We start from the raw sequence: 115,343 nt of genomic DNA, 5'->3' as shown, positions 1-115,343 counted from the left end.
CTTTGTCAAAATCAAATTCAACAAATAATCCTTCATCACATCCATTGATAGTATCCATTGCAAACACGTCCATTATATCCCACGTGATCTTTCCAGCTTCTTTTTGTGCTTTGATTTCTGATAAACCACCTGAATAATCAACCCAAGCAATATTAATGCCTAGTTTTTTAGCAGTAGGATCACCATAACCTAACTTTTGAGACTCAGTATAAGCCCCACCCCAAGACACTGCAGTTACTGTTGTTGCAAATGCTGAAGTAGTTAGTGAAAGTACAAAAGAAATAGCTAGTAATATTTTACTTAGTTTTTTCATTTTTCCTCCGTTTAAACGTTTAAAAAACTAATTAAAACAACTTCAGAGAAGAGAGTCAACAGCCCTTTTTGTGTGATTATACAATAATTGTGGATTGTTTATTTTGGGTCAAGTGCCCGAGCGTCATCACTGTTCCATCCGATATTAATCTCGTTGCCAAGTTTGATATCTAGGTTGGATGAACTATTTGGAACTTTTAAAATAAACTCTGGGTTGCCTAAAAGATTTATTCTTACCCTAGTATGGTCCCCATGATAAATTACTTCCTCTATTTTTCCTTTATGAAGATTATCCATTTTTGTACTTGGATTAATCAAAGCTCGTTCTGGTCTTAAAGAAACAGTAGTCCGCTCTCCTTTACCTTTGACTGAGATCGGATTGGCTAGTATTTCTGCGTTTGCTAATTTTACTTTGCACTTTCCTCCAGAAATATCTGAAACTTCACCGCCAAAAGTATTATTCTCTCCAATAAACTCAGCGACAAATGAATTTACAGGTTTTTCGTATAATTCATCTGGACTTGAAAGTTGTTGAACTTTACCATCATTAAACACTGCAATACGATTGGACATCGTTAAAGCTTCACTTTGATCATGTGTAACATAAACAACTGTCACACCAATACTTTCATGAATATGTTTAATCTCATATTGCATACTTTCTCTTAAATTTTTATCTAAAGCACCTAAAGGTTCATCCATTAAAACTAATTGTGGATCAAACACTAATGATCTTGCAACCGCTACTCTTTGTTGTTGTCCACCAGACAATTGACCCGGCATCCTTGCAGCAAAACCTTGAAGGGATACCATTGATAATGCCTTATCAATTTTTTTATCAGCTTCGTCCTTTGGAATTTTTCTTACTCTTAATGGAAAAGCTAAATTTTCATAAACAGTCATATGTGGGAACAAAGCATAATTTTGAAAAACCATTCCGATTCCTCTTTTGTGTGGAGGTATACTGGATATAGCTTTACCATCTAAATAAATTTCACCGTTAGTTGGTGTTTCAAAACCTGCTAACATCATCAAGCAAGTTGTTTTACCAGAACCAGAGGGCCCTAACATTGTAATAAACTCTCCCTCAGCTATGTCTAACTGAAGGTCTTTGACGACTAAAACTTTACCGTCATAGCTTTTATCGACTTTATCAAATTTAACGAAATCTTTTTTTGAAGCCATAATTTAAGCAACTTTAAAACATTTGTAGGAATAAATATCAACCTTTAATAATTAGCTTTTAACGTGAAGTTCTCTTGAGAAATTACAAAATAATTCTGATCCTTTATCAGTTACTCTAATAGCTTCTGACGCTTCAACTCCCCAATTTCCAAATTGCATTACTGCAATCATATGAAAAGTAACATTGGGTTGTAACAATGTCATATCACCTTTTGAGATATTTAAAGTATGTTCGCCCCAATCAGGTGGATAACCTATCCCAATTGAATAACCAGTCCTTGAGGTTTTTTCTATTTTGTATTTATCTAATATTTTCCAAAATGCTTGTGCAACATCATCAGCAGTATTTCCTGCTTTAACTTGATCAATACCAGCTTGAAGTGCCTCGTTAGTTTTTTTCATTGTATCAATCTTTTTTTGATCAGGATCTCCAAGTAAAACTGTTCTGGCCATTGGACAATGATACTTTTTATTAACACCAGATAATTCTATAATAGTTGCTTCACCTTCAACAAATTTATCTTCAGTCCAAGTTAAATGGGATGCAGAAGTTCCTTTTCCAGTCGGTAGCATTGGCACTATTGAGGCATAATCCCCGCCGAATTCTGAGGTACCTTTTACAAGTGACGACCATATTTCTGAAACAGCATCACATTGCCTTACACCTGGATTTATTACTTCAAAAGCTTTTTTCATACCTAATTGGGTAATTTTTGCTGCTGCTTTCATATATTCTATTTCAGCATCTGACTTAACAAGCCTAACCCAATTCACTAATCGTTCACTGTCTAACAATTTTGCATTGGGTAACCCTTTTTTTATTTTTTCATAACAATAAGCAGTAAAATAATGGCTATCCATTTCAACGCCTATGGATAATTTATCCCATTTTTTTTCCTTAAATAAATCAACTAAGGCATCGTAAGGATGTAGCGGCCAGGTATGAATATATTTCTCATGGTACTTAATTATACTTTCATCTTTCAAATAAGTTTTAATATAAGCACCACCAGCATCTTGATCTCTTACAAAGCAAATTGGTTCTTCAGCATTTGCATGAACAATCACGCATTGAGCATAATAGAAAGACCACGCATCATAACCTGTAAGATAATTCATATTTGATGGATCTTGTGAAATCAAAATCTCAATTCCTTTGTCTTGCATTGAACTTTGAACTTTTTTTAATCTAGATTTATATTCTTCAATTGAAAAATTCATAAACTAACTGTTAAATAATATCCCATAACCATCAACCTTATTTTGATTGTTCACTTGTTTAAGTGTATCCCAAATTAAAGTTTGATTACTTGATAAAATTACCTTGCCTAATTTTTTTTCTATTTCATCGATAATCGATAATACAGGGAGTGCAGTGCAAGACACAAACAACGCATCGCTATTTGACAAATCTTGTTTAATTAAAACATCAAATAAATGTTGTGGATCAACTTTTCCTATATCCAAATCAGAAGCAATATCAAAATATGATAGTTCAGAAATTTCTATTTTTTCATTATTGAAATAATTAATAACTGATTGATTAATCTCATCAGTATATGGAGTAAATATTGAAACCTTATTTATCTTAAGTGATTTAAGAGCGTTAATTGCAGAAGTAATAGGTGTTGTTACTTTTGTATTGGGTTTTGCTAAATTTACTTTTTCATAGATTGATTGATAGCCTGCAGCAATAGTTCCTGATGTACATCCATAAGCAACACAATCTAATTTTTGATCTGGCAAAATATTTTTGGTCACTTCTGGAATGTCATCTGCCATCTTTTTCAAAGTTTCGTTAGTCAGAGGATTGTAACAATTTATTCTATTCGAATATAAATCTATGTTTTTTCCATAAATTACATCATTAAAATCTTTTTCAATTCTAAAATCGCTAGCTAAAGTTATTAAACCTATTCTTGGATTATTTTTATTTATAAATTTTGGCTCTATCTTATTCAGTTTCATTTGGAAAAAGAATGTTTAGCTTTAGGAAATTGTTTTTTTAATACTTCAGATTTAAATTTTTTCACACCAGTTTCAATCAGCTTTGTTATATCAACAAATCTTTTAACAAATTTTAATTTACTTTGACTTAATCCTATTAAATCATCAATCACTAAAACTTGACCATCACAATTAACTGAAGAACCAATACCTATTGTTGGAATTTTTATATGATTGGATATTTTCTTAGACAATTTTGTTTCTACACATTCTAATACAATCGAAAAAACTCCAGCATTTTCTAAAAGTTTAGTATCTTTTAGCAATCTCTCACTTTCCTTTAATTTTTTCCCTTTAAAAGTAAATTTTTTATCTGTCTGAGGTAATATTCCGACATGGCCCATGACTGGTATTTTATTTTTAATCAATCTTTTAACTATAGGAATTATCTTTTTTCCTCCTTCTAACTTAACTGCATCACATTTGGTTTCTTTCATAACCAGTTTTGAATTCTTCAAAGCCTCACTTGGATTTCGATATGTATTATAGGGCATATCAACAACCATTAGTGATTTCTTAATACCAAGCCTGACACTTTTAGAGTGGTTAATCATGGTCTGCAAAGTCACTTGCCTAGTGGACTTGAAGTTATACAAAACTGATCCGAGAGAGTCCCCAACCAGTACTAAATCACAATGTTTATCAAGAATTGAGGCAACATTTTTTGAATATGCTGTAAGACAAATAATTTTAGATTTATTCTTTTTATTAAGAATTTTTTTTATCTTTTTGTTCATTTACTCTAATTCGATTGTGCTCGGCGGTTTCGAAGTTATATCGTAAACTACTCTATTAATCCCTCTAATACTATTCACTATTTTATTTGAAATTTCCTGTATAAATGATTTTTTAAATTCGTAAAAATCTGCAGTCATACCATCTTCAGAGGTGATCGCTCTAAGTAAACATAAATATTCGTAAGTTCTGTTATCGCCCATTACTCCTACTGTTTTAACTGGAAGTAATGCAGCATAAGCTTGCCAAATTTTATGGTATAAATTGTGATCTCTTAAAGCTTGAATAAAATAATGATCAGCTTCTTTCAAAATATTAATTTTTTCTTTTGTTATTATTCCAGGCATTCTTATTGCTAGACCTGGTCCTGGGAAAGGATGACGAGAAATAATTTCTTTACTAAGATTAAGCTCTAATCCCAGTTTTCTAACCTCGTCCTTGAATAAAAATTTTAATGGTTCGACTAGTTTTAGTTTCATTTTTTTGGGTAGGCCTCCAACATTATGGTGAGATTTTATTTTAGAAGTTTGACTGCCAGTAACTGATCTACTTTCTATTAAGTCAGGATAAAGTGTTCCTTGAGCTAAAAATTTTACATTTTTAATTTTTTTGGCATACCGTTCGAATATCTTAATAAATAAATTTCCTATTATCTTTCTTTTCTTTTCAGGATCGGAGATGTTTGTTAATTTTCTTATAAACTCCCTTTCAGCATTCACGTAAGTAAGATTAATCTTTAATCTTTTTTTAAATGTTGCAACAACTTGTTTTTCTTCATTTTTTCTTAAGAGACCCGTATTAACAAAAATACAATGTAAATTTTTACCAATTGCTTTATTTAATAATTGTGCAACTACACTGCTATCTACTCCACCTGATAAAGCGCAAATGACTTTATTATCTCCTACCATTTTTCTTACATCTTTTATCAATTTTATTTTTTGATCTTTAGAAGACCAATTTTTTCTCATTTTGCATATCAAAAATATAAAATTACTTATTAGTTTTTTTCCATTTTCTGTATGCGTTACCTCTGGATGAAATTGAACTCCATAATAATTCTTTAATCTATTTTCAACTACTGCAAATTTAGAATTTTGACTAGAAGCAATAATCTTAAAATTTTTTGGCAATTTGGAAACTTGATCTGCATGACTCATCCAAACTTTTATTGATTTTTTTTTATTAAATAAATTTTTGATTAAGAGACTATTATTTTTTTTTGAGATATTAGCTAAACCAAACTCTCTATGTTTTGACTGTTTTACTTTCCCACCATTCAATTTAGATATTATTTGATGCCCAAAACAAATACCTAAAACTGGAACTCCCTTTTGAATTATTTTTTTATCAAATGAATATTTGTTGATTTGATAAACATTAAGTGGACCACCAGATAAAATAATACCTTTGACTGTATAATTGATATCTTTGTTCTTAATTTTTTTATGACTTATAATCTCAGAAAATATTCCTAATTCTCTAATCCTTCTAGCTATTAATTGTGTAAATTGTGAACCAAAATCAACAATTAAAATTTTATTTAGATTTTGATCAAGACTCATTTTTTGGTTCTAAGTTTGCTAAAGACTCTAAAATACTTTTATTTTCATTACACAAATTTTTGCAAACTTTAACAAAGTCTTCTGATAAGTTCTTTACTCTAGAATAATTTGATTTTTCTAATGCTATTTTCATTAACATTAATATTGCCTCCTCATTATCTGGTTCGATTAATAGAGTTGCCTCTAAATTTTTTTCTTCTTTTTTTTGATTTTTTTCCTGATTATAAATTTTAGCTAAATATAAATACGAATTAGAATGTTTTGGGTTAAATACAATGCTTCTCTCAAACATAAATCGAGCATCTTCAAACTTTTCTTTTTTGTAAAGTTCTAGACCTTTATTAAAAAAATTTTCATTACTTGAGGAAACATTTAAAATATTGATTAAAAGATAAAAAAGAACTGTTATTTTTAGGATTTTTTTCATTAATATTTATTGTCGCTTTTAACTATATCAACATTATGAACCATACTCTCATAAAAACCTGCTTTTGTTATTTTAACAAATTGTGGTTTGTCTCTTAAATATTTAATTTGTTTTGATCCTAAGTATCCCATTGATGATCTTAATCCACCAATTAACTTAAATATAATACTATCAACTTTACCTTTATATTTGGCAAATCCTTCTACTCCCTCAGGTACATATTTAGATGTATCTTTTTGTTTTGATTGAAAGTATCGATCAGCAGATCCTTTATTCATAGCACCAACTGAACCCATGCCTCTAAAATTTTTAAATAATTTACCATTTCTCCTAATTAATTTTCCTGGTGCTTCATCTGTCCCTGCAAATAAAGAACCGATCATAACTGCATCTGCTCCAGCAGCGAATGCTTTTGCTAAATCGCCTGAATATTTTATCCCACCATCAGAAATGATTTTCACATTCTTATTTTTTATTCCATTTCTAACTTCTAGTATTGCACTAAGTTGTGGGACACCAATACCTGCAACTAATCTTGTAGTACATATTGATCCGGGTCCTATTCCAACTTTAATGACATCAACACCAAGCTTTAACAAAAATTTTGCTGCAGCTGGTGTAGCAATATTTCCAGCACAAAGAGCAGTTTTTTTATCTTTTGTTTTTTTGATAAACTTTATTATTTCAGAGACCTTTTTCGTATGTCCATGAGCAGTATCAACCACAATCATATTAATTTTTTCTTTAAGTATTGCCTCTGCTCTTTTAAACTCACTAGGTCCTGCTCCAACAGCAGCACCTACTAAAAGTTTTTGTTTTTTTACTTTTCTAATTTCAAGAATTTGTTTTTTTACATCTAAATTTCTATGAATAATTCCGATTCCTCCAGCTTTTGCAATCGCGATTGCCATTTTGCTTTCGGTAACAGTATCCATAGCTGAGGATAATAAAGGAATATTCAGTTTTAGATAATTTGTAAGTTTTATGCTGGTATCAACTTCTGAAGGTAAAATCTCAGAGTACTTAGGAACTAGTGTTACATCATCAAAGGTAAGTGCTTCTTTTATAGGAACCATGATCATTTATATACGATTCCCCTAAAATTTAAAGAAACTATCTAAGATTTTTACAAATTATAAAACTTTCTTTAGAATCTTTTCTACTTGATTTGGGTTTAAAAACCTTCACTTCTTTAAAAATTTTTTTTCCTAGTGCGACAATTTCATTGAAGGTACTTCCCATAAATATTTTTGATATAAAAAAACCCTTTTCTGAAATCACATCTTTTGAAAAAACCATAGCCTCTTTGCACAATTCACCAGTCTGAATTGAATCGATATTTTTTATCCCAGTTGTGTTTACGGCCATATCAGACATGACTACATCAGGTTTTTTTTTAAGATAATCTTTTATCTGGTTTTGAGTATCGATTGAAGTAAAGTCACCCTTAATTTGAAGTGTATTTTCAATATTTTCCATTTCTTTTAAATCAACAGAGATTATCTTTCCACTCTTAACTACTTTTGCAACATATTGTGACCAACTCCCAGGAGCAGCTCCAATATCTACAACCGACATTCCACCTTTAAATATTCTAAATTTTTCATCTATCTCTTTTAGTTTATATGCAGACCTAGCTCGATAACCGTCAACTTTTGATTGACGTACATAAGTATCGCGTCTTTGTTTATTTACCCAATTTTTTGAAATCTTATTTTTTTTCAATTAAGTATTATATCTTAAACTTTTAAGTATTTTATTTTTATCTAAAGTTTCTAATTCAATTTTAATACTTTTATCTATTCGCATATCTTTACCATCTTTCCAAATACCAGCCGCAAGATGCATTATGCCAATTTTATAATTTGGCAAGTAAGGCTCAACAAATGTATTTTGTTTCTGATCATATTTTGGAAGTAAATTACTTGTGATCCAATTACAATTTAAAGGAAGAAACTCTGTTTCTAAGTCATCAATATAAACAGACATATTAATTGCTAAACCTTCAGATCCAAAAATATTACCTGCTTTTAGAGTTTTCTCTAAATTATTTTGCCAAGTGCTCCATCCCTTAGAGTCTTTTTCTAAGGAAAAAACTCCAATATTAATATGTGGAGCAAAAGCTAATTTCCTAGCATCTGCATAACTAATTTTTGATTTTACAGCGTGTTTAAAATTTTGAGATTTGATTATCGCTAGTTTTCCAAAAAGCCAGTTTACTTTTGATGTAATCTTATATCCTGGGCCAATTGTTTGAGTAATTCCAAGCTTTCCATCATCACAAGCCTTAAAATATAGATCTATACAATTCCAATCATTTACCCATGCATCACAATCAATCCACAGATATTTTTCGTAGTTAGGAAAATATTTAGGTAAAAAAGCTCTTGAGACCTGACTTTTTAACCACTCTTTACCTTTAACTTTATAACCAGGTACTTCAATATCCCATTCAGCGTTTTTAATTTCATCGACTTTTTTTGATAAACTGTCTCTCTGATCTTGTTTTAATCCAGCATCCAAAATACAGATGGCAACATCTTCGCTCTGTTTAAATCTTTTAATTGAATCTACTAATTCATCTAGTAAAGGAAAATAATTAGCATCAGCTAAAGAAACGATTACATTTTTTTTCATTAAAGTACGTCTTCAAGGTCATCATCGTCTTGAATTTTGTCATTTTCATGTTGTTTCTTAATTTTTTGAAAATGGAAGAAGCTTATAGGTAATAAAAGCACATAAATTGCTGCACTAATTGCAATTACATTAAAAGTATAAATTAATAACAGGCCAAAAAATAAAACTATTCCAAATAAAAGGAATATTGTTGTCTTTCTAGGTATCACTATCTTTTTAAATGAATAACTTGGGAATTTGCTAATTAGTAAAAAAGAAGTTGTGATAAAAAAGGCAGGTACCATTAAATCATAGTTTAATTGAACAAAATTAAAACCGCTTAAACTAATTATCAAAGGCGTTAAAACTAAAATTCCTCCAGCTGGTGATGGGACACCCTCAAAAAAATTATCTCTCCATGAGGGTTCTTGATTTGAGTTAATGTTAAAACGTGCTAAACGTAATGCAACACAAATTACATACACCAAACAAAGCAACCAACCAAATCTTCCTAGAGTATTAAGTTTCCAGAAATACATTATAAATGCTGGCGCTACTCCAAAACTTATCATATCTGTGAGTGAATCTAATTCTTTTCCAACTTTAGAAGTACCTCTGATTAATCTAGCTATTCTTCCATCAAGCCCATCGATTAAAGCAGCAAATAGAATTGCTATAATTGCAAGTTCAAACCTACCATCTAGAGCAAATCGTATTGATGTTAAACCAATGCAAACCCCAATAAGTGTAAGCATATTTGGTAAGATCATTCTTGCTCTTTTTTTATCTGCTACAATCTTTAAATTATTTTTAGGTTGTTCCATTTTATTTTTTAGCTAACAGTGTTTCCCCTGAAATAGCTTTTTGACCTACTTTTACTAATGGTTGGTAGTTTTCGTAATATACATCAGCTCTACTTCCAAATCTTATCATTCCAATTCTCTCACCTTGTTTTAACTCTTGATCTTTATTAGATTCACAAACTATTCTTCTCGCTACCAAACCTGCTATTTGAACCACTATAATGTCATTATTATATGTGTCCTTTATTTTAAAATAATTTCTCTCATTATCTTCACTTGCTTTATCAAGAGAAGCATTCACAAATGTGCCGGGTTTATATAAAATTTCCTCAATTTTACCAGCACATGGAGTTCTATTAACGTGACAATCAAATACGTTCATAAAAACACTAATTTTATTAAATTTTTTATTTTCTAAGCCCAACTCTTTTGGACCATCGGTTTCCTCAACTTTTATGATTTCACCATCAGCAGGACTAACCAGATAATTATCATCTTCAATAATTACTCTGTCAGGATCTCTAAAAAAATAATAAACCCAGATTGTTAAAACTAAACCAATTAAACCTAAAAAATTACTAAAACTATAAAATACGATTGTAATAATTCCTGAGATAACTAGGAACTTGTATCCCTCAGCGTGAATTTTTGGAAATATCTTACTAAACATGTTCTTCTATTTGATAATTTTTCATTAATATGTATATAAAATTACGAAATTCAATTATTAAGATATAAATAAAGTGAGCAAAATTACTGTAAAAAACCCTATTGTAGAGTTAGATGGTGATGAAATGACCAGAATAATCTGGGAATTTATTAAAAAAAAATTAATCCTTCCTTATCTTGATATCGGTATTGAGTACTACGATTTGGGTATGAAGAGTAGAGATGATACTGATGACCAGATTACAGTAGACTCTGCTAATGCAATTAAGAAAATTGGTGTAGGTATAAAGTGTGCAACCATCACCCCTGATGAAGCACGAGTTGAAGAATTTGATTTAAAAAAAATGTGGAGATCACCAAATGGAACAATAAGAAATATCATTGGTGGAACTGTTTTTAGAGAGCCCATAATTTGTTCTAACATTCCAAAATTAGTACCTTCATGGTCAGATCCAGTTGTAATTGGTAGACATGCTTTTGGTGATCAGTACAGAGCAACTGATTTTAAAGTCCCAGGTAAAGGAAAGATGGAAGTTAAGTGGACATCTGAGGATGGTAAAGATGAAATAAAATATGAAGTATTTAATTTTACTGGACCAGGAGTAGCCCTTTCTATGTATAATCTAGATAAATCTATTGAGGATTTTGCAAGATCTTGTTTTAGCTACGGTCTTATAAAAAAGTGGCCCGTCTATCTTTCAACAAAAAACACGATCCTAAAAAAGTACGATGGACGTTTTAAAGATATATTTGAGGAAGTATTTAATAAAGAATTTAAAGAAAAATTTGATAAGGAAAAAATTACTTATGAACATAGATTAATTGACGACATGGTGGCTTGTGCAATGAAATGGAGTGGAAAATATATTTGGGCTTGTAAAAATTACGATGGTGATGTTCAGTCTGATACGATGGCTCAAGGTTATGGTTCTCTTGGTTTAATGACAAGTACATTATTAACTCCTGATGGAAAAATTATGGAAGCCGAAGCAGCACATGGAACTGTCACAAGACACTATAGAATGCATCAACAAGGAAAAGAAACATCAACCAATCCTATTGCCTCAATTTTTGCCTGGACAAGAGGTTTAGCTCACCGAGGTAAATTAGATGGAAATGATGATCTTATAAAGTTTGCTAATACAATTGAGCAAGTTTGTATTGGTTGTGTTGAAAGTGGTTCTATGACCAAAGACCTAGCGATATTAGTTGGGCCATCAAGTAAGTATTTAACCACTAATCAATTTCTAGATGAAATTGATAATAATTTAAAAAAGAAATTAAATTAAAGACTTAATTTTTTCAAAAGCTTCATCAATTTTGCTCTTATCTTGACCCCCTGCTTGAGCAAAATCTTTTCTACCACCACCACCTTTTCCACCAATTGTCTCTGATCCTAATTTTGCAAATTTTACTGCATCATATTTATCAACTAATTTATCAGTAATACCAACTGCCAAGCCAACCTTATCCTCACTGCTTGCAAAAACAATTATAATACCATCGCCTAATTCTTTTTTTCCACTATCAACTAATTTTCTTAAATCTTTTGGAGGTAAATCTTGTACTTTTTGAAATCTAACATTTATATTATTTATCTTATCATCTTTAATAATATTTTTTGTTTTATCTTGAAGAACTGAGCTAACATTTAGTTGTTCGAGTTGCCTTGAAAGATTTTTTATGATTTCTTTTAAATCTTTATTATCAACATTTGGTTTGCCTCCAAGTTTAATAATTTGCGATGACAAATCTTTGATCGTTTCTTCATCTTTTTGAGTAGATAAAGTTGATAATTTTTCTTTATTCTTAATAAAATCCTCAAGTTGTTTATCTCTAAGAGCCTCAACTCTTCTGACCCCTGCGGCAATAGACGATTGGCTTATAATTTTAAATTTTCCAATATCCCCAGTATTTTTAACATGCGTTCCTCCACATAACTCTGTTGAAAAATATGCTTCTTTTTCCTTACCCATAGATACTACACGGACTTCTTCTCCGTATTTTTCTCCAAAGAAAGCTAGCGCTCCCTTTTCGATAGCAGCTTTTGGTGTCATAATTCTTGTTGTTACTTCAGAACTATTTGAAACATATTCGTTTACTAACTTATCAATAATTACTAGCTCTTCATCAGTAATTGGTTTCATATGACTAAAATCAAATCTTAATCTGTCTGGAGCAACTAATGATCCTTTTTGCATGACATGTTTACCCAAAGTTCTTCTTAATGACTCATGGAGTAAGTGGGTTGCAGAGTGATAAGCTTTTAGATTATCTCTTCTCTCTACATCTATTTTCATTTCCACTACATCATTGATTTTTATTTCTCCAGTTTTTAAAGATCCGTAATGAACAAACAAGTCTCCAAGTTTCTTTTGCGTATCTTCTACTTCAAAAACAGAATTACCAGAAACAATTGTACCTTTATCACCAAGTTGTCCTCCTGACTCTCCATAAAACGGGGTTTGATTAGTAATGATCACTCCTTCTTCCCCAGAGGATAAAGATTTGATCTCTTTGTTATCTTTAATTAAATTTAACACAACACCCTCAGACTGATTAGACTCGTAGCCTAAAAATTCTGTTGAACCAATTTTATCTTTAATTGAAAACCAAATTGCTTCCTCAGAACTATCACCAGAACCTTTCCAATTCTTTTTGGCAAGTTCTTTGCTTTTTTTCATCAATTCATCAAATTTCTTATGATCAACTTTCAAAGATTTATTCTTTAAAATGTCTTCAGTAAGATCTAATGGAAAACCATAGGTGTCATATAATTTGAAAGCGACATCCCCAGGTAAAACTTTGTCTATTTTTGCAATTTCATCATTCAAAATTTTGATACCTCTATCTAGTAAAACTAAAAATTTTTCTTCCTCCATTCTTAAAGTTTCTTTGATTAAAGATTGAGACCTTTCAAGTTCTGGATAATTTACTGACATCTCGTTTTTTAAAGAGTCAAAAATTTTATAAAAAATTGGTTCTTTAGATCCTAACAAATGAGAATGTCTCATTCCTCTTCTCATAATTCTTCTTAGAACATATCCACGACCTTCATTTGAGGGTAAAACTCCCTCAGCCAAAAGAAATGAGCTTGCTCTTAAGTGATCAGCAATTACTCTAAAACTTGATATATTTTTATCTTCTTGTTTAACTTTTGTTGCTTCAGATATTGAACTTATTAATTTCTTAAAGTGATCAGTTTGATAATTATCATGTGTGCCTTGTAAAAGAGCTGCAATTCTCTCTAATCCCATTCCTGTATCGACAGATGGTTTTGGTAAATCTATTCTTTTATCTTTTGAAACTTGTTCATACTGCATAAAAACTAAATTCCAAATTTCAATAAAACGATCTCCATCTTGATCTTTAGTTCCTGGCAATCCACCTTTTAAATGATCTCCATGATCATAAAATATTTCTGAGCAAGGACCACAAGGACCAGTTTCACCCATTGACCAGAAATTGTCTGATGTTGCAATTCTAATTATTCTATCATCACTAAAACCTGCTATTTTTTTCCAAAAATTAAAAGCCTCATCATCTTCATGAAAAACAGTTACATAAATTCTATTTTTATCTAAACCAAAATCTTTAGTGATTAAATTCCATGCAAGTTCAATTCCTCTTTCTTTAAAATAATCTCCAAAAGAAAAATTTCCCAACATTTCAAAGAAAGTATGATGTCTTGGTGTATAACCAACATTTTCTAAATCATTATGTTTACCACCTGCTCTTACGCACTTTTGTGAAGTAGTAGCTCTTTGGTAATCTCTTTTTTCTAAACCAGTAAACACATTTTTAAATTGAACCATTCCTGAATTGGCAAACATCAAAGTTGGGTCGTTATTAGGAACTAAATTGCTAGACTCAACAATTTTATGATCGTTTTTTTCGAAGTATTTAAGAAACGTGCTTCTTATCTCATTTAATGATTTGTCCGCCATATTTTTAAAATACAGCTTTTTTATTCTATGTCTAGATAACGATAAGGGGGAAAGGCGCTTATAATAAGCGCCTTTACAATTTAAAGATGACCTTTAATTCTAGTTCTTTTTAGTAGGAGTAGTCTCTTTTGCAGCGTCTTCTTTTTCAGCTACTTTCTTCTCCTTTTCAATTTTCTCAGGACTTAATGGATTTCCTTCAATTTTCTTTGAAATCACACCAGCTTTTTCTCTAATTGCCATTTCTATTTCTGCAGCAACTTTAGGGTTTTGTGCAAGATAAGTTTTTGCATTTTCTCGACCTTGTCCAATTTTCTCACCTTTATAAGCATACCAAGCACCTGATTTTTCAATGATGTCAGCTTTAGCACCTAGATCGACTAACTCACCCATTTTGCTAATACCTCTTCCATACATCAAATCAAACTCGACTACTTTAAATGGTGGTGCAACTTTATTTTTAACTACTTTAACTCTTGTAGTATTTCCAATAATTTCATCTTTGTCTTTGATGGCACCAATTCTTCTAATGTCCATTCTAACAGATGAGTAAAACTTAAGTGCGTTACCACCTGATGTTGTTTCTGGACTTCCAAACATAACTCCAATTTTCATTCTGATTTGGTTAATAAAAATCATCATGGTGTTTGTATTTGAAATTGAACCAGTTAATTTTCTCAAAGCCTGACTCATTAATCTTGACTGAAGACCAACATGATGATCTCCCATTTCACCTTCAATTTCAGCTTTTGGTGTTAAAGCTGCAACTGAGTCAATTACGATAACTGAAATAGAGCCTGATTTTACTAGCGTATCTGCTATTTCTAAAGCTTGTTCACCAGCATCTGGTTGTGAAATTAAAAGCTCCTCAGTATTTACACCTAATTTTTTTGCATAAACTGGATCTAAAGCATGCTCTGCATCAACGAATGCACAAATTCCACCAGCTTTTTGAGCTTCAGCAACAACTTGTAATGCTAATGTTGTTTTTCCAGAAGACTCTGGTCCATAAACTTCAATAATTCTTCCTTTAGGTAAACCACCTATTCCCAAAGCCAAATCTAAACTTAAAGAACCTGTTGATATCGACTCGATATCCATTGCTCTTTTTTCACCAAGCTTCATTACAGAACCTTTTCCAAAATTATCGGTGATTTGGCTGATTGCTGCGTCTAAAGCTTTATTTTTCTCTTTATTATCCAATTCTTGATCTTTAGTAGATTTAACTACTTTTAAGTTGTTTTTAGTCATTTTTTGCCTCTTTTTTTAATTTTTTTGTCACTCGAATCATGCTTATAAATGTACACATTTTGTTCTCATTAGCAAGATTTATTTATTTAGGCTTAAAAAAGCTAATTATTATCTTAATTTGAGATATTCGCTATTAAGCAATCCGATAGATTTTAAAAGATTAAACTGCGAGAGAATATAGTTTCTCTCAGAGTCTGCTAATGAAATCTGAGCATTTAATAATAAAGAATTAGACTGAATAACCTCTAAAGTAGTTCTATCTGAACCACTGTTATATTCAGCTACAATTCCCTCATTTGCAATTTCTGCAGCGTTCACCTGAGCTCTTACTGAATTAAGAAGACTTTTGTTTGATTGATAATTTGACCAGGCACTTGCAACATCTGTCTGATTTTTTTTAATCATATTATTTAAAAGAAGATTTTTTTGTGTCTCCAAACTTTTGTTTTTATTCAAATTTGCATAATTCTTTCCACCTGAAAAAAATGGCCATGTCACTGTTGCTTTTAAGGTATCTTGTTCTTTTTCGTCATAGGTAGAACTTAGATCGTCTGTTTTTGATCTTTCAAAAGATAAAGTTGCTGTTGGAGCTAAATCAGATCTTGCACTAGTTGTATCTTTTTTTGATTGTTCATATTCAAGTTGAGCTATAATTAAATCTGGATTTCCTTTTTTTGATATCTCTATTGCAGAATTTAATTCATTGGGTAAATTAATTATTAAGATAGATGATTTATCTAATGACTCGGCATCATTAATTATACCAATTACATTTTCATAATTTAGCTTACTGGTTAAAAAATCGTTTTCAGCTTGGATTAATTTTGCTTGTGCCCCAGCTAAAGAAGATTCTGATTGGGCAACATCTGATAGAGATATATTTCCTCGTTCAAGTCTAATTCTATCTGTTTCGACCTGTCGATCTAACAAATTAACATTGGATCTATTAATCTTAAGTTTTTCGTTAGCTGAAATTAATCCCGTATAAGCTTCAATTGATTTATATAGAATTTCTTGTTCTTTTTTTAAAAGCTTTGCTTTAGCTAATTCAATACCAATTTTACTTTTACTTAATTCAGCACCTCTTCCAAAATCTATTAATGTTTGTTTAATTGTTAATGATTGTACAGTTGGATCTACATCTGAAATTGTTGCATCTGTTCCGTTCTGATTGGTTAATTTATTGGTATCCTCTGAGCTTTTACTTCCGCTCAAGGTTATGGAAGGTAAATACGAACTTATTGAAATTTTCAGTTCTTGCTCAGAGATATTTAAACTTTCCCTTTCAGCATTTAACTCATTATTGTCATTATAAGCCTTTTTTAATGCTGCAGAAAAAGTTTCAGCACTAGCACTATTAAGCAAAAATATAAAACTTGTTATTATAAATAAAATTCTAATCATTTCTTTTTATATACAGCAGATTTAATTTGATGGTTACTATTTAAATTGAATATAACAGATGCATATTTCGGCATATTTCTAAACATATTTTGGGTAATTCTTTGATAAGTTTGCATAAAGTTTAGCACATCTTCTCTGCTCATTATTTTTGATTTCACTTTACTTTTAATCCAAAGTTTTCTTTCTTGTTTCAATCTCCATTTTTGCAATAAGCTAAAATTTTTTGCTTTTAGATAAACTAAACAATTTAATTGTGAATATAAGTTTTTATATTTTGATTTTAATTGTTGGTTAACATATTTTCTCCAAATCTGTTTTTGATCTTTTGCTTTTTCCATCAAATTAATTGTTTTCTTTAAAGTAGTATTTTTTTCTGATTTTGCACCAACACACCATCCTTCAAAAATAATAACATCTGGTCTCTTCTTTAAATCGTACCATTTTTTTTTGTTATACCTGTCATCGATAGCTTTATTAAATATCGGTAATTTTAATCTTTTAAATTTCTTAATTTTTGACTTTCTAAAAAAATTCAGCATCATGTTAATGTCATGTGTTCCAGGCACACCTCTAGTTAAAAGCATGGGATGAATTCTTTTTGATAAATTTATTCGCTCTTTTCTTGTTTTATAAAAGTCATCTATTGAAATCCTAAAAACATTCAATTTGAAATATTTAATCAAAATAATTCTAATTAAAGAGCTGATTGTAGTTTTGCCTGTTCCCTGGCCTCCTGCTAAACCTACAAAATATGGCCTTTTCTTTTCAGCTTTTTTACTAATCCAGAAACATAAAGGAATTAAGAAAGATTTAATCATTCTTTCTTTATTCTTAAATTTATCAGCTTTTGTTTCTTGTGATTTAATAAATTTTAAACAATCTTTTTTAACTTTATTAAAACACTCAACAGTTAGTTTCATTGAAATCTATTTTTTTTGATCCATTGGATGATTTTTACCATTAAAAAAAGCTATATCTTTTAAATCTTCTACATTGACTTCATCAACACAGCCTAAATTAAATCCTGTCATCGCAGGTGCGCTCCTTGGATTATGATGTGTATAAATTCCACATTCAGTACAAAAATAATGGTTAGCAACTTTTGTATGATATTGATAAAGTTTTAATTTATTTTCTCCCTTAATAATTTTAAAATCCTCATTTTTGACCATACCCATTGTTGCATTTTTTCTCTTACAAATAGAACAATTACATCTTACTATTTTTGCTAATTCATTAATTGAAGCTTTTATTTCGGCCTCAACAGCTCCACAATGGCAATTTAATTTCATTTTTTTTTCCTTTCATTTAATTCTTAACTACTCCCTTTTTTTATAAGTCTACTCTGTACATTACTTCATTTCTTTTTAACATTGGCAAAGTAAATGGTGAATTATACGAGGCTCTAATCGGAGGGCTTAAAATTGTTATATTGTCTTGTTTAAGTTCTTTATCTAGGATCTCTTTATTCTTTAAAAAATTTTGATCTGAAGATCTGCCTGAATATTTAATCACAGCATAATATCCACCTTCTATGGTTAAAATTTGTATTTCTGAATTAGAAGGTTTTGGTGCGTTATCTTTACTAAATTTTGATGGCAGATAAAATTGCATTGTCATATTTCCATTTTTAATTTCCTGAGTTACTGGAACTGTCATTTTTATTTCTTCCTTTTCCTCATTGTTTCCTGAAATATAGTTAAATAATTTCCTGAAACCATTGCCTTGTATAGAATTCGTTTCTATAACTAATCGATCAGAATATTTTCTAATTTCATAATTTTTATTTTCTTTTACTACCTCATAATTTGCTTCTTCGTATGCCATAGCTTGAGAACTAAAAGTTAATATTGAAATCAAAATTACTAAAATTCTTTTCATTTGATATTTAATTAAACTATCTCTGGTTGAAGTTATCCACAAGCATACAAAATGTGGTTTTGATGTTCACGTTTTGATTCACTTTTGATTCAATTACGGACTCAAAATACAACCTCTTGCGTGTATTGTATAAATACGCTATAAATTAGAACAAAACAAGAACATGAAACTAACTATTCCCTATTATCTACATAAAGCTGGTGCTGGTTTTCCCTCACCTGCCACTGATTATATCGAAGAAGATATCGATCTGAACATGCATTTAATCAAAAATGTTCCAGCAACTTTCATCATCAGAGTTCAGGGTAAATCCATGGTCGATGTTGGGATTAATGACGGGGACTTATTAGTTGTCGATAAAAGTTTAAAACCAAAAAACTTTTCAACGGTTATTGCAAATGTTCATGATGAGCTTGTGGTTAAAACTTTAGTTCAAGAAAGAGATAAAAAATTTCTATCCTCTGGCTCTAAAGATTTTTCTAATAGAATTCTAATTAATGAAGAAGAAGATGTTTTTATTTGGGGGGTCGTGACTTATGTCATCCATTCTACGTACTAAAAAAATAGGTTTGGTTGATTGTAATTCTTTCTACGTTTCTTGTGAAAGATTATTTAATCCGAAAATAAGAAAAAAACCTGTTGTAGTTTTATCTAATAATGATGGTTGTATCATCTCTAGATCTAATGAAGCTAAAGCTTTAGGAATTAAAATGGGAGAGCCCTATTTTAAGGCAAAAGATATTATTGTAAAAAATAAAGTTGAAGTTTTTTCATCAAATTATTCTTTGTATGGGGATTTATCTAGAAGAGTAATGAGAACTCTGAAAAGGTTTAATACTGAAATAGAAGTGTATTCAATTGATGAGGCATTTATAGATTTGTCTAATTTTCCAGACTCAGAGGTCGAAAAAGTTGGAAAAGAAATTAGAGAAACAGTTTTACAATGGACTGGTATTCCAACTAGTATTGGTATCGCTAAAACTAAAACTTTAAGTAAAGTTGCAAATCATATTGCAAAAAAAAAACAATCAGGAGTAACAAGTTTAATTGGAATAGAAAATTTGGATCCTATTTTAGAAAAAGTTGAAATTAATGATGTATGGGGGGTTGGTAGACAGCTTACAAAGTTTTATCAAAAGAATGGAATTTATAATGCAAAGCAACTGAAGAATAAATCTAATACGTGGATCAAAAAATGTTCTAATGTTTTAAGTTCGAGGACTGCAATGGAGCTTAGAGGGGTACCATGTATTGGTTTAGAGACAACACAGACAAAAAGAAAAAGTTGTGTGGTTTCAAGATCTTTTGGAAAAAGAATTGAAAAGTTTCAAGAATTAAAAGAAGCAGTTGCAAACTATTGTTTGAATGCATCTGAAAAAATTAGATCAGAGTCTTTACTTGCAAAAGCAATTACAGTTTTTGTCAGAACTAGTCCCTTTCAAAGAGATTATGGCTATTATTCAAATGCAAAGACAGTTGATTTTCCAATTGCAACAAACAATAGTATTGAAACAGTTAAAACTGCAGTTTCAATTCTAGAAAGTATCTTTAAAAATGGTTATCGATATCAAAAAGCAGGTGTCATGCTTACAGGACTACGCAATGATGATGGAAGAAAAAATTTATTTTCATCTGAAAAAGATGAAAAAATAAAAAGTTTAATGCGATCAATAGATAATACTAATTATAGATACGGAAGATCCACATTAAGTCTTGCAAGTGCAGGGGTTCATAAAAAATGGAATATGCGAAGACAATATTCATCTAAAATAGATACAGCTGATTTTTATTGTCTACCAACTATTAGAACTTAATTTATTGACCAATAGCTAACATGCTAGAGTAATGAACATAACATCCATCTTTATTTTTATTAGTACACTCTTTCATGGCTTTTTTGATTAAACTTTCTTTATCAAAACCTCTTAATTTGATTAAAATATTTTTATCAATTTTATTTTTTACAATTACAATATATTCCTGATCAGAAACTCTATCCACATAGTAGGGCTTAGTGCTATCATCAGATTGACTTTCCAAGTTCTCACAAGAATAGCCCAAACGATCTAGTTGTAGATCTTGACACTTCTTTTTAGCCCATATTTCATCATAAAACATGATAGTTGGTGTATCTTTCATTTCCTTCAATGATGGTGTTTTTCCTTTGAAAGTTTTTGCTTCTTTGCTTTGATAAATACCCAGCTGCATTACTGTTAATCCAATATCCCACATAGATTGGCCTTCATAATGTAATTTTTTTTTGCCATTAATGAACACTTCAATCATACCTTTATTTTTTTCATGATCTGAGGCACGTTTATCCCAAATCGCATGAATTACTAAATCAGTCCATTTACCTAAACTACCCTCTAATTCATCAGGACTCATAACTAAATATTCAAGTTTGGCTTTCTCACAATAATTTATTTTTTGTTTAACGCTTCCCCCACAAGCATTTTCTTTATCTGCATAAACTCCTTCAGATGTACTAATTGAAGCTATCAATCCTTCTTTAGGAAAAATTTCTAAATGAAATGGAGGATGATAAGGTCCTTCACTTGAATGAAACTGAAATACTGATTGTTTTCGATAAAATTTATGTTCTTTTGGAAAGTAAAAGGAAGCGGTATACCAATAATCCTGTTTGTGTTTAAATCCTAAACTAATATCTTTATTATGACCTTGCCCTACTTCAACTCGATGATGGGGTGTTGATCTAATGCAATCTCTCTCCTTGCCATTTTTATACAAAAAACCACAATCATCATAACGAAGTTCAAATCTTATTGCTGTGTCACCATATCTAATAGGCATTCCTTCAGATGAATTCACAATTTTAATTCCGTATTTTGTCCAACCATAATTTTTTTTAACAGAATGTTTAAAAGCATCAGTTCTTGTAATTGGTTTAAGTTTTATTCCTTGAATAGTGGTATCTTTCTTGTTTAATCCAAGATTATAACTTTCACTTTTAAATACCATTTTTTTAATCTCTTCTTGGTCAGCAAATACATTGTTCGTAAAAAGAATAAAAATTAAAATTAGAATTTTTTTCATTTTATTTTGTAAAGTGACAGTTAGCTTCAACCACTGTCCAGGAAGCTGAACCAAAAGGTCTATTGCCAATATTCAAATAGTGATGAACTATATCCCACTGATAACTATTAAGATCACTTTTATTTTGAGACCAATTTTTTAATCTTTGCACATTTTCATGATCAGGAAATCTTGAAGCATAAGCGTACAACCATCCCCAGTTGCTGCTCGACCTACCATCAAGATCTTGTCTTTTATAATTTTTAGCAGGTCCTGGGTGCTTCATGCTTTTTGCATACTTGAAAACGACTTCATTATTTTCAGTAAAATCTAAAAAAAATTTAACAATGTTATGATAATTTTTACCTTTATGTTCATAATTCCAAACATTGTAACCTTGATTTTCAGCAATTATAGCAATGACAGCTAAAGCATTCATGGCCCTTGCTTGATAAAACATTGCCCTTCCACCTCTTCTTGTTTCAATAGGCATGCTTCCATCTTTTCTTTGATATCTTATAGCTGCTTCAAAATTTTTAAATGCCGTTCTAAAAAACTTACTGTCGTTAAGCAAAATTCCTAATTGCATATGACTCATTGCAGATGATAGAGCATGATTATGGGCTCTTTTAGGGGTACCGTTTGCACCTGATCCGGTTTTATAATTAGAGTATTCGTACATTAAATGTTTATTTTTTCTGACAATCCTTTTAAACCAATCTTTGATTATTTTATCCTCAGTCTTTGGAATATCAATTACTTGTTTAGCAAATGAATATGCTGCCATCATTGGTGAAGCTATATAAAGATTCACAGTTAAAGTATCGTTCCAGTGTCTGCCTTCCCCATCAGAGGGTCCTGTTCTTTGAGCAGCATTAGCTTTTGCCCATTCTAAAATTACTCTTTTTACATTTTGACATGCTTCTACATTTCCACTGCCACAGGGAAAACTAAAATCTTCAAATTTGCTCTTTGCATGATCGAATCTATTATCAAGTCCGTATCCTGAAGGTGCCTCAACTTTCAATACTGGTAAAACATAGTTTTTATCTGGACTTACATATAAATCTTTTATGCATCCTTTTTTATCCTTTTGTATTGGAAAAATAATTTCTGGCTTAGTGATTGTTGCTTTTTTTTTTATTTCTTTAAAATCACTTTTTGATGTGTTTGTAACAATCAAAAATAAAAAAATCAAAAAAGTAATCTTTTTAAATATCATCCAGTATTTTTCATGGCTGCAGAAATACCCGCAATAGAAGTCAGCAAAGCGTCCTCTAAATATTTTCTATTTTTTTTATCTTTATTCTTTTTCAATTTATAAATAACTATTGGCTGAATGATATTTAAAACTTCAGAATAAATATTTCGTATCAATACTGAAGATCTAAATTCTTTTCTAATCTTAAGAATTTCTTTAGGTGTAATTTTTTTATTTAATGCTTTTATAGTATCAAATTGAAATCTTAATTTTTTTCCAACTCTTTTAAGTTTTTGATCAGCAAGAAACTCCTCGTAAATTTTTGAAATTTCAGGGTCAGCTTTTGAAATAACCATATCCAGCATATCAAGCATTGAATTAAAAAAAGGCCAATTTTTTTCCATATCATATAAAGTCTTTCTAAATTGTTTGATATAAGAGTATCTTAATGCTTCAGCACTTCCTAGCCAAGCTGGAAGCATTAATCTAATCTGTGTCCACGCAAACACCCAGGGAATAGCTCTTAAACTTTTTATATTATCAACATTTTTTCTTTTTGAAGGTCTTGAACCAATAGATAATTTACCAAGGGCTTTATGAGGAGTAACGGTTCTAAAATACTGAATAAAATCAGAGCTTTGATTTATATTTTTTCTATATGAGTTTTTTGAAATTTCCGACATTTTTTCAATTAGATCTCTCCAATTTTTTTTAGGAACCGGTGGTGGGTTTAATGTAGCCTCTGTAACAGCGCCAATGTAACTACATAAATTATAATTAGCCAAAGGCTCATAACCATACTTTTGTTGAATTACTTCGCCTTGATCAGTAATTCTGATATTTCCATTAACTGAATAGGGAGGTTGTGATCTCAAAGTAGCCTGTATTGGACCTCCTCCTCTACCTGCTGATCCGCCTCTGCCGTGAAAAAAAGTTATTTTAATCTTAAATTTTTTTGCCAATTTTATTATTTCTTCTTGAGCTTTATATTGATGCCAACTAGCACATATTTTTCCAGCATCCTTACTTGAATCTGAATATCCAATCATAACCTCTTGATCATGATTGATTAGTTTTCTGTACCATTTTTGAGAGAACAAAGTTTCCATGATAGATTTCGCATTAACAAGATCATCTAAAGTTTCAAATAAAGGAACTACTCTTAATTTATTTTTTATATTTGCCTCTTTTTGTAAGAAAGATACTGATAAAATATCTGAAGCAGATGTAGTCATTGATATTACATATGCACCTAAACACTCTGGTGGCTCTTTTGATAAAGTATTAAAAGTGGCCCAAACTTCCTTATTTTCTTTATTCTTAAATTGAAAATTTCCAATTTTATTAGATTTAGAAGTTATAAATTTCTTTAAAAAATTTAATTTTTCTTTCTCAGCAAAATTTGAATAATCTTTTTTAAGCTTCGTCTTTACAAACTCAGATATCAATTGTTTATGTCTTGAAGATTCTTGTCTAATATCTAGTCTTGCTAAATTAATCCCAAAACATTTTGCTCGTCTCATTAAATCTAACAAATCACCACTAGCAATATTCTCATTTTGATTTTGCTCTAAAGACTCTCTTACAACTCTTAAAGGTTTGAGAATTTCCTCACGAGAACTTAATAATTTTTTTTGATCTAATGGCTTATTATGCACCAGATGTTGCTCAATAGATCTATGTGTAATTCTCATTTTGTCTCTCAAAGGTCTTAAAAAGACTCTATAAGGCTCGAATGATTGACCAACTCTACTTAAGATTTTTTTTGAAGCCTTTTCCATAGAATAAGATCTTATTATTTTAGTGAGAGCTTTTTCATATAATTTAGCTGCTTCCCATCTAGAAAGAAGAATTACTTTTCTTGTGACTTCTGAAGTAACATTAGGATTACCATCTCGATCACCACCCATCCATGAACCAAATACAATAGGATTAAAATTTTTTGGTAAATTTTTACCCATATTTTTTACAAATATAGAGTTTAATTTTCTATAAACTTTTGGAACAGTATCCCATAGACTATCTTCAATAATAGCCAATCCCCATCTAGCCTCATCAAATGGTGATGGTTTAAATCTTTTAAGATCATCCGTATTCCAAATAATCGTCAACTCATCGTAAAGATTTTTATCAAGGATTTTTAATTTTGAGGGAAAATTTTTAAACAATTCTCGCTCCTCAAGTATCTCTATGATTTTGTGATATTTTTGAATTAAAGTTCTTCTTTTTACTTCTGTCGGATGAGCTGTTAAAACAATACCTATATTAAGATTTTTTGCTAAATCATAAATTTTATTATCTGAAATATTTTTTTTTCTGAACAGATCTTCAAATATTTCCTCTATAAATAAATTTTTTTTACCTAATTTTTTTTTATTATTTTCATTTTCATTTATACTTCTAGAGGCATCAACTAACTCAGCTAAATTCATAAAATTCATAAAATGTGAAAATGCTCGAGTTAATTTAAAAGTATTTTTGGGATCAAGCTTTTTTATAGCATTAATTACATTGGTATTTGATTTTTTAGAATTTGGATTTGCTTTATTTGCTTTTGATAATTTTCTGACTTTTTCAACTAAATCAAAAAACTTTTTTCCTTCTTGTGTTCTTATAACTTGCCCTAATATATTTCCTAAATATTTGACATCTTCTCTTAAAAGTTTTGTAGGGATTCTCTCATAATAAAGATCTTTTTTTTTCATTTAATATTCTCAATATCATTTATTTGGCTAAGACAATTTTTAAATTCTTCCATGTTTTCTCTTAATGCTAGATTTGAGATTGAATAAACGGCTATTAATAAAAAAATTAGGGGTATTGCAGTAATTATTGATGCATTACTTTTTATCATTAAGATATAGATAATTATAAATAAAGCAGATCGAATTAAAAAAGTTTTTCTAAACACGCTAATAATTGAGAGTGAATGTTTGATTAAATTAATAAAACTCATTTTTGATGGTCCAAAATATCTGTTGCCCCTAATAGATGGAATAGATATTAGATTATTTTCAATTTTTTTTAATGAGCCTGAAAAACTATTCCAAGTAGCTTTTTCATTAATCATTTTCTCAACAATTGATCTTGGTAAACAAGTATAATTTCCAAACTTAATTGACTTACTTGTAAATACTAAGGTAAGAAATTTATGAAATTGATAACAAGTCTTAAATATCATTTTTTCCGATCTTTTAACTCTTTCTCCTACAATAGGTTTATCTTGTGATTTTTTGATTTGTTCTAAAAAAAATTCAATCTCCTCAGGTCTATCTTCACCATCGCCATCCATCGGGATTACATAATCGAAATTATCTTTTTCAAAGATGTATCTTAAACCAGTTGCTATGCATCTTGCATGCCCTTGGTTTTTTTTCATATTAAAAATTTTTATAGAAGTTATGTTTTCTAGATTTTTTTCAAAGTCTGGACGATCATGATTTGAATAATCATTAAATATGTAAACTGAAATTTCAAATTCTTGGTTTAACGATAAATTATTTATTTCATCGATAAGTTTGTATACTGATTGCCAGTCATTAAATACTGGGGTTAAAATTATTATTTTCATAATATAATTTTATTTTAGTATCTTCCCAAACAAACATCTTCAATACAAATGAATTTTGAGGCATTTTTCAAAATTTCATCATTTGTAGATCCCTCCCAAACAGGTCGTGATTTTAAATGATACGATAAGTTTCCAGCTTTCCATTCATCTCCGATTACGAATTGAATATCTTCATTAAAATCCTTATTCCAAATTAATTGAGCTTTAAATGCAATCTCTTTTCCAGGATAGTCAGTTCTTTTATCTGTTTGAGAAATTGATACATAAGAATAAATAATAGGTGATAAAAAAAATAGAAACAAAAAACCCGATAAAAAAGAATTCGTTCTTTTTATATTTATTTGAGATTTCAAAACATAAATAAATAAAACTCCGAAATATAAATAAAAAGGGGTCATCCACATTGTTCTAATTTTAGAGCCCATTATTGCTGATGTAAGTAAAATTAAGAAAATTGGCACTAAGTTTATGACTAAAAGGAAAAGTAATTTTTTATCATTTATATTAAGCTTAAATTTAATTTTTTTGACTAACAACCAAATTAAAAAGAAAAACGGGAGAAGTATTCCTAATTGCTTAAGTAAAAATAATATTGGTTGTTCAAAATGATTTATTAAGCTTGGTTCTAAGCCAGTTCTTTTTAAGCCATAAAAAATTGTAATAAAATCATTCCCATATAGCCATACAAGATGAGGAACTAATAAAACTACAAACACCTCTAAAGTAATAAAATATTTGAAATCAAATTTTCTATCATTTTTAATAAATATTAAATATGCAAAAAGTAAAAAAATTGATGCTAATAGATAAACAAATAAGTACTTTGATAAAAACCCTATTGCTCCAAACAAACCAATACAAAAGCAATCGGATAACTTTATTTCTTTAGAGGAATAAATTTTCCATGAAAAATAAACCACTAAAGACCAAAATGGAAGCTGGCATACATTTACGTTAAACTCAGGTGTTGTAAAATTATAGAAATATATAGCTTCTAAAATTAAAACAGAAAAAAGACTCAATAATTTGTTTTGTAAAATTTCGTTTGCAAATTTAAAAACAACATAGAAAGAAATCACCACAAATAATGAGCTTAAAAAATAGTATGCCCAATCTTGAGCACCAAAAATCTGAAAAAAAACTTCTGGAAAGAATGCACTCCCAGGCGGATGTTTATTAAAACCCCAGTCTAGATTACTGCCCCATGCTAATGCTTCGATTACATCTAGGGGTAAATTTTTATTGGTTATTGTTGGAACAACTGTCCAAATTAATAAATGTGATAGAGCAAAAATAAAAAATATATTATTTATATTTCTATTTGAACTGATCATAACTTAATAATTACAATAATTAACGTTGCTTGACACGCATATTTTGCTGAATATACTCCCTCGAATTCAATTTGAAAATATGGCTAAAACCAGCAAAGTAAAAAAAAAAGTTGTAAAAGCAAAGAATAAAACTGTCAGTAAATCAAAAGTTAAGTTAGCAGTTAAATCAAAAGTAGCTAAAACTAAAGATACGATTAAAGGTCCAATTAAAATTTCTAAAACTTATATTCCAAAAGATACTGAAAAATATATGTGTGAAAAACACAAAGTATTTTTTAGAATGAAGCTTCAAGAATGGAGAAAGGATTTAGTAAGAGCAAACAATGAAGCTCTTTATAACGGTAGTATGGACGATAATAGCATTTCGGCAGATATTGTAGATCAGGCAAGTTCATACACTGATAAAAATGTTGAGATGAAAGCTATTAATAGGCAAATTAAACTAATTTCAGAAATAGATAAAGCGCTAGCAAGAATTAGGGAAGATACTTATGGATACTGTTTAGATACAGCAGAACCAATTGGGTTAAAAAGGCTTATGGCAAGACCGGTCGCGAAGTATACAATTGCTGCTCAAGAGAAACATGAGAAAGATGAAAAAGTACACGCAGATGACTAAAAGAAAGAAAAAAACTAAAAAAGTTCATAATCCAGTAACTTATTATTTTACTAAAAAGTACATATATTATTATTATGGTTTGTTTTGGATAATTTTATTAGTTATTGTATTTAGTTAATGGATACAAAAATAATTTTAATAATTATCATTGTTCTCGCCATAGAGATATCAGGTCATGGTATTTTTGCCTCTTTATTTAGATTGCTTAGCTCAATGAACTAATATGGTTTGGGTGGAACCTCATTTTCATCCATAAACGCAAATCCCTTTTTCACACCTTCTCTATCTGAAATTTCCTCGTACCATCTAGTAAGATTTTTATAATTTTTAAGACCAATATCATGCCATTCATGTCTTGCTATCCAGGGAAATGTACCAATATCTGCAATTGTATAGTTTTTACCTGATAAGTATTTTGATTTAGATAATCTCTCGTCTAACTCTTTGTATATTCGTTTAGAAATTTTAAAATATCTGTCTTCTCCGAATTTGCTTTTTCCTGGATTATAATGATGGAATTGATGGTGTTGTCCCAACATTGGACCAACATAACCCATTTGAGCCATAAGCCACTGATTAATTTCCAATCTTTCTTCAGAATTATAAAATTTCCCGCTCAATTCAGCTAAATAAATTAAGATTGCCCCAGATTCAAAAATTGTTTTTTTATTTTCTTGGTCAATAATTACTGGAATTTTACTTAAAGGACTTATTTTTTTGAACTCATCTTTAAATTGTTCACCGTTATTAATATCAACTTTGATTACTTTGTAGTCAAATCCAATTTCCTCAAGCATAATACTAATTTTTTTACCATTAGGAGTATTAGCTGAGTAAAGATCTATCACTCTTTTTTTCCAAGTCTTTTCAATAAGTTTGTTGAGGTTGTTGTGAATTCAAATCTATATTTTTCATCAGGTCTTGCTAATTTGAAACATGCTCTTGCTGCTAAGGCTCCTTCATGGAAACCTGACAGGATTAGTTTTAATTTACCAGGATAATTACAGATATCACCTACAGCATAAATGCCTTTTTGATTAGTTTCAAATTTTTCAGTATCTACCTCTATAGTTTTTTTATTCAGATTAAGGCCCCAATTAGCAATTGGTCCTAGTTGCATAATAAGACCAAAAAAACCTAAAACATATTCAGTCTTCAAGTTTTTTATTTCATCATTATCATGTTTTATATCAATGCTTTCTAGTGTTTGTTCTCCATGGACGTTGGCCATTTGATATTTAGTAAAAAGATTAATTTTACCATCTTTTACTAATGCGTGCATTTTATCAACAGTAGCTTGTGCACCTCTAAATTCATCTCGTCTGTGTATCAAGTTAACATTAGACTCTTTTGATAATTCTATAGCCCAATCTAATGCGCTATCTCCACCTCCAAAAATTGAAACTGTTTTTCCTTTGAAAATGTTTTTATCTTTTACCGAATAAAACAATGATTTATTTTCAAATTTTTCACAATCTTTTGGTGAAAATTTTCGAGGTTCAAATGAACCAACACCACCTGCAATAATTACATTTGGTGTCAAAAAAGAATTACCTCCACTAGTTTTTACTAACCAGTTATTTTCCTCTTTTTTTACTTCTTCAACTCTTTCACTTAAATGAAATTTGATATCAAAAGGTTTTAACTGATTTAATAAATTATTAGTAAGTTCTTCTCCTGTACATTCGGGTACAGCGGGTATATCATAAATTGGCTTATCAGGATAAAGTTCGATGCATTGACCTCCAATTTTATCTAAATTATCAACTATCTCACAATCTAATCCGATTAATTTTAATTGATGAGCAGTAAAAAGTCCTGTTGGACCTGCTCCAATAATTAATGCATCAGTTGTTTTCATTCAAGCTTGTTTGGATGGTATGTTTACTTCAAGTCCATCTAGTTCATCTGAAACAATTATTTGGCAACTAAGTCTACTATTAGTTTTTGGTTCAAATGCCATATCTAACATATCATCTTCTCCATCTTCTTTTTTTGGAATTTTATTAAACCAATCTTCTTTGACATAAACATGGCAGGTTGCACACGCCATTCCACCACCACAATCCGCATCAATGCCCGGTATATCATTTTGAACTGCCCCCTCCATCACAGTCAAGCCGTTTTGGACCTCAACTGTATGAGTTTGATTATCAGAAGTTATGTATGTTATTTTTGCCATTCAATTGAATATAGGGATCAAAAAAAATAGGGCAAGTATGTAAAAACATACCCGCCCTAAAATTATTTTAATTACTTAGTAATTATCTACTTCTTGCGCCAGCTCCAGAACTCATTGCAGCAGCCCAGATTACTAGACCGAATGCAATTTTGTTAATGAAGTCAGCTAAGTTGTAAACAACGTTTAGTGAGTTAGCATCTACACCACCTGTTAGGTAACCAAATACATAACCTAATGGATAAATAGCCCAACCTACAGTTACAATCATTCTCATTGCACCGAACGCAGTTACAAGAGCTTTGTTACCGCTTTTAGCAGCAGCTCTTCCAGCTTCACCAGAGAATATTTCATATAGAATGTAAATCCATCCAGCCATACCGATTACAAAACCAAGTGTAGCATTGATGTATCCAGCTTCTCCTAAGTATCCTCCGATTAACATTACTAATGAACCGATTAACAATCTCCAGAACATTCCAGAATTTGCTTTTCTTACTGCTACTAGAATTAAGTAGAATTCTACCATCTGTAATGGCACAGTAATTAACCAGTCAATATATCTGTATACTGTTGGTGAGTCACCTGTAGCAACCCATACTTCTCTCATGTACATATAGTGAATGAAAGCAATACCAGTTACAAGACCTGCAACAGTTACTGATGTTTTCCACGCAGGGTTAACAGTACCTCTCTCCATGAAGAAGAAAGCTGTAGCCGCTAACATACCCATTGAAATTATCCAAAAAGATATTCCAACAAAGTCATCCTGAGCTAACATCGTTGCGTCTGCTGCATTAGCAACACCTGCATAACCCACTAGGGCTAACGCTGCTAGAGCAAACAGTTTAAGTTTTTTCATAAAAAACTCCCTCTTTAGTTAGTTTTTACTTTAGTTTATATAAACTAAGCTTGAGCTTCCCCAAGCAAAAGTTGTGGTTAAATACCAAATAAAAACACTTAATAGAAGACATAATTGTCATTAATTTACATTGATTTTACTCGTTTTTTAAAATTAAATACAATTTGTGATTTAAAAACCACAATAAATTAACTAACGAATCAACTTTAATTATGTCAGATAAATTCAAGGAAATTTATAGAAAATCAATTGAAGATCCAGAAAATTTCTGGAGAAAAGCAGCTGACGATGTCTTTTGGTTTAAAAAACCATCAAAAATTTTAAACAAATCAAACCCCCCTTTTTACAAATGGTTTGAAGATGGAGTTACAAATACTTGCTACAATGCATTAGATATTCATATTGATAACGGCCAAGGTCAAAAAACTGCTCTAATCTATGATAGTCCCATCACGGGTAATAAAAGTAAGCTTACATATGAGCAATTAAGATCAAAAGTTTCTAAATTTGCGGGAGCATTAACAAATCAAGGTGTCAAAAAGGGTGACAGAGTAATAATTTATATGCCAATGATCCCTGAAGCAGTCATTGCAATGCTTGCTTGTGGAAGAATTGGAGCAATTCACTCTGTTGTTTTTGGTGGATTTGCATCAAATGAACTTGCAAGCAGAATAGATGACAGCAAAGCTAAAATTCTTGTAACAGCCTCGTGTGGTTTTGAGCCAGGTAGAACGGTTGAATACAAGCCATTGGTAGATGAAGCTATAAAACTGGCAAATCATAAAATAAGTAAGATGATTTTATTTCAAAGAAAAGGTCATGAGGCTAAGTTAAATTCACCAAATGAAATCAGTTGGGATGAAGCATTAGCCGATGCAAAAGATACGGATTGTGTTGAAATGAATTCTAATGAGTTTGCTTATATACTTTACACCTCAGGTACAACAGGAACTCCTAAGGGTATTGTAAGAGACATTGGGGGTCATATAGTGGCTCTGAAATGGACAATGAAAAATATCTACAACATTGATGAGGAGGATATTTGGTGGTCAGCAAGTGATATAGGTTGGATTGTAGGTCACTCATACATAGTCTATGCCCCATTATTTAAAGGGTGCACAACAGTTTTGTTTGAAGGAAAACCTGTAGGTACACCTGATGCAGGAGCTTTCTGGAAAATCATATCTGATTACAAAGTAAAATCTTTATTTACAGCTCCAACTGCATTTAGAGCGATTAAAAAAGAAGATCCTGAGGGAAAGTTCTTCTCTAAGTATGATTTGAGTAGTTTTGAAAGTTTATTTCTTGCTGGTGAAAGAGCAGATCCGGATACAATCAAATGGGCAGAAAATTTACTAAAAGTTCCAGTGATAGACCATTGGTGGCAAACTGAAACAAGTTGGGCAATAAGTTCAAATTGTACAGGAATTGAAATGATGAAAACCAAATATGGTTCAGCTTGTAAAGCAGTTCCAGGTTATGATGTAAAAATTATTAAATCAGATCAAACTTTAGCTAAACCAAATGAAATGGGAGACATCGTTGTAAAATTACCTTTGCCCCCTGGTACGTTTCCCACTCTATGGAACGCAGATCAAAGATACAAAGAAAATTATATGTCAAACTACGATGGTTACTATCAAACTTATGATGCAGGTCATATTGATGAAGATGGCTATATCTGGATCATGTCTAGGACTGACGACATCATAAACGTTGCTGGCCATAGATTATCAACTGGGGCAATTGAAGAAGTTTTGTCTGAGCATCAGTCAGTAGCTGAATGCGCAGTCCTTGGAATTGCTGATAAATTAAAAGGGCAATTACCAATTGGATTAATAGTTTTAAAAGCTGGAGTTGATAAAGATAACGAAACTATTTCAAAGGAATGTATTAAAATGGTCAGAGATAAAATTGGTCCTGTAGCTGCATTTAAAGTTGCGATAGTTATTAAAAGACTTCCTAAAACAAGATCTGGAAAAATCTTGAGAGGAACAATTAGAAAAATTGCTGATAATGTTGAGTATAAAATGCCTCCAACAATTGATGATCCTGCAATTCTTGATGAGATTAAACAAGACTTAATTGATAACAAAATACTAAATAATGGTTAAAACATATTCTTTTCTACTTATTGCTATATTTTGTGAGGTAGCAGGTACAATGTTATTGCCAGTTTCACAAAATTTTACCAAAATTATTCCAACAATTTGCTTAACAATATTTTATCTAGTGTCATTCTATTTGATGACATTTGTTATGGATAAACTCCCAATAGCAATTGTTTATGCTACTTGGAGCGGGCTAGGTGTATTTACAATAGCATTACTTGGATATTTCTTTTTTAAACAAACTTTAGCTTGGCAAGCTATTGCGGGTCTGTTTCTTATTGTTGTTGGTGTGATATTGGTTAATAGTTTTACTGTAAAAATTAATTAAATTTTAAAGGTGTGCCCTCAGGGTCACCTAAAATCTTTCCATCCTTCATCTTTATCTTACCAGAGATTATTGTCGCTACAGGTGTTCCTTTAAATTCAACATCATTAAAAGGTGACCATCCACACTTACTTTCTATGTTCTCATTTTTAATAGTTATTTTCTTTTTCATATCTACGATAGTAAAATCAGCATCATATCCCTCTTTAATATATCCTTTGTTCTGTATCCCAAATATTTTAATTGGATTTTCGCATACCAAATTTATTAGTTGAGTAAGTGATAATTTTCCATGATTAACGTGATCTAACATTACTGGCATAAGTGTTTGGACACCTGGCATGCCTGATGGAGAATTAGGATACTCTTTATCTTTATTTACTTTTAGATGAGGTGCATGATCTGAGCCAATTGTATCATTTAAATTATTTCTTACTGCATACCACAATCGATCATAGTGAGACTTGTCTCTTATTGGTGGATTCATCTGTGCGTAGGTTCCAAGTTTATCATAACAATCAGGTGCATAAATTGTTAAATGTTGTGGCGTAATTTCAAAAGTAATATTACCTTTGTGTTGAGATAAAAAATCTACCTCTTGTTTAGTGGTAATATGTAGTACATGCGCTTTCTTATTATATTTTTTTGCAAGTCTAACTATTCTTCTAGTCGAAGAAATTGCACACTCCTCACTTCTCCAAATAGGATGAGAATGCACATCACCATTTTTAATCAATTTTTTATTTTTGTTTAAGATTTCTTCATCTTCTGAGTGAACCGCTACTACCTTAGAACTATTTTGAAAAACTTTATCAATATCTTCCTCGAGTGCTACTAAAAGATTACCTGTTGAGGAACCTACAAACAATTTGATACCACAACAGCCCTCTAAATTTTTTAACTCAGCGAGTTGACTAACGTTACCTGCTGTAGCACCGAAATAGAAAGCATAATTGCAGTACATTCTGTTTTTTGCAAGATCCAATTTTCTTTGAAATTCTTTTAAGTTTGAGGTTGGAGGGTTGGTGTTCGGCATTTCAAATACTGCTGTAATTCCTCCAGCTACTGCTGCTCTACTTCCAGAGTGAAGGTCTTCTGTATCTGTTGAACCTGGTTCTCTAAAATGCGTCTGAGTATCTATACAGCCAGGTAAGGTAATTTTATTTTTAGCATCATAGACTTCTTTTGCCTCTTCTGATATTTGACCAATTTTTAATATTTTACCATCTTTAACGGCAATATCATTATCCTCTAGTTTTCCATTGATATAACATTGCCCATTTTTGATTATTAGATCTAACATTTATGAAAAAAGTTATTATATTAAATTTTACGAGCAATCAAATATGAATAATAGCGTTTATATATTAAAAGATAGAGCCATACTTTATGTAAATGGCCAGGATGCTAGAGACTTCTTGCAAAATTTAATTAGCAATGACATTAATAAAGTTACAGATAGTTCAAGTTGTTTTGCTTCATTATTAACCCCTCAAGGCAAGTTTCTTTATGAATTTATTGTTGTAAAGCATAAGTCAGGTTTTTTTATAGATTGTGAAAAGTCTCAATCTGAGGAAATATTGAATCAGTTAAATTTATATAAAATAAGATCAAAAGTAGAAATCCTTAATCTTAGCAATGAATTTGTTGTTGCAAGTTTTGGTTATGAAAAATATTTATCAATAGATGACTCAAAAGATATTCTTGGTTTTACTATGAGATATAGAGAAGATCCAATAGTTCTAGATCCAAGAAATAAAAATTTGGGTGCTAGATTAATTATTAATTTAGAAAAACTTTATTTGTCTCTAAAAAAACTTGAATTAAAAGACGATAAAATTGAGAACTATTATCATCAAAGTCATAAACTTGGGATTGTTCCAAAGAATTTAAATAAACTAAAAAATAAATTATTCGGTATTGAATGTAATTTTGAAGAACTAAATGGTATTGATTTTAAAAAAGGGTGTTACGTAGGACAAGAAAATACTGCTAGAATTAAACTTAAAAATAAACTTTCTAAGAGGTTATTGCCGGTTGAGATAATTGATGGAAAGCTTGATGAAGATGAAACGGTATATTGTAATGAGATTGAAATTGGAAAAATTTTGATAAATGAGGAGTATCCATTTGCTTTGATAAAATTTTCAAATGAAAACTTTAATAAAGATCTTACTTTAAAAAGTAAAAATGGATCATTTAAAATATTTATACCTGAATGGCTAAAGATTTAATTTTTGGTGCGGCCAGAGAGACTCGAACTCTCATGGACCAGGTCCACACGGCCCTCAACCGTGCCTGTCTACCAATTTCAGCATGGCCGCAAATATGACCCACATTAAATCAATGACAAGTAGGTTTCAAATTGATAAATTTTATTTATGGAATTTAATCAAGAAGTAAAATTGGCAACTGATCCAATTTATAAGAAGATTTCAAAGGTTATGCCTGAGATTGAGTGGGCAGTTCATGCCCCTTATATTCATAAAATTAATAAATTAAAAAAAGAGAAGAATGCAGTAATACTTGCCCATAACTATCAAACTCCAGAAATTTATCACGGTATTGCGGATTTTTCTGCAGACTCTTTAGCTCTTGCCGTTGAAGCATCAAAAACCTCGGCAGATATAATTGTTATGGCTGGAGTTCACTTCATGGCTGAAACTGCAAAATTAATGAGTCCAAATAAAAAAGTTTTATTACCAGACATGAAAGCGGGTTGTTCATTATCCTCTTCAATTACGGGTAAAGACGTAAGGTTGTTAAAAGAAAAGTATCCAGGAGTTCCTGTTGTCTCATACGTAAATACATCTGCTGATGTAAAAGCAGAAACAGATGTGTGTTGTACATCAGCTAATGCAGTTAAAATTGTAAAATCCTTAGGTGTGAAAAAAGTTATTTTTTTACCTGACGACTATTTAGCTAAATACGTTGCTTCACAAACCGACGTTGAAATTATCTCATGGAAAGGAATTTGTATTGTTCATGATCAATTCAATGAAAACGAGATTAAAAATATAAGGAAAAATAATCCTGGGATTAAAATAATTGCACACCCAGAATGTCCTCCAGAAGTGATTAGAGCAAGTGATTTTGCAGGATCAACATCAGGAATGATTAATTATGTTAAAGATAATCAGCCAAAAAAAGTAATGATGGTAACTGAATGTTCTATGAGTGATAACATTCAAGTGGAAAATCCGAACGTAGAATTTATAAGGCCATGTAATATGTGTCCGCATATGAAGAAAATTACTTTGCCTAAAATTTTAGACTGTTTAGAAAATGAAACAGGTGAAATTATCATGGACCAAGAGACGATTGAGAAAGCTAGATTGTCAGTAGAAAAAATGGTTGCTATCGGTAGATAACACTTCGTGTCGAAAATTAAATTAAGTGAAACTTTTATTAAAGATAGAGTAAAACTTGCTCTTACCGAAGATTTATATCCTTATGGAGACATAACATCTAACCTTATAAATAATAATAAAATTATTGAGGCGAAAATAATTTCTAATCAAAAAGCAGTGGTTGCAGGTTTGTTATTTGTAAAACAATCCTTTAAGCAAGTTGACAAAAAAATTAAGTTTATATTAAAAAAAAAAGATGGGTCCACAGTCAAAAAAAATTCTGTAATAGCAGTAATAAAAGGTAAAGCTAATTCTATAATGATTGCAGAAAGGGTTGCATTAAATTTTTTATCCCATATTTCAGGAATAGCTACAAAAACAAATCAATTTGTTAAACTAGCTGGAAAAAAGTGTAAAATTTGCTGCACCAGAAAGACTTTACCGAATTATAGAGTTATTCAAAAATACGCAGTTAAATTAGGAGGTGGTACAAATCATAGATTTAATTTAAGTGATGAATTTTTGATAAAAGATAATCATATCGCTAGTTCTGATTTAAAAGAATTAGTTTCATTAGCAATAAAAAACAAAAAAGGAAAAAAAATTACAGTTGAAGTGGATAATTTAAAGCAACTGAAGAAGATTATTGGTCTTAAATTTAATACTATTTTGTTTGATAATATGAGTATTAAAAATCTTAGAGCAGGTGTAAAACTAGTTAAAAAATATTATGAAACAGAAGCTTCAGGGAATATAAATCTTCAAACTGTAAAATCTGTTGCAATGACCGGGGTAGATAGAATTTCAATTGGGAGCATTACTCATAGTGCCCCAGCAATAGATTTCAAACTAGAAATCTAGATTATTTGATTTTTTTAATTTTTATTTTTGGTAAGCTCAGCCTGCGCCGCTGCTAATCTAGCTATAGGAACTCTGTAAGGTGAGCAGGAAACATAATTAAGCCCAGCTTTTGAACAAAATTTAATACTCTTTGGATCACCACCATGTTCACCACATATACCTAATTTAATCTTTTTATTTTGTTTTTTTCCTTTAGAAACCGCTATTTCGACTAAATCTTTCACTCCGTCATCAATGGATACAAACGGATCAATAGTAAAAATCTTATTATCTATATAATCATTTAAAAATTTACCACTATCATCTCTACTTATTCCAAAAGTTGTTTGTGTTAAATCATTAGTGCCAAAACTAAAGAATTCAGCATGTTTCGCAATATCATCAGCCTTAATTGCTGCTCTAGGTAACTCAATCATTGTGCCCACAAGAAATTCAATTTTTGTTTTATTTTCTTTTTGAACTTTTCTTGCAGTATTGATTACTAAATCTTTCATTATTTTAATCTCGGCTTCAGTTGAAACTAAAGGAATCATTATCTCGGGAAAAGCAAATTTTTGTTTGTTTTTTTTTAAGTCTGCAAGAGCCTCGAATATCGCTCTACATTGCATCTCATAAATTTCAGGAAATGAAATGCCAAGTCTACAACCTCTATGTCCTAACATTGGATTTTGTTCATGAAGTTCTTCTATCCTGCTTTCAATATCTTTTTTGTCTGATCCAACAACATTAGCTACTTCAGAAATTTCTTTATCAGATTTCGGTAAAAATTCATGTAATGGTGGATCTAATAATCTTACAGTAACTGGAAGACCATGCATAATCTTAAATATCTCCATAAAATCTTTTTTTTGATGCGGTAGAATCTTTTTTAAAGCATTAGATCTATCATCTAACGTTTTTGATAAAATCATTTCTCGCACTGATAAAATTCTTTCCTCATCAAAAAACATATGTTCGGTCCTACAAAGTCCAATTCCCTCCGCACCAAAATCTCTGGCTGTTTGAGTGTCTAGAGGAGTCTCAGAGTTAGTTCGTACTTTAAGTTTTCTAATTTTATCAGCCCAGCTCATTAATTTTGAAAAATCTCCTGATATCTCAGGTTTTATAGTTGGAACTGTACCTAAAATTATTCTTCCCGTAGAGCCGTCAATAGTAATTGTTTCACCCTCTTTGATCTCAGTCGAAGATGTTTTAAAGACTTTTTTATCGTAATTAATTTCAATTTCACTTGAACCAGAAACACAAGGTCTTCCCATTCCCCTAGCTACAACTGCAGCATGACTAGTCATACCTCCTCTTGAAGTTAAAATTCCCTTCGCAGCATGCATTCCTTGAATATCTTCTGGAGAAGTTTCAACTCTAACTAAAATTGTATCTTGCATCATTTCATTTAATCTTTCAGCCTCCTCAGAGCTGAAAACTACTTTTCCACTTACTGCACCAGGAGACGCTGGAAGACCGTTTGCTATAACTTTGATTGAACTTCTCTCATCTAAAGTAGGATGCAAAAGCGTATCTAAAGAGTTGGGATCAACTCTTAAAACAGCATCATTTTTATTGATTAACTTTTCTCTAACCATATCAACTGCAATTTTTACTGCAGATTTTGATGTTCTTTTTCCAGATCGAGTTTGTAATATCCAAAGTTTATTACTTTCAACAGTAAACTCCACATCTTGCATATCCTTATAATGTTTCTCTAGTTTTTTTAAAATTTTATATAATTTGTGATATACTTCTGGCATCGACTCTTCCATAGATGCATCAACAACTTTTGCCTCTTTTCTTGCCTTCTTTGTGATGTACTGTGGAGTTCTTGTTCCAGCTACAACATCTTCTCCCTGAGCATTAATCAAATATTCTCCATAAATATCATTTGACCCATCTGAAGGGTTTCTAGTGAAGACAACTCCTGTTGCACAATCATTACCCATATTTCCAAAAACCATAGATTGAACATTAACAGCTGTTCCCCACTCAGAAGGAATTTGATTCAACTTTCTGTAAACTTTCGCTCTTTTGCTTTCCCAAGATAAAAATACAGCACTTATTGCTCCGAATAATTGATGATAAACATCTTGAGGAAAATCTTTACTAGTCTTTTCTTTAACTACATTCTTAAAATCATTTATTAAACCATCCCAATCCTCTTCATCAAGATCCGTATCAAGCAATACACCTTTTGTTAACTTATAATTTTCTATCAATTCCTCAAAATTGTAACTTTCAACACCCATGACTACATTTCCGTACATCTGGATGAATCTTCTATAGCTATCTTTCGCAAATCTTCCGTTAGAAGTTTTATTAGCTAAAGCAACCACTGTTTTGTCATTAAGCCCTAAATTCAAGATTGTGTCCATCATACCTGGCATTGAAACTCTTGCTCCAGATCGAACTGATAAAAGAAGAGGATTTTTTAAATCTCCAAATTTTTTTGATACATCTTTTTCTATTTTTTTAATTTCTTTTTTTATTTGGTTGGTTAATTTGGAATTTAATTTTTTTTTGTCCTTGTAAAAAATTTCACAAACTTTCGTTGAAATAGTAAAACCAGGAGGTACGGGCAAGCCCATTCTCCCCATTTCAGACAAATTTGCTCCTTTACCACCTAATAAGTTTTTTGGATTTTTTATTTTTTTTGAGTCTTTAGACTTAAAATTAAAAATCAGGTTATTCATTATTAGCTTTTAAAAATTGAAAATTTATATAATTTTGAAACGTTTTACATAACATATTAATAAGTTCCAAACGGTTTTTTCTTAAAGTTTCGTTATCTTCATTAACTTTTACGTTATCAAAAAATTCAAAAACTTCTTTTTTACTTTCAGCTAAAATTGATAGAGATTTTTCACAGTTTTCATCATTATTTAAGGTAGAATAATATTTTTTGATATCATTTATCTTTTTATATAAGTTTTTTTCAAATTCACTTTTAAAAATACCAGGATCAGTTGTGTCATTTATTTCAATTTCATTATTTTTCATCTCATGTTCTAAAATATTAGAAGCTCTTTTATAACTTGAATTTATGTCCATACCAATTTGACTCCTAATTACCTTGTTGAGACATTTTGCTTTTTCAAAAGACGAAAATAAATTATTTAACGAAAATGATGATAAAGTGGCTTCGATTATATCATAACGTATTTCTTTTTCTTTAAGATAGTATCTAAATCTATCTTTTAAGAAATTATATAATTCTTTTTGTAAATCTTTATTATCAAGATTGTATCCTTGGTCATCGTAAAGGCGTGAAGAGTAATTCATAAGATCATTTATTTTTAAATTCTTTTTATTTTCTATAGTGGTTCTTATTATACCTAGAGCAATTCTTCTTAATGCTAATGGATCTTTTGAACTTGTAGGTTTCTCGTTTATACCAAAAAAGCCCACTAAGGTATCAATCTTGTCTGTAATCGATAATGCAACACTAAATGGTTTTTTTGGGACCATTGAATTGAGACCGATTGGTAAATATTGTTCTGAAATAGCTAGAGAAATATCTTTATCAAATCCTTGATGTTCAGAAAAATATCCTCCCATAAGTCCTTGAAGTTCAGGAAATTCACCAACAAGATCAGAGGTAAGATCGGTCTTACAGATTGATGCAGACAATTCTACTTTTTCTTTACTAATTAATAACTCATCTGAAATCATTCCACCAATTTTTCTCATTCGCTGAACTTTGTCAAAATAAGATCCAAGACCCTTAAAAAAATTCATTGATTTTAATTCTGATACCTTTTTAACTAAATTTTGAGTTTTATCTTTATTCCAAAAAAATTCTGCATCACTTAATCTTGCATCAACTACTCTTTCATTACCTATTTTAATGAGACCTTTTTTATCTTTTTTATTTGTTACAATTAAAAATTCATTTGTAATTTCATTTTTGTCATTAAATGTTGGAAAATATTTCTGGTGAGACTCCATTGTTAGGGTCAAAATCTCTTTTGGAACCGATAAAAATTTTTTATCAAATTTGCACAATAAAACATTTGGGCTATCTACTAAATTTACAACCTCATCTATCAACTTGGGATTTTCATTAATTTTTAACCCTTTTTTCCCTAATATCTTTAAAAAAGATTTATTGATTATTTTTAATCTTTTATTTTGATTAATGATCACTCCATTATCTTCAAAAAATTTTTCATATTTCTTAAAATTTTCAAAAGATCTTTTTTTTTCTTCAAAATCTTTATCTAAAAAAGTCAAATTAGAGGAAGTTAAATGATGAAATTTAAAGCTTACAATTTTTTTATCAAATATTGATAAAATTGATTTTAATGGTCTTCCCCAATTTAAATCAAATTCACCCCATTTCATTGATTTTTTCCATTGATAGTTACTCAAAATTTTTGGAATGAATTCAGTGAGTAAATCATATGTCTTTAATGAGGTTGCTACAGTTTTGTAAAAATAAAATTCATCCTTTTCGGTTTTTTTTTTAAATAAATCCTTTTTGTTAATTTTGTTTGATCTCAAAAAACCCTCCAACGCTTGTTCAGGAGCGCTAGTTTTAGGGCCTTTAATCTCTTTAGATTTAATCTTAATTTGTTTATCTAGGCCTTCAAAAACTAAAACTAATCTATTTGGAGTTGAAAAAGAAAAATTTTTTTTTGATCTAATTGATTTTTCCTCGAATAAATTTTTAAAATCTTCAAAAATTTTTTCTCTTAAATTTTTTTGAAGCCCAGCAGGAATTTCTTCACTAAATAGCTCTAAAAAAAATTCTGACATTCTATGTTTGCGACTGTACCCAAATTGTAGCAGCTTGTTTTGTAATTTCTCTTATTCGACCAATATATTCTGCTCTTTGCGCAACACTAATTGCTCCGCGAGCATCTAATACGTTAAATATATGACTTGCTTTCAAACATTGATCGTATGCAGGTAAAGATATATTTTTTTCAACTAATGATTTTGCTTCACTCTCATGCATATCAAATATTTTAAATAAGTTTTCTGTATTAGCATGCTCAAAGTTATAAGCTGAAAATTCTTTTTCTGATTGATGAAAAACTTCCCTGTAATCAATACCTTCATCATTCCAAACTAAATCATAAACGTTTTTTTTCTGCTGGGTAAACATACAAATTCTTTCAAGGCCGTAGGTTATCTCCACTGACACTGGTTTACATTGAAAACCTGCCATTTGTTGAAAATATGTAAATTGAGATATTTCCATGCCATCACACCAAACTTCCCACCCAAGACCTGCAGCACCTAGAGTTGGGCTTTCCCAATCATCTTCAACAAATCTAATATCGTGCTCTTTATGATTAATTCCTATTACCGACAAACTATTTAAATAAAGTTTTTTAATATTAATTGGAGAGGGTTTTATTATAACTTGAAATTGATAATAATGCTGAAGTCTATTTGGATTATCTCCATATCTTCCATCTGTAGGTCTTCGTGAAGGTTGAACATACGCTGCTTTCCATGGCTTAGGTCCAAGAGATCTTAGAGTGGTAGCTGGATGAAATGTTCCAGCTCCAACTTCCATATCATAAGGTTGTAAAATTACACATCCATTTTTACTCCAAAATTTTTGAAGATTTATAATTGTATCTTGGAAAGTTTGAAATTTTGGTTTTTTTTTAATTTTTTTAGAGGCCATATTTTTGCCAAACTGATTTTTCCTCTAATATGTTTGCTAATTGATCGACATGATCATTTGAAGACGACAATTTTTTACTAAGCCAGCTTTTTGATTTTTCAAATTTTTTAATAACAACATCTTCTCCAAATTTTTCTCTTAATATCTGATTTGCATTTCCTATATCATCTATCAAACCAAGATCTTTGGCTTTTCTACCTGACCAAAATTCACCTGAAAATAATTCTACTTCAGATTTTTTAAGTTTTGATGACCTGCTTTTTTCGACCACCTCTATGAAATCTTTATGTAGATCTAATTGTATTTTTTTTAATCTTTCGATGTCTTCCTTTTTTTCATCTTGAAATGGGTCTAATGTACTTTTATTTTTCCCAGCAGTATGCACTCTTCTCTCAACACCTATCTTTTTTATCAATTCTGTAAAACCAAAAGAAGAGTAGATTACTCCTATTGAGCCTATTATTGAACTTGAGTTCGCATAAATTTCATCTCCAGCACAAGCTATTAGATATCCGCCTGAAGCTGCTACATCTTCGGCAAAAACAATTACTTTTTTTTTATTTTTTTTTGCCTGTTGTCTAATTAAGCTGTAAATTAAATGTGATTGAACAGGAGAACCTCCAGGAGAGTTTATTGTTATAGCAACACATGGTGCTTTTTTTAGAGAAAATGCTTTTGTAATAATGTCTTCTTGGCCAGAAAAATCTATACCTTGTTTAAATTTCCCCACATTCCCAATAACTCCACTTAGCTTAATATGTGGAATAATTTTTTTCTTTTTAAAAAAAGAGAGCATTATTAATATTTATAGAATTTTTTTATGAATATAAAGACACCTTATAATTGAAGATTCAGGTGCGTCAATTGATAAGTATAAAAAGCAACCTATTATACTAATTTGCTCAATTAATGGGAAGTGTCATACAATTAAAAAACAAAATTAATAATTCATATTTTCAACTAAAAAATTCAGTTGAAGATAGATTGATGTTAGTTGAAGAAAAAATAAAGTCTAAATTAGAGAGCAAAGTAGACTTAGTTCATAAAATGACAAACTATCACCTCGATACAGGCGGAAAGAGATTAAGAGCCTTACTAACTTTAGGTTCTGCAAAATTATGTGGATATGCAAAAGGAACTAGAGATATTAATTTGGCTGCTTGTGTTGAACTTATTCACTCAGCAACTTTAATGCATGATGATGTAATAGATAATGGATCTATTAGAAGGGGGAGAAAAACTTTAAACAAAGTTTGGGATAACCATTCTTCTGTTTTGGTTGGAGATTATTTGCTTAGTAGATGTTTCGAAATGATGGTAGATGATGGAAATATTGAAGTCTTAAAATTATTATCTTCAACTTCATCTAAGATTGCTCAAGGTGAGGTTCTTCAGTTACAACATAGAGGTGAGGTGGATATGTTGGAGGAAACTTATTTAAGAATAATTTCTGCAAAAACTGCTGAATTATTTGCAGCAGCTACTAAAGTTGGTGCAATTTTGTCAGATGTGACATCAAAAGAAAAAGAGGCTTTAGAATTTTATGGAAGGAATTTGGGTTTAACTTTTCAAATAGCTGATGATACTTTAGATTATAACTCTGAATTAAAATTATTCGGAAAAAAAATTGGAAAAGATTTTTATGAAGGGAAAATTACTCTTCCAATAATCTTGTTATTTCAAAAAGCGAATTTGAAAGAAAAAGAAACTCTTAAAGATATTTTTTTAAAAGACAATAGAAATGAAAGTGATTTTAATTATACATTATCTTTAATAAAACAATATGAAGTTATTAAAGAATGTTATAAAAAAGCAAACCATTACATAAATTTAGCTTCAAACTCATTATCGATATTTAAAGATTGTAATGAAAAAAATATGCTTGAAAATTTAACTTCATTTAGTTTGTCTAGAGATTTTTAAGGACTTAAAAGGCTTTTTGTCCAACTACCATTTTTATCTAAAGAATACTTTAATCTTTCATGTATTCTGTTATCTCCATCTAACCAAAATTCAATTGTGGAAGGTGTTAAATTCCAGCCAGACCAATGGCTTGGTCTAGGTACATTATCTTTGTCATTATATTTTTTTTTATAATTCTCTAAAGCATCTAAAAGTTCATCTCTAGAATGGAGAATACTACTTTGTTTTGAGGCCCAAGCACCTATTCTGCTATCATATGCTCTTGAGTTATAGTACTCATCAGCAGTTTGATCATCTACTTGTTTCAATGTTCCAACTATCCTTATTTGTCTTAGTAAACTTTTCCAATGAAAGCACATTGTGGCATTCGGGTTTTCTTTAATTTCATTACCTTTCTGACTGTTTAAATTTGTATAAAAAACAAATCCTTTTTCACTATGACCTTTGAGCAGAACCATTCTTACTGAGGGAATACCCTCTTTATTTGCTGTACCAAGTGCTAAAGCATTAGGATCATTAACTTCTTTTTTTTTAGCCTCCTCAAACCATCTTTGAAATAGTTGAAATGGATTATCAAGATCTAAGAAGCATTTATTAAGCCCAAGTGAGTTTTTTTGATTCATAATTTTAACAAAATAATCTATACAATATAAATAATGTCATTTAATACTTTTGGAAAGTCTTTTCGTTTTACAACTTGGGGAGAATCCCATGGTCCAGCTATAGGGTGTATTATAGATGGGTGTCCACCATTAATACCATTAAAAGAAGCCGATATTCAAAAAGAATTAAACAAACGGAAACCTGGGCAATCAAAGTTTACTACTCAAAGAAAGGAGAGTGACAAGGTTCAAATTCTTTCAGGAGTTTTTGAAGGAAAAACGACTGGGACACCAATATCATTGATAATTTACAATGAAGATATGCGTTCAAAGGATTATAATGATATTAAAGATAAATTTAGACCAGGACATGCTGATTTCACATATTTTAAAAAGTATGGAATAAGAGACTACAGAGGTGGTGGTAGATCATCTGCAAGAGAAACAGCTGCAAGAGTTGCAGCAGGTGCTGTGGCAAAAAAAGTTTTAGAAAATAAATTAGGAAAAAAATTTAAAATCACTGGAGCTGTTACCCAGCTGGGAATATTAGGATGTGATACCAATAAATGGGATAATAAGATAATTTCTAAAAATCCATTTTTTTGCCCAGATAAATCAATGTTAAAAATTTGGGAAAAATACTTGTTAAGTATCAGAAAAGCTGGATCGTCATGTGGAGCAATAATCGAAGTAAGAGCTAACGGTATTCCTGCTGGATTAGGCGCACCTATATACTCAAAATTAGATTCCGACATAGCATCAGCAATGATGAGTATAAATGCTGTAAAAGGAGTTAATATTGGCTCAGGTATGAACTCAGCGCAATTATCGGGTGAGGAGAATTCAGATGAAATTTCTCAAAATAGGAAAAAAACAAAATTTAAATCTAATAACGCTGGAGGTATTCTAGGAGGTATTTCTTCAGGTCAAGAAATAATTGTTTCTTTTGCTGTAAAACCAACGTCATCAATTTTAAAAAGTAGAAAAACAATTAATAAGTTTGGAAAGAATACTAGTATTTCAGTAAAAGGTAGACATGATCCATGTGTGGGTATTAGAGCTGTGCCAGTTGGTGAAGCAATGTTATCTTGCGTTTTATTAGATCATTACCTTCTACACAAAGCTCAGTGTAGTTAATTTTGTTTTTTCAAAACTATATTGGAATTTAGTAAATCTAAAACTTTTTCCTCAATTGAAACTGAATCAAGATTTGCCACTTTATACATTTTGTCTGGAGTATCTTGATCAATAAAAATATCTGGTAATGTTAATGATCTAAATTTTAAATTAGAGTCCATTAAACCTTTTTTTGTCAAAAAATTCACCACATGAGATCCGAAACCACCAATTGAACCCTCTTCAATTGTCATAATTGCTTCATGAGTTGTAGCTAATTGCCAAATGAGATTTTCATCTAGAGGTTTTGCAAATCTAGCATCAACAACTGTTATTGGCACACCTTTTTTTAATAAATTTTCTGCAGCCTTCAAAGTCTCGCTCAATCTTGCTCCAAAATTTAAGATCGCTAATTTTTTTCCCTCTTTGATAATTTTTGATTTCCCTATCTCAATTTTTTCATTTATTGATGGAAGAGTTGAACCAAATCCTGTTCCTCTTGGGTACCTGAATGCACAAGGTCTATCATTAATTTCGGTTGAAGTATTTATCATTCTTACTAGCTCAGCTTCATCACTTGCTGCCATGACAATAAAATTTGGTAAAGTGGTTAAATATGTTGTGTCAAAACTACCAGCATGTGTTGGTCCATCAGCTCCAACAAGTCCTGCTCTATCTATTGCAAATCTAACAGGTAAACTTTGAATTGCTACATCGTGAACTACTTGATCATAAGCTCTTTGAAGAAAAGTGGAATAAATAGCTGCGTAGGGTTTAAAGTTTTCAGTAGCTAAACCTGCAGCAAATGTAACTGCGTGTTGCTCTGCAATCCCAACATCAAAAGTCCTATCTGGAAATTCTTTGCGAAAAATATCTAGACCAGTGCCATCAGGCATAGCAGCAGTAATAGCTACGATTTTACTGTCCTTTTTGGCATGTTGAATTAAGGTGTTTGCAAAAACCTTTGTATATGATGGTAATTTACTTGTACTCTTTAGTTGCTCACCAGTTTTGACATTAAACTTTGATACTCCATGATAATTATCCTTTGCCTCCTCAGCAAAAGTATAACCTTTTCCTTTTTTCGATTTAATGTGAATTAAAATTGGTCCTTCATGCTTAGAATCTCTCGCATTTTTTAAAATTGGAATTAATGAATTTAAATCATGGCCATCTATTGGACCAATGTAATAAAATCCAAGTGAACTGAACAAAGTTCCACCTGTAAAAGCAGATCTAAGTAAATCTTCTGCTTTACCAGCCTTTGCACTAAACCTTTTTGAAAAGGCTGACATTATTAATTTGATAGTCTCTCTTAAACTAAAATAAATTTTCCCCGAAAAAATTTTTGCTAAATAAGTACTCATTGCTCCTACTGGTCGAGCAATCGACATATCATTATCATTTAGAATTACGATCATCTTAGTTTTTGAGGCACCAGCATTATTCATAGCTTCATAAGCCATTCCTGCGCTGATTGCGCCGTCACCAATTACTGCAATTACATTGTCTGATTTATTGGACAGTTTATTTGCTTCTGCTATACCTAGTGCTGATGAAATTGATGTTGAACTGTGCGCAGCACCGAATGGATCGTATTCACTTTCAGATCTTTTTGTAAAACCAGAAAGACCATTTCCTTGTCTTAAAGTTCTAATTCTATCTTTTCTGCCAGTTAAAATTTTATGTGGATAACACTGATGACCCACATCCCAGATTAACTTATCATTTGGTGTATTAAAGACATAATGTAAAGCAACAGTTAATTCTACCACTCCGAGACTTGCCCCAAGATGTCCACCAGTTACTGACACAGCATCAATCATTTCATCTCTTAATTCATCAGCAACTTTTTGTAATTTTGACTCAGGTATTTTTTTTAAATCCGACGGAAAATTAATCTCATCTAACAGTTCATATTTTTTTTTCATTTGTTTCTATTCAAAATATAATTTAATGTTTCAGATAAATTTCTTGATTTAGATCCATATCTTTTTAATTTACGATTAATTTTTAAAATCAAATTATCAGCATATTTAATAGTATTTTTGTATCCTAGTAAACTAATTAGAGTTGCTTTTCCTTTTTTTTTATCCTTACCAGTTTTTTTTCCTGCAACAAGCAAACTTCCTTTATAATCAATCAAATCATCAGCAACTTGAAACAACAAACCTATGTCAGCACCAATATTTTCAAATTTCTTAATATCATTTTTGCTTTTTTTCTTAATTATCAAGGGTGCTGCACAACAAAAACTAAAAAGTTTTCCAGTTTTTTTTATTTCCATTTCTTCAATCTTATTTTGAGAAATTTTCTTACGTTCATAATTCAAATCTAAATATTGTCCTCCTGCTATTCCAAGATGACCCGAGCTTTCAGAAATTTTATTAATTAAATCAATCTTAATTTTTTCACTAATTTTTAAGTCTTTATGGCTTAAGATTTCAAAAGCCATTGTTAAAAGTGAATTTCCAGCTAAAACTGCTGTAGCCTCTCCAAATTTAATATGCGCTGATGGTTTACCTCTTCTTATAGAGTCATCATCCATACATGGTAAATCGTCATGTATTAATGAATACGCATGAATACATTCAACCGCAGCACCAATAACGATCAGAGTTTTATAATCTAACTTAAATAGAAACCCAACATCAATTAAAATTTTTGATCTTATTTTTTTTCCTCCAGAAAAAAGACCATATTTCATTGCAACTATTAAATTTGTTTTTTTTTGTTTGGCAATAAATCTTCTTAAAAACAAATTTGTATCTTTTGCAATTTTATTTAATTTTCTTTGCATTATTTTTTTGATTAATCTTGGATATCTTTTCTTTTGTTTTCTCATTTATTTCTTTGATATTCTTTTGAAATTTTTTCTCAATTATATTATTGAGTTTAATTAAATCTTGATACTTGTCTAAAGAGTTTCCTAAATCCTTTTGATTTTCCAATTCTTCAATCATCTTATTTGCCTCAGTGGTTAATTCTTCAAGAGATAATGAATTATAATCATTTGGTAAATTTTTATCTTTCATATAATACTCTCAAATAATACATGAAAATTAATCTTGCAAATATTAAAAAAGCGAGGAATCTCTTAAATAAAAGAGAGTGTGTTGCTATACCAACCGAAACTGTTTATGGAATAGCTGGGAATGCATATTCTGATACAGCGTGTAAAAAAATATTTAGATTAAAAAAAAGACCAATGAATAACCCTTTGATTATTCATTATTATGATTTAAAAAAATTAAAAGATGATTGCGATCTAAATGTTGATTTTTTAAAATTATATAAAAGATTTTGTCCTGGGCCAATAACATTCATCTTAAATCAAAAAAAAAAATCAAAAATTTCGAAAATTGCAACTAATAAAAAGAATACTCTTGCTGTGAGATTTCCAAAACATCCAGTAGCAAGAATTCTGTTAAAACATTTGAAATTTCCTATCGCAGCACCTAGTGCTAATATTTCTTCAAGAGTTAGTGCGGTAACTTCTTCAGATGTAAAGGACGATTTTGGAAAAAAAATTAAGTATATACTTGAAGGTGGAAGATCTTCGGTTGGGGTTGAGTCTACAATTATTGATCTAAGGAAAAAACCAAAAATTTTAAGATTAGGTGGTTTAGAAGTTGAAACTCTCCAAAAAATATTAAAGAAAAAAATTTTAATAAATATAAATCCTTCCAAGATTTCAGCTCCTGGACAATTAAGAATTCATTATTCACCTGGGATCCCAATCAGACTTAATGTTAAAAAAATAAAAAAAGATGAGGCTTTTTTACTAATTAAGAAAAATAGGATTAACAAAACAAACTATTATTTTTTATCAAAAAAGGGCGATTTAAAAGAAGCTGCAAAAAACCTCTACACTATTTTAAGAAAGATAAAAAAAGATAATTACAAATCTATAGCTGTAGACAAAATCCCAAATATAGGAATCGGCAAAACTATTAACGATAGATTATTAAGGGCTTCAAAATTTTAATGACCATTCCTCTTAAAATAATTGATTTATCAAAAACTTATGACTCAAAAGAAGCTGTTCGAAATATTTCTTTTAATTTAAATGAAAATGAAATCATTGGAATTCTTGGACCTAACGGATGTGGTAAAACTACAACAATAGGTATGATTCTTGGTTTACTAAAGCCTACAAAAGGGAAAGTTCTTATAAATGGTATTGAAATTGAAAAACAAAGAGTTGAATTATTAAACGAATTAAATTTTATTTCACCATATATTGAGTTACCAAAAAAATTAACTGTAAAGCAAAATCTTGAAGTTTATGGAAGACTTTATGATGTAAAAAAACTTGGAATTAAAATTGATTATCTCTGTGAAAAATTAAGACTTAATGAATTTATTAATAAAATAACAGGAGAACTTTCCTCTGGCCAAAAAAATAGAGTCAGTCTAGCTAAATCTATAATTAATGATCCATCAGTTCTTCTTCTTGATGAACCAACTGCATCTCTAGATCCTGAAACAGGAGATTTTGTTAGAAGTTTTTTAGAGGAATACCAAAAAGAAAAAAAAACTTCTATCCTGCTTGCTTCGCATAACATGACAGAAGTTGAGAGATTATGCTCTTCAGTTCTAATGATGAATAAAGGATCTATTATTGATCAAGGAACTCCTGGCGAATTAATTAAAAAACATGGAAGGAGAAACATGGAGGAAGTTTTTTTAAAACTTACAAGAGATTTAATATGAATCTAAATAAAATGTATGGACTTTTTTTGAGACATTTTTATCTCATCAAAAGTTCTTTACCAAGAGTTTTGGATTTAATTTATTGGCCAACAATACAAATTATTCTTTGGGGATTTATTTCTAAATTTTTTTCAATTTATAGTGATTATTACAATAATACACTTGGAATAATTCTTACATGTGCAATTCTTTACGACATTCTTTTTAGATCTAGCATAAGTTTTAATATGCTTTTTTTAGAGGAAATCTGGAGTAGAAATTTTACGAATTTATTTATTGCTCCATTGAAGCTAAAAGAAATAATTATATCTTTAATATTTACTGCTTTGATAAGGACATTAATCGGTCTAGTACCCGCAATTATTTTAACTTCTCCATTGTTTGGGGTTTCAATTTTAAAATTAGGTTTTCCACTCTTTATATTATTTTTAAGTTTATACATATTTGGGATTACACTAGGTTTATTTGTGAGCTCAGGTTTAATGAGATACGGACCATCCTTTGAAAATATAGCTTGGTCATCATTATTTTTACTTGCTCCATTAGGCTGTATCTACTATCCAATAGAAATCCTTCCTGAATTTTTCCAAGTAATTGCAAAGGGACTGCCACTAGTTTACATTTTTGATGAAACTAGAAATATTTTAATAAATGGTCTTGTAGATTACGAAAATATAAAGCAAGCTTATTTATTAAATTTGGTTTATTTAATTTTTGGAATAGGACTGTTTTATCTATCTTTTTTAAGGGCAAGAATAAAAGGAACTTTAATAAATATGGGTGAATAATTGGTGCGCCTGCTAGGAGTCGAACCCAGAACCTCCTGATCCGAAGTCAGGCGCTCTATCCAGTTGAGCTACAAGCGCATATCATATTAATATATCATTTTATGGAAAAAAAAATAAATTTGATAGTTGATAAGACCGAAAATGAACTCCGTGTTGATATTTTCATTAAAAAGAGAGAGAATATTATTAGTCGAACAAGAATAAAAAATCTTATTCTAGATAATAAGTTAAGAATAAATAACAAGGTAATAACTGATCCATCGAAAAAAATTTTTTTTAATGATGAAATAAAATTAGTCATACCTGAACCAAAAAAAGCTTCCTTAAAACCTTACAAGTTTAATTTAGATATAGTATTTGAGGATAAAGATTTAATTGTTTTAAACAAACCCTCTGGAATAGTAATGCATCCTGGTGCAGGTAATTTTGATAATACAATCGTAAATGCACTTATGAATTATAGTAAAAATTCTTTCTCTAATATTGGGGGTGAACTAAGGCCTGGAATAGTACATAGAATTGATAAAAATACATCTGGATTGATTGTAATTGCAAAAAATAATCAGACTCATGAACACCTCTCTAATCAATTTAATAAACACACAATCCAAAGAGTTTACCAATTACTTATCTGGGGCAAGATAAGACCATCTAAAGGTAAAATAGAAACTTTTATTGCAAGAAGCTCAAAAAATAGACAAATGATGGAGGTTAGTAACAGCAAAGGAAAAAAAGCAATTACAAATTACAAAACTTTAGAAATTTTTGAAAATAAAAATATACCAACTTTTAGTTTGTTAGAGTGTAAATTAGAAACAGGTCGAACTCACCAAATAAGAGTTCATATGAATTATTTGGGAAACAGTATAGTTGGTGATGATAAATATAAGAAAAGATTTAAAAAGTTTAAAGATATAGAGCCATCATTAGAAAAAATTCTAATTAAATTAAATAGGCAATTTTTACATGCCAAAACCTTGGGCTTTATTCATCCAAAAAAAAATAAACAAATGATTTTTAACTCTATTTTACCAAATGAACTTGAAATAATACTAAAAACACTCAGAAATATGGGTAAATAAAACATTGAAAAATTTTTATTATTAATTAGATAAACTGTTTATGAGCACAACTATGAATAGCAATTTACCTATCTTGAGTAATGAAGGTGGTCTGTCTGCATATCTCGAGCAAATAAAAAAATTTCCAATGCTTGATGCAGAAGAGGAGTACATGCTCGCTAAAAATTGGAAAACAACAGGAAATATTAAGTCAGCAGAAAAACTTGTAACAAGTCATTTGAGATTGGTTGCAAAAATTGCGATGGGTTATAAAGGTTATGGACTACCAATTAATGAAATCATCTCTGAAGGTAATATTGGACTTATGCAGGCTGTCAAAAAATTTGAGCCAGAAAAAGGTTTTAGATTAGCAACTTATGCGATGTGGTGGATAAAAGCTTCTATTCAAGAATATATCCTAAAATCTTGGAGCTTAGTAAAAATTGGTACAACAACTGCACAAAAAAAATTATTTTTTAATCTTAAAAAATTGAAAAATCAAATTGCACCACAAGCTGAGGGTGATTTAAGAAATGAACATGTAAACGAAATTGCTGAAAAATTAGATGTGAGTAAAGAAGAGGTTGTCTCAATGAATCGTAGACTCTCTGGAAAAGAATTTTCTCTTAATGCTCAGGTTGGTGAGGATGGTGACGAATGGCAAGACTGGTTAGTAGATAAAGAATTAGACCATGATCTTAAATTTGCTCATCAAGAAGAAATGAAACAAAGAAAAGATTTATTAAAAGACTCAATTAAAGTTTTGAATGATAGAGAAAGGGAAATTCTATATTCAAGAAGATTAAACGACGATCCAACAACTTTAGAAGATTTAAGTAAAAAATATAAGATTAGCCGTGAAAGAGTAAGGCAAATTGAGAACAAAGCATTTGAAAAATTACAAAAGCACATGCTTTTGCTAGCCAAATCAAAAAATCTTTTGCCTGTTAATTAAATCTCAAAAGGATTTTCAACTAAAATTGTATCATCCCTCTCAGGACTAGTCGATATACTTGATATTTTCGCTCCAATGAAGTCCTCGATTGCAAATACATATTTTTTAGCATTGTCAGGGAGGTCATCTATATTTTTGATACCATTAGTTGGGGTTTTCCATCCGTCAAATGTTTTGTAAATAGGTTTGATTTTAAGTTGATCTTCAACTGCTGCAGGAAGATAGTTTATTTTTTTTCCATTTAAATCATATTCCACACACATTTTTATTTCATCTAGTTCATCTAAAACATCAAGTTTTGTTAAAGCAATACCATCAATTCCAGAAACTTTTATTGTTTGCCTCACCAAAACACCATCAAACCATCCACATCTTCTTTTTCGGCTTGTAACAGTTCCAAATTCTTTGCCTCTTGTTCCTAATAACTCACCTATACCATCAACTAATTCTGTGGGAAAAGGTCCCTCGCCCACTCTAGTTGTGTAAGCTTTGGTTATCCCTAATACATAATTAATTGAATTTGGTCCACATCCAGTTCCCGTTGCAGCACTTGAAGCCACAGTATTCGACGAAGTGACAAAAGGATATGTTCCGTGATCAACGTCTAACAGAATTCCTTGAGCACCCTCAAATAATATCTTTTTCTTTTGTTTTTTAAACTGATCAATCTTAAGCCATACCGGTGCTGAAAATTTTAAAATATCAGGTGCAATTTTTAAAAGATCTTCTTTAAGTTGATTTTTCTCATATATTTTTTTTCCTAAACCTTTTCTGATCGCGTTATGATGTAATAAAACTGTTTCTAATCGTTGATTTAAATTTTTTTCAGATCTAAGATCCATTACTCTTATTGAACGTCTTCCGACTTTATCCTCATAAGCAGGTCCAATACCTCTCCTAGTAGTTCCTATTTTGCTTTTACCAGCTGCATCCTCTCTTATTTCATCCATTTCTCGGTGAAATGGTAAAATTAGGTTTGCAGCCTCAGAAATCATAAAATTTTCTGAATTTACATCGACACCTTTTTCTCCAATTTCTTTAATCTCATCTAATAATGCCCAAGGGTCTACAACGACACCATTTCCAATAATTGAAATTTTATTTTTTCTAACTATTCCAGAGGGAAGTAATCGAAGTTTGTAAGTTACTCCATCTATAACTAAGGTATGTCCAGCATTATGACCGCCTTGAAATCTAATTACAACATCAGCTTGCTCTGATAGCCAATCTACGATCTTCCCTTTTCCCTCATCTCCCCACTGCGAACCAACTACTGCAACATTTTTCATTATTTATAAATTTTTTTTAACTCAATAGAATTTAAATGATTTATTGGACCATGTCCTATACCAATTTTAGGGTTTGTTAATATTGCAGAATTTACATACTTAACTCCCAACTCACAAGATTTCTTTAGAGTTTTTCCACATGAAAAAAAAGAAGTTATTGCAGTTGATAGTGTACAGCCTGTGCCATGAGTATTTTTAGTATTAAATCTTCTATTTGAAAATACTTTAATCTCTTTTTTGTTAACAAATATATCATGTACTTTTTTTGATTTTAAATGGCCTCCTTTTATTAATACATTTGGTACACCCAGTTTAATAAATTCATTTGCAGCAAGAATCATATCATTTTGGTTTTTTATTTTGATACCAGTCAAAATTTCAGCTTCAGGAATATTAGGTGTAATCAAAGAAACTTTATTTAATAATTTTTTTTTCATCAATTTTACAGCTGAGTTTGTAATAAGCTTAGAGCCACCTTTGGCAATCATCACTGGGTCTAGGATAATCTTTTTAACTTTCATTTTATTCAATGATCTTGATACATTGTCTATTACCCTTGTGGAATGAAGCATTCCAATTTTTATAGCATTGGGCTTTATATCTTTAATTGTATGAATTATTTGATTATAAATTTCATTTGGTGGGACAGGTATTACTGATTTCACACCTTTTGTATTTTGGACTGTGACTGCAGTTACTGCTGTCATAGAATACACACCTAGACTAGTAGCAGTTTTAATGTCTGCTTGAATACCTGCACCACCAGATGAGTCAGATCCCGCTATTATTAAAATTTTTGATTTTATTTTCAAATTATCTAATTTTTTTCAAAATTATATTAACACATTTTTCAAGAAGTCTTTTATTTTCACTTTCTCCCATAATTCTTATTTTTGATTCTGTTCCCGATTTTCTTACAAGAATTCTGCCACTACCTTTTATTAATTTTGAAGCTAGCCTAATAGATTTTTTAATTTCAGGTTTGTTGATTATATTTTTATTTTTTACTTCAATATTTTTAAGTAATTGTGGAGTTTTTTTAAATTTTTCAAAAAATTCACTGGCTCTTTTTCCCTTTCTAAGAGCAAATAAAGACTCCAAAGCAACAAGTAAGCCATCTCCTGTAGTTGCAAATTTACCTAGAATAATATGTCCTGATTGCTCTCCACCTAAATTAAACTTATTTTTTTGCATTACCTCTTTTACATATCTGTCACCAACATTAGCACGTATAAATCTAATACCTTTTTTTTTGAAATATTTTTCAAGGCCATAATTGGACATTAATGTTCCAACAACCCCACCTTTTAACATTTTTTTATTTTGCCATCTTGTTGCTAGTGCAGCAATAATTTGGTCACCATCTATGATATTACTTTTTTCGTCACACATAATTATCCTATCTGCATCACCATCTAGTGAAATACCTATATGGGCCTTATACTTTTTAACTGCAGATTTTATTTTTTCAGGAAATGTAGAACCACAGTTTTTGTTAATATTTAATCCATTAGGATTAACTCCTATTGCAATCACTTTAGCTCCCAAAGATTTTAATAATTCTGGTCCAGCTTTGTACCCTGCTCCATTTGCACAATCAATTACAATTCTAAGACCTCTTAAATTGAATTCTTTGGTGAAATTTTTTTTTAATATTTTGATGTAATCATTTGTACCTGTCTCTAATCTTTTTACTCTACCTAATTTTTCTGGCTTAGAGAGATTTTTGATGATTTTTTTATCAATTAAACTTTCAATTTTTTTTTCTATTTTGTCTGATAATTTCATGCCATCAGGTCCAAATAGTTTTAATCCATTATCATTGTGAGGATTATGAGAAGCTGTAATCATAATTCCCATATTTGCCTTCATAGCCTTTGTGAGCATCGCTAAACCATTAGTGGGTAAAGGTCCTAAGGTATATACATGCATACCTGCTGATGCCAATCCTGATACGAGTGCTGGTTCTAAAGTGTATCCAGATAATCTAGTATCTTTTGCAATTATTGCCGTTTGTTTTCTTTTTTTTTGAGATTTAAAATATGTTCCACTAGCTAAGCCAAATTTAAAAAACATATCCCCATTAATATTTTCACTATTAATAGCTCCCCTAATACCATCAGTGCCAAAATATTTTTTTGTCATTAACTATTTATTATATTCTTAAAGATCTTAATGCCTTGTATTGTTTCATTAACATCATGAATTCTTAAAATTTGAACACCTTGCATCATAAGATATATTGATGATGCTATCGTTCCACCATTTCTAAATTTGCTGTCATTTTTTCCAGATAACTCCTTAATAAATCTTTTTCTTGAATTGCCTACAAGTATCGGAAAACCAAGAGAATGGAAAATGGAAATATTGCGAATCAAACTCATATTATGTTTCAAATTTTTTCCAAAACCTATACCGGGGTCTAGAATAATTTTATCATGTTTAATACCTTTCGATCTTAATAGTTTTATTTTTTTTTCAAAAAAATCGTATATATCCAATAATTCATTTTTATATTTAGGATTTTTTTGCATATTTTCTGGAACTCCTTGTGAGTGCTGAATTACAAATGGAATTTTGTATTTTTTTAGTACATTCAAAGTTTCAGAGTCAAAATCTAATCCTGAGACATCATTAATTAATTTTACCCCTAAATTTATTCCTTTACTCATAATTTTTGACTTTCTAGTATCTAAAGATATTGGTATTTTTTTCTTAAGTAATAATTTCAAAATTTTATTAATTCTTTGCCACTCTAAATTTTCTCTAATCATTTTTGATCCTGGACGAGTCGACTCACCGCCAACATCAATTAAATTTGCACCACTGTTTATTAAATGTACGGCGTGATTAATTCCTTTTTTTTTTGAATTAAATTTTCCACCATCTGAAAAACTGTCAGGTGTTAAGTTTAATACTCCTAAAATATTTGGTATTTTTTTGAAATCTAAATTTGAGAAATTTTTTTTTTTCGATTTAATTTTTTTTAAATCATAATTAATTTTTTTTCTTATTAATTTAGGAAGATATTTTATCTGATTAATAAAAATTTTTTTTTTTGAATTTCTTGTTATTATTTCTATTTGATCAAATGAGATTTCCTTAATCCCATTAAGTGGTATTGATTTCTTTTGGTTAACTAGTTTTTTTGAATGATTACCATAATAGAAATTACACACTCTTGTGTAATATCTAAGCATTAAAATTAATGAACAATCTTAGGTTTGAGTCCCATAGCACCTAAAGCAGAACTCTTGTCATCATCAACTTTTAAGTCTTGTTTATCAGCAGGATATATGTTTTTAGTAATAATATTTTCTATTTCTTCGCCTGTTAAAGTCTCATAAGTCATAAGAGCTTTTGCAATTTTATGTAAATCATCAATTTTTTCAGTTAGGATTTCTTTAGCTTTATTATACCCTTCATCAACTAATTTTCTGATTTCTTTATCTATTTTTTGAGCAACTTCTTCAGATACTGATTGTGTTTGAGTTACAGATCTTCCTAAAAAAACTTCCTCTTGATTTTCGCCATACTCAACTGGGCCCATCTCTTCGCTCATTCCATATTTTGTTACCATAGCTCTTGCAAGTTGAGTTGCTTGATTTATATCTGAGCCACTTCCCCCACCTGCTCCTGTTGAAATATTATCTTTTCCAAAAATTACTTCCTCTGCAACTCTGCCGCCAAAACAAACTGCTAATCTTGCTTTTAAATATTTAATTGAATGACCATGTTTGTCTCTTTCAGGTAAATTCATAACCATACCTAAAGCCCTACCTCTTGGTATAATTGTTGCTTTATGAATTGGATCGTAACTAGGCATATTAAAAGAGACTAATGCATGTCCACCTTCATGGTACGCCGTTAATTTCTTTTCATCTTCAGTCATAACCATTGACCGTCTCTCAGCTCCCATCATCACTTTATCCTTCGCTTCTTCAAATTCATTTAAAGTAACAATTCTTTTATTTTTCCTAGCAGCTAATAATGCAGACTCATTTACTAAATTAGCTAAATCAGCGCCTGAGAATCCTGGAGTTCCTCTTGCTATAGTTCTCAAATTTACATCAGGTGCCATTTTAATTTTTTTAACGTGAACTTTTAAAATTTTTTCTCTTCCAATTATATCCGGATTAGAAACTACAACTTGTCTATCAAATCTACCTGGTCTTAATAATGCGGGGTCAAGAACATCAGGTCTGTTTGTTGCTGCGATTATGATAACCCCTTCGTTTGTATCAAAACCGTCCATCTCAACAAGAAGCTGATTAAGAGTTTGTTCCCTTTCGTCATTTCCACCTCCTAAACCTGCGCCTCGACTTCTTCCTACAGCATCAATTTCATCAATAAATATTATACAAGGCGAATTTTTTTTTCCCTGCTCAAACATGTCTCTCACTCTTGATGCTCCCACACCAACAAACATCTCTACAAAATCTGATCCAGAGATAGTGAAGAAAGGAACACCTGCTTCACCAGCAATTGCCCTAGCTAATAAAGTTTTTCCTGTTCCTGGAGGACCTACAAGAAGTGCACCTCTAGGTATTTTTCCACCTAGCCTACTAAATTTTTTTGGATCTTTTAAGAACTCAACAATCTCTTCGACTTCCTCTTTAGCTTCTTCTACACCTGCAACATCGTTAAAGGTTACTTTACCCTTCATTTCATTCATCATTTTTGCTTTAGATCTTCCAAAGCCCATTGCTCCACCTTTTCCACCTTGCATTTGTCTCATAAAGAAAATCCAAACTGCTATTAATAACAACATCGGGAACCATGAAAGTAGAACTCCAAACAAAGAAGGCATCTTTTCTTCTATAGGTGCTGCAGAAATACTTACACCCTTTTCTGAAAGTTTTTCTATTAAATTAGGATCATTTGGTGAATATGTTTTAAAACTTTTTCCGTTTGCATATACACCATTTATATTATTTCCTTGAATTTCGACTTTTAATACCTCACCTTGTTCCACAGACTCCAAAAATTCTGAAAAAATTACTTCGTTAGAACTTCTGATGTTTGATTGAGGATTCTTGAACATATTATATAGACCAATCGTTAAAAAAACGATTATTGCCCACATCGCTAAGTTTTTGAAATTCATGTTTATAAGATAAGAATTATTATTAATTAAACAAGTCTATTTTTACTGTTCTTTTGTTAAAATCACAGTGTGATTTACCATCTTAATGACGCATCCACCCAATGTTTCTTTTCTAAGTTTCCTTTCTTTAATTTTATTCAAAATATTCTCAATTTTCTTACCCCTCACAAAATTTGCCTTTTTTCCCACCAAATGAATTAGATCTGATAAAGACCTAAAAATGACCTCATGTGAATTATCAAAAAAATTTTCTTTTAAAATTAGTTCAACTTTTCTATAGTTAAATGTTGAATTCTCCCTCTTATTCTTTTCAACATAAAATTTTATTGATTGATCCGACCCTTTTAAATTTTCTATAGTTAATTGAAATTTTTTCTTATCAAGTCCAAAATCATTAAATCCCTTAATTAAATTTCTTATTTTAATTCTATTGAATTTAACATCATGATTAGAGGGATCATCTACATGAAAATTGAATATAAATTTAGATATAAATAGTAAATCTTTTTTTTCAAATTTTATCAAAGGTCTAATTAAATTTATACCTTTAATTTGAGTGTTCATACCAAGCGATACAAGTCCTTTTAGGCCACTCCCCCTAGCCATTCTAAGAAAAAAGTTTTCAATTAAATCATCCATATGATGACCTAAAACTAAGTTGCTGATTTTAAGTTTTTTGCATTTAGAAAATAAAAACTCATATCTTTTATTTCTTGCTAAAGATTGAATATTATTAACAGGTTTTTTACCCTTCCAAGTGAGAACATGTGCGTTAATTTTAAAAGATTTAAGAACTCTTTTTACTTTATCAGCCTCATTAGTAGATTCTTTTCTAAGCTTATGATCTACAATAAAATACCTTGGATTTAAGTTTTTTTTTAAAGCATATACTTTTGTTAAAAAAGCTAAAGCCAAACTATCTGATCCTCCTGATACTCCAACAATGAAATTAGAATTTATTTTGAATGACTTTTCAAATTTTTTAAAAATTTTATTTACTCTTTGATTTAAAAGTCTTGATTTATAAATGTTAGGAATTTTGTTTCTTACACTCAAATTTTTGAGACTCATACTTTGCTTTTTGAATAACAGACTGTTTTGCGTTTGGATATTGTTGTGCAACACCACTTATCATTTTACAGCCTTGATCTTTTTCTCCAATCTGTATCATTGATACACCTAGCTTTAATAAATTAATAGGTGCTTTTTCTCCTTTTGGATATTTTTGATAACCCTCTAGATAAGCTGAAGCAGCATCAGTGTATAATTGTCTTATTCTAAAAGTTTCAGCATACCAATATTGTGCGTTACCAGCCAATTTATGATCAGGGTTTGAAATTACAAATTCTCTAAATGCTCTTTCAGCAGTAGAGTAATCTCCAACTTTTAAAAAACTCGTTGCAAACTCATATTGCTCAGAAGCTGAAACATCTGGTAAAATTTTTTCTTCTGCTTGAAATGTCTCGGTAACAATTGTTGCAGTTGTTTCGACTGATTGTATTTTTTGAGTTGTATCGCTTGTAGAATTATCTTTATAAGATATTGACCCTAAATCTTGTGGTTGAGATGAACCTGGTAAAATTTCTGTATCAGATTCTGAAGTTTTTTTTGAAGTCAAATTTATACTTTCACCATTTGATAAAGCAGTCTCTAAATCTTGAAATCTTAATTGATTATCTGATTGAACTTTTGAAAGTCTATTTGATAACTTATCTAGTTTAAAATTTATTTCTTCAAATTTATTAGTAAGTTCCTGAAATTGATTTTCAATTTCAGATAACTTCAATAAGTGTCTTGTAAGAACATCCTCAGAGTTGCTATCAAAGTTTGATGATGCTGAATTTGTATTATTGAATTCACTTGAATTTGAGTAAACAGCTTTTTCTAAAGTTTTTAAATCCTTTTTGATCAACTCCAGTGTATCGGAAATATTATGATTATCAGCGAGAGAGGAAAAACAAACTAAAAAATTAAAAAACAAAAAAATTTTATATTTAAATAATACTTTAAAGTATTTCATCTAATTAGGTTATGTCTAAAATAATGGCAAAAAAAAGACCTCTTAAATCATTATAATTTAAGAGGTCTTAAATATTAATTTAGTATTTTAATTTGCTTTAACTGTTACAGATCTTCTATTTTTTGACCAAGCTAATGGGTTTGACCCAGAGTCAACAGGTCTTTCTTTACCATAACTTAAAACTGAAATTCTGTCTGAAGATATTCCGTAAGTCATTAAATAATCTTTAGCTGCATTAGCTCTTCTCTCACCTAATGCTAAGTTATATTCTCTTGTTCCTCTTTCATCAGCATGTCCTTCTAAAACAATTGTAATTTTAGAATTTTTTCTTAACCATGCAGCTTGTTTTCTAAGAGTTTCTCTAGAAGCTGTAGTTAACACTGACTCGTTAGTTGCAAAAAATACTCTATCAGGAACACCTGAAGCTAAATATTCAACTGTATCTGTTCCTGTATAAACATCACCTTGCATCTGCCCAGTAGACTTTTTCGATGTAGCACATGCAGAAAGTGCTAAACACGCAACTACTATTAAAAATCCATTTTTTAGAATTTTGTTTAATTTCATTATTACTCCTTGATCAATATTTCTTTAGTCTTAGTTTTTCACAACTAATTAGATCTTTCAAGGCTAAAAATCAAGCTAATTAATTATTAATTACTTAATAAAGATGACCATGATGGGTCTGATCCGTCAGTTGGAGTAGGAACCTGTCTCTCATTATAGCCTGTTAAATCTATAGACCATAATTTTGCAGAAAAACCCTTTCCTTTAGAGTCCGTTTTAGTCTCCCTATAAAAAATCAATACTCTACCATTAGGAGACCACGATGGAGCCTCTTGATAAAAATTTTCAGTTAATAATCTTTCGCCACTTCCGTCAGTTCTCATTACACCAATATAAAATTTTCCTTTATGTAATTTTGTAAATGCTATTAGATCTCCTCTAGGAGACCAAACTGGAGTGCCGTAAATTCCTTTGCCAAAAGATATTCTTTTAACATTACTCCCATCACTCTTCATCACATATATTTGTTGATAACCACTTCTGTCAGAATTAAAAGAAATAAATTTTCCATCTGGGGAATAAGAAGGAGATGTATCTATAGATGGATGATTTGTAATTTTTTCCACTATTCTATTCTCTAGGTCCATTGTGTAAATTTCAGAATTACCATCCTTAGCAAAACTCATAATTATTTTTTTTCCATCTGGAGAAAATCTTGGTGCGAAAGTCATGCCAGGAAAATCTCCCACAACTTCTTGAGTGCCTGTTTCAATATCTAACAAATAAACTCTCGGCAAATTTCTAAAATATGAGAGATAAGTTACCATTTGACTTGTTGGATTAAATCTTGGAGTTAAAACAAGTTCGTTTCCTAATGTCAGAAATTTATTGTTAGCACCATCTTGATCCATTATAGCTAATTTTTTTACTCTTTGAGTTTTAGGTCCCTCCTCTGCAACATAAATTATTCTAGTATCAAAATAACCTTTTTCACCAGTCAATCTTTCATAGACTTTATCTGTAATGATATGGCCAACGCGTCTCCAGTTATTTGGAACAGTTGTAAAAGCAAGTGCCATCATTTCTTTTCCTGCAAGCACATCCCACAATCTAAACTCTACTCTTAGTTTTTCTTCTACACTACTAACTTTTCCAGTAATTAAAGCCTGGGCTTTAATTAAGTTCCAATCTTCAAATCTAGGCTTTAAGTTTGCAATGTCTGGTTCTTGCAAAAACGCATCTTTATTTAATGGATTAAATAAACCTGAAACTTTTAAATTATTTTCTACAATTGAAGATATTTCTGAACCGATATTTTTCTTTTTTAGAATTTTCTCAAAATTTTTTCTTGATTCTTCATCAATAGATAATGGAGAGACTGCAACAGGTAATGGGTTTAAATTACCCCTAGTTATATCTACCTCTATTAAACCAAACGATTTAACTGGTATTAAGATTATTATTAAAGTTATTATAAAATTTTTCATTTTTTTTATAAGTAATATTAACCTTCTAACATTTCTCTTGCATCAAAATTTAACTGTAATTCCTTCCATCTTTCATAACCAGTACTAGGAACTCTTAAAGGCTGACACAATTTAATAGCTCTTAAAGCACTTTCTGCCAATACTTTGTAAAAGCCTTGTCCTGGTTTATTCATTCTTGCATGATCTAAAATTTCTGACTTAATTACTGATCCATCAGGTTCCAATTCGAGTTTTATTCTAACAAGTAAATTTTCATTATATGGTAATCCAAGTGGTATACTCCAACAACCAAAAATTTGTGCTTTAAGTGCATCTTCCTCACTTAAGGATAACCCTGTATTCTCAAAATTTTTATTTTGATCTTGACTTAAATCTGGATTTTTCTTTAAGGTTTCTGCTTTACTCTCTTTAGATTTATCAATTAAGGCTGCAATATTATTTGGATCAAATAATTCCTCTTTTTCAAATTCAGATACTTGTTTTACCTCATTGTCAATTTTTTCAGGGTTTTGTTTATCCTCTTTTATTTTTTCAACTTTCTTTACTTTATCCTCTGGCATCGGAACAGCATCAGGCTTAATTTTCTTAACTTTTTTAGGTGGAGCTTGCTCTGATACTAGTTTTTTTTCTTTTTCTTTAACTTTTTCAATTATTTTTTTTGCCTTAGGTGCAAATGGGATATTTGTTTTTTCAGTTATTTGAATTAATTCCACCGAAACAATCGGCGGAAGATCAATTGGTTTTTTTGCTAAAAAAGGAAGGCTCATTGCTGTTAAAAGAATAACAAATAGGTGTAAAACAGAGGAAATTGCAATACTCCTATTCACAAAAAATTACCTCTCTTTGTACGGTTCTGAAATTAAAGCTACTTTCGTAAATCCTGAACCTGAAAGTAAACCCATAATTTCAAGAACTCTACCATAATTAATAGTTTTATCCCCTCTCACGTATATTCTTGTATCAGTCCGATTTTTTGAGACTGCTAAAACTTTTGCAATAATTTTTTCATACTCAACTTTTGACTCTTGTATAAAAATTTCACCTTTTGAATTTATAGTTAATGTTAAAGGTTCTTGCTCCTCTGGAAGGGAGTCAGCTGAACTTTCCGGTAAGTCTACTTGAACTCCTACAGTTAACAAAGGTGCTGTCACCATAAAGATAATTAATAAGACTAACATCACATCTACAAATGGTGTCACATTTATTTCACTCATTGGTTCCTTAGATGAACGATTAAACTTAAATGCCATTCTAAATAATTGTTAAGAATCTTTTAGAAAAGTTTTCCAACTTTTGTGAATATTTTAAAGAGTCATTGTTAAATTTGTTGTAAGCAATTACTGCAGGAATAGCTGCCAACAAACCTAATGCTGTAGCGAAAAGAGCTTCTGCAATTCCAGGGGCTACAATCGCTAAACTAGTATTTCTTGAAATTGCAATAGATTGAAAAGAATTCATTATACCCCAAACAGTTCCAAATAGTCCTATAAAAGGTGCCGTTGATCCAACAGTTGCTAAAAAAGTAAATCCTTTTGTAATTTTAGACATTTGTTTCTCTATCCCGGTCTCTAACATTGAAGTCATTCTAGCATTCAAATCTGTCTTAGATCTTCTTTTAAGAAGATTTTGCATAGCATCTTTAAAAATAAGGGCCATTGGATCATTAATATTTCCTGGAAGATTATTATAAAAAGACTCCGCAGATTTCGAGTTCCAAAACTTTGTTTCAAATTCTTCTGAACTTTGATTTATTTTTTTAAATAATTTAAATTTTTCAATGATTACCGCCCATGAATAAACTGAACATGCAATAAGAATAATAATGACTGATTTAACAATTATATCAGCTCTTATAAATAAGTTCAAAAGTGAAAAGTCAGCACTTGATGCAAGTCCGACTGCTTGTGATGAAATATCAGCTTCCATAAGGTCTTCTCACACTTAAATGTGTCATGAATTTGACTTTAAAAATCTAGGATTAATCATCTTTTTGGTGAGTTTCATAGTAAAAACTCGCAATTAAAATAGCATCAGCTTTGTTAGAGTCTTTTTTCTTTGAAAGTTGTGTTGAAAAATAAGGAAATATTTCGATTGCTCTTGTTCTACTAGCATCTTTTTGAGAATTAATTAAATTAAAATATTTTTTCCATTTAGCTGGTCTGACAAAAAACATTGGTAATTGCATTGCGGAACATATTCCTTTTAAAATCCCAAAAGATTGACCAAAATTAAACATACTTGTTACACCTTGCCCTGGCATAGCAGAAACTTGTTCTATCACCACTCTCACTTCATCATCTTGTTTTTTATTAATTTTTTTTGAAAATTCGTTATAAATTTGAGCGCCATTAACTTGTTTTTTATTTTTTTTACCATCAATCATGACTGGCATTTCAATTACTTCAAGAATTTTCCCATCTTCAAAAAAACAAATCGAGCCTGAAATACCTGGATCTATACCAATTATAAGCATATTTTATATCTAGTTTGAAAATTTAACATTTGAATAAATATTTTGCACATCATCATCCTCTTCTAATGTCTCAAAAAAATTAATCAATTCATCTTTTCTCTCGTTTGGAATTTCAACAGCATTTAAAGGCACCCACTCCATTCCCGTTGAAATAAAATTACTTATTTTCTTCTCTAACTCTTTTTTAACATTATAGATATCATTTATTGAGCATTGAATTTCATGAAATTCTTTATCTGATTTACACTCATTTGCACCTGCATCAATAGCGAGTTCTAATATGTCTTCATCTGAAATTTCATTTTTATCGATTTTAATTACACCTAATTGACTGAAATTGTGTGATGCTGAGCCTTGAGTTCCGAGGCTTCCCCCTGATTTTTGAAAAATTGTTCTTATATTGGAAGCGGTTCTGTTTTTGTTATCAGTCAAAGTTTCAATTATGACAGCAACTTTTTCAGGTCCAAAGCCTTCATATCTCAAATTTTCAAAATTTGACTGATTACTCATTGAGGACTTATCGATAGCTCTAGTTATGTTATCTTTTGGCATGTTTGCTGACCTTGCAGCTTGAATAGCTGAACGTAATCTTGGGTTCATAGCTGGATCTTTATCTCCTAACTTAGCCGCAACTGTAATCTCTTTAGATAGTTTGGAAAAAATTTTTGATCTTTCTTTATCAGCTTTACCTTTTTTATGTTTTATACCTGCCCAATGAGAATGTCCTGCCATAAAAAAATTAAGTATTTTTTAAAAGACCTCCAAATATGTAACTTTCTACACTATTTGCTAAGCCTGTTTCTAAATTACAATTTACTATAACTCCACTTAAAGAGGCTTCTCCAAGGGCTGGAAAATGTTTAATAGAATCTTTTTTCATAAATCTATTAAGAGAATTATCTTTATTCATTCCTATAACTGAATCGTAATCTCCGCACATACCTGCATCTGTCTGATAAGCAGTGCCATTTTTTAAAACTCTTGCATCATTAGTGGGTATGTGAGTGTGGGTTCCAATTACGAGTGTTGCTTTTCCATCAAAATAATGACCAATTGCATTTTTTTCGCTTGTTATTTCTCCATGGAAATCAACAATTAGAAAGTCATAATCTTTTTTCAGATCATATTTTTCTAAAAATTCTTTTGATATTTTAAAAACATCATCGCACTTTTTCATAAAAACATTTCCCATCAAATTTAAAACTCCTATCTTGTAATTTTTTTTTGTTTTATAAATCTCAAATCCTTTACCAGGAGCAGGTTCAAATAAATTTTTTGGTCTTAACAGTCTGTTTTCATTATCAATAAAATTCATTATGTCTTTTTGATCCCAAACATGGTTTCCAGTTGTAATAACATCAACTCCATTTTCAAAGAAATCTTTACAAATTTCTTTGGTCAAACCAACACCAGTATCATCAGCGTTCTCACCATTAATAATTACAAAATCGATATTATTTTTTTTAATCTGACTTGATAAATCATTAGTTATCTTTCTACATCCAGATGATCCAACAACATCGCCTAAAAATAAAATTTTCATAAAACTATTTATTTGTTATAATAAAATCTAACTTAATATCATAATTATTAGTTGGTATTTTTTTTACTTTTTGAAAAGAGTAAGCAAATCCAATTGTTAAAACCTTTTTTTGTTTTCTAATTTTCTTAATATAACGATCGTAGAACCCTCCACCGTAACCAATCCTATTGAAATTTTTGTCAAAAGCTAAAAGGGGTACTAATAAAATATCTGGGTATTTTGCTACTTTAGAAATTGGTTCTGGTATTCCAAATCTATTAATTGATAAAGGATCGTTTTTTGACCATTGAAAGAAATCCATTTGTGAGTTTTTCTTTATTTTTGGCAATGTTATAATGAATTTTTTTTGCTCAAACTTTTCTAAGATTTGTAAAATATTTATTTCATAGTTATATGGGTAATAGCCACCAAGTATTCTACCTGAGACTTTCTTTTTTTTTAAAATACCTAAAATTAAGTCAAAATTAAAAATAAATTTTTTAATGTTTTTTTGTTTTCTTAACTTTAGTATTTTTTTTCTAATTTGAGATTTGTTCACAAAATTTTATTAAGATATTTTATCTATATTTGCTTTTTCAACAAAATTTGAAATCTCGTCAGCAGCAGCATCAATTAACTTTTCATAATGTTTTTGATTTAGTTCAATTTCATCTTTTAATTCTATGTGATTTTTATTTAAATTTTTAATTTCTTCCTCTTTTATGTCTTTGTATTCATAAACTAGTGATTTTAACTCTCTAAATTTGTTTGAAAGTTCTTTTAATTCAATCTTTTTCTGTTCAACTTTTTTTTTGGTTTCGTAGTATTCATCCATTACTTTTACTGCAGTAATCAATAAAAGTTTATTTTCACCAATATTTCCTAAATCATTTTTTAAGTTATTAAATTTTTGATTGATTTGAATTAATAACTCCTCAAGATGTTCTTCTTGACCATCATCACATGATAACAAAAACTCTTTGCCATTGAATTTTATAGTTACGTTTGCCATTTATCGATTTCGTCCATTAAAGTATTAGTTTCTTGATTTAATTCATCTATTTTTTCAGAAAATTCTATTCTTTTTTTTTCCTCAATTTTTTCTTTGTTTTCCAACTCCTCCAATTTTCTTGTTAAATTATCATGTTCATCCACCAAAGTTTTATATTTTTTCTCTATTTCAGATTTTTCAATTTCTAATTGATTTTTTTGTTCACCAAGAATTTCAATATTTTTTTTTATATCTGGATTTTCTAAATTTAAACTTTTTAGTTTAGTCAAAGCTAAATTTAGCTTTTTTTCTTTTTCAAGAATAGAATTCATATATATATATTTATATTATTAAATAGAATCTTCTAAGTCTATACAGGATAATTTTGAAAAAACTTTATAAAGAATTAGCTAATTGTATAAGATTTCTCTCAATTGATGCTGTCCAAAAAGCAAACTCAGGGCACCCTGGAATGCCAATGGGAATGGCTGATGTTGCTACGGTGCTTTTTAAAGATTTTTTAAAATTTAATCCAAAAAATCCTAGCTGGATAAACAGAGATAGATTTGTTCTCTCTGCTGGCCATGGATCAATGTTGCTTTACTCACTTCTATATCTAACTGGTTACAAAAGTGTCTCTTTAAATGATATTAAAAATTTTAGACAATTAGAGTCTATTTGTGCTGGACATCCTGAATATCATCCTAATACTGGTATTGAAACTACTACAGGTCCATTAGGGCAAGGAATTTCAAATGCAGTTGGCTTTGCAATATCAGAAGAAATTTTAAAAAAACAATTAGGAAAAAAAAAAATTGACCATAAAACTTATGTGCTTGCTGGCGATGGATGCTTAATGGAAGGTATTAGTCACGAGGCATTAAGTTTAGCTGGACATTTGAAACTAAAAAATCTTATTTTATTATTTGACAATAATTCTGTCTCAATTGATGGTCCTACTAACTTAGCTGTTTCAGATAATCACGAAAAAAGATTTAAAAGCTACGGATGGAACTACTTAAAAATTAATGGACATGATTTCAAAGAAATATCTAAAGCTTTAAAAAAAGCACAAAATTCAAAAAAACCTATAGCAATTTCATGTAAAACAACAATCGGTTATGGATCTCCTAACAAGGGGGGTAAGGCCTCATCACATGGAAGTCCACTAGGTGATGAGGAAATAAAACTTGTAAGAAAAAAACTTAAATGGGAATATGAACCCTTCAAGATTCCAGCTGAATTATTAAGTGAATGGAGAAAAATTGGGGAAAGGACCTCACAAAAAGCTCAGAAAAATAAAACAATTTTTTCAAATTCTAAAAATTTGAAATCATTAAAAAAATTAATTGAAAAAGCAAAAGTTGAATATTTTGGAAATATGAAACCAATCGCTACAAGGAAATCATCCGAAATATTTTTAAACATCATAGCGAAATTTCCTAACTTAATTGGTGGCTCAGCTGATTTAGCTGGATCAAACAATACTAAAACAAAAGATCATAAAATAATCAAACCAGGTGATTTTTCAGGAAATTATATTCATTATGGAGTTAGAGAGCACGCGATGTGTGGAATAATGAATGGTATAGCCTTACACAGTGGCTTAATTCCTTATGGTGGAACGTTTTTAATATTTAGTGACTATTGTAAACCATCTATCAGACTAGCAGCAATGATGAAACAACAAGTTATATATGTTTTTACTCATGACTCTATTGGCTTGGGTGAGGATGGCCCAACTCATCAGCCAATTGAACAATTAACAAGTTTAAGATCTATTCCGAATTTAAACGTTTTTAGACCTTCAGATACTATTGAAACTTTTGAGTGTTGGGAATTAGCTCTTGAAAGTAAAAACACTCCCAGTGTAATTTCGCTAACCAGACAAGGTGTCAATCCTATTAGACTTGAAAATTCTCTCAAAAATAAATCGTCCTTGGGTGCTTATGAAGTTTTGAGAACTGGGGATAATATAAGTGTAACAATTTTAGCAACTGGGTCTGAAACAAGTTTAGCTAATGATGTGGGTCATAAATTAGCCACAGATGGTATTTATTCCAAAATCATATCAATGCCTTGTCAAAAAATATTTGATCATCAAAATGAAGAATATAAAAAAAAAATATTAGGTGAAACTAAACTAGTAGTATCTATAGAAGCATCAGAAACCAATTATTGGAAAAAATATACTGGTATAAATGGATTAAACTTTGGAATTAACGACTTTGGAAAAAGCGCACCTTATAAAAAAATTTATGACCATTTTAAGTTAAATTCTGAAAGTATTGTAAAAAAAATTAAAGAAAAATTATGAAAGTAAAAATTGGTATTAATGGAATGGGGAGAATAGGGAGAATGATTCTTCGCTCTATTTATGAGGGAAATAAAAAAATAGAAATTGTTCATATTAACAATAGAACAAATTCTGAGACTTGTTCGACTCTTTTAAAATATGACTCAATCCATGGAAAATTCAAAGCTGATGTAAGCTACGATAAAAATAATCTTATTGTAAATAGAGACAAAATTCCATTTGTTCAAGAAACAGATTTAAATCAAATTAATTGGGAAAAATATGGTGTTGACTACGTATTTGAGTGTACTGGAAAATTTAATTCGAAAGATAAATTGCAACCACATCTTAACAACGGAGCAAAAAAAGTTATTGTCTCAGCTCCATGTAAAAATGCAGATAAAACTATTGTCTTTGGTGTAAATGAATCTGAATTAAAAAAAGAAGATAAAATTATTTCTGCTGCATCCTGCACAACAAATTGCCTAGCGCCAGTTGCCTATATTTTAAATGATAATTTTGGAATAGAAAAAGGTTTTATGACGACCATACATGCATTTACCAGCGATCAAAGAATTTTAGATAATTCACACAAAGACCCTAGAAGAGCTAGATCTGCTAGTCAATCAATTATACCAACTTCTACTGGTGCATCAAAAGCTATTGGTGAAATAATTCCTTCACTTAAAGGAAAGTTAGAGGGTGTAGCAATGAGAGTGCCAACCCCAAATGTTTCATTAATTGAACTTGTCTTTTGCACTAAAAAGGATTTGAGTATTGAAAAAATAAATTCAGTATTTGAAGATTTTAGTAAAAAAAATAAAGTTATTGAAGTCACAAAAGAAAAACTTGTTTCAATTGATTTTAATCATAATCCTGCCTCATCAATTATTGATGCAAGTTTAACAAATGTGGTTAGCAAAAATATGGGAAAAATCTCAGCGTGGTATGATAATGAATGGGGTTTTTCAAATAGGATGTGTGATATAGCTGAATACCTTCATAAGATTTCTTAATGAATAGTATAAAAGTCCTAAAAAATCTTAATAAGAAAATGGTTTTGTTAAGATTGGATTTGAATGTCCCGCTCAAAAATGGGTCAATTACTGACGAAACAAGAATAAATAAGGTTATTCCAATCATAAATTTTTTAATTAAAGAACAATCAAAAATTATAATAATTTCTCATGTAGGACGACCAAAGGGAAGAATAATTACAGATCTCTCACTTAAACCAATTTGTGAAAATATTGAAAAAAAAATGAATAGAAAAATAAGATTAATAAAAGAAGATATTTTTAAATTAGAAAAAGAGGATTTGTTTGAAGACCCTAACGACCAAATAGTTTTTTTAGAGAATATTAGATTTTATGAAGAGGAAGAAAAAAATGACACAAATTTCGCAAAACATTTAGCTAAACTTGCTGATTTGTATGTAAACGATGCTTTTTCTTGCTCTCATAGAGCTCACGCCTCTGTCAGCAAAATTACTGAATTTCTTCCATCTTTTGCAGGCTTACAGTTAGAAACTGAAATTAGAGCTTTAAAAAAAGTTACGTCAGAAATCAAAAAACCGATCACTTGTATTATTGGGGGTTCAAAAATTTCAACAAAAATTGGAATAATCAAAAATTTAATATCTAAATTTGATAATCTTATCATTGTTGGTGGAATGGCTAATAACATTATTAAATACAAAGGAAACCAAATAGGTAAGTCAATTAGAGAGGAAAATTGTGATCTAATGATCAAAGAAATTTTTGAAACTTTAAAAAATTATTCTTGTAAAATTATTTTCCCAGATGATGTGTTAATTGGAAAAAATTTAGATGATGAACCTCAAGTTAAAGAACTTAATAATATTCAAGATAATGATATCATTTTGGATATTGGTCCTAAGACCTTAGACAAGATAAAAAGTATTATTGAAAATAGTAAAACTGTTCTTTGGAACGGACCAGCAGGTTATTTTGAAAATCCAAATTTTGCTAATGGCAGTTACGAAATTGCAAAGGCTATTACAAAAAAAAATAAAAATAACTCACTTTACTCAGTTGTAGGAGGCGGAGATACAATAGCTCTTATCAATAAAATTAAATTAATAGATAGTTTTAATTTTGTTTCAACTGCTGGTGGAGCGTTTTTAGAATATCTTGAAGGAAAAGAGTTACCTGGTATAAAAGCTTTAAGTTAATATGTCAGAATTAAATAACATTGCTTTAAAAATACTTAACAATGGAAAAGGTATACTTGCAGCTGATGAGAGTACTACTACCATGACTAAAAGATTGGAATCAGTTAAAGTTCAATCAACAGCTAAAAACCGTTTATTATTCAGAGAAACATTGTTTAGTGCTTCTGGTATGACTGAGTATATAGGAGGTGTAATTTTATACGATGAAACAATAAAACAAATTACCTCAAAAAAAAATAAAATCCCAGAATTAATTTCTGCAATGGGCAGTACCCCGGGTATTAAAGTTGATACAGGAGCAAAAGTTTTAGCTGGTTCAACGAATGAAAAAATTACTGAGGGTTTGGATGGATTAAGAGAGAGATTAAAAGAATATTATAAATTAGGAGCCAAGTTTACAAAATGGAGAGGTGTTTATAACATATCAAAAGAACATCCAAGTAAACTTTCAATTCAATCTAATGCACATGCATTAGCTAGATACTCTGCATTAGTTCAAGAATGTAATATGGTTCCAATTGTTGAGCCTGAAGTCTTGATGGATGGAGATCATTCAGCAAAAGAATGTTATGAAAAGACTTCCGAAGTAATAAAAAAATGTTTTGAAGAATTAATCTTACATAAAGTTGATTTGAAAGGAATTATATTAAAGCCAAATATGATTTTAGATGGTAATAAATGTAAAAACAAGATATCGAATGAAGAAGTGGCAAAGTTAACTCTTAAATGTTTAAAAGCCTCTGTTCCATCAGAGGTACCAGGAATAGCATTTTTATCTGGTGGGCAATCAGAAATTGAGGCAACAGAAAATTTAAATCTAATTAATAAATACAATGATACCAACTTTATAATGAGCTATTCTTATGGACGAGCTCTTCAGCAAAGCGCGTTAAAATTATGGTCCCAAGACACAAAAAATGTTGAAGGAACTCAAAAAATTTTTAACCAAAGAGCAAAAATGAATTCTTTAGCTGCTCAGGGCAAATGGTCTAAAGAACTTGAGAATTAATAGAAAAAAATTTATTTATCTCATTTCACCAATCAAAATTTATAAGTCATTCTATCAAGATTTAATTATGGTCCTTCAACAAAAAAAAGTTAGTTTTTTCCAGTTGCGACTTAAAAAAGGATCTCGTAAAAAAAAATTAATCGTCGGAAGAAAAATTATGAAAATTTGTAAAAGATTTAATGTCAAATTCCTGATTAATGATGATGTTTTTATCGCTAAGAAATTAAATGCTGATGGTTGTCACTTAGGTCAAAAAGATATGAACATTATTAAAGCAAGAAAATTAATTGGCAATAAGATAATAGGTGTTACCTGTCATAACTCTATAAAATTATCAAAAATTGCTGTTAGAAATAAAGCTGACTATATAGCCTTAGGGGCTTTTAATAATTCAAAAACCAAAAAAATAAAATACAGAGCCTCAATTAATTTGCTCAGAAAAGTCAAAAAAATCACAAAAACTCCTGTGGTTGCTATTGGTGGAATTAATTCTAGTAATTATAAAAATCTTTTATTGAATAAAGCAAACTTTTTAGCTATTTCAGGCTACATTTGGAATAACGATAGATTAAAACCAATAGAAGCAATTAAGATTTTAAAATGAAAATAAATGCTGGAGAAATTAGAGTGGGTATGCTTCTAGAGCATAAAAATGACTTGTGGCAAGTACTAAAAACCCAACATGTAAAGCCCGGAAAAGGAGGAGCATTTGCACAGGTTGAGATGAAAAGTTTAAATAAAAATACAAAATTAAATGAAAGATTTAGATCAAGTGAAACTGTTGAAAAAGCATCATTAGATGAAGTCAACTATAACTATTTATATGAAGATGAAAATAACTATTTTTTTATGGAACCAAAATCATTCGAGCAAATTGAAATTAAAAAAAGTTTAATTGGTGAGAAGGGAAAATTGTTAACTGAAAATCTAGAAGTTTCTGTCAGCTTTTATAACGAGCTACCTATTTCAGTAGATTTGCCAAAGCAAGTAATATGTAAAATAGAAACAACTGACGCAGCTTTAAAGGGACAAACTGTTTCATCATCTTATAAACCAGCAATCCTAAATAATGGTTTGAATGTTCAGGTACCTCCTTTTATTGAAGTTGGTGATGAAGTGATTATAGATACAAGAAACCTTGAATATATTAAGAAAAATTAATTATGAATTCAATTTCTGCTAACCTAAACATTATGATCAAGGCTTCTGAAAAAGCATCAAAGATATTAATCAGAGATTTTGGTGAAATTGAAAAACTTCAAGTAAAAAAAAAGGGACCCTCAGATTTTGTAACTAATGCAGATTTGAAAGCTGAAAAAATAATTATAGACGAGCTGAAAAAGGGGAAACCAAATTTTTCAATTTTAAGTGAAGAAATCGGTTTTGAAAAAAATAAAGACATTAAAAATACTTGGATTATCGATCCTATAGATGGAACTATTAATTTCTTACATGGTATACCTCATTTTGCTATTTCGATTGGTTTAATGTCAAATAATGAAATTAAATCTGGTTTGATTTTTGATCCTATTAAAAATGAAATGTTTTATGCAGAAAAAAATAACGGTGCTTTTTTTAACAATGAACGAATTAGAGTTTCCAAAAAAAATGAGTTGTCAGATTGTTTATTTGCAACAGGTGGAAAAAAATATAATTCCATAAATGAAATTTCTACAAGAAAATCTGGTTGTGCAGCTTTAGATCTAGCTTATGTTGCTTCGGGAAGATATGATGGATATTGCCAGAATAATCTTAATCTTTGGGATATAGCTGCTGGATTAATTATCCTTCAGGAGGCTGGTGGCGTAATAAATGATATTGACCTCAATAGTCATAAAAATTTAAATGTGATAGCATCAAGTCCTAATATTAATGATAAATTCATCAAAAAAATAAGCAACTTTTAATTGTTTTAAAAAAAACTTTTGCTATAAGTCTCCAAATGAAAAAAAAAATTCATCCAAATTATCACTCAATTAAAGTCGAGATGACTGACGGTACTCAATTTGAAACTAAGTCAACTTGGGGAAAAGAAGGTGATTTGCTAAAATTGGAGATTGATCCAAAGTCTCATTCTGCATGGACTGGGGGGAAACAAAAATTGATGGATAAAGGAAGAATAAGTAAATTTAACAAAAAATTCCAAAACTTTAAAAGTGAAAAGTAATTAATGTCTAACGCACCATTAATGCCGATGGCAACAGCTGTTTGGCTTGTAGAAAATACTACTCTAACATTTAAACAAATTGCTGAATTTTGTAAACTGCATGTTGTTGAAGTTCAAGGAATTGCTGATGGAGAAGTAGCTAAAGGCATTAAAGGATATAATCCTATAATTGCTGGTCAGCTCACTAGAGATGAAATAAATTTATCTGCAAATGATGAGGACAGACCCTTGCAAATTCAAAATACTGATGTTGAAATATCATATTCTGAAAAAAAAAACAAAAAATACATTCCGTTATCTAAAAGACAAGACAAACCAGATTCTGCTTTATGGTTAATTAAAAATTATTCTCAATTAAAAGATTCCCAAATTGCAAAATTAATTGGTATGACTAAAAATTCTGTCACATCTATAAGAAACAAAAGTTATTGGAATTTTAATAATCTAAATTCAAAAGATCCAGTAGCCCTAGGTCTTTTTTCACAAAAAGATTTAATTGAAGCAGATGAAAAAGCTCAAAGAAGAATAAAGAGAGAGAAAAAAGAGAAAGAAAAAGCCTTAAAGAACCAATGAGCCTATCAGATAAAACTTATGGACATAAAATTTTAAAAATGCTAACTAACCATTTTTTTGGAGGTAGTTATTAAAATAGAAGTAAAAGATAACAATGTGGAACAAGCTCTTAGAGTTTTAAAAAGAAAACTCCAAAGAGACGGTTTTTTTAAAATAATAAAACTTAAAAACACTTACGAGAAACCCTCGGAAAAAAAGAAGAGAATTTTGCAAGAAAACATTAAAAGAGTAAAAAAACTCAACAAGCTAAGAAATAGAATTTAAATATATCGCGGGGTGGAGCAGTCTGGTAGCTCGTCAGGCTCATAACCTGAAGGTCGGCGGTTCAAATCCGTCCCCCGCAACCAATTAATATAAAATTAACTTTTTTTAAAATATCTTTTAATATACATCGTGGACAATTTATCTTTAATAATACCTCTTTATAACGAAGCAAATAGGTTAAATGATAGCCTAAAAATTATTAAAAAGTTCTTATCTAAAAAAAAAAATTCTGAAGTAATCTTTGTTAATGATGGAAGTAATGATCAATCTGACAAAATAATCAAAAATTTTATCTCAAAATTTAAAAAAAAAAAATTAATAAAATATGTTTATTATAGAAAAAATATTGGTAAGGGTTTTGCAATCAAAAAAGGTGTATCGAAATCAAAAAAAAAATGGATTTTAATTTGTGACTTAGATATGTCCGTCAAACCTGATCAAGTTGATATTTGGGAGAAAAAAAAATTCATAATAAAAAATAAAGTTGCTTATTTTGCATCTCGAAAACATTTTTCGTCAAAAATAAAAACATCTAATGTAAGAAGATTTCTGGGGTTTTTTTTTAATATAGTTATTTATTTATTATTTGATATTAAGATAAAAGATACTCAGTGTGGTTTCAAATTATTTAATAAAAACTACGCTAAATCAGTTTTTAAAAAAATAAACTCATATAGATTTTCTTTTGATGTAGAGTTAATTTTATTGTTGAATGAAAAAAAAATTGAAATTAAAGAGTTGCCCACAACTTGGGTTCATAAAAATGGAAGTAAACTAAATATATTCTATGACATGCCATTGATGTTTTTTGATATTTTAAAAATAAAACTAAAAAGAGATAATTAATGAAAAATTTTATATTAAAATTTAAATTTTTTTACAGATTATATCAAAAAATAATAAGAAAAAATCAGGATGATTATAAATTCATCAAATATATTTTCAATCAAAATGAAAAAGTAAATATTCTAGATTTATGTTGTGGTGATAGCTTTGTTTTAGATTATATAAATGATGATGTTTTAAATTATACTGGAATTGATAATAACGAAAATTATCTAAAAGACTCTAGATTAAAATATCCTAAATTTAACTTTATTAACTCTGATTTAGAAAACATTGATAAAATTCCAGATTTAGAAAAAAACAGTGTAGATTTTATTTTTCTTAATGGGGCTATTCATCATTTAGATGACAATCTTGTTATAAAGTTATTTAACTACCTGGAGCAAAAATACCCAAACGCAAAATATCTAACAATAGATCCAATTAAAGATAATAATAAGTTTCTAAACAAAATCATGATTAATTTTGATAGAGGAAAATTCATCCGAGATAATGTTGGTTATAAAAATATAATGAAAAAATTCAATTTTTTAATTACTGATGATTTTTTTAGAATGAGTTTTAAATTGATTTTCCACTATAAGAATTTTGACTTAAAGGGAACATACAAGAGCTGGAAAAAATAAAATCTATTCAAAAATTACTTTTTCTACCAGTATTCCTAAAAGTCTTCCATCAATACTCTCTAACCTAGATTTTGGTGTTAATGGATTAAGAATATTAAAAGTAATTATGTTTGATCCTTTAACAATATATTCTTTTAAATTATCAATATTTATTTCTTTATTATTTGAGTTCAGGTATATATCTCTATATTTCAAACCATTAATAAATATTCTTATTTTTAAGTTGTCCTTTTTTTTATTAGTCAGTACTTTTCTTAAAATAACTTTCATAGAATCTAATTCATAATCTGCTGACTCAAAAATAAGACTTGAATAATAACCCTCTGACCATACTCCAGTATTACCTATAGATCTTCCATAACTGGGATGGGACCATCCAAATCCAAGGATTCCATTTTCATCATTCTGAGATAATCTTATATTTTTTTCTCTTAATGAGTATAATTTAATTAAATTTAGTTGGCTTATATCTTTTTTTAACATCATCTTTTTTTGGTTGGGTAATAATATCCATAATCCATCTCTGAAAAAAATTCCATGTTCAGTATCTCTCAACAAAATTTTTAGATGTCTCAGTTGATCTAGGTTTTCAATAATATAGGCATTATCTTTATTAATTTTTTTATTCATAACATTTTCAATAAATTCTGATCTATATTTTGACGCCGCCTCTCTATTATATCTTCCTAAGCGAAAGTAATTTGTAGAGTAAAAATTATTATTAATTAAAAATTCTGAAATTAATCCAAATGATGTTGATCTATTGGAAATATTAGTTGAAGAAATATTGTTAAAATTTTTCGATATAAATTCCCAAATTGGGTCTTTTAAATTATTATTATAAATCTTTTTTTCCTTTACAAAGTTTTCATGCAAGGGTTTAGAAAAGTCAAAAAACTGAATTATTAAGAATAATGTAATGAAGAATAAGTAATTTTTTTTTTTTATTATGTAAAATTTATAAATTATAAAAATTATAATTATATAATATACTGGCCATATCAATCTACCTGAAGCTCGAATAACGCTCAAAGGGGCATACAAAATATTTGGTAAATTTAAATTTATCAACTCAATTGAACCTAAACTAATATTGTTGCTAATCGCTAATAAAAATAAGAATGAACATAACGTGAAATATTTATAGTTCATTGTGAGTTTTTTTGGATTTTTAAAATTTTTAGTGATTAAATAAATAAGCATACATAGAACACCTAAACCCAAGTACGCAAATCCTTCTTTTTCTCCGGTGCTATTATAAATATCCGGAATTAAAATTGACCACGAAATATCATTAATAGAATAAGAAGGGTCTAATAAACTTAAAAAATTAGTCTTGTAATATCCAAAACCAAAACCAAGGGCATCAGTTGCCGGTATATGAAAATATCCAACTAAATACATTGATATAATTAAAAGCAAAAATATTAATAAATTTTCCCTAAAAAAGTTTTTTGAAAATTTGGTTTTATTATTAAAAAAAGAAAAAAAAATATTCATAAATATCAACATGATAGTAAAATAAAAATGAATTAAAGATGATATAACAATTAAAAAAATTTTTTTTAAAAGTATGTTTTTTTGATTTTGATTAAGATCTAAATATATAATTGCCAATATTAGCCAATGCGCACAAAGAGATAAATGTAAATTTAACCTATAAATCAAAATTGGGGATAATAAGAAAAAAACACTAGAAACTACTGAATATGAATTACTTTTAGTTAGATAATAAATAATCTTGAAACTAAAATAATATTGGAGTGAGAAACATATGAAAATCCATAAAGTAAAATAATGAAAATTATCAGGTAGCAAAAATTTTAAAAACTTAAATACAATTGATAGAATTGGAACAGCTCCAGAAAATACTATAGAATTTGAAAGTTCTCCATAATTTGGGTTTAATCCTAATGGAAACCGCCAAGAATCATTATAAAAAAATTTAAAAGCGAGTAAATCACTCTTCAAATCATAAGAGTTAAACCAATTAGTATTTTCAAAGCCTATATTGGATGGACCAACAAATAATAAAGTTAATGTAATTCCAAATAAAATACTTAATGCAGGATTTAATAATTTGAATTTATTGATCATTCTTATTGATAATTTTAAAAATACAATTAATTTGCAACTTAAAGAGTATGTATAAAAAAGAAATATTTAGAGATCTAGATAAAAAATATAATTCCCATCTCTATTCAGGTTTTTTAGGGATCTTAATGAATTACTGCCACAAAAAACTTGAAAATTTTAAAAAAAAAGAGACTTATGACAAAATATTAGAGGTAGGAGCTGGCAGCGCTCCTCATATCAATTATCTATCACACGATTATAATGAATATCATATTGTTGATACATCAGATTATGCTGACGAAATTTATAAAGATGAAAAAAACTCTAAGATTAAATTCAAAAAATATGATGGACGCAAATTACCCTATGATGATGATTATTTTGATAGGATAATAATTTCACATTGCTTAGAGCATATTTTAAGTCCTGAAGAGTTTATTTTTGAGATGATGAGTAAATTAAAAAAAGGTGGTGTTCTATCAATAGCATTACCAACAGACCCTGGATTTGCATGGCGATTGGGTAGATTGATGATAAGGCTATTTTCAATAAAAAAAACATACAATATTTCAGGTGAAGAGTATGAATATATAAATGCAACAGAGCATATCAACTCTGTTTTTAACTTACGGTCAATAATAAGATTTCATTTTAAAGACTCAATATTTGAGGAATTTCTTCCATTAAAAATTAAATCTCCTGACATAAATTTATTCTATAATGTTCAGATTTACAAAAACTAAAGTTTAAATTTAGATTTTTTACTATCTGTTAAAAAGTTTCTTACAGTATCAAGTGTTAACGAATTATATGATTTTCCAAATTTTTCAATTTTTTCGATTATTTTTGGTGGTATTGTAATTATATGACAACCTAGTTGTTTAGCTTGTAAATAATTATATGGCTCTCTCACACTTGCCCATAAAATTCCTACATTTTTATATGTTTTGGAAATTGAAATACTTTTTTTAAATTCTGGTATAGGATCTTTACCTGTGTCTGCTGCTCTTCCAGCAAAAATTGAAATTATTACTTTTGATTTTTTGTTTAAACATTTTAAAATTTTTTTAGTCTGATGAGCATTATATACAGCTGTAATATTCAATTTAATATTTCTATTATTCAATTCTTTTATAATTTTACCCATGAAAACACCTTTTGAATTAACCACAGGTATTTTAACATAAACATTTTTGCCCCAAGATTTAATAATTAAAGCTTGTCTTTTTATTGAGTTATAATCATCGCCAAAAACTTCAAATGAAATAGGTTTTTTACAAACTTTTAATATTTCTTTAGAATATTTTTGATAATTTTTGGCTCCAGCTAATCTCATAAGACTAGGGTTTGTTGTGAAACCTTTAACAATTTTTTTTTTACTAAACTTCCTAATTTGATTTATATCTGCAATATCACAAAATATTTTTGTAATCATTAAAAATTCGTTATAAGTTTTTAGTAATATCCTCTGTCATTTTTTTTGCATCAGCAAATAACATAAGTGTATTTTCTTTATAAAACAAATCGTTATCAATTCCTGCATATCCTGGGGATAGACTTCTTTTTACAAATAAAACTGATTTGCATTTCTCAACGTCTAAAACTGGCATTCCATAAATCGGGCTTTGAGGATCTGTTTTAGCAACTGGGTTTGTTACGTCATTTGCACCAATTACAAAAGCTACATCTGCATTGGCAAAGTCATTATTAATTTCTTCCAATTCAAAAACTTCATCATATGGGACATTTGCTTCAGCCAATAAAACATTCATATGTCCAGGCATTCTACCTGCAACTGGATGAATTGCATAAGAAACTTTTATGTCATTTTTTTTTAATGTATCGACCATTTCTCTTAAGGCATGTTGAGCTTGTGCTACTGCCATTCCATACCCAGGAACAATGATTACCGATGAAGCATTTTTCATTAAAAATGCAGCATCGTCAGCGTTACCACTTTTGACTGGTCTTTGTTCTTTATTTGCAGAGCTGGAACTACTGTCTGTTGCTCCAAATCCTCCCAATATTACGTTAAAGAATGAACGATTCATACCTTTGCACATTATGTAAGATAATATAGCTCCAGATGAACCTACTAATGCTCCAGTGATTATTAGTGCAGTATTCTCAAGAGTAAATCCGATTCCTGCTGCAGCCCATCCTGAATAAGAATTTAACATTGAAATTACAACTGGCATATCTGCTCCGCCGATTGGAATAATTAGAAGAAATCCAATTAGAAATGAAACCGCTAATAATATCCAAAATAAATTTGAAGATTGAGATGCACACAAAAAGTAAATTAAAATAATTATTGAAATAAGAATTATTGCATTCAGAGGATGTTGGCCTTTAAATACTATAGGTGAGCCAGACATAATTCCTTGAAGTTTTAAAAAAGCGATTATAGACCCAGAAAATGTTATCGCACCAACTGCTGCTCCAATTGACATTTCAATCAAACTTCCAAGTTTAATATCTCCTTTTGTTCCAAGATTAAATGCTTCAGGATTTAGAAAAGCTGAAATCGCAACAAAAACTGCAGCTAAACCAACCAAACTATGAAATCCAGCAACAAGTTCTGGCATTGCGGTCATTGGTATCCTATAGGCTATAAATGCTCCGATTGATCCACCTAACAAAATAAATATTAGGACAAAAATAAAACCTGTTGAAAAATTACCTATAGATAAAAAAGTTACTGTTATTGCAATAATCATTCCTAAAATTCCAAAAAAATTTCCCTGTCTTGAAGTTTCAGGTGAAGACAATCCTCTTAATGCTAATATAAAAAGAACTCCAGAAATTAAATAAAAAATTGCTGATAAATTTGCTGATATCATTATTTTTCCTTTTTCTTTTTTTTATACATTGCTAACATTCTTTGAGTCACAAGAAATCCCCCAAAAATATTTATTGCCGCTAATGCTATGGCCAAAAAACCAAAAATACTTGATGTATTAAATATACTGTCTGGATTTCCAGATAATCCTGCAATTATAGCCCCTACAATAATTACAGATGAAATTGCATTTGTAACTGACATTAAAGGAGTGTGCAGTGATGGGGTTACACTCCAAACAACATAATATCCAACAAATATTGATAGAATAAATATACTCAATCTAAAAATTAAAGGATCTATTTCCATATTATTTAATTAATGTTTTTTCTATTATTTCGTCTTCAAGATTAATATTTATTTTTTTATTTTTTTTATCAAATAAATTATCGACAAAATTAAACATATTTTTTGCATATAAACTAGATGCTGAAATTGGCAATTTATTTAAAATATTACTCTCTCCCATTATTTTTACGCCATTTTTTTCGATAGTTTTGTTAACTTCTGTGAAAGCAGTATTTCCACCTTGTATTGCTGCTAAGTCATAAATTACTGAACCAGGTTGCATATTATTAATCATACTTTCTTTAATTATTAATGGAGCCTTTTTTCCTGGTATTAAAGCTGTACAAATTACAATATCAATCTTTTTTAGAGTTTCAGACAATAGTTGTTCTTGCTTATTTTTAAAATCTGCTGAAGCCTCTTTTGCATAGCCGCCCTCGGTTTCAAGATTTTCTGACCCTTCAACTGTTAAAAATTTTCCACCTAAACTTTCAACTTGTTCTTTAGAAGCCATTCTAACATCTGTTGCAAATACTATTGCCCCCATTCTTTTGGCTGTTGCGATTGCTTGAAGTCCGGCAACTCCAGCTCCTACTACTAAAACTTTAGCAGCAGGAATTGTTCCTGCAGCAGTCATCATCATGGGTATAGCTTTCTCAAAGTTAGCAAAAGACTCTATAACAGCTTTATATCCAGCTAAATTTGCTTGTGATGATAATATATCCATAGATTGAGCTCTTGTGATTCTAGGAAGTAATTCTAAAGAGAAAAGATTAACTTTCTTTTTAGCTAAGCTTTCTAATTTATCTTTATTTTCATAAGGATTTAAAATTCCAATTAATATCTGATTTTCTTTAACTAGTGTGCTTTTATTATCTGGAAGCATTCCTAGCTGAACTATAATGTCTGATGTGTTTATAATTTCTTTTTCATCTTTAGAGATTTTGACACCTAATTTTGAGTATTCATTATCATTAATACCAATGTGATGGCCGTAGTTTTCACTTAAAAAAATTTCAAATCCCAATGAAGTATATTTTTTTATTATATCAGGAGTTATAGATATTCTTTTTTCAATTTTTTGATTTTCTAAAACTGATCCAATTCTCATATAAGAAACTTACAATAAGAAGATTGCCATTAATACTAATACAACTATAACAGCGACAGTTCCCCACAGAACAAATTTAGTAAAATTATTCCATGTATTTTTGTGGCTTTCATTATCCATATAGACTATTTTTGTCTCGCTTTAAATTTTGGATTAGTTTTATTTATAATATAAATTCTGCCTCTTCTTCTGACAAGTTTGGAATTTAAATCTCTTTTTTTTAGGGATTTTAATGAACTTTTAATTTTCATAGCATTTTAATTAAATGCCGGCAACGTCCTACTCTCCCATGTCTTAAGACAAAGTATCATCGGCGCAGAAAGGCTTGACTTCCGAGTTCGGAATGGTGTCGGGTATAACTCTTTCGCAATAATTACCGGCAGAAGTCTTATACATAAAATAAGTTTAATGTAAACAATTTAAGTCTTCATTTTTTACTATTAACAATGATTTTAATGTAATTTTTAAGGCTAATTTTACCAAAAATTTTATAAACTTTATTAGACAAATTCATATTTGTTAAAGCAGAGGCATATCTCTCACCTTTTCTAGGAGCTAAAAATTTTATCTTAGTTTTGAACATTCTAGCTACTTCTAAAACTGTGTAACTTTTTTTTGTTGAAATACTATAGTGTCTACATTTATTTTTTTTCCATGCATAAAAACATGCATCTACTGTATCATCAATATGTGTAAATCTTCTAGATTGATTGCCAGGTTTTACAACAGTTAAAGGCTTTTTATTTTTATATTGATTTTCAAAAATACCAATTACTGTAGCCATAGGTCCAACAGATATTTGTTTTGGTCCATAAACATTATAAAAATATAAAATCTCGTATTTAAAGTTAAACCAATTTTTCAAATTCTCTAACATTTCCAGATTTTTAGCTTTTGTGAAAGCATATGGTGACAAGTTTTTATCTTTTCCTTTATTGCCTATCGTTGCAGAAGTAGCTGAGTAAACTAATTTAATTTTATTGGATAAGCAAAAATTGAAAACAGCATGTGTACCAATTGAGTTTGACATAATACATTCATCCATCTTTAAGAAACTTTGATATATCCTTGAAAATTCACCAAAGTGGAAAATTGTATGTATTTTTGTTTTATATTTGTTGAGAATCTTTGAAATGTTTGATGATGAGTCCTTAATATATAGTACTCGTTTATTTTTGATATGATTTTTAACTGTCCCAGAACTATAATTATCAATGCTTATAATTTTGCATTGTGTATTCCTTAAAAATTTTTCTATTAAATTTGCACCAACAAAACCAGCTCCACCAGTTACAACAATAATTTTTTTAGTCATTGTTTAAATTTAATTTTTTTATTAAATCTTTATCTAAAACAATATAAAATTTTTTTCCATCAATATTTCTTTTTTTTTCTGCTTTTAAAAATAATTCATTAAAATGGTTAGAATTGTTATTAATAAAATAATGAGCATTAATCAGAGGATTATAGTTATATTTTTTAGTCTCTTTAAAAATTCTATCGATGTTTTTAAATAAAAAGATAGAGAAAGATAAGAAAATTAAAAAAGTAATCTTTTTTTTTAGATTAGAGGTCAAATTAAGTTTACTCTCAATAAATATACTCAGAGGAATAAAAATAGACAATCCAATAAGTGTAAAACCGCCATATCTTAAAGCTGGATGATTTAAAAACCATTCAAGCAGTAAAAGTACAATTGCAGAATAAAATAAATAAATATTGTTTTTTTTTAATCTTTTCTTTTTAAATTTGACTAAAAAAAATGAGGAAATCATTACAATCAAAAATAAAGATAATAAAAAATCTGAAATTTTATTAAAAAAATGATTATGTAGCCAATTAGGAAACCAATTTAATCCAGATAAATAATACTCAACATCATCTACTCGGTAAGTTGGACTTGCACCTGCTTTAGACCAAAGTTCATACCAGGTTTTCATTTCTATAACCTCTTTTTTTGGTATAGACCAAGAAAATGACTCGATACAGGTAAAACTGGCAGGATAAATTAAGCAACCAGTATTTGAAAAAATAGTAAATATAAAAATTGTAACCCCAATTAAAAAATAGTAGCTCACCCGCTCAAAAAAGATTTTTCTATAATAAGTTTTTTCAAATAAAATTTTTCTATATTCAAAAAATAGGATTAGTATAAAGATCGTGTAAATTAGATAAAAGCTTTTTAGTGAGACTATTAGAAGGACAGTAATTAGTATTTTTTGATAATAATGTTTAAAATTTATCTTACTTAGTTTTCTATTTGTTCCCTCAAGATAGTGAATGGCTAAAATAAAAATAAGAATTAATGCCGATCTATCAGTCCCATGTTCAGCTATTCTGTAAAAAATTGTATTAATAAATAATAAAGAAAATAGAGATAATACTAATATAAAATTGTATCTTTTATTTTTTAATTGATTAAATATTTTTTGAATCAGAAATATATTTGAAAAAATTAAGAAAAATATAGCACCACTATTAATCAAAGATTTTTCCAAAATCGGAAGATAAAATAAAGAATTAAAATAAAATATTGAAGATGGAGTACGAAATCCATGTTCTAAATTACCTACACCAAATATTTTTTTCAATTCAATTAATGAAATTGTGTATGGGAAATGATAGTAAAAAAAATCATCATGTGTTTTGTGCATCAGAATTCCGATGAACAAAACAGATGAGATTAATATAATTATTTTAATTTTTTTTCTGAATAATTTTTTTTTTGATATAAAAAAGCAAGCAAATAAGCCTATTAGCAAAAAAATAGAATTGTGAATAAACCCGTGAGAAACAAATAAATTAGTAATATATGATAAAATTGTCATTAATAAAATTCCACTTAAACCTAATTCTCCAAGAGAGAGTCTGATAGATAAAAGTTTAGAGGATAAGTATCCAAAACCAATAATCGAAAACAAGATAATCAAATAACCAAAGTAAAGTATAGGTAAGTTTATCATTTAAAATTTAATTATATTCCATCAATCTAAAAAGAAACTTGGATTACGATCATTTTTCTTAACAGATTTTTTTTTAGTCCCATAATAAGCAAATAAATATCAATGACTTTTACCTCAAATAAACTTTGTTGTAAAAATTAAAAATCAATATAAGAATAATTAGAATCTCTAACAATGATATCAAAAAAATTAGATATAAAAGATAACTTTATAATTATTCTATTTGCTACACTTCCTATAGCTATTATTATTGGTAATTTTTTTATAAATTTTTATTTACTAAGTATTTTTATATTATTTATTTTTAATGTTTTGCGAACTAAAAATTTTACTTGGTTGAAGAATAAAAACTTTATAATACTTTCAATATTGTATTTATATCTCTGTTTAAATTCATTTGTTAATTACTACATCAATCAATCATTCGGCTACGATGGAATTTTAAGATCTTTATTATTTTTAAAATTTTTAATATTATTCCCAGCTATTCCTCTACTATTAAATAAAAAAGAAATTTTAGATAAAATTTTTAAATTCTGGCTATTTATAATTTTCATAATCATAATAGATATTTTTTTTGAGAAGTTCACTGGATCAAACATGTTGGGTTTCAAAAGTCTAGACGGAACCAGAATTACTAGTTTCTTCTATGACGAAAATGTAGTTGGAACTTTTCTTTTTAGTTTTGGCTTTATAACGACAATTTTTTTTTTTCAAAATAAACTTACTAAAAAATATAAGATTATTTTAAATTCAATACTAATCCTTGTTTTTTTTAGTATTCTTATCACAGGGGAAAGATCAGCTTTTTTAAAGTCAACTATTCTTTTTCTTTTAATTTTTTATTTTATAGATGAAAGAAAATTGATATTAAGAAAGTTTCATTTGCTTATATTAACAATCCTCCTTGCAACATCTTTATTTTTTATTTTTCCAACTGTTCTAATGAAACAAACAGAATTCTTTTACAGAATTCTTAACGTTGAAAAACCGAAAACCTTTTTTCAACGATTTGAAAACATTAAGTACTTTGCTCATTATGACACTGCTATTGAGATTTTTAAAAATAATAAATTGAATGGTGTTGGAAATAAAAACTTTAGATTTGAGTGTTATGATAAAAGATATTTTAAAGAAAATCTAAAGTTTACACATCAAAGATGTACAACTCATCCTCATCAAATACATTTTGAATTATTGTCAGAACAAGGCTTGTTAGGTTACTTTATCTTTTTTTTATTTTTATACAGCTTTTTTAAAAAAAAATTATTTAATGATTTTAAAGAAAAAAATATTTTTAAAAATATAATAAACTTTTATTTAATCATTTTTTTAATTCCAATTTTGCCAAGTGGTAGTTTATTTTCAACTTTTAATGGTTTCTTATTTTGGTTTTTTTTAGGATTAGCGAATCTAAAAAAAACAAACTAGCGAATTTTATTTTTTAATATAAAATAAATAGAGTTATAAAAAATAACGTTTAGAATTATAATTGTTACTAAAATTTTTGTTTGTGAAACATTAACAAGCGCAATATAAAAAATAATGAGATTATAAGTGTTAATTAAAATTCCTGTTAAAGAACTAATAACCCAACTGTTAAATTTCATTTTTTTTGTGAAAAAAATAAATAAAAGTTGATGGAGGTGCCTGTTATCTGGGCTGGTAATTTGATATTTTTTAATTTTTTTTCTAATCATTGAAAATAAGCATTCGTACGCTGGGTACCATAATAAACATGCAATAAAATAAGGTGAAATAATCAAATCTAAGTTCGATAATAGAATTAAGTAATACCCAACAATTAATGATATTGCGTAAGAACCACCATCTCCACAAAAGAATTTCTCAAAAAAATTAAAAACGAATAAAGTTAAAAGAACAGAAAAAATAATTTTAAGATTCTGCGTTTCAAAATTTAGGTTGTAATTGTTAACTAAAATAAGGATTATCAAAATAACAGATAAAAAATATCCGATTAATAAAGTATTTACTCCATCTATAAAATTTGAGCCATTAATTAAAATTAATAAACAAAACACCACAAAAAAGTATTTAAATAATTCAAACGTAAGCAAATGATCAAAAAAAGGAATTCTTATAGAGGATATAAAAATTTTATTCAAAAAAACTAAAGCAAGTACTGCGGATATTTGTAAAAAAAAACGCTTATAAGGTGATTTAAGCGTGTTTAAGTCTGATAAAATTCCAACAAAAAAAATTAAAAATATTACATAGCTAAAATTATTTTCAAATTGTAAAAATGATAGTGCACTTATAGTAAAAATCAAACCACCACTAATAGGTACTAAATTTTTGCTCACAAATGATTTGTGTGGAAAGAACTTTTTATCTATTAAAAAATTTTTTTTAAGTAAAATATAATTAATAATAAGACATAAAAAAAATGAGATTAAAATTACATTAATCTCTAGCATATACTAAATTTCGAATTTTTTTTTAGCTTCAATTAAGTCGCTTTCTATCATATCTTTAACTAAATTTTTAAAAGAGTACTTAGGTTTAAATTTTAACACTCTGAAAGCCTTTCTTGCATCACCTCTTAAATATTCAACTTCATTAGGTCTAAAATAATTTTTATCTATCTTAATGATTATCTCTTTTTTTGATCCTTTCTTTAAATATCCAACTTCTTTTAATCCTTTACCTTGCCAATATATTTTAAGTTTTAGATAATTTGAGGCAATTTCCACAAATTGTCTTACCGAAAATGCTTGGCCTGTAGCAACTACAAAATCATCAGGTTTCTTTTGTTGTAAAATTCTCCACTGCATCTCTGTATAATCCTTTGCATGTCCCCAATCTCTTTTTGCATTAAGATTGCCTAAATACAGTATTTCTTTACTTCCTAATTTTTTTCTTGCTAAAAATCTTGTAATTTTTCTAGTAACAAAAGTTTCTCCTCTTCTTGGGCTTTCGTGATTAAATAAAATTCCATTACAAGCAAAAATCCCGTAAGACTCTCTATAGACTGAAGTAATCCAATATGAATAAAGTTTTGCTACTCCGTAAGGTGACTTTGGATGAAATTTAGATTTTTCACTGAATATATTCTTACCGTAAGTCTCACCGAAAAGTTCTGAGGTACTAGCTTGATAAAATTTTATGTCTTTAATTTTTAAAAATCTAATAGCTTCTAACAATCTTAATGTTCCAATTCCAGAAACTTCTGATGTATATTCAGGATTATCAAAAGATACACCAACATGACTTTGTGCTCCTAAGTTATATATTTCGTTTGGCCTTATTTTGTGAATTATATTATAAACACTATTGGTATCTGTAAGATCTCCATAATGTAAAAAAAAATTTGTCTTGCTGTGTGGATCTACATAAATATGATCTATTCTTTTTGTATTGAATGTTGATGATTTTCTTATTAATCCGTGGACTATATAATTTTTTTTTAATAAAAGTTCAGCTAGATAAGAACCATCTTGTCCTGTAATTCCAGTTATCAATGCTATTTTTTTCATTTTTTAAATATAAATAACTTTAATATAGAAATTAAAATTAGAAAGCCATCCTTTAGCTCATTTACTTTCTTTTTTCCACTAATTCTTGGTCTTTCATAAGATGGAAAATCAAAAACTCTAAAAGATTTAAATTTTGCCTTCACTGGCAGTTCAACACAAAACGAAAAATCATTATTAGTCAAAGCTAAATCTTTAAAAGCATTAGTTTTTCCCATCACATAGGTATAAAGAACATCTGAAATATTTAATCTAAATAGGATCTTGCATAATGAGGTAAAAAAGTAATTACCCAAAAATGTTAATATTGTATCATCATCACTTCCGCCAGGTTTTCTATATCTAGTGCTAAATACAAATTCATAATTATCTTCATTTTTACTCAACATTTCATTTAAATATTTTGGATCAAAAGAACCATCGGCGTTAAAAATACAAGAATATTCAGTTGAAGAATGATTTAAACCCTCAATAAGAGCATTTCCAAAACCCTCTCCTTTTTGTATCAAAACTACACAATCTGTGCCCTCTAATACCTTTTGAGTCTCCACATCATATTTTGGAACTACAACAATTTTTTTACAATTTAGATTTAGATCTTTGATCTCTTTTAAAACAGTTGGAAGAGTAGTGGCTTCAAATTTTGCTGGTATTACTAAAGTTAGTTTTTCCATTAAATTCTAAAATATATAATAGTTTTTTTAATCAAAGCATAAAAACTTAATCTTAATACACAAAAAATTGAAAACAAAAAACTAAAATTTAGATGATTTCTATATAATTTTAATGCATCTCCTATTTTTCGAAAATTTGAAGATGATAGAGAGTTTTTCAAATATCTCCAACTTACAAGGTTTTGATTTATGCTTTTAAAGTTTTTTAATTGTCTAATCAATTTTATCCATAATAAATAATCTTCTTTTGTTTTTAAACTGCAAAAAAGATTATTTTTAGTTAGCGATTGAGAAATCATAACAGTTGATAATCCTATATCACAACTTTTTATCAATTCATTATATGAAATATTTTTTGGAACTTTTAAGTTACCAATTTTTTTTGATTTATAATCAATGATTAAGTAATTTGTGTGAGAAAATAGTAAATTTTCATTTTTCATGAAGTTTAATTGTATTTTAAGTTTATCTTTATCCCATAAATCATCAGCATCACAAAAAGCGATATATTCACCTTTTGAAATTTTAATACCTTTATTTCTTGATAATCCAGCACCAATGATTTTGTTATTAATAATTAGTTTTTTTTTAAACTTAAAATTTCCTATAATTTTCTTTACATAATCTAATTCTGATCTATCAGTATCATCATAAATAATTATTACTTCAAAATTTTTATAAGATTGATTGTTTATGGACTCAATTGTTTCTTTAAAAAAATTTCTTTTTTTGTGATAAGGTATAATTATTGATATGAAATTTTTTTTTACCATTCTAGATAAACTCGTGACAAATAGATATTTTGTTTGGATATTTACAACTCTATTTGTAGTTACATTATTAATAAGTTTTTTCTTAAAAATCAATTTATCAAATATTCTTGGAGCATTCGCTTATAATTCATATTTACTTGATTATGATATTCAAACAAAAACCGGGGGAGTTGTAAGTGATTTAGTAACTCATTGGAAATACATAGTTTTCTTAAAAAAAGACCTAAACAATCTTTTTATTTTAACAATGGGTGAGGATGTTAATTTGATAAATTTTCCTCTACACCATTTAATATTTTCACAGTTAAATTTTATCAATTCCATTAATACTTATTTAGTCTCTGTATTAATAATTTCATTTTTACTTCCTTTGATTTTATATCATGTGCTGAAAAAACGTTTTGAGAATTTTGATAAATCAATAATTTTAGTTTTATCTTCACTAATATTTATTTTACCAGTTTTTCAATACTCTGCAATTTGGGGTAATAACCATAATACCGCTCTAATATTTTTTTCTTTAGGAATATTGTTTTTTAATTCTTTTGTAAAAAAAAATTTTAGAGAAAATACAAAATTAGTATTTTCTATCATATTTTTTACTTTAGCCTGTTACACAAAACAGTTTTATGTCTTCTTTTTTATTTTTCTATTAATTCATTTAATAAACAAGATAAGTTTAAAAAAATTTATTTTTATATCTTTATTTATAATTTTGTGTGCAATTCCGGGTTTATACTTTTTAATTTTAAATCCTATTTTATTATTCGGATTGAGACAAAACACAACAAACTTTAACTCTTCGATTTTAGTCAGTGCTTCAATGATCTTATTTTTTTTAATTCCATTTATAATTCAAACAATTGTCAATAAGTATGATCACTATAAATTTAAATTATTTTACCTTTTTGATAAAAAAATTTTTATTATAAGTATCATTATAACTCTTTTGTGTAGTTTGAACTTTGTATATAACGGAAATATCGGTGGTGGAATTATTTTAAAGCTATCTTATTTTTTATTTGATAATCCATATTTAGTTATTCCTGCCTCTTTTTTTGGGATTTACTTTCTTCTATATTTTAGTCAAAACACATTATCAAATTATATACTTGTTGCTTTATTGTTAACTACTTTTAGTTCAGGTTTTTTTATTTTTCAAAAATATTTTGAACCAATGTTCTACATTATTTTTTTAAACTTTTTTGATAAGTATAAGATTTTGCAATCAATTGAAAAAAATAATTACATCATTTTTTTTTATTTTATATTTTATTATGTTGGCTCAAATTATATATATTTTTTAGGCTTATAATTAAATAATCCTACAAATCTTCCTAGGGCTCTTAGAAATAAAAAACAGGCTCTTAAATAATTTTTACGAGATGGAATAAGTAGAAAAAATAATGATATACTTGTTAGATAAAGAATCTTCATAAGAATAATCAACAAACTAATTTTCCCATAAATTTTTTTATCAATCAAATTTCCTGAGTATCCGTATCTAAAATTTCTCCTAAAAAACCATTTTTTTTTTTCTCTTTTAAGATCAAAATTTTCAGTAGTAAATGACTCAGTATTCCACTTTATGATAAATTTTTTTTTATTTAATTCACTAAAAAATAATTGATCACTTCCACCTACCCGTGCAAATTTTTTGTCAAAAAAAACGTTTTGGTTTCTAAAAACTTTATTTGAAAAAAAACAATTATTTGTTGCTACCCACCTTACTAATTGACCGTGATAACGCACAGGTTCCAAAACATCATAATAATTTTTGAAAATTTTATTTTTAATATCATGGTATTGAGGTCCACCAGCTATGTCACAATTATTTTGATTAATAAACTTAATCATATTTAAAAGCCAATTTTTATTGATTGTGCAATCATCATCTATAAACCCTGCATATTGAACGTTTTTATTCTTTAAAAATTTTAAGAAGACGTTTCGAGATTCTGGAATATTATCTTTTACAGATTTAAGTATTAAATAATCTTTATCAACTAAAAAATTTTTAAGTAAATTTTTTGTTTTGTAAATTTTCGGACTCATAACAAATACGATTTTAAAATTGCAATTTCCGGGTATTTTTAATTTGTTAAATGATTTTAGATGAGAGCCTAAAAATTTTAAATTTTTTTTACTTAAAAGAGAACAAATATAGATATTCATTTAATAATTTTCTTAAAATTTTTTAAAATTCTTAAAATAAAAATAAAATAAACCTGAAAAATATTCTGACCATTGTTGAGTCTTATTTTATTGCATTCGATTAGATAATCTAAAAAATTTATTCTTGAAGAAAGACCTCCCCGTCTAAATCTTCCAAAAATCTCACTTTTTTTGGTAGATAATCCCTTTAACTTAAATCTTTTTATCATCCTCAAAAATAAATCATAATCTGCAGAATAATTATATTTTAAATCATAAAGTCCCACTTTTAATTGAGATTTTTTTTTTATGAAAAAACCAACCGAATGAGTAGTATAGAATCCAAAGCTCCAATTAATAATATTTGGATTATAACCAGATAAAAGTTTGTGCTTATAAACACTACCAAATAAAAAATCTAAATCTCTATATTTATTAAAGTAATTATTAACTATTTTTAATGTATTCTTAAAATAAATATCATCTGAATTTAAAATCCCAATGATGTCACCAGATGATTTTTTAATGCCAACGTTCATTGCGTGATATAGACCTTTGTCATTAAGATTTTTTACAAACTTCACACTCTTTTTATGTGAGTTAATAATTTGGATTGTCTTATCTTTTGAATTTCCATCAACAATTATATGCTCAAAGTTTCTATATTTTTGAGATTTAACACTTAAAATATTTTGAGTTAAAAATTTTTCAGAGTTTTTAGTTACAGTTATTATTGATATTTTATAATTTTTCATACTCCTTCAAAATTAATTTTGAATATTTTTTTGAATTTATTATGGGATCAAATCTTTTTAAATATTTTTTTGCTTTTAAAGATTTTACTTTCAAAATTTTTTTATTTTTCGAAAAATTGAATAATTTATTAGCTAAAATAGAATAATTACCAACTGGAAATAATTCTCCTAGTCTACCGCTCATCAATATTTCATTAGGGCCTGTTGGACAATTACTTGAAATAATTGGTACACCATATTTTTGAGACTCGATAAGAACATTTGGAAGTCCTTCAAATTTTGAAGACAATACAAAAATATCACTTTTTGAAATATATTGTTCTGCGTAATATTTAAAACCAACTAGTTTGATGTTTTTCTCTAAATTCAAACTTTTAATTTTGCTGACCAATTTACTTTTAAATGAGCCTCTTCCAATTATACCGCACCTAAAATTTATATTTTTTCTTTTCAAAATATCTAAACCTTTAATGAGTGTTAATTGATCTTTTTGATCAGTTAATCTTCCAATATTTAATATTTTTAATCCCCTAAATTTTTTAAAAAATTCTAGTTCTTTATTTTTTTTCTCATATGTATTTAAATTATAAATTAAATGAGATTTTAAATTTACTTCATTTAATTCTTTTTGAAAAAATTTTGAGTTTACAATTATAACATCAGAAAATGAATAAAAAAATTTGAAAATAATTCTTTTAAAAAAATTTTTTAAATATTTTTTTAGACTTGTATTAAGTCTTATTATTATTTTAAATCCTAAAATTTTAGCAATTATTATTGAAGTCAAGTTTGATTGAAAAGATAAGATTACAGCCCTAGAAGACCAAAAATTTTTAATCAATAAGAAAATACAAATTAAATTTTTCACTATTCGATTTTTTTTGCTCCAATAACCAGAATTAGGACAAACATATTTTATATCTTTAGAATTACTTATTTTTTTATTTGCAGTAATAATATAAATTTTACCAACTTGTTTAGGTAAATATTTAATTAATAAGTAAAGATTTTTCTCAACACCACCACCTTCAATTGAGGGGATATAAAAAATTATTTTTTTTTTCAAATTAAAAATCTCATTTTTTCATTTTAAGCGCACTAGTAATTTTTTTTATACCAGCTAATTGTATTTTTTAGACCATCATAAAGATTTATTTTAGATTTCCACCCAATTTTTTTTAAAATTGAAATATCCAGAATTTTTCTTTTTGTGCCATCAGGAAATTTTTTATTGAATATTAATTTTTTATTAGAGGAAGTTAGCTTATTAATAATTTCCGCGAACTTCTTTATTTGAAACTCTTGGCCAGATCCAACGTTAATTAGAGAATTTTCTTTTAAAGTTTTCAAGAACTTTTTATTATTATTAATTTTTAATTTTAATAAATATCCAATAGCTCTTGCCAAATCGTCTACATACATTACCTCTCTTCGAGGTAAACCTGAGCCCCAAATTTCAACAGATTTTTTTTTTTTTCTTTTTGCCTCAATAAATTTTTTTATAAGAGCTGGAATAAAATGGCTATTTTTCAAATGAAAATTATCATATGGACCATATAAGTTACATGGCATCAAAGTAAAAAAATTTGTTTTATATTGTTGATTATAAAATTCACAAACTTTCAATCCGACAATTTTTGCAAGAGCATAAGCCTCATTAGTTTTTTCAAGCTCATTAGATAAAAGATATTTTTCTTTAATAGGTTGCTTTGAATTTTTAGGGTATATGCAAGAACTCCCAAGATTTACAAAATGTTTAATCTTATATTTATAAGATAAATTAATTAAATTTAATTGTATTTGAATATTTTCATTTAAAAATTCAACGGGATAACTTGCGTTTGCTAATATGCCTCCTACTTTTCCTGCACAGTTAATTACAATTTGAGGTTTTTTAGACTTAATAAATTTTTCTAGGTCCCTAGTATTAAGTAAATTAAGTTTTTTTCTATTTGCAAAAATAATATTTCTTACACCCTCATTTTTTAAATACCTAATTACTGATCTACCAACCATTCCATTATGACCAGCTACATATATCTTGAAATTTTTTAAGAGATTATTTTTCATTGTTATTTTAAATTTTTAATAAATGTTATATATTTTTAATTTAAAAAATATATTTTTTTTTAATATAAAATTACAAAATTTTTGTTAACTTTTCTTTATCTTAATTATGACAATTACAAATAATAACAAATGTCCAAACCATATATGTGATGGTAAAATTAAAATTAAATATTTCTCTAAAAATTTAGACTACAAAAAAATTAATTTTAGTTGCACAACAGATAGCTATGAAAAACCATCAATTTATGAGTGCTTAAAATGTAAAATTATTTTCTCTGAATTCATTTTCCAAGTCGATAAAAATCAAATTGAGAAAAACTATCAAGATGTTGTGGACGATAAATACATATCTCAAATAAAATTTAAAAAATATTATTTTGAAAAATTTACCAATAAAATAAGTAGATTAATTAATAAAGATATGAATGTACTTGAAATAGGTTCATATTATGGAGTTTTGGGTTCAGTATTGAAAGATAAAGTCAAAAATTATTCTGGATTAGAACTTTCCACCCATGGTTCAAATTACTCAAAAGAAAAGTTTAATTTAAACATTTACAATGAATCAATTGAAAATCATTTAAAAAAAAAAATTAAATACGATTTGATTATAATGGCGGATGTCATAGAGCACTTTAATGACCCATTCAAAGTTTTATCACAAATAAATCAATTACTTAATAAAAACGGAAAACTGATTTTGACCACATTTAATATTGATTCTTTGTATGCAAAAATTACTGGTAGATATTATCACTGGATAATACCATTTCATAATGTTTTTTTTTCTAATCAAACTTTAGAAATTTTTGGAAAAAATAATAATCTTAAATTAGTAAAAATATTGAATGATCCAAGATATGTAAGTTTTGGATATCTTATCGAAAAATTGATATTAATTTTTCCAAAACTAAGTTTTATGTTTAAATTTCTTTCTAAAATAAAACTACTTCAAAATATAAATATAAAGGTAGATTTAAAAGATCTCAAAATTTATTATTTTGAAAAAATGTAATTAAAACTTAATAATTAAAATTTATAATATTTCTTAAACCATTCAACAGTATTTTTTAACCCATGATCTATTGAAGTAAAATTTTGTTTTCCAAGGAAACTTTTAATTTTTCTGTTAGATCCATGAGTTTTTACTACATCAGCTTTTTGTAATTTTCTTTTAAATAATTTAGGTTTTTTTTGAGTTAAAGCATTAATTCTTTTTATTATATCATTTAATTTCTTGGGTTTGTTTGAGCAAACATTAAAAATCTCATGCTTTAATTTTTTTTTACTGAAAATAAGTTTTGAAATGATCTTACATGCATCTAAAATATACGTAAAATCGCGGGTATGTTTACCGAAATTATTTAAATAAAATTTTGTTTTATAATTATAACTTGAGTTTAAATATTTAATTAAAAACATATCTGGCCTTCCCCATTCTCCATATACTGTAAAAAACCTCAGTCCTATAAAAGAAATATCATATTGTTTAGAAAATATCTCTGCCATCTCCTCATTAATCTTTTTTGATAAAGCATATATATTTTTTGGCATTAAGTTTTGAGTTTCATTTAAAGGAAATTTTTTTGAGTCACCATAAATAGAACTAGAGGAGGCATAAATGATTTTCTTAATCCTATATTTTTTAGCTATATTAATAAGGTTAAAAAATCCTTGAACATTATTATCAACAAACTCACTGGGTTTTTCTAATGAGTAACGTACTCCTGCTTGTGCAGCTAGATTTATGATTAAATCTATTTTTTTAGTTTTAAAAATTTGCTCTAATTTTTTTTTATTTAAAATATTAATATGAAAAAATGAAAATTTTTTGTGTTGCGATAGTTCCTTTAAACGATCTTTTTTTAATTTTTTTGAATAGTAACTATTTAAACTATCAATGCCAATTATTCTAACATTAGACGATCTTAACAAATATTTAGTTATACCAAATCCAATGAAACCTGCAGCGCCTGTAATTAATATTTGCATAAAATTATATTGATATATCAATATTATTTTATAAACGATATAAATATTTTTTATAAAAAGCTATATCATTTTTGATGAACATTAAAGTTTGATAATTGTTTAGAACTAAGGAAATTTAAGAACTATCAATCATCATATAAATTTAAAGAATTTATCAGTTTAATTAGATAAAATTTTTTCCAGATTTTGAAAATGTTGAAAAATTGAAAATTTTTTAGAGAATTTTTTGAGATTTATTTTTTTATTCATTGCTTCTTTGATGCTTAAATCTTTAAATTTATGATATTGATTAATAAGAGAAATTTTATCATTATTTTTAAATAAAAAACCATTATTAGAATTATCCAATATTTCAGATGGGCCAGTATTTGAATCAGCCGCGATTACTGGCTTATTTAAAAAACCTGACTCTATAAGAGTAAAACCTGGGTCCTCATATAAAGATGATGAAATGTAACATTCACAATTGTGTATATAGTTAAATATATTTTTTTTATATCCCTCTAAAAAAATAATATCGCTTAAACTTAACCTTTTAATCAATTTCTCAAGTTTTTTTCTATCCTCGCCTTCTCCTAGAATAACTAATTTTAAGTCTGGATATTCTTTTACAATTTCTTTGAAAGCATTTATTAATAAAGAAAAATTTTTTTGTTTGGTCAATCTACCAATGCTAAGAATGTATTTAGTTTTAGTGAATCTATCTTCTATTTTTTCTTTTTTTTTAGCATTTATATAATTTACCCTAAGAATTGGATCATAAAGAAGTTTTAATTTTTCTTTTGGGAAAATTTTAAAAGAATTTAATTTTTTTAATGTGGATACAGTTGGACAAGTCACAGTATGAACATTTTTTGAAAAAAAATTCCAAAAAAATCTCCTTAATACATTTAATTTTGGTGTGCCTGAAATTCTTATAATTAATTTAGTTTCAAACTTGAAAAAAAAAAATAAAATTAATGGTAAAGATATTATTAAATGAGCAATCAAAAAGTCTGGTTTTTCTTTTAGCAGTAATTTTCTTAGTAAATTAAAATTTGATATAAAGATAAACATTTGTGACAATCTACTTTTCAGAAAATTACCTTTTGGTAAAAATTTGTAATAATTTTTATTATATAATTTAATGATATTAATTCCTGATATTTTATCTATTTTTTCTTGCCACTCTCCTGAAGAATCAATTATAAAAGTTTTGTATTTATTATCTTTATCATATTTTCTAAGAGAATTTATTGAATTTGTAACAGCATCAACTGTTGCTATATTAGTTAAAAAAGGTGACCAATAAAATAATTTCATCTTAATTTTTTTGAATAATACAATTTCATTATATCAAAATATTTAACATTTCATTTTTTAAGTATTCGTGGCAAAAAAAAGATATCCTATAGGATAAATTTTCTTAGGATCAGTTTTAATAAATAATTTAATCAATTTATCGAAAACTAAACACAACAAAATTAATAATTGGTAAAGAAATGGTAAGTATTTAAGATAACTTCTCAGCAAGGAAATACATGCTAGAAATGGGCCGGTACCAAGTTCAAGAATTTCTATATCTTTAAAATTGTTTGATCTTAATAATTCTTCTAAGTGATCTTTTGTAAATCTTGAATAATCTTTTGGTGCACCATGAACTCTAAAAAGAAAAGGAGTAGATCCAATAATTTTTCCATTTTTTTTGCAAACTGTTGATAAATTTTTTAGTGCTAAATTAGGATCTAATAGATGTTCCAAAACATTAAAAATAACAATATAATCATATTTAGTCTCTAAAGAAATATTTTTTTGAAGATCTATATTCAGATATTCCTTATTTGAGGGATTGATATTGGAAAAAGTGACTTTGCAATTTTTTAAATAAGGACTACAAAAATTTTTGTCAATTTTTTCGGAAGCTCCAAATTCAATAATTTCTCCCTCGATTTTAAACTTTTTAAAAATTTCTAATTGAAATATTCTTAAAATAGATTTATTTGAAAATATCAAATTAAAATAATTCATTATTAATCATCTTATGAATTATAGTTTTAAATTTTAATTCAGGTTTCCATTTCAATGCTTTCTGAGTGTCTGCGATATTAGCTTTATATCCCCTCAAATCAATTTTTCTCTTATATTTTGATACATTAGTTTTAAGATTTTTTTTACTTATACCTAAATATTTAAAAACCTCATTTACAAAATCTTTCAATGAATAAGTTTTCCCAGACCCTATTATAAAATCTCTTGGTTTGGTTCTTTGCAACATAAGCCAAATAGCTCTTACATAATCAGGTGCCCATCCCCAATCTCTAAATATATCGACGTTGCCCAATCTTAATTTAATACCTTTTTTTCTTTTTATCTTTAAGGCTGTATCGACAACTTTTTTTGTTACAAATTCTTTTGATCTTAAAGGGGACTCGTGATTAAATAAAATTCCTGTGCAACAAAAAATATTGTATTTTTCTCTGTAAATCTTGATTAGCCAGTAGGCAGCTGCTTTTGATACTCCATATGGACTTTGTGGATCTATTTTTGAATGAATATTATAAAAATTTTTTTTATTATCACCATAAAATTGACCTGAGCCTGCATTAAATAATTTAGCTTTATGTTTTTTGGTTTTTAAAATTCTTAAAATATTTAATATACCCTCAGTATTACTTTTAAGAGAAATTTCTGGAGTTTCAAAAGATTTTAATACTGAAGAATCTCCTGCTAGATAATAAATTTCATTAACTTTCAGATTTATAACTTTATTACAAAAATTAAAATCAGTAGCTACACCTTTTAAAATTTTTACCCTTTTTATTATTTTTAATCTTTTTAAGCGGTATAAATTTCTAGCTGATTTATTTCTTGTTGTTCCAATTACTCTGTATCCTTTTTGTAATAAAAAATGTGATAAATAAGCACCATCCTGGCCAGTAATTCCAAAGATAATTGCAGTTTTTTTGTATTTCATATACTTAGTTTGAAAATATTTTTAATACTTTTAGTATACTAATTAAACTAATTTTTTTATGAGTAAAACGTTAATATTTACTGCAACTTACAATGAAAGTAAGAATGTAAAAACACTTATTGAAAAATTAAATAAACTAAACCAAGATATTGATATACTTGTAATTGATGACAATAGCCCAGACAAAACATGGCAAATATTACAAAATTTAGAAAAAGATATACCAAATTTAAAAGTAATCATCAGAGGAAACAAATCTGGCTTGGATACTGCTCATAAGCTTGCTTATGAATATGCAAAAAATAATGATTATTCAAATTTTATTTCAATGGATGCTGATCTTTCTCATGATCCAGCTGAAATACCTAAGATAATAGATAAACTAAATGAGTTCCCATTCGTTATAGGCTCTAGATATTCACTTGGTGGCAAATGTGAAATGACAGGTTTTAGACTTTTATTAAGTTCTGTTGGAAACAAAATTTTTAAATATTTTTTAAATATAAAATGTAATGAATTTACCTCATCTTTTAGGGGTTTTAATCTTATAAAACTCAAAGATTTTAATTTTAATATGATTAATTCTAAGGGATATAGTTTTTTTATGGAAACTATATATAGAATAAATAAGTTAGGTTATGAAATCAAAGAAATCCCAATTATATTCAAAAATAGGACTCAAGGAGAGTCCAAAATTCCCAAAATTGAAATATTTAGAACTTTAAAAAATCTAGTGATATTAAAATTTTATGACACTTAAAACTTTTAAATTAAAATGAAGCATAGATTAATTAAAAATAAAGGTATCTTGTTCTGGATAACTGGTTACTCAGGATCAGGAAAAACCAAAATTAGTAATAAGATTAAGTCTTTTGTCGAAAAAAAATTTGGTAAAACTATTGTTTTGAGTGGTGATAATTTTAGACAAAAATTTAAAATAAATAGTTATGACAAAAAATCTAGAATAATGTTGGGAAATCAATATACAAATTTTTTGAAAATAATATTAGATCAAAAGATTAACATTATTTTTACTGTAGTTGGTTTATATGATCAAATAAGAAAATATAATGTAAAAAAAATTGATAATTATATAGAAATATTTATTGATGCAAAAATTAAAGACATAAAGATAAATTCAAAAAAAATGCATTATAAAAAAAAACAAAAAAATATTCTTGGGATCGATTTAAAACCAGAGCTACCTAAAAAGTCTGATATTACTATAAAAAACAATTTTAAAATTAGCACAGATCAAATAGCAAGAAAAATTATTGATAGATTAAACAAATATGAGCATTAAGTATAAAAAATATTGGGATAAATTTTATAAAAATTTTAAGATAGAGAAGGAAAGCAAATTTGCAAAATTTGTTTATTATAAACTTCGTAAAGTTAATAAAAAGATAAAAAAGATAAATATGTTAGATGTTGGCTGTGGCAATGGAAGAGATACTATTTTTTTTATAAAAAAAGGAATTAATGCAACAGGCTTGGACCAATCAAACGTAATTTACTCAAACCAAAAAATATTTAAGAAAAACTTTGTGAGAAAAAATATTTGTAAAAAAAATTTTATCCTTAAAAAAAAATTTGATATTATTTATGCTCGATTTTTTATTCATGCCATAAAATACTCTGAACAAAAAAATTTTATGAAAAATTTGAAATTCATAATTAAAAAAGATTCTTTATTATTTTTTGAATTTAGAACTACAAAAGATCCTCTAATGAAAAAAGGTAAAAAACTCTCAGAAAATGAGAGATTTGACAGTCATTACAGAAGGTTTATTGATGTTGCTAAATTCCGAAAAGAATTGAAAGAAATGGGCTATAAAATTTTATTCTTAAAATCTGATAATAATTTTGCCATTTTTCTAAAACAAAGACCAAATATATGTAGAATAATATTTAAGAAAAAATAGGATATAAATTGCAAAGAATAAAACACAAAAATAATACCTATGCTTTAATAATAAAAGCTAAAGAACAATTTACTAAAAAAGGAGTGGATTTTAGAACTGAAAGTAAAGACTTATTACAAGTAGGATTTTTAAAACATAATACTAATCATAAAATTAAAGCTCATATTCACAAAAAAAAAACCAGAAAATTAGATTATTGTACTGAAGTCCTAATTGTCCAAGAAGGAAAAGTAAAAGTATTTTTTTATGATGAAAAAGGTAAAGATATAAACAAAAGTAAAATTTTAGAAAAAAACGATATAATAATTTTATTTAAAGGTGGTCATGGTTTTAAAATTTTAAAAAAATGTAAAATTTTAGAAATAAAACAAGGACCATATTTATCAGATAAAGATAAAAAATTATTTAATGAAAAATAGATTTATTCCAGTAAACACTCCTCTTATAACAGAATCTGATGCAAAAGAGGTTTATAAAACAGTAAAATCTGGATGGATATCCTCATCAGGAAAAAAAATAATTCAATTTGAAAAGAAAGTTGCTAAGTTAGCTAATAGAAAATTTGCTTGCGCAGTCTCAAGTGGAACAGCCGCTTTGGAAATAGCTGTTAAATCTTTAAAAATAAATAAAAATCATGAAATAATTATGCCATCTTTTACAATTATTTCTAATGCCATTGCAATTATTAAAAGTGGTGCCAAACCTATTCTTATAGATAGTGACATCAAAACTTGGAATATAAAAATTGATCAAATTGAGTCAAAAATAACCAAAAAAACAAAAGCTATTATGTTGCCCCATATTTATGGATTTCCATGTGATATGGATAAGATAAGTAAAATTTGTAAAAAATATAATCTTTACTTAATAGAAGATGCAGCTGAAATGATGGGTCAATATTTTAAAAAAAGACCATGTGGAAGTTTTGGTGAAATTAGCACATTTAGTTTTTATGCAAATAAACATGTTACAACTGGTGAGGGAGGTATGCTTCTTACTAACAACAAAAATCTCTATGAGCGGTTTAGAATGTTTAGGAACTTGAGTTTTGGTAAAAAAAATAGATTTAACCATAATGATATTAGTTGGAATTATAGATTCACTAACATGCAGGCTGCAATAGGTCTTAATCAATTAAAAAGATTAAAAAAAATTGTTCAAACAAAAAGAGCAATAGGATTTGAGTATTATAAAAGGCTTAAAGACAATGATAAAATAATTATTCAAAAACCTAAAAATCAATTCTCTCATAATATTTTTTGGGTTTTTGGTGTTTTGTTAAAAAATAAAAGTAAAAAGTACAGAATTAATATTCAAGAAAAACTTTTGAAAAAAGGTATAGAAACTAGACCTTTCTTTTGGCCAATGCATAAGCAGAATGTATTCAAAAAATTAAAATTATTTAAGGTGCAACATTTGAAAAATAGCGAATATTTGGCCAACAGTGGTTTTTACTTACCATCAGGCATAAATCTTAAAGTATCTCAAATAAAATATATAACTAAAACTGTAAATCAATTAATAAAATAAATCAAATTAGCTTTTTGTCAAAATATTCATTTAATATGTGTGAATAGTTTTGCTTAAATCTTTCATCGGAACAAATTTTTTTAAAAAAATTAAATGCATCATTTAATTTTTTTTCATTTAAGTTATTATTTTCAGAAAAAATTTTTAGTTTTGTAATTAAATCGTCTGGATTTTTCAAATCAATTGCATAAATATAATTATTCATTTCATCATTATTATCTAAAAGATTATCACTATAGAAAATTGGTTTTTTGAAGTAAAAGGACTCAAAAATAGGTAGGTTTGTTGGGCCACCTGTAGTAGGCATCGAAATCGCAAAAGAGTGTAAATATAAAGCAATCAACTCAAGATCATCCAATGATTTAAATATTTTTATGAGATCATTTAACTCTTCTTCTTGTAGAGTTTTTTCTATTTTTTTTTGAAAACCCTTATCATTTCCGCAAAATAAAAATAAATATTCTTTATTTTTAAGTTTTTTTAGTTTCTTTGCTACTTCAATTAAATATTTATGATTCTTGTGTTCCCAAAAAGTAGCTGGATACAAAATAATTTTTTTTTTAGGCAAATTAAATTTTTCAAAGCATTTTTTATAATCATAATCTTGGTTTTTTTGATAAATTTTTGGTAATAATGGAATAAATGGTTGAACAATAATATTTTCTTTTAAACCTCCATAAATTTTGATTAAATCATCCTTAGTTTTTTCATCGGCAACGACAGTTTTAAAACTATGAAACAAAACGAAATTTAAATATTTCTCTCTTTTCAGAAAATTACTATTTTCTCTATGTTCCTTAAAAATTGAATTTTTTTTATGATCTATATCCCAAATATTAATTATAAAATTTGTTGTACCACAATGAAACGCGAGATTGTGTGGACTTAAAAAAATTACTAATTCATATTTTTGTGTAATCAAAAAGTTACTAAATGGGTGTTTAAAATTAAAATTAGTCACAAGTTTTTCAAAAAAAGTAAAATTTAAAAAAAAATTAAATAATTTAAATTTTAAATCTCTTCTATATTTATTTACTTTAAGATTTCTTTCTTTAAGAATTTCATACGCATCTTCTTCTATTACTAAGAACTCTACATCAAATCTTTTATCTTTTATTTCATTCAACAACATTGCAGAATTCAAATTTTGATAAAAACCACCAGGATTTTTTGGAGATCCTTCAAAAAGTACACAAATTTTCATTTTTTAATTTTCAATATTTTTATAATACAATCTGATGATTGTTTTAAGGAATTGTTAATATGTAAAATCCTTTTTTTTCTTAATTTAAAGATTTTGGACTTATATTTCGCTTTTAAACCTAAAAGTTTCTCAATATCAGTTTGCATTTTTTTTAATTTGGTATTTACAACTCCAACATTTTTTCTATCTTTAAAATAATAAAGGTTTTTAAGTGTTTCTTTATTTAAATTTTTCTCATTTGGAGAAAAAAATATCACTGGTTTTAAAGTTGAGTAAGAAAAGGTGTATGCGGTGCCAGAAAAATCTGTAATTAATAATTTTGCTTGAGAATAACTTTTTAAATAAGAAGAAGAGATATCAATTTTAAAATTATTATATTTTTTATATTTTTTTTGTATAAATCTTACCAATCCTTGATTGCCTTTTTTTGTTAAATCTAAAGGATGTGGCCTGTAGATTAATTTATAACCATTGTTAATAAGTTTCATTATTATTTCATCGATTTTATGAGTCATATTATATTTAGATAACTGTTTACTATAAGTCGGAGCTAATAATATTTGATTACAATCATTATTTAACTTTTTGATATTTTTGATTACATTATCTAATTTTAGATATCCAGTATTTAAAAGTATTGGAGCTTTTTTATTAATTTTGTAGTACATGAATTTTTTACTAAAATAATTTACTACGTTTTCTGATGATAAAAAAATATAGTGTAATTTAGAGAGTGCAGAAAAAATTTTTTTCTCTATTTTTTTATTAACCATTGGAGCATCAGAAATATCATGACAAATATATATATTTTTTGAGTTTGGAGGAAAAACATAATTTACATATGAGCTTATAAATAATTTAATATTTTTTAAAAAAAAATTTCTAAAAGGAATAAATTTTAAATAACTAAAATCTAAAAATAAAGAGCCATCCAAAAATGAAATCTCAGATTTGCTCTCTTTATTATAAAGTAGAAAAGACTTAATATTTTTGTGTTTTTCTAATTTATATTTTAAATCAACAATATTCTTACTATAAGCTTTTACAGGAAAGTAAAAAATAATGTGATTATCGTTTTTGTAATTACTAGTTAAAAAGTAAATCTTAATAGTATTTATGAATGTAATTAGATAGGAAGAGATATTAATTAAATTAAAAATATTCATAAAAAATCAAAATTATAATAAAAATGAATTATGTTTATTGTGTGTAGTTGAATTAATAAACTAAAAACTTACTTTTTTGTTAAAATTTTTTTTTTTAAACTCTTGTCTTAATGTATAAAACTTTTAAATTAAATTCATAATAAATAAATTAAACAATTATTTAATAATAATGAATAATGATAATATAGAAATAAGCTCAAATCGTAGTTTTGGTATAATTTTTTTTATAGTTTTTTTACTTATTGCAATTTACCCTTTAATTAACAACGAAGAGCTGAGGATTTGGTCTTTAATTATTTCTATAATTTTTTTAATTTTAGGATTATTAAAATCTAAAATTTTAACTCCTTTAAATAAACTTTGGTTTAAATTTGGATTATTTTTGGGAAAAATAGTATCTCCAATGATAATGGGGTTGATTTTTTTTTTAGTTGTAACTCCAATAGCTTTTCTAATGAGAATAATTGGTAAAGATTTATTAAATTTAAAATTTAATAAGAATAAAACTTATTGGATTGAAAAAACGGGTCCTAAGAGTAAAATGAAAAATCAGTTTTAATATGAGCTTTATAAAAGAATTTTGGGAATTTTTAAAAATAAGAAAAAAGTATTGGCTATTACCAATTATATTAGTCCTTGTTTTATTTGGAGGATTAATAGTATTAACTCAAGGTTCAGCTGTAGCACCGTTTATTTACACAATTTTTTAAAGTGAAATCTATTTTAGGTATTTCTGCGTTTTATCATGATAGTGCAGCTTGTCTTTTGAAAGATGGAAAAATTATTGCAGCAGCTCAAGAGGAAAGGTTTACAAGAAAAAAACATGATCCTAGCTATCCTCATAACTCAGTAGAATTTGTCTTAAGATATGGAAATTTAAGATTAAGTGAAGTAGATCAAATCGTTTTTTTTGAAAAACCATTTTTAAAATTTGAGAGATTATTGGAAACTTATGTTGCTTTTGCGCCAAGAGGCTTTGTTTCTTTTGCAAAAGCAATGCCTTTATGGATTAAGGAAAAACTTTTCCAAAAAAATCTTTTATTTAATAAACTTAAAACTCATGATAAAAATTATAAATCTGATCAAAATATTTTTTTTTCTGATCATCATCTAAGTCATGCAGCAAGTGCTTTTTTTCCTTCTCCTTTTGATGAAGCTATAGTTCTGACTGCAGATGGTGTGGGTGAGTGGGCCACAACAACTGTGGCAGTTGGTAAGAATAATTCTTTAGAAATTAAAAAAGAAATACACTTTCCACACTCGCTTGGATTACTTTATTCTGCATTTACTTATTACACTGGATTTAAAGTAAATAGTGGTGAATATAAATTAATGGGTTTAGCACCATATGGAAAACCTGTTTATGAAGATCAGATAAAAAAGTTAATTGACATAAAACAAGATGGAACTTTTAGGCTAGATCAAAAATATTTTAATTATGCAACTGGTCTTACAATGACAAATAGTAGATTCAATAATTTATTTGGTCAAAAGCCTCGAAATCCTGATAATGAGAAAATTACTCAGTTTCATATGGATGTTGCTGCTTCTATTCAAAAAGTAACAGAGGAAATAATGATAAAATTAGCTAAGTCAATCCGAAAAGAATATAATATTAAAAATTTGTGTTTAGCAGGTGGTGTAGCATTAAATTGTGTCGCCAATGGCAAAATTTTAAAAGAAAAAATTTTTGAAAATATTTGGATTCAGCCAGCGGCTGGAGATGCGGGAGGTTCATTGGGTGCAGCATTAGCACTTTGGCATATAGAGCAGGCTAATAAAAGAGAAATAAATTTAGATGATGATATGGAGGGCTCTTATTTGGGAACAGAGTTTTCTCAAGAGGATATAGAGGATGAATTAAATTCAATCGGTGCGAATTTTGATAAAGTGAATTATGAGGATCTAATTAACAAAACATCAGAATTTTTGTCACAAGAAAAAGCGGTTGGTTGGTTTCAGGGCAGAATGGAATTTGGTCCAAGAGCATTAGGGGGTAGATCTATTTTGGCAGATCCAAGATCTGATAAAATGCAAAAAAATTTAAATCTTAAAGTAAAATATAGGGAGAGCTTTCGACCATTCGCACCCTCGGTTTTAAAAGAAGACGTGTCTAGCTGGTTTGATACGGATAAAGATAGTCCCTATATGTTAATAGTAGCAAATATTAAACCAGATAAAAAAATTGAAATGAGTGAGGAGCAAAAAAAATGCTTCGGAATAGATAAACTGAACATTAAAAGGTCAGAGATCCCAGCTGTAACACATGTTGATTATTCAGCGAGAATTCAAACTGTGGGAAAAAAAACCAACAGAAGATATTATGATTTAATTTCAAAATTTAAGGAAAAAACAGGCTGTCCAATAATAGTGAATACTTCATTTAATGTGAGAGGAGAACCAATTGTGAATACACCTACTGAGGCCTTTAATTGTTTCATGGGCACTGAATTAGACTATTTAGTTATTGGTAATTGTATACTAGATAAAAAAAAGCAAGATAAAAATCTCAAGAAAGACTATAAATCAGAATTTGAGTTAGATTAATTTTAATTTAATGAATTTATTTTTTTTAAAATCTCTTCTGCAACTAATTTGTAACCTGTAGGAGATAAATGTTTTCCTTTTGGGGCAAACGCAGATTTTCCCATTTTATAAATTTTATCAGAAATATCTATATAAACTAAGTTATTCTCAATAAAAAAATTATTAAGAGAGTCCATATATGGTTTTTCCAAAGGATTATTGTCCTCCCAGTATTTACTCACAGGTATGTATAAAAATATAGGAGTACAATTATTTTTTTTACATAACTGAACTAATGTATCAATTGATAAAACAGAAGAATAAGGTAACTTAAAGTTTCTTTTCTTTAAAGTAATATTTAGATTATGCCTAATGGTTGGTAACGACAAATACCTAGAGCCTCTTTTAAATAAAGAATCTCTTTCACCTGGTAATTTTGTAAAATTTTTATCGATATATTTACCTGTATTCGCAATTACTGACAATACTTCATCTGAAGGCTCTAACTTATCTTTTTTAAAATATCTTTTATCTATATCTTCAATTTCCATATTTTTTAAAAAAATTTTACCTAATTCGGTATTGTCATTAGCATGAAAAATTTGAATAACATATTTGGGTTTAATTCTTGGAATAAAAATCTTTGATAAATTCGCGTAAATATAAGGATTATTTCCATCAAGACCTAAATTTATAGAATTAAAGTCTTTAAAATAACTTGAAATAACATTGTTTTCCTCGACACAAGCTCCTTGAGTATAAGAATCACCAATAAATAAGATATTTTTTTTATTTTTTAAATCATCCCAAACTGAGTTATTATTTCTAAATCCCATTCTATCAGTTTTAAAATTAATCATTCCATATCCTTCATTACAATAATAAACGTTTTTATTAGGTTGCGCGCTTATTGGAACAATTTCTTTCACATAATTTTTTGAAGTTTCGGGATAATAATAATATATATAAGGGAAAATAATCTTTTCATATCCTAAAGATTTAAGCTCTGCTAAATATTTTCGATCCTCTTCTTTTTTTCTTTTTGTCAAAATGTCATTAGTTACTCTCATTTTTGAGTATTGAGCAAGATGATAAAAATAATCGCCTACTACTAAAATTCCATAGATTAAGAAAGAAGTAAAAAAATATGCAATTAAAGTAAATTTTAAATTTTTTTTAATCATAACTAATATCTTTAAGTAACACTTTTTTATTTAAATTATTTGCTACATCAATAACCTCGCAGTTTTCAATCTCTTTTAGTTTGTCTTTTTTAGATAGAAAATTTAAATTACCTTTGATATCTCTGCTTTCTCTAATTATTGTATCTGTATAATTTTGAATATCTTTTATAATTATATTTGGAAAAAATTTTTCTTTTGTGAATTTTTTCGAGACAAAAAATGCGTTATGGTTTTTTTTATTTGATCCTAAGAAATAAAAATTTTTTTTTTTCATTAAATTAATTAAACTTTTCAATGACATACCATAACATAAATTTGAATAGTGATATTTGTTTCTCTCAAAATTCTTAATATTTGGCACTGTAACTTCAGCTTCATGACCAAAGTTAGAGTTATATTCAGCAACAACAACTTTTGAAAAATCAGATGGCATTTCATTCAAAATCCAATAATCCACTCCATCGATATCTAAACTAAAAAAATCTAAATTTTGATCAAAGTTATTCTCTTTTAATAACTCTAAAATATTACTGCTATCTACAAATTTTTCTAAAATACTAAGTTCGCCTTGCCATAATTTTATATTTTTTTTAACTTTGTTTTCTAAGTCACTTAAGCAATCAATTATAAGACCTTTTCCACCCATATTTTCAAACAAAAATCTAGTATTGGACTCGCTATAATCACCCACTCCAATTTCAACAAATTTTGGATTGTTTATTTTTAATTGTTTTAAAATAAAATCAATTATCCCATCTTCACCAAATTGGGAAAAAACTTTATAGTCAACATCCTCTAATGTAGTAATTGAATTATAATTGTTTCTAATATTTAAAATATGAGATTTGCCAATCATTAATAGTTTTTTATCTAGAAAATTTTTAATAAATTTTTTCAAATAAAAAAAACCGGGCATTTTAAATTTTAAAACTTTTCAATAGTTAAAGAATTGGTTAATATTAATTTTTTTAAATTTTCAACTCTTTTTTTACTTTTTAATTTTTTAGATATTGAGTTTTCTAAGTTAATAATAGGAATATCAAAAAATTTTGATATTAATCTTATGAAATAGTTTTTGCCTAAATTAAATGATTTTTTACAAAATAAGTCGTACGACACTGAGTAAAAGTCTCTCTTATTAGTGTTTTTTAATTTAATCCAAGGTTTCATTAGTAATTTTTTATATTCAAATGGACTCTGCCATGTATTACATAACTTAAGTTTGTTGGTATTCCAGAATGTTGCGGAGGAGCA

The 115,343-nt window shown here is 28.3% G+C and carries 119 protein-coding genes, 3 tRNA genes, 1 rRNA gene and 1 pseudogene (2 of these 124 running past the window's edge); 41 read left to right on the top strand and 83 right to left on the bottom strand.

The genetic code is table 11. The features are described from left to right. The 12 genes from B5L73_RS02150 to B5L73_RS02095 all read right to left on the bottom strand — a co-directional run. Nucleotides 1-313, bottom strand: the 5' portion of a protein-coding gene (locus B5L73_RS02150; protein WP_085147351.1) for an extracellular solute-binding protein. Its footprint begins 815 nt before the window's first position; the window shows 313 of its 1,128 coding nt (coding positions 1-313); its start codon is at nucleotides 311-313; its stop codon lies beyond the left edge, outside the window. Nucleotides 314-411: 98 nt separating this feature from the next. After that, nucleotides 412-1,497, bottom strand: coding sequence for an ABC transporter ATP-binding protein (locus tag B5L73_RS02145; protein ID WP_085147349.1), 1,086 nt, complete (start codon nucleotides 1,495-1,497; stop codon nucleotides 412-414). Nucleotides 1,498-1,548: 51 nt separating this feature from the next. After that, on the bottom strand, nucleotides 1,549-2,718 hold the full coding sequence (locus B5L73_RS02140; protein ID WP_085147346.1) for a M24 family metallopeptidase: 1,170 nt from the start codon (nucleotides 2,716-2,718) through the stop codon (nucleotides 1,549-1,551). A 3-nt stretch (nucleotides 2,719-2,721) separates the two neighbouring features. Beyond that, nucleotides 2,722-3,465 (bottom strand): maleate cis-trans isomerase family protein, encoded by a 744-nt coding sequence (locus B5L73_RS02135; protein WP_085147344.1) that lies wholly within the window; start codon nucleotides 3,463-3,465, stop codon nucleotides 2,722-2,724. Beyond that, nucleotides 3,462-4,241: a 3-methyl-2-oxobutanoate hydroxymethyltransferase gene (panB, locus tag B5L73_RS02130; RefSeq protein WP_085147342.1), complete on the bottom strand. Its 780-nt coding sequence runs from the start codon at nucleotides 4,239-4,241 to the stop codon at nucleotides 3,462-3,464. The genes B5L73_RS02135 and panB overlap by 4 nt, the downstream gene beginning before the upstream one ends. Beyond that, entirely contained in the window at nucleotides 4,242-5,804 is a 1,563-nt protein-coding gene (guaA, locus tag B5L73_RS02125) for a glutamine-hydrolyzing GMP synthase (RefSeq protein ID WP_085147340.1), read from the bottom strand. After that, on the bottom strand, nucleotides 5,794-6,231 hold the full coding sequence (locus B5L73_RS02120; protein ID WP_085147338.1) for a tetratricopeptide repeat protein: 438 nt from the start codon (nucleotides 6,229-6,231) through the stop codon (nucleotides 5,794-5,796). The genes guaA and B5L73_RS02120 overlap by 11 nt, the downstream gene beginning before the upstream one ends. Beyond that, nucleotides 6,231-7,307, bottom strand: coding sequence for an IMP dehydrogenase (gene guaB / locus B5L73_RS02115; RefSeq protein ID WP_085147336.1), 1,077 nt, complete (start codon nucleotides 7,305-7,307; stop codon nucleotides 6,231-6,233). Before guaB ends, B5L73_RS02120 begins: the two co-directional genes overlap by 1 nt. 37 nt (nucleotides 7,308-7,344) lie before the next feature. After that, nucleotides 7,345-7,956 carry an RlmE family RNA methyltransferase gene (locus B5L73_RS02110; RefSeq protein ID WP_085147334.1) on the bottom strand — a complete coding sequence of 204 codons (612 nt, stop codon included), beginning with the start codon at nucleotides 7,954-7,956 and terminating at the stop codon, nucleotides 7,345-7,347. After that, nucleotides 7,957-8,868, bottom strand: a complete 912-nt coding sequence (locus B5L73_RS02105; RefSeq protein WP_085147332.1) for a glycosyltransferase — start codon at nucleotides 8,866-8,868, stop codon at nucleotides 7,957-7,959. Beyond that, the gene (pssA, locus tag B5L73_RS02100; RefSeq protein ID WP_085147330.1) at nucleotides 8,868-9,671 is read right to left on the bottom strand and encodes a CDP-diacylglycerol--serine O-phosphatidyltransferase; all 804 of its coding nucleotides are present in this window, start codon (nucleotides 9,669-9,671) and stop codon (nucleotides 8,868-8,870) included. The genes B5L73_RS02105 and pssA overlap by 1 nt, the downstream gene beginning before the upstream one ends. Before the next feature lies 1 nt (nucleotide 9,672). Next, nucleotides 9,673-10,320: a phosphatidylserine decarboxylase gene (locus tag B5L73_RS02095; RefSeq protein ID WP_085147328.1), complete on the bottom strand. Its 648-nt coding sequence runs from the start codon at nucleotides 10,318-10,320 to the stop codon at nucleotides 9,673-9,675. Between the two features lie 73 nt (nucleotides 10,321-10,393). Here B5L73_RS02095 and B5L73_RS02090 point away from each other — a divergent pair, with 73 nt between their 5' ends. Further along, on the top strand, nucleotides 10,394-11,608 hold the full coding sequence (locus tag B5L73_RS02090; RefSeq protein ID WP_085147326.1) for an NADP-dependent isocitrate dehydrogenase: 1,215 nt from the start codon (nucleotides 10,394-10,396) through the stop codon (nucleotides 11,606-11,608). Here B5L73_RS02090 and alaS read toward each other — a convergent pair. From alaS to B5L73_RS02060, 6 genes are all read right to left on the bottom strand, one after another. Further along, nucleotides 11,600-14,266 (bottom strand): alanine--tRNA ligase, encoded by a 2,667-nt coding sequence (gene alaS / locus B5L73_RS02085; RefSeq protein ID WP_085147324.1) that lies wholly within the window; start codon nucleotides 14,264-14,266, stop codon nucleotides 11,600-11,602. The two genes, B5L73_RS02090 and alaS, sit on opposite strands and share 9 nt — an antisense overlap. A gap of 99 nt (nucleotides 14,267-14,365) precedes the next feature. Beyond that, nucleotides 14,366-15,514, bottom strand: a complete 1,149-nt coding sequence (recA, locus tag B5L73_RS02080; protein ID WP_085147322.1) for a recombinase RecA — start codon at nucleotides 15,512-15,514, stop codon at nucleotides 14,366-14,368. A 108-nt stretch (nucleotides 15,515-15,622) separates the two neighbouring features. Then, entirely contained in the window at nucleotides 15,623-16,918 is a 1,296-nt protein-coding gene (locus B5L73_RS02075) for a TolC family protein (protein ID WP_085147320.1), read from the bottom strand. Next, a complete protein-coding gene (locus B5L73_RS02070) occupies nucleotides 16,915-17,838 on the bottom strand; it encodes a uridine kinase (RefSeq protein ID WP_085147318.1) in 924 nt (307 codons plus the stop codon). The genes B5L73_RS02075 and B5L73_RS02070 overlap by 4 nt, the downstream gene beginning before the upstream one ends. Nucleotides 17,839-17,844: 6 nt before the next feature. After that, nucleotides 17,845-18,210, bottom strand: a complete 366-nt coding sequence (locus B5L73_RS02065) for a GFA family protein (RefSeq protein ID WP_085147316.1) — start codon at nucleotides 18,208-18,210, stop codon at nucleotides 17,845-17,847. 40 nt (nucleotides 18,211-18,250) lie between these two features. Beyond that, nucleotides 18,251-18,799, bottom strand: a complete 549-nt coding sequence (locus B5L73_RS02060; RefSeq protein ID WP_085147314.1) for an SOUL family heme-binding protein — start codon at nucleotides 18,797-18,799, stop codon at nucleotides 18,251-18,253. 163 nt (nucleotides 18,800-18,962) lie between these two features. On the opposite strand from B5L73_RS02060, the gene B5L73_RS02055 reads away from it, so the two are divergent. Both B5L73_RS02055 and B5L73_RS02050 read left to right on the top strand, forming a co-directional pair. Beyond that, entirely contained in the window at nucleotides 18,963-19,358 is a 396-nt protein-coding gene (locus B5L73_RS02055; RefSeq protein ID WP_085147312.1) for a LexA family protein, read from the top strand. Continuing rightward, entirely contained in the window at nucleotides 19,336-20,613 is a 1,278-nt protein-coding gene (locus B5L73_RS02050; RefSeq protein ID WP_085147295.1) for a Y-family DNA polymerase, read from the top strand. Before B5L73_RS02055 ends, B5L73_RS02050 begins: the two co-directional genes overlap by 23 nt. A 1-nt stretch (nucleotide 20,614) precedes the next feature. Here the strand turns inward: B5L73_RS02050 and B5L73_RS02045 are convergent, their stop codons facing one another. Genes B5L73_RS02045 through B5L73_RS02025 form a run of 5 tightly spaced genes read right to left on the bottom strand, consistent with a single transcriptional unit; the run spans nucleotide 20,615 to nucleotide 27,941 of the window. Next, the gene (locus tag B5L73_RS02045) at nucleotides 20,615-21,856 is read right to left on the bottom strand and encodes a heparin lyase I family protein (RefSeq protein ID WP_085147293.1); all 1,242 of its coding nucleotides are present in this window, start codon (nucleotides 21,854-21,856) and stop codon (nucleotides 20,615-20,617) included. Nucleotide 21,857: 1 nt separating this feature from the next. After that, nucleotides 21,858-23,057: an alginate lyase family protein gene (locus B5L73_RS02040; RefSeq protein ID WP_085147291.1), complete on the bottom strand. Its 1,200-nt coding sequence runs from the start codon at nucleotides 23,055-23,057 to the stop codon at nucleotides 21,858-21,860. Next, nucleotides 23,054-25,741 carry a phosphoenolpyruvate carboxylase gene (ppc, locus tag B5L73_RS02035; protein ID WP_085147289.1) on the bottom strand — a complete coding sequence of 896 codons (2,688 nt, stop codon included), beginning with the start codon at nucleotides 25,739-25,741 and terminating at the stop codon, nucleotides 23,054-23,056. The genes B5L73_RS02040 and ppc overlap by 4 nt, the downstream gene beginning before the upstream one ends. Continuing rightward, on the bottom strand, nucleotides 25,738-26,607 hold the full coding sequence (locus B5L73_RS02030) for a glycosyltransferase family 2 protein (RefSeq protein ID WP_232309676.1): 870 nt from the start codon (nucleotides 26,605-26,607) through the stop codon (nucleotides 25,738-25,740). The genes ppc and B5L73_RS02030 overlap by 4 nt, the downstream gene beginning before the upstream one ends. A gap of 14 nt (nucleotides 26,608-26,621) precedes the next feature. Then, nucleotides 26,622-27,941 (bottom strand): glycosyltransferase family 39 protein, encoded by a 1,320-nt coding sequence (locus B5L73_RS02025; RefSeq protein ID WP_085147285.1) that lies wholly within the window; start codon nucleotides 27,939-27,941, stop codon nucleotides 26,622-26,624. Nucleotides 27,942-28,020: 79 nt separating this feature from the next. Here B5L73_RS02025 and B5L73_RS02020 point away from each other — a divergent pair, with 79 nt between their 5' ends. After that, nucleotides 28,021-28,560 (top strand): TraR/DksA family transcriptional regulator, encoded by a 540-nt coding sequence (locus B5L73_RS02020; protein WP_085147283.1) that lies wholly within the window; start codon nucleotides 28,021-28,023, stop codon nucleotides 28,558-28,560. A gap of 218 nt (nucleotides 28,561-28,778) precedes the next feature. On the opposite strand, the gene B5L73_RS02015 is transcribed toward B5L73_RS02020, so the two are convergent. The 4 genes from B5L73_RS02015 to B5L73_RS02000 form a co-directional block, all read right to left on the bottom strand. Beyond that, on the bottom strand, nucleotides 28,779-29,408 hold the full coding sequence (locus B5L73_RS02015; RefSeq protein ID WP_085147281.1) for a glutathione S-transferase family protein: 630 nt from the start codon (nucleotides 29,406-29,408) through the stop codon (nucleotides 28,779-28,781). Then, on the bottom strand, nucleotides 29,405-30,421 hold the full coding sequence (locus B5L73_RS02010) for an NAD(P)/FAD-dependent oxidoreductase (protein ID WP_085147279.1): 1,017 nt from the start codon (nucleotides 30,419-30,421) through the stop codon (nucleotides 29,405-29,407). The genes B5L73_RS02015 and B5L73_RS02010 overlap by 4 nt, the downstream gene beginning before the upstream one ends. Beyond that, the gene (locus B5L73_RS02005) at nucleotides 30,422-30,742 is read right to left on the bottom strand and encodes a 2Fe-2S iron-sulfur cluster-binding protein (protein WP_085147277.1); all 321 of its coding nucleotides are present in this window, start codon (nucleotides 30,740-30,742) and stop codon (nucleotides 30,422-30,424) included. It lies immediately after the preceding gene. 82 nt (nucleotides 30,743-30,824) lie between these two features. Then, nucleotides 30,825-31,601: a bacteriorhodopsin-like gene (locus B5L73_RS02000; RefSeq protein WP_085147276.1), complete on the bottom strand. Its 777-nt coding sequence runs from the start codon at nucleotides 31,599-31,601 to the stop codon at nucleotides 30,825-30,827. 203 nt (nucleotides 31,602-31,804) lie between these two features. Between B5L73_RS02000 and B5L73_RS01995 the strand changes: the two are divergent. Next, a pseudogene (locus B5L73_RS01995) lies at nucleotides 31,805-33,715 on the top strand (propionyl-CoA synthetase); the annotation flags it as partial. Next, complete coding sequence (locus tag B5L73_RS01990; RefSeq protein WP_085147268.1) at nucleotides 33,708-34,040, top strand: DMT family transporter; 333 nt, start codon at nucleotides 33,708-33,710, stop codon at nucleotides 34,038-34,040. The pseudogene B5L73_RS01995 and the gene B5L73_RS01990, both read left to right, overlap by 8 nt. Here the strand turns inward: B5L73_RS01990 and B5L73_RS01985 are convergent. Continuing rightward, a complete protein-coding gene (locus B5L73_RS01985; protein WP_085147266.1) occupies nucleotides 34,033-35,340 on the bottom strand; it encodes a dihydroorotase in 1,308 nt (435 codons plus the stop codon). The two genes, B5L73_RS01990 and B5L73_RS01985, sit on opposite strands and share 8 nt — an antisense overlap. Nucleotides 35,341-35,383: 43 nt before the next feature. Here B5L73_RS01985 and ygfZ point away from each other — a divergent pair, with 43 nt between their 5' ends. Then, on the top strand, nucleotides 35,384-36,271 hold the full coding sequence (gene ygfZ / locus B5L73_RS01980; RefSeq protein ID WP_085147264.1) for a CAF17-like 4Fe-4S cluster assembly/insertion protein YgfZ: 888 nt from the start codon (nucleotides 35,384-35,386) through the stop codon (nucleotides 36,269-36,271). Between the two features lie 4 nt (nucleotides 36,272-36,275). On the opposite strand, the gene B5L73_RS01975 is transcribed toward ygfZ, so the two are convergent. Beyond that, nucleotides 36,276-36,361, bottom strand: a tRNA-Leu gene (locus B5L73_RS01975). A 57-nt stretch (nucleotides 36,362-36,418) separates the two neighbouring features. Between B5L73_RS01975 and nadA the strand changes: the two genes are divergently transcribed. Next, nucleotides 36,419-37,408: a quinolinate synthase NadA gene (gene nadA, locus B5L73_RS01970; RefSeq protein ID WP_085147262.1), complete on the top strand. Its 990-nt coding sequence runs from the start codon at nucleotides 36,419-36,421 to the stop codon at nucleotides 37,406-37,408. 6 nt (nucleotides 37,409-37,414) lie between these two features. Further along, a complete protein-coding gene (nadC, locus tag B5L73_RS01965; RefSeq protein ID WP_085147260.1) occupies nucleotides 37,415-38,248 on the top strand; it encodes a carboxylating nicotinate-nucleotide diphosphorylase in 834 nt (277 codons plus the stop codon). Between the two features lie 14 nt (nucleotides 38,249-38,262). Here the strand turns inward: nadC and ppdK are convergent, their stop codons facing one another. From ppdK to B5L73_RS01945, 4 genes are read right to left on the bottom strand one after another with little or no spacing between them, the layout of a single operon-like run. After that, nucleotides 38,263-40,929 (bottom strand): pyruvate, phosphate dikinase, encoded by a 2,667-nt coding sequence (ppdK, locus tag B5L73_RS01960; RefSeq protein ID WP_085147258.1) that lies wholly within the window; start codon nucleotides 40,927-40,929, stop codon nucleotides 38,263-38,265. Next, entirely contained in the window at nucleotides 40,922-42,994 is a 2,073-nt protein-coding gene (gene glyS / locus B5L73_RS01955) for a glycine--tRNA ligase subunit beta (RefSeq protein WP_085147256.1), read from the bottom strand. Before glyS ends, ppdK begins: the two co-directional genes overlap by 8 nt. Nucleotide 42,995: 1 nt before the next feature. Beyond that, the gene (locus tag B5L73_RS01950; RefSeq protein ID WP_085147254.1) at nucleotides 42,996-43,877 is read right to left on the bottom strand and encodes a glycine--tRNA ligase subunit alpha; all 882 of its coding nucleotides are present in this window, start codon (nucleotides 43,875-43,877) and stop codon (nucleotides 42,996-42,998) included. Further along, the gene (locus tag B5L73_RS01945) at nucleotides 43,867-44,673 is read right to left on the bottom strand and encodes a S49 family peptidase (protein WP_085147252.1); all 807 of its coding nucleotides are present in this window, start codon (nucleotides 44,671-44,673) and stop codon (nucleotides 43,867-43,869) included. Before B5L73_RS01945 ends, B5L73_RS01950 begins: the two co-directional genes overlap by 11 nt. 113 nt (nucleotides 44,674-44,786) lie before the next feature. Between B5L73_RS01945 and B5L73_RS01940 the strand changes: the two genes are divergently transcribed. Further along, entirely contained in the window at nucleotides 44,787-45,800 is a 1,014-nt protein-coding gene (locus B5L73_RS01940) for a polyprenyl synthetase family protein (protein WP_085147250.1), read from the top strand. Here B5L73_RS01940 and pdxH read toward each other — a convergent pair. Next, nucleotides 45,797-46,423: a pyridoxamine 5'-phosphate oxidase gene (pdxH, locus tag B5L73_RS01935; protein WP_085147248.1), complete on the bottom strand. Its 627-nt coding sequence runs from the start codon at nucleotides 46,421-46,423 to the stop codon at nucleotides 45,797-45,799. The two genes, B5L73_RS01940 and pdxH, sit on opposite strands and share 4 nt — an antisense overlap. Nucleotides 46,424-46,456: 33 nt before the next feature. Here pdxH and aroC point away from each other — a divergent pair, with 33 nt between their 5' ends. Then, on the top strand, nucleotides 46,457-47,539 hold the full coding sequence (gene aroC, locus B5L73_RS01930; RefSeq protein WP_085147246.1) for a chorismate synthase: 1,083 nt from the start codon (nucleotides 46,457-46,459) through the stop codon (nucleotides 47,537-47,539). Here the strand turns inward: aroC and dxs are convergent. Genes dxs through B5L73_RS01915 form a run of 3 tightly spaced genes read right to left on the bottom strand, consistent with a single transcriptional unit; the run spans nucleotide 47,536 to nucleotide 50,553 of the window. Next, the gene (gene dxs / locus B5L73_RS01925; RefSeq protein ID WP_085147244.1) at nucleotides 47,536-49,449 is read right to left on the bottom strand and encodes a 1-deoxy-D-xylulose-5-phosphate synthase; all 1,914 of its coding nucleotides are present in this window, start codon (nucleotides 49,447-49,449) and stop codon (nucleotides 47,536-47,538) included. The genes aroC and dxs overlap by 4 nt on opposite strands. Further along, complete coding sequence (locus B5L73_RS01920) at nucleotides 49,446-50,318, bottom strand: polyprenyl synthetase family protein (RefSeq protein WP_085149576.1); 873 nt, start codon at nucleotides 50,316-50,318, stop codon at nucleotides 49,446-49,448. Before B5L73_RS01920 ends, dxs begins: the two co-directional genes overlap by 4 nt. Then, nucleotides 50,299-50,553 carry an exonuclease VII small subunit gene (locus tag B5L73_RS01915; RefSeq protein WP_085147242.1) on the bottom strand — a complete coding sequence of 85 codons (255 nt, stop codon included), beginning with the start codon at nucleotides 50,551-50,553 and terminating at the stop codon, nucleotides 50,299-50,301. The genes B5L73_RS01920 and B5L73_RS01915 overlap by 20 nt, the downstream gene beginning before the upstream one ends. 20 nt (nucleotides 50,554-50,573) lie before the next feature. On the opposite strand from B5L73_RS01915, the gene B5L73_RS01910 reads away from it, so the two are divergent. Genes B5L73_RS01910 through B5L73_RS01900 form a run of 3 tightly spaced genes read left to right on the top strand, consistent with a single transcriptional unit; the run spans nucleotide 50,574 to nucleotide 53,022 of the window. After that, nucleotides 50,574-51,506 (top strand): L-threonylcarbamoyladenylate synthase, encoded by a 933-nt coding sequence (locus B5L73_RS01910; protein WP_085147239.1) that lies wholly within the window; start codon nucleotides 50,574-50,576, stop codon nucleotides 51,504-51,506. Next, on the top strand, nucleotides 51,506-52,234 hold the full coding sequence (locus B5L73_RS01905; protein ID WP_085147237.1) for an ABC transporter ATP-binding protein: 729 nt from the start codon (nucleotides 51,506-51,508) through the stop codon (nucleotides 52,232-52,234). Before B5L73_RS01910 ends, B5L73_RS01905 begins: the two co-directional genes overlap by 1 nt. Beyond that, nucleotides 52,231-53,022 (top strand): ABC transporter permease, encoded by a 792-nt coding sequence (locus B5L73_RS01900; RefSeq protein ID WP_085147235.1) that lies wholly within the window; start codon nucleotides 52,231-52,233, stop codon nucleotides 53,020-53,022. Before B5L73_RS01905 ends, B5L73_RS01900 begins: the two co-directional genes overlap by 4 nt. Nucleotide 53,023: 1 nt before the next feature. On the opposite strand, the gene B5L73_RS01895 is transcribed toward B5L73_RS01900, so the two are convergent. Beyond that, nucleotides 53,024-53,100: transfer RNA gene (locus tag B5L73_RS01895), tRNA-Arg, on the bottom strand. A 23-nt stretch (nucleotides 53,101-53,123) separates the two neighbouring features. Between B5L73_RS01895 and B5L73_RS01890 the strand changes: the two genes are divergently transcribed. Both B5L73_RS01890 and rpoH read left to right on the top strand, forming a co-directional pair. Continuing rightward, a complete protein-coding gene (locus B5L73_RS01890; protein WP_085147233.1) occupies nucleotides 53,124-54,104 on the top strand; it encodes an RluA family pseudouridine synthase in 981 nt (326 codons plus the stop codon). A gap of 52 nt (nucleotides 54,105-54,156) precedes the next feature. Beyond that, nucleotides 54,157-55,038, top strand: a complete 882-nt coding sequence (gene rpoH / locus B5L73_RS01885; RefSeq protein ID WP_085147231.1) for an RNA polymerase sigma factor RpoH — start codon at nucleotides 54,157-54,159, stop codon at nucleotides 55,036-55,038. Here rpoH and B5L73_RS01880 read toward each other — a convergent pair. From B5L73_RS01880 to B5L73_RS01795, 18 genes are all read right to left on the bottom strand, one after another. After that, nucleotides 55,035-56,327, bottom strand: a complete 1,293-nt coding sequence (locus B5L73_RS01880; protein ID WP_085147229.1) for an adenylosuccinate synthase — start codon at nucleotides 56,325-56,327, stop codon at nucleotides 55,035-55,037. The two genes, rpoH and B5L73_RS01880, sit on opposite strands and share 4 nt — an antisense overlap. Further along, nucleotides 56,327-57,139: a bifunctional hydroxymethylpyrimidine kinase/phosphomethylpyrimidine kinase gene (thiD, locus tag B5L73_RS01875; protein WP_085147227.1), complete on the bottom strand. Its 813-nt coding sequence runs from the start codon at nucleotides 57,137-57,139 to the stop codon at nucleotides 56,327-56,329. The genes B5L73_RS01880 and thiD overlap by 1 nt, the downstream gene beginning before the upstream one ends. Before the next feature lies 1 nt (nucleotide 57,140). Continuing rightward, nucleotides 57,141-58,472 carry a phosphoglucosamine mutase gene (glmM, locus tag B5L73_RS01870; RefSeq protein WP_085147225.1) on the bottom strand — a complete coding sequence of 444 codons (1,332 nt, stop codon included), beginning with the start codon at nucleotides 58,470-58,472 and terminating at the stop codon, nucleotides 57,141-57,143. Further along, entirely contained in the window at nucleotides 58,472-59,527 is a 1,056-nt protein-coding gene (gene folP, locus B5L73_RS01865) for a dihydropteroate synthase (RefSeq protein WP_085147223.1), read from the bottom strand. The genes glmM and folP overlap by 1 nt, the downstream gene beginning before the upstream one ends. Nucleotides 59,528-59,532: 5 nt before the next feature. Next, nucleotides 59,533-61,434, bottom strand: a complete 1,902-nt coding sequence (gene ftsH, locus B5L73_RS01860) for an ATP-dependent zinc metalloprotease FtsH (protein WP_085147221.1) — start codon at nucleotides 61,432-61,434, stop codon at nucleotides 59,533-59,535. Nucleotides 61,435-61,476: 42 nt separating this feature from the next. After that, on the bottom strand, nucleotides 61,477-62,505 hold the full coding sequence (gene tilS / locus B5L73_RS01855) for a tRNA lysidine(34) synthetase TilS (RefSeq protein WP_085147219.1): 1,029 nt from the start codon (nucleotides 62,503-62,505) through the stop codon (nucleotides 61,477-61,479). Further along, entirely contained in the window at nucleotides 62,465-63,454 is a 990-nt protein-coding gene (gene ybgF, locus B5L73_RS01850) for a tol-pal system protein YbgF (RefSeq protein ID WP_085147217.1), read from the bottom strand. The genes tilS and ybgF overlap by 41 nt, the downstream gene beginning before the upstream one ends. 87 nt (nucleotides 63,455-63,541) lie before the next feature. Beyond that, nucleotides 63,542-64,021, bottom strand: coding sequence for a peptidoglycan-associated lipoprotein Pal (gene pal / locus B5L73_RS01845; RefSeq protein WP_085147215.1), 480 nt, complete (start codon nucleotides 64,019-64,021; stop codon nucleotides 63,542-63,544). Nucleotides 64,022-64,107: 86 nt separating this feature from the next. Then, nucleotides 64,108-65,448, bottom strand: coding sequence for a Tol-Pal system beta propeller repeat protein TolB (gene tolB, locus B5L73_RS01840; protein ID WP_085147213.1), 1,341 nt, complete (start codon nucleotides 65,446-65,448; stop codon nucleotides 64,108-64,110). A 17-nt stretch (nucleotides 65,449-65,465) separates the two neighbouring features. After that, nucleotides 65,466-66,275: a cell envelope biogenesis protein TolA gene (locus B5L73_RS01835; RefSeq protein ID WP_085147211.1), complete on the bottom strand. Its 810-nt coding sequence runs from the start codon at nucleotides 66,273-66,275 to the stop codon at nucleotides 65,466-65,468. A gap of 6 nt (nucleotides 66,276-66,281) precedes the next feature. Beyond that, the gene (gene tolR / locus B5L73_RS01830; RefSeq protein ID WP_085114691.1) at nucleotides 66,282-66,698 is read right to left on the bottom strand and encodes a protein TolR; all 417 of its coding nucleotides are present in this window, start codon (nucleotides 66,696-66,698) and stop codon (nucleotides 66,282-66,284) included. Nucleotide 66,699: 1 nt separating this feature from the next. After that, complete coding sequence (tolQ, locus tag B5L73_RS01825; protein WP_085147209.1) at nucleotides 66,700-67,374, bottom strand: protein TolQ; 675 nt, start codon at nucleotides 67,372-67,374, stop codon at nucleotides 66,700-66,702. 52 nt (nucleotides 67,375-67,426) lie between these two features. After that, nucleotides 67,427-67,921 (bottom strand): crossover junction endodeoxyribonuclease, encoded by a 495-nt coding sequence (locus tag B5L73_RS01820; RefSeq protein ID WP_085147207.1) that lies wholly within the window; start codon nucleotides 67,919-67,921, stop codon nucleotides 67,427-67,429. Between the two features lie 9 nt (nucleotides 67,922-67,930). Beyond that, nucleotides 67,931-68,653 carry a YebC/PmpR family DNA-binding transcriptional regulator gene (locus B5L73_RS01815; protein ID WP_085147205.1) on the bottom strand — a complete coding sequence of 241 codons (723 nt, stop codon included), beginning with the start codon at nucleotides 68,651-68,653 and terminating at the stop codon, nucleotides 67,931-67,933. A gap of 7 nt (nucleotides 68,654-68,660) precedes the next feature. Next, nucleotides 68,661-69,464 (bottom strand): TIGR00282 family metallophosphoesterase, encoded by an 804-nt coding sequence (locus tag B5L73_RS01810; RefSeq protein ID WP_085147203.1) that lies wholly within the window; start codon nucleotides 69,462-69,464, stop codon nucleotides 68,661-68,663. A gap of 4 nt (nucleotides 69,465-69,468) precedes the next feature. Next, on the bottom strand, nucleotides 69,469-70,002 hold the full coding sequence (locus B5L73_RS01805; protein WP_085147201.1) for a 5-formyltetrahydrofolate cyclo-ligase: 534 nt from the start codon (nucleotides 70,000-70,002) through the stop codon (nucleotides 69,469-69,471). A 9-nt stretch (nucleotides 70,003-70,011) separates the two neighbouring features. Further along, nucleotides 70,012-70,455 (bottom strand): cell division protein ZapA, encoded by a 444-nt coding sequence (locus B5L73_RS01800; RefSeq protein WP_085147199.1) that lies wholly within the window; start codon nucleotides 70,453-70,455, stop codon nucleotides 70,012-70,014. Continuing rightward, the gene (locus B5L73_RS01795) at nucleotides 70,443-70,766 is read right to left on the bottom strand and encodes a 5-formyltetrahydrofolate cyclo-ligase (protein WP_085147197.1); all 324 of its coding nucleotides are present in this window, start codon (nucleotides 70,764-70,766) and stop codon (nucleotides 70,443-70,445) included. The genes B5L73_RS01800 and B5L73_RS01795 overlap by 13 nt, the downstream gene beginning before the upstream one ends. A 53-nt stretch (nucleotides 70,767-70,819) precedes the next feature. Here B5L73_RS01795 and tkt point away from each other — a divergent pair, with 53 nt between their 5' ends. From tkt to B5L73_RS01730, 13 genes are all read left to right on the top strand, one after another. After that, nucleotides 70,820-72,751 carry a transketolase gene (gene tkt, locus B5L73_RS01790; protein WP_085147195.1) on the top strand — a complete coding sequence of 644 codons (1,932 nt, stop codon included), beginning with the start codon at nucleotides 70,820-70,822 and terminating at the stop codon, nucleotides 72,749-72,751. Next, a complete protein-coding gene (gene gap, locus B5L73_RS01785; RefSeq protein ID WP_085147193.1) occupies nucleotides 72,748-73,746 on the top strand; it encodes a type I glyceraldehyde-3-phosphate dehydrogenase in 999 nt (332 codons plus the stop codon). The genes tkt and gap overlap by 4 nt, the downstream gene beginning before the upstream one ends. Continuing rightward, nucleotides 73,746-74,924 carry a phosphoglycerate kinase gene (locus B5L73_RS01780; RefSeq protein WP_085147191.1) on the top strand — a complete coding sequence of 393 codons (1,179 nt, stop codon included), beginning with the start codon at nucleotides 73,746-73,748 and terminating at the stop codon, nucleotides 74,922-74,924. Before gap ends, B5L73_RS01780 begins: the two co-directional genes overlap by 1 nt. Before the next feature lies 1 nt (nucleotide 74,925). Beyond that, nucleotides 74,926-75,933 (top strand): class I fructose-bisphosphate aldolase, encoded by a 1,008-nt coding sequence (locus B5L73_RS01775; RefSeq protein ID WP_085147189.1) that lies wholly within the window; start codon nucleotides 74,926-74,928, stop codon nucleotides 75,931-75,933. Next, nucleotides 75,896-76,537, top strand: coding sequence for a thiamine phosphate synthase (locus B5L73_RS01770; protein ID WP_315861693.1), 642 nt, complete (start codon nucleotides 75,896-75,898; stop codon nucleotides 76,535-76,537). Before B5L73_RS01775 ends, B5L73_RS01770 begins: the two co-directional genes overlap by 38 nt. Further along, complete coding sequence (gene efp, locus B5L73_RS01765; protein ID WP_085147185.1) at nucleotides 76,534-77,094, top strand: elongation factor P; 561 nt, start codon at nucleotides 76,534-76,536, stop codon at nucleotides 77,092-77,094. Before B5L73_RS01770 ends, efp begins: the two co-directional genes overlap by 4 nt. Nucleotides 77,095-77,096: 2 nt before the next feature. Beyond that, nucleotides 77,097-77,840, top strand: coding sequence for an inositol monophosphatase family protein (locus B5L73_RS01760; protein WP_085147183.1), 744 nt, complete (start codon nucleotides 77,097-77,099; stop codon nucleotides 77,838-77,840). 35 nt (nucleotides 77,841-77,875) lie between these two features. Beyond that, on the top strand, nucleotides 77,876-78,100 hold the full coding sequence (rpmE, locus tag B5L73_RS01755; RefSeq protein WP_085147181.1) for a 50S ribosomal protein L31: 225 nt from the start codon (nucleotides 77,876-77,878) through the stop codon (nucleotides 78,098-78,100). Nucleotides 78,101-78,103: 3 nt separating this feature from the next. Next, the gene (locus B5L73_RS01750; RefSeq protein WP_085147179.1) at nucleotides 78,104-78,673 is read left to right on the top strand and encodes a DUF1013 domain-containing protein; all 570 of its coding nucleotides are present in this window, start codon (nucleotides 78,104-78,106) and stop codon (nucleotides 78,671-78,673) included. Nucleotides 78,674-78,742: 69 nt separating this feature from the next. After that, complete coding sequence (rpsU, locus tag B5L73_RS01745) at nucleotides 78,743-78,937, top strand: 30S ribosomal protein S21 (RefSeq protein ID WP_085149573.1); 195 nt, start codon at nucleotides 78,743-78,745, stop codon at nucleotides 78,935-78,937. Between the two features lie 6 nt (nucleotides 78,938-78,943). Next, nucleotides 78,944-79,020 (top strand) — tRNA-Met (locus tag B5L73_RS01740). Nucleotides 79,021-79,066: 46 nt separating this feature from the next. Then, nucleotides 79,067-79,783, top strand: coding sequence for a glycosyltransferase (locus B5L73_RS01735; protein ID WP_198150123.1), 717 nt, complete (start codon nucleotides 79,067-79,069; stop codon nucleotides 79,781-79,783). Then, the gene (locus B5L73_RS01730) at nucleotides 79,783-80,409 is read left to right on the top strand and encodes a methyltransferase domain-containing protein (RefSeq protein WP_085147175.1); all 627 of its coding nucleotides are present in this window, start codon (nucleotides 79,783-79,785) and stop codon (nucleotides 80,407-80,409) included. Before B5L73_RS01735 ends, B5L73_RS01730 begins: the two co-directional genes overlap by 1 nt. A gap of 3 nt (nucleotides 80,410-80,412) precedes the next feature. On the opposite strand, the gene B5L73_RS01725 is transcribed toward B5L73_RS01730, so the two are convergent. Then, nucleotides 80,413-82,506 (bottom strand): DUF6311 domain-containing protein, encoded by a 2,094-nt coding sequence (locus B5L73_RS01725; RefSeq protein ID WP_085147173.1) that lies wholly within the window; start codon nucleotides 82,504-82,506, stop codon nucleotides 80,413-80,415. Between the two features lie 47 nt (nucleotides 82,507-82,553). Here B5L73_RS01725 and B5L73_RS01720 point away from each other — a divergent pair, with 47 nt between their 5' ends. Continuing rightward, entirely contained in the window at nucleotides 82,554-83,228 is a 675-nt protein-coding gene (locus tag B5L73_RS01720) for a class I SAM-dependent methyltransferase (RefSeq protein WP_085147171.1), read from the top strand. Here B5L73_RS01720 and B5L73_RS01715 read toward each other — a convergent pair. The 9 genes from B5L73_RS01715 to B5L73_RS01675 all read right to left on the bottom strand — a co-directional run bounded on the left by B5L73_RS01715 (nucleotide 83,225) and on the right by B5L73_RS01675 (nucleotide 89,689). Beyond that, nucleotides 83,225-83,920, bottom strand: coding sequence for a transaldolase family protein (locus B5L73_RS01715; RefSeq protein WP_085147169.1), 696 nt, complete (start codon nucleotides 83,918-83,920; stop codon nucleotides 83,225-83,227). The two genes, B5L73_RS01720 and B5L73_RS01715, sit on opposite strands and share 4 nt — an antisense overlap. A 10-nt stretch (nucleotides 83,921-83,930) precedes the next feature. Continuing rightward, nucleotides 83,931-85,328, bottom strand: coding sequence for an NAD(P)(+) transhydrogenase (Re/Si-specific) subunit beta (locus B5L73_RS01710; protein WP_232309672.1), 1,398 nt, complete (start codon nucleotides 85,326-85,328; stop codon nucleotides 83,931-83,933). Further along, on the bottom strand, nucleotides 85,328-85,636 hold the full coding sequence (locus tag B5L73_RS01705; RefSeq protein ID WP_085147167.1) for a proton-translocating transhydrogenase family protein: 309 nt from the start codon (nucleotides 85,634-85,636) through the stop codon (nucleotides 85,328-85,330). The genes B5L73_RS01710 and B5L73_RS01705 overlap by 1 nt, the downstream gene beginning before the upstream one ends. 1 nt (nucleotide 85,637) lies before the next feature. Continuing rightward, a complete protein-coding gene (locus tag B5L73_RS01700; RefSeq protein ID WP_085147165.1) occupies nucleotides 85,638-86,726 on the bottom strand; it encodes an NAD(P) transhydrogenase subunit alpha in 1,089 nt (362 codons plus the stop codon). A gap of 9 nt (nucleotides 86,727-86,735) precedes the next feature. Beyond that, nucleotides 86,736-86,846 (bottom strand): aa3-type cytochrome c oxidase subunit IV, encoded by a 111-nt coding sequence (locus B5L73_RS01695; RefSeq protein WP_085147163.1) that lies wholly within the window; start codon nucleotides 86,844-86,846, stop codon nucleotides 86,736-86,738. A 5-nt stretch (nucleotides 86,847-86,851) separates the two neighbouring features. After that, entirely contained in the window at nucleotides 86,852-86,977 is a 126-nt protein-coding gene (ykgO, locus tag B5L73_RS01690; protein WP_085147161.1) for a type B 50S ribosomal protein L36, read from the bottom strand. A gap of 15 nt (nucleotides 86,978-86,992) precedes the next feature. Beyond that, nucleotides 86,993-87,107 (bottom strand): 5S ribosomal RNA (rrf, locus tag B5L73_RS01685). 46 nt (nucleotides 87,108-87,153) lie between these two features. Then, nucleotides 87,154-88,041: an NAD-dependent epimerase/dehydratase family protein gene (locus B5L73_RS01680; protein WP_085147157.1), complete on the bottom strand. Its 888-nt coding sequence runs from the start codon at nucleotides 88,039-88,041 to the stop codon at nucleotides 87,154-87,156. After that, entirely contained in the window at nucleotides 88,034-89,689 is a 1,656-nt protein-coding gene (locus B5L73_RS01675; protein ID WP_085147155.1) for an LIC_10190 family membrane protein, read from the bottom strand. The genes B5L73_RS01680 and B5L73_RS01675 overlap by 8 nt, the downstream gene beginning before the upstream one ends. A 174-nt stretch (nucleotides 89,690-89,863) precedes the next feature. Between B5L73_RS01675 and B5L73_RS01670 the strand changes: the two genes are divergently transcribed. Next, the gene (locus tag B5L73_RS01670; protein WP_085147153.1) at nucleotides 89,864-91,120 is read left to right on the top strand and encodes an O-antigen ligase family protein; all 1,257 of its coding nucleotides are present in this window, start codon (nucleotides 89,864-89,866) and stop codon (nucleotides 91,118-91,120) included. Here B5L73_RS01670 and B5L73_RS01665 read toward each other — a convergent pair. The 4 genes from B5L73_RS01665 to B5L73_RS01650 are packed head-to-tail and all read right to left on the bottom strand — an operon-like array spanning nucleotide 91,117 to nucleotide 94,630. Beyond that, nucleotides 91,117-92,127, bottom strand: a complete 1,011-nt coding sequence (locus B5L73_RS01665; RefSeq protein WP_085147151.1) for a hypothetical protein — start codon at nucleotides 92,125-92,127, stop codon at nucleotides 91,117-91,119. The two genes, B5L73_RS01670 and B5L73_RS01665, sit on opposite strands and share 4 nt — an antisense overlap. Before the next feature lie 3 nt (nucleotides 92,128-92,130). Further along, nucleotides 92,131-93,186: a GDP-mannose 4,6-dehydratase gene (gene gmd, locus B5L73_RS01660; RefSeq protein WP_085147149.1), complete on the bottom strand. Its 1,056-nt coding sequence runs from the start codon at nucleotides 93,184-93,186 to the stop codon at nucleotides 92,131-92,133. Further along, the gene (locus tag B5L73_RS01655; protein ID WP_085147147.1) at nucleotides 93,183-93,857 is read right to left on the bottom strand and encodes a glycosyltransferase family 2 protein; all 675 of its coding nucleotides are present in this window, start codon (nucleotides 93,855-93,857) and stop codon (nucleotides 93,183-93,185) included. The genes gmd and B5L73_RS01655 overlap by 4 nt, the downstream gene beginning before the upstream one ends. Then, nucleotides 93,857-94,630 (bottom strand): glycosyltransferase, encoded by a 774-nt coding sequence (locus tag B5L73_RS01650; protein WP_085147146.1) that lies wholly within the window; start codon nucleotides 94,628-94,630, stop codon nucleotides 93,857-93,859. Before B5L73_RS01650 ends, B5L73_RS01655 begins: the two co-directional genes overlap by 1 nt. On the opposite strand from B5L73_RS01650, the gene B5L73_RS01645 reads away from it, so the two are divergent. Beyond that, on the top strand, nucleotides 94,611-95,945 hold the full coding sequence (locus tag B5L73_RS01645; RefSeq protein ID WP_085147144.1) for a hypothetical protein: 1,335 nt from the start codon (nucleotides 94,611-94,613) through the stop codon (nucleotides 95,943-95,945). The genes B5L73_RS01650 and B5L73_RS01645 overlap by 20 nt on opposite strands. Here B5L73_RS01645 and B5L73_RS01640 read toward each other — a convergent pair. From B5L73_RS01640 to B5L73_RS01625, 4 genes are read right to left on the bottom strand one after another with little or no spacing between them, the layout of a single operon-like run. Beyond that, a complete protein-coding gene (locus tag B5L73_RS01640; RefSeq protein ID WP_085147143.1) occupies nucleotides 95,921-96,805 on the bottom strand; it encodes a glycosyltransferase in 885 nt (294 codons plus the stop codon). The two genes, B5L73_RS01645 and B5L73_RS01640, sit on opposite strands and share 25 nt — an antisense overlap. Next, nucleotides 96,802-97,539, bottom strand: a complete 738-nt coding sequence (locus tag B5L73_RS01635) for a glycosyltransferase (RefSeq protein ID WP_085147141.1) — start codon at nucleotides 97,537-97,539, stop codon at nucleotides 96,802-96,804. The genes B5L73_RS01640 and B5L73_RS01635 overlap by 4 nt, the downstream gene beginning before the upstream one ends. Continuing rightward, nucleotides 97,526-98,605: a glycosyltransferase gene (locus tag B5L73_RS01630; protein ID WP_198150121.1), complete on the bottom strand. Its 1,080-nt coding sequence runs from the start codon at nucleotides 98,603-98,605 to the stop codon at nucleotides 97,526-97,528. The genes B5L73_RS01635 and B5L73_RS01630 overlap by 14 nt, the downstream gene beginning before the upstream one ends. A gap of 32 nt (nucleotides 98,606-98,637) precedes the next feature. Next, nucleotides 98,638-99,609, bottom strand: a complete 972-nt coding sequence (locus tag B5L73_RS01625; RefSeq protein WP_085147137.1) for a GDP-L-fucose synthase family protein — start codon at nucleotides 99,607-99,609, stop codon at nucleotides 98,638-98,640. Between the two features lie 106 nt (nucleotides 99,610-99,715). On the opposite strand from B5L73_RS01625, the gene B5L73_RS01620 reads away from it, so the two are divergent. Further along, the gene (locus B5L73_RS01620; protein ID WP_085147135.1) at nucleotides 99,716-100,624 is read left to right on the top strand and encodes a class I SAM-dependent methyltransferase; all 909 of its coding nucleotides are present in this window, start codon (nucleotides 99,716-99,718) and stop codon (nucleotides 100,622-100,624) included. 14 nt (nucleotides 100,625-100,638) lie between these two features. Here the strand turns inward: B5L73_RS01620 and B5L73_RS01615 are convergent, their stop codons facing one another. From B5L73_RS01615 to B5L73_RS01600, 4 genes are all read right to left on the bottom strand, one after another. After that, complete coding sequence (locus tag B5L73_RS01615) at nucleotides 100,639-101,601, bottom strand: NAD-dependent epimerase/dehydratase family protein (RefSeq protein WP_085147133.1); 963 nt, start codon at nucleotides 101,599-101,601, stop codon at nucleotides 100,639-100,641. A gap of 159 nt (nucleotides 101,602-101,760) precedes the next feature. Then, nucleotides 101,761-102,903 (bottom strand): glycosyltransferase, encoded by a 1,143-nt coding sequence (locus tag B5L73_RS01610; protein WP_085147131.1) that lies wholly within the window; start codon nucleotides 102,901-102,903, stop codon nucleotides 101,761-101,763. 57 nt (nucleotides 102,904-102,960) lie between these two features. Next, the gene (locus tag B5L73_RS01605) at nucleotides 102,961-103,608 is read right to left on the bottom strand and encodes a methyltransferase domain-containing protein (protein ID WP_085147129.1); all 648 of its coding nucleotides are present in this window, start codon (nucleotides 103,606-103,608) and stop codon (nucleotides 102,961-102,963) included. Beyond that, nucleotides 103,595-104,554 carry a GDP-mannose 4,6-dehydratase gene (locus B5L73_RS01600; protein ID WP_085147127.1) on the bottom strand — a complete coding sequence of 320 codons (960 nt, stop codon included), beginning with the start codon at nucleotides 104,552-104,554 and terminating at the stop codon, nucleotides 103,595-103,597. Before B5L73_RS01600 ends, B5L73_RS01605 begins: the two co-directional genes overlap by 14 nt. A 58-nt stretch (nucleotides 104,555-104,612) precedes the next feature. Here B5L73_RS01600 and B5L73_RS01595 point away from each other — a divergent pair, with 58 nt between their 5' ends. From B5L73_RS01595 to B5L73_RS01575, 5 genes are read left to right on the top strand one after another with little or no spacing between them, the layout of a single operon-like run. Then, on the top strand, nucleotides 104,613-105,314 hold the full coding sequence (locus B5L73_RS01595) for a glycosyltransferase (RefSeq protein WP_085147125.1): 702 nt from the start codon (nucleotides 104,613-104,615) through the stop codon (nucleotides 105,312-105,314). Nucleotides 105,315-105,329: 15 nt separating this feature from the next. Continuing rightward, nucleotides 105,330-105,857, top strand: a complete 528-nt coding sequence (locus tag B5L73_RS01590; protein ID WP_085147123.1) for an adenylyl-sulfate kinase — start codon at nucleotides 105,330-105,332, stop codon at nucleotides 105,855-105,857. Then, nucleotides 105,847-106,479 (top strand): class I SAM-dependent methyltransferase, encoded by a 633-nt coding sequence (locus tag B5L73_RS01585; RefSeq protein ID WP_085147121.1) that lies wholly within the window; start codon nucleotides 105,847-105,849, stop codon nucleotides 106,477-106,479. Before B5L73_RS01590 ends, B5L73_RS01585 begins: the two co-directional genes overlap by 11 nt. An 8-nt stretch (nucleotides 106,480-106,487) precedes the next feature. Beyond that, nucleotides 106,488-106,898, top strand: a complete 411-nt coding sequence (locus B5L73_RS01580) for a WbuC family cupin fold metalloprotein (protein ID WP_085147119.1) — start codon at nucleotides 106,488-106,490, stop codon at nucleotides 106,896-106,898. Continuing rightward, the gene (locus B5L73_RS01575; protein WP_085147117.1) at nucleotides 106,888-108,009 is read left to right on the top strand and encodes a DegT/DnrJ/EryC1/StrS family aminotransferase; all 1,122 of its coding nucleotides are present in this window, start codon (nucleotides 106,888-106,890) and stop codon (nucleotides 108,007-108,009) included. The genes B5L73_RS01580 and B5L73_RS01575 overlap by 11 nt, the downstream gene beginning before the upstream one ends. Before the next feature lies 1 nt (nucleotide 108,010). On the opposite strand, the gene B5L73_RS01570 is transcribed toward B5L73_RS01575, so the two are convergent. After that, nucleotides 108,011-109,213, bottom strand: a complete 1,203-nt coding sequence (locus B5L73_RS01570; protein WP_085147115.1) for a glycosyltransferase — start codon at nucleotides 109,211-109,213, stop codon at nucleotides 108,011-108,013. Continuing rightward, nucleotides 109,210-110,379, bottom strand: a complete 1,170-nt coding sequence (locus tag B5L73_RS01565; protein WP_085147113.1) for a hypothetical protein — start codon at nucleotides 110,377-110,379, stop codon at nucleotides 109,210-109,212. The genes B5L73_RS01570 and B5L73_RS01565 overlap by 4 nt, the downstream gene beginning before the upstream one ends. 169 nt (nucleotides 110,380-110,548) lie before the next feature. Between B5L73_RS01565 and B5L73_RS01560 the strand changes: the two genes are divergently transcribed. From B5L73_RS01560 to B5L73_RS01555, 3 genes are read left to right on the top strand one after another with little or no spacing between them, the layout of a single operon-like run. Then, complete coding sequence (locus tag B5L73_RS01560) at nucleotides 110,549-110,938, top strand: SxtJ family membrane protein (RefSeq protein WP_085147111.1); 390 nt, start codon at nucleotides 110,549-110,551, stop codon at nucleotides 110,936-110,938. A gap of 1 nt (nucleotide 110,939) precedes the next feature. Continuing rightward, nucleotides 110,940-111,089: a DUF5989 family protein gene (locus B5L73_RS06455; RefSeq protein WP_198150120.1), complete on the top strand. Its 150-nt coding sequence runs from the start codon at nucleotides 110,940-110,942 to the stop codon at nucleotides 111,087-111,089. A gap of 1 nt (nucleotide 111,090) precedes the next feature. Further along, nucleotides 111,091-112,926: a carbamoyltransferase family protein gene (locus tag B5L73_RS01555; protein WP_085147109.1), complete on the top strand. Its 1,836-nt coding sequence runs from the start codon at nucleotides 111,091-111,093 to the stop codon at nucleotides 112,924-112,926. A gap of 2 nt (nucleotides 112,927-112,928) precedes the next feature. Here the strand turns inward: B5L73_RS01555 and B5L73_RS01550 are convergent, their stop codons facing one another. The 3 genes in view from B5L73_RS01550 to B5L73_RS01540 are tightly spaced (at most 8 nt apart) and all read right to left on the bottom strand, a layout consistent with a single transcriptional unit that may run on beyond the window. Then, entirely contained in the window at nucleotides 112,929-114,089 is a 1,161-nt protein-coding gene (locus tag B5L73_RS01550) for an SGNH/GDSL hydrolase family protein (protein ID WP_085147107.1), read from the bottom strand. Beyond that, the gene (locus tag B5L73_RS01545; protein WP_085147105.1) at nucleotides 114,082-115,005 is read right to left on the bottom strand and encodes a hypothetical protein; all 924 of its coding nucleotides are present in this window, start codon (nucleotides 115,003-115,005) and stop codon (nucleotides 114,082-114,084) included. Before B5L73_RS01545 ends, B5L73_RS01550 begins: the two co-directional genes overlap by 8 nt. Nucleotides 115,006-115,013: 8 nt before the next feature. Continuing rightward, nucleotides 115,014-115,343, bottom strand: partial view of a hypothetical protein gene (locus tag B5L73_RS01540; protein ID WP_085147103.1) — the 3' portion only. The gene runs 1,044 nt beyond the window's last position; 330 of the gene's 1,374 nt are visible here — the last part of the coding sequence; its start codon lies off the right edge, out of view; the stop codon is at nucleotides 115,014-115,016.

Origin of the sequence: Candidatus Pelagibacter sp. RS39 (assembly GCF_002101315.1) — a bacterium.
Lineage (GTDB): Bacteria > Pseudomonadota > Alphaproteobacteria > Pelagibacterales > Pelagibacteraceae > Pelagibacter.
Note: the sequence above shows the minus strand (reverse complement) of the source record. Positions and strands in the feature narration are given on the sequence as shown.

Bases quoted from the DNA above. Each gene is read 5' to 3' on its own strand.
- B5L73_RS02145 (WP_085147349.1), bottom strand. From the start codon at position 1,497: ATGGCTTCAAAAAAAGATTTCGTTAAATTTGATAAAGTCGATAAAAGC.
- B5L73_RS02140 (WP_085147346.1), bottom strand. From the start codon at position 2,718: ATGAATTTTTCAATTGAAGAATATAAATCTAGATTAAAAAAAGTTCAA.
- B5L73_RS02135 (WP_085147344.1), bottom strand. From the start codon at position 3,465: ATGAAACTGAATAAGATAGAGCCAAAATTTATAAATAAAAATAATCCA.
- panB (WP_085147342.1), bottom strand. From the start codon at position 4,241: ATGAACAAAAAGATAAAAAAAATTCTTAATAAAAAGAATAAATCTAAA.
- guaA (WP_085147340.1), bottom strand. From the start codon at position 5,804: ATGAGTCTTGATCAAAATCTAAATAAAATTTTAATTGTTGATTTTGGT.
- B5L73_RS02120 (WP_085147338.1), bottom strand. From the start codon at position 6,231: ATGAAAAAAATCCTAAAAATAACAGTTCTTTTTTATCTTTTAATCAAT.
- guaB (WP_085147336.1), bottom strand. From the start codon at position 7,307: ATGGTTCCTATAAAAGAAGCACTTACCTTTGATGATGTAACACTAGTT.
- B5L73_RS02105 (WP_085147332.1), bottom strand. From the start codon at position 8,868: ATGAAAAAAAATGTAATCGTTTCTTTAGCTGATGCTAATTATTTTCCT.
- pssA (WP_085147330.1), bottom strand. From the start codon at position 9,671: ATGGAACAACCTAAAAATAATTTAAAGATTGTAGCAGATAAAAAAAGA.
- B5L73_RS02095 (WP_085147328.1), bottom strand. From the start codon at position 10,320: ATGTTTAGTAAGATATTTCCAAAAATTCACGCTGAGGGATACAAGTTC.
- alaS (WP_085147324.1), bottom strand. From the start codon at position 14,266: ATGGCGGACAAATCATTAAATGAGATAAGAAGCACGTTTCTTAAATAC.
- recA (WP_085147322.1), bottom strand. From the start codon at position 15,514: ATGACTAAAAACAACTTAAAAGTAGTTAAATCTACTAAAGATCAAGAA.
- B5L73_RS02075 (WP_085147320.1), bottom strand. From the start codon at position 16,918: ATGATTAGAATTTTATTTATAATAACAAGTTTTATATTTTTGCTTAAT.
- B5L73_RS02070 (WP_085147318.1), bottom strand. From the start codon at position 17,838: ATGAAACTAACTGTTGAGTGTTTTAATAAAGTTAAAAAAGATTGTTTA.
- B5L73_RS02065 (WP_085147316.1), bottom strand. From the start codon at position 18,210: ATGAAATTAAATTGCCATTGTGGAGCTGTTGAGGCCGAAATAAAAGCT.
- B5L73_RS02060 (WP_085147314.1), bottom strand. From the start codon at position 18,799: ATGAAAAGAATTTTAGTAATTTTGATTTCAATATTAACTTTTAGTTCT.
- B5L73_RS02055 (WP_085147312.1), top strand. From the start codon at position 18,963: ATGAAACTAACTATTCCCTATTATCTACATAAAGCTGGTGCTGGTTTT.
- B5L73_RS02050 (WP_085147295.1), top strand. From the start codon at position 19,336: ATGTCATCCATTCTACGTACTAAAAAAATAGGTTTGGTTGATTGTAAT.
- B5L73_RS02045 (WP_085147293.1), bottom strand. From the start codon at position 21,856: ATGAAAAAAATTCTAATTTTAATTTTTATTCTTTTTACGAACAATGTA.
- B5L73_RS02040 (WP_085147291.1), bottom strand. From the start codon at position 23,057: ATGATATTTAAAAAGATTACTTTTTTGATTTTTTTATTTTTGATTGTT.
- ppc (WP_085147289.1), bottom strand. From the start codon at position 25,741: ATGAAAAAAAAAGATCTTTATTATGAGAGAATCCCTACAAAACTTTTA.
- B5L73_RS02030 (WP_232309676.1), bottom strand. From the start codon at position 26,607: ATGAAAATAATAATTTTAACCCCAGTATTTAATGACTGGCAATCAGTA.
- B5L73_RS02025 (WP_085147285.1), bottom strand. From the start codon at position 27,941: ATGATCAGTTCAAATAGAAATATAAATAATATATTTTTTATTTTTGCT.
- B5L73_RS02020 (WP_085147283.1), top strand. From the start codon at position 28,021: ATGGCTAAAACCAGCAAAGTAAAAAAAAAAGTTGTAAAAGCAAAGAAT.
- B5L73_RS02010 (WP_085147279.1), bottom strand. From the start codon at position 30,421: ATGAAAACAACTGATGCATTAATTATTGGAGCAGGTCCAACAGGACTT.
- B5L73_RS02005 (WP_085147277.1), bottom strand. From the start codon at position 30,742: ATGGCAAAAATAACATACATAACTTCTGATAATCAAACTCATACAGTT.
- B5L73_RS02000 (WP_085147276.1), bottom strand. From the start codon at position 31,601: ATGAAAAAACTTAAACTGTTTGCTCTAGCAGCGTTAGCCCTAGTGGGT.
- B5L73_RS01990 (WP_085147268.1), top strand. From the start codon at position 33,708: ATGGTTAAAACATATTCTTTTCTACTTATTGCTATATTTTGTGAGGTA.
- B5L73_RS01985 (WP_085147266.1), bottom strand. From the start codon at position 35,340: ATGTTAGATCTAATAATCAAAAATGGGCAATGTTATATCAATGGAAAA.
- ygfZ (WP_085147264.1), top strand. From the start codon at position 35,384: ATGAATAATAGCGTTTATATATTAAAAGATAGAGCCATACTTTATGTA.
- nadA (WP_085147262.1), top strand. From the start codon at position 36,419: ATGGAATTTAATCAAGAAGTAAAATTGGCAACTGATCCAATTTATAAG.
- ppdK (WP_085147258.1), bottom strand. From the start codon at position 40,929: ATGAATAACCTGATTTTTAATTTTAAGTCTAAAGACTCAAAAAAAATA.
- glyS (WP_085147256.1), bottom strand. From the start codon at position 42,994: ATGTCAGAATTTTTTTTAGAGCTATTTAGTGAAGAAATTCCTGCTGGG.
- B5L73_RS01950 (WP_085147254.1), bottom strand. From the start codon at position 43,877: ATGGCCTCTAAAAAAATTAAAAAAAAACCAAAATTTCAAACTTTCCAA.
- B5L73_RS01945 (WP_085147252.1), bottom strand. From the start codon at position 44,673: ATGCTCTCTTTTTTTAAAAAGAAAAAAATTATTCCACATATTAAGCTA.
- B5L73_RS01940 (WP_085147250.1), top strand. From the start codon at position 44,787: ATGGGAAGTGTCATACAATTAAAAAACAAAATTAATAATTCATATTTT.
- pdxH (WP_085147248.1), bottom strand. From the start codon at position 46,423: ATGAATCAAAAAAACTCACTTGGGCTTAATAAATGCTTCTTAGATCTT.
- aroC (WP_085147246.1), top strand. From the start codon at position 46,457: ATGTCATTTAATACTTTTGGAAAGTCTTTTCGTTTTACAACTTGGGGA.
- dxs (WP_085147244.1), bottom strand. From the start codon at position 49,449: ATGAAAAAAAAATATGAACTGTTAGATGAGATTAATTTTCCGTCGGAT.
- B5L73_RS01920 (WP_085149576.1), bottom strand. From the start codon at position 50,318: ATGCAAAGAAAATTAAATAAAATTGCAAAAGATACAAATTTGTTTTTA.
- B5L73_RS01915 (WP_085147242.1), bottom strand. From the start codon at position 50,553: ATGAAAGATAAAAATTTACCAAATGATTATAATTCATTATCTCTTGAA.
- B5L73_RS01910 (WP_085147239.1), top strand. From the start codon at position 50,574: ATGAAAATTAATCTTGCAAATATTAAAAAAGCGAGGAATCTCTTAAAT.
- B5L73_RS01905 (WP_085147237.1), top strand. From the start codon at position 51,506: ATGACCATTCCTCTTAAAATAATTGATTTATCAAAAACTTATGACTCA.
- B5L73_RS01900 (WP_085147235.1), top strand. From the start codon at position 52,231: ATGAATCTAAATAAAATGTATGGACTTTTTTTGAGACATTTTTATCTC.
- B5L73_RS01890 (WP_085147233.1), top strand. From the start codon at position 53,124: ATGGAAAAAAAAATAAATTTGATAGTTGATAAGACCGAAAATGAACTC.
- rpoH (WP_085147231.1), top strand. From the start codon at position 54,157: ATGAATAGCAATTTACCTATCTTGAGTAATGAAGGTGGTCTGTCTGCA.
- B5L73_RS01880 (WP_085147229.1), bottom strand. From the start codon at position 56,327: ATGAAAAATGTTGCAGTAGTTGGTTCGCAGTGGGGAGATGAGGGAAAA.
- glmM (WP_085147225.1), bottom strand. From the start codon at position 58,472: ATGACAAAAAAATATTTTGGCACTGATGGTATTAGGGGAGCTATTAAT.
- folP (WP_085147223.1), bottom strand. From the start codon at position 59,527: ATGCTTAGATATTACACAAGAGTGTGTAATTTCTATTATGGTAATCAT.
- ftsH (WP_085147221.1), bottom strand. From the start codon at position 61,434: ATGAATTTCAAAAACTTAGCGATGTGGGCAATAATCGTTTTTTTAACG.
- tilS (WP_085147219.1), bottom strand. From the start codon at position 62,505: ATGAGTCTCAAAAATTTGAGTGTAAGAAACAAAATTCCTAACATTTAT.
- ybgF (WP_085147217.1), bottom strand. From the start codon at position 63,454: ATGAAATACTTTAAAGTATTATTTAAATATAAAATTTTTTTGTTTTTT.
- pal (WP_085147215.1), bottom strand. From the start codon at position 64,021: ATGAAATTAAACAAAATTCTAAAAAATGGATTTTTAATAGTAGTTGCG.
- tolB (WP_085147213.1), bottom strand. From the start codon at position 65,448: ATGAAAAATTTTATAATAACTTTAATAATAATCTTAATACCAGTTAAA.
- tolR (WP_085114691.1), bottom strand. From the start codon at position 66,698: ATGGCATTTAAGTTTAATCGTTCATCTAAGGAACCAATGAGTGAAATA.
- tolQ (WP_085147209.1), bottom strand. From the start codon at position 67,374: ATGGAAGCTGATATTTCATCACAAGCAGTCGGACTTGCATCAAGTGCT.
- B5L73_RS01820 (WP_085147207.1), bottom strand. From the start codon at position 67,921: ATGCTTATAATTGGTATAGATCCAGGTATTTCAGGCTCGATTTGTTTT.
- B5L73_RS01815 (WP_085147205.1), bottom strand. From the start codon at position 68,653: ATGGCAGGACATTCTCATTGGGCAGGTATAAAACATAAAAAAGGTAAA.
- B5L73_RS01810 (WP_085147203.1), bottom strand. From the start codon at position 69,464: ATGAAAATTTTATTTTTAGGCGATGTTGTTGGATCATCTGGATGTAGA.
- B5L73_RS01800 (WP_085147199.1), bottom strand. From the start codon at position 70,455: ATGGCAAACGTAACTATAAAATTCAATGGCAAAGAGTTTTTGTTATCA.
- B5L73_RS01795 (WP_085147197.1), bottom strand. From the start codon at position 70,766: ATGAATTCTATTCTTGAAAAAGAAAAAAAGCTAAATTTAGCTTTGACT.
- gap (WP_085147193.1), top strand. From the start codon at position 72,748: ATGAAAGTAAAAATTGGTATTAATGGAATGGGGAGAATAGGGAGAATG.
- B5L73_RS01780 (WP_085147191.1), top strand. From the start codon at position 73,746: ATGAATAGTATAAAAGTCCTAAAAAATCTTAATAAGAAAATGGTTTTG.
- B5L73_RS01775 (WP_085147189.1), top strand. From the start codon at position 74,926: ATGTCAGAATTAAATAACATTGCTTTAAAAATACTTAACAATGGAAAA.
- efp (WP_085147185.1), top strand. From the start codon at position 76,534: ATGAAAATAAATGCTGGAGAAATTAGAGTGGGTATGCTTCTAGAGCAT.
- B5L73_RS01760 (WP_085147183.1), top strand. From the start codon at position 77,097: ATGAATTCAATTTCTGCTAACCTAAACATTATGATCAAGGCTTCTGAA.
- rpmE (WP_085147181.1), top strand. From the start codon at position 77,876: ATGAAAAAAAAAATTCATCCAAATTATCACTCAATTAAAGTCGAGATG.
- B5L73_RS01750 (WP_085147179.1), top strand. From the start codon at position 78,104: ATGTCTAACGCACCATTAATGCCGATGGCAACAGCTGTTTGGCTTGTA.
- B5L73_RS01730 (WP_085147175.1), top strand. From the start codon at position 79,783: ATGAAAAATTTTATATTAAAATTTAAATTTTTTTACAGATTATATCAA.
- B5L73_RS01725 (WP_085147173.1), bottom strand. From the start codon at position 82,506: ATGATCAATAAATTCAAATTATTAAATCCTGCATTAAGTATTTTATTT.
- B5L73_RS01720 (WP_085147171.1), top strand. From the start codon at position 82,554: ATGTATAAAAAAGAAATATTTAGAGATCTAGATAAAAAATATAATTCC.
- B5L73_RS01715 (WP_085147169.1), bottom strand. From the start codon at position 83,920: ATGATTACAAAAATATTTTGTGATATTGCAGATATAAATCAAATTAGG.
- B5L73_RS01710 (WP_232309672.1), bottom strand. From the start codon at position 85,328: ATGATATCAGCAAATTTATCAGCAATTTTTTATTTAATTTCTGGAGTT.
- B5L73_RS01705 (WP_085147167.1), bottom strand. From the start codon at position 85,636: ATGGAAATAGATCCTTTAATTTTTAGATTGAGTATATTTATTCTATCA.
- B5L73_RS01700 (WP_085147165.1), bottom strand. From the start codon at position 86,726: ATGAGAATTGGATCAGTTTTAGAAAATCAAAAAATTGAAAAAAGAATA.
- B5L73_RS01695 (WP_085147163.1), bottom strand. From the start codon at position 86,846: ATGGATAATGAAAGCCACAAAAATACATGGAATAATTTTACTAAATTT.
- ykgO (WP_085147161.1), bottom strand. From the start codon at position 86,977: ATGAAAATTAAAAGTTCATTAAAATCCCTAAAAAAAAGAGATTTAAAT.
- B5L73_RS01680 (WP_085147157.1), bottom strand. From the start codon at position 88,041: ATGACTAAAAAAATTATTGTTGTAACTGGTGGAGCTGGTTTTGTTGGT.
- B5L73_RS01675 (WP_085147155.1), bottom strand. From the start codon at position 89,689: ATGATAAACTTACCTATACTTTACTTTGGTTATTTGATTATCTTGTTT.
- B5L73_RS01670 (WP_085147153.1), top strand. From the start codon at position 89,864: ATGATATCAAAAAAATTAGATATAAAAGATAACTTTATAATTATTCTA.
- B5L73_RS01665 (WP_085147151.1), bottom strand. From the start codon at position 92,127: ATGCTAGAGATTAATGTAATTTTAATCTCATTTTTTTTATGTCTTATT.
- gmd (WP_085147149.1), bottom strand. From the start codon at position 93,186: ATGAAAAAAATAGCATTGATAACTGGAATTACAGGACAAGATGGTTCT.
- B5L73_RS01655 (WP_085147147.1), bottom strand. From the start codon at position 93,857: ATGGAAAAACTAACTTTAGTAATACCAGCAAAATTTGAAGCCACTACT.
- B5L73_RS01645 (WP_085147144.1), top strand. From the start codon at position 94,611: ATGAAATTTTTTTTTACCATTCTAGATAAACTCGTGACAAATAGATAT.
- B5L73_RS01650 (WP_085147146.1), bottom strand. From the start codon at position 94,630: ATGGTAAAAAAAAATTTCATATCAATAATTATACCTTATCACAAAAAA.
- B5L73_RS01640 (WP_085147143.1), bottom strand. From the start codon at position 96,805: ATGAATATCTATATTTGTTCTCTTTTAAGTAAAAAAAATTTAAAATTT.
- B5L73_RS01635 (WP_085147141.1), bottom strand. From the start codon at position 97,539: ATGAAAAATTATAAAATATCAATAATAACTGTAACTAAAAACTCTGAA.
- B5L73_RS01625 (WP_085147137.1), bottom strand. From the start codon at position 99,609: ATGAAAAATAATCTCTTAAAAAATTTCAAGATATATGTAGCTGGTCAT.
- B5L73_RS01620 (WP_085147135.1), top strand. From the start codon at position 99,716: ATGACAATTACAAATAATAACAAATGTCCAAACCATATATGTGATGGT.
- B5L73_RS01615 (WP_085147133.1), bottom strand. From the start codon at position 101,601: ATGCAAATATTAATTACAGGCGCTGCAGGTTTCATTGGATTTGGTATA.
- B5L73_RS01610 (WP_085147131.1), bottom strand. From the start codon at position 102,903: ATGAAATTATTTTATTGGTCACCTTTTTTAACTAATATAGCAACAGTT.
- B5L73_RS01605 (WP_085147129.1), bottom strand. From the start codon at position 103,608: ATGAATTATTTTAATTTGATATTTTCAAATAAATCTATTTTAAGAATA.
- B5L73_RS01600 (WP_085147127.1), bottom strand. From the start codon at position 104,554: ATGAAATACAAAAAAACTGCAATTATCTTTGGAATTACTGGCCAGGAT.
- B5L73_RS01595 (WP_085147125.1), top strand. From the start codon at position 104,613: ATGAGTAAAACGTTAATATTTACTGCAACTTACAATGAAAGTAAGAAT.
- B5L73_RS01590 (WP_085147123.1), top strand. From the start codon at position 105,330: ATGAAGCATAGATTAATTAAAAATAAAGGTATCTTGTTCTGGATAACT.
- B5L73_RS01585 (WP_085147121.1), top strand. From the start codon at position 105,847: ATGAGCATTAAGTATAAAAAATATTGGGATAAATTTTATAAAAATTTT.
- B5L73_RS01575 (WP_085147117.1), top strand. From the start codon at position 106,888: ATGAAAAATAGATTTATTCCAGTAAACACTCCTCTTATAACAGAATCT.
- B5L73_RS01570 (WP_085147115.1), bottom strand. From the start codon at position 109,213: ATGAAAATTTGTGTACTTTTTGAAGGATCTCCAAAAAATCCTGGTGGT.
- B5L73_RS01565 (WP_085147113.1), bottom strand. From the start codon at position 110,379: ATGAATATTTTTAATTTAATTAATATCTCTTCCTATCTAATTACATTC.
- B5L73_RS01560 (WP_085147111.1), top strand. From the start codon at position 110,549: ATGAATAATGATAATATAGAAATAAGCTCAAATCGTAGTTTTGGTATA.
- B5L73_RS06455 (WP_198150120.1), top strand. From the start codon at position 110,940: ATGAGCTTTATAAAAGAATTTTGGGAATTTTTAAAAATAAGAAAAAAG.
- B5L73_RS01550 (WP_085147107.1), bottom strand. From the start codon at position 114,089: ATGATTAAAAAAAATTTAAAATTTACTTTAATTGCATATTTTTTTACT.
- B5L73_RS01545 (WP_085147105.1), bottom strand. From the start codon at position 115,005: ATGCCCGGTTTTTTTTATTTGAAAAAATTTATTAAAAATTTTCTAGAT.